This window comes from Taklimakanibacter lacteus, from assembly GCA_003576695.1.
In the GTDB taxonomy this organism is placed as follows: domain Bacteria; phylum Pseudomonadota; class Alphaproteobacteria; order Rhizobiales; family Aestuariivirgaceae; genus Taklimakanibacter; species Taklimakanibacter lacteus.
The window spans coordinates 53,664-162,995 of sequence record QOZQ01000015.1 but is presented as its reverse complement, the minus strand read 5'-3'; the positions used below and the strand labels follow the sequence as shown (position 1 = coordinate 162,995).

Annotated in this window: 121 protein-coding genes, 1 tRNA gene and 3 pseudogenes (2 of these 125 running past the window's edge); 73 read left to right on the top strand and 52 right to left on the bottom strand. The window is 61.7% G+C overall.

Annotated features, from left to right (window positions below; translation table 11 throughout):
- Positions 1 to 646 carry the 5' portion of a TetR/AcrR family transcriptional regulator C-terminal domain-containing protein gene (locus tag DT068_RS26015; RefSeq protein ID WP_119392819.1) on the bottom strand. The gene continues 68 nt to the left of window position 1, outside the view, so 646 of the gene's 714 nt are visible here — the first part of the coding sequence; it begins with the start codon at positions 644 to 646; its stop codon lies beyond the left edge, outside the window.
- 135 nt (positions 647 to 781) lie between these two features.
- Between DT068_RS26015 and DT068_RS26010 the strand changes: the two genes are divergently transcribed.
- Entirely contained in the window at positions 782 to 1,264 is a 483-nt protein-coding gene (locus tag DT068_RS26010) for a RidA family protein (RefSeq protein WP_119392818.1), read from the top strand.
- A 57-nt stretch (positions 1,265 to 1,321) separates the two neighbouring features.
- On the opposite strand, the gene DT068_RS26005 is transcribed toward DT068_RS26010, so the two are convergent.
- The 3 genes and pseudogenes from DT068_RS26005 to DT068_RS25995 all read right to left on the bottom strand — a co-directional run.
- Positions 1,322 to 1,855 (bottom strand): dihydrofolate reductase family protein, encoded by a 534-nt coding sequence (locus DT068_RS26005; RefSeq protein WP_119392817.1) that lies wholly within the window; start codon positions 1,853 to 1,855, stop codon positions 1,322 to 1,324.
- A gap of 72 nt (positions 1,856 to 1,927) precedes the next feature.
- Complete coding sequence (locus tag DT068_RS26000; protein WP_119392816.1) at positions 1,928 to 2,812, bottom strand: transglycosylase SLT domain-containing protein; 885 nt, start codon at positions 2,810 to 2,812, stop codon at positions 1,928 to 1,930.
- A 177-nt stretch (positions 2,813 to 2,989) separates the two neighbouring features.
- A pseudogene (locus DT068_RS25995) lies at positions 2,990 to 3,177 on the bottom strand (SRPBCC family protein); the annotation flags it as partial.
- 100 nt (positions 3,178 to 3,277) lie between these two features.
- On the opposite strand from DT068_RS25995, the pseudogene DT068_RS25990 reads away from it, so the two are divergent.
- Positions 3,278 to 3,499 (top strand): annotated as a pseudogene (locus DT068_RS25990) (SRPBCC family protein); the annotation flags it as partial.
- Between the two features lie 117 nt (positions 3,500 to 3,616).
- Here the strand turns inward: DT068_RS25990 and DT068_RS25985 are convergent.
- Positions 3,617 to 4,270 carry a hydrolase gene (locus DT068_RS25985; RefSeq protein ID WP_119392815.1) on the bottom strand — a complete coding sequence of 218 codons (654 nt, stop codon included), beginning with the start codon at positions 4,268 to 4,270 and terminating at the stop codon, positions 3,617 to 3,619.
- Positions 4,271 to 4,423: 153 nt separating this feature from the next.
- Between DT068_RS25985 and DT068_RS25980 the strand changes: the two genes are divergently transcribed.
- Complete coding sequence (locus tag DT068_RS25980) at positions 4,424 to 5,317, top strand: LysR family transcriptional regulator (RefSeq protein ID WP_119392814.1); 894 nt, start codon at positions 4,424 to 4,426, stop codon at positions 5,315 to 5,317.
- A 185-nt stretch (positions 5,318 to 5,502) separates the two neighbouring features.
- Here the strand turns inward: DT068_RS25980 and DT068_RS25975 are convergent, their stop codons facing one another.
- The 4 genes from DT068_RS25975 to DT068_RS25960 form a co-directional block, all read right to left on the bottom strand.
- A complete protein-coding gene (locus DT068_RS25975; RefSeq protein WP_119392813.1) occupies positions 5,503 to 7,170 on the bottom strand; it encodes a hypothetical protein in 1,668 nt (555 codons plus the stop codon).
- Between the two features lie 90 nt (positions 7,171 to 7,260).
- Positions 7,261 to 8,604: a hypothetical protein gene (locus DT068_RS25970; protein WP_119392812.1), complete on the bottom strand. Its 1,344-nt coding sequence runs from the start codon at positions 8,602 to 8,604 to the stop codon at positions 7,261 to 7,263.
- Positions 8,601 to 10,712: an ATP-binding protein gene (locus DT068_RS25965; protein ID WP_119392811.1), complete on the bottom strand. Its 2,112-nt coding sequence runs from the start codon at positions 10,710 to 10,712 to the stop codon at positions 8,601 to 8,603. Before DT068_RS25965 ends, DT068_RS25970 begins: the two co-directional genes overlap by 4 nt.
- Before the next feature lie 2 nt (positions 10,713 to 10,714).
- A complete protein-coding gene (locus DT068_RS25960; protein ID WP_119392810.1) occupies positions 10,715 to 11,662 on the bottom strand; it encodes a DNA cytosine methyltransferase in 948 nt (315 codons plus the stop codon).
- 80 nt (positions 11,663 to 11,742) lie between these two features.
- On the opposite strand from DT068_RS25960, the gene DT068_RS25955 reads away from it, so the two are divergent.
- A complete protein-coding gene (locus tag DT068_RS25955) occupies positions 11,743 to 12,168 on the top strand; it encodes a very short patch repair endonuclease (protein ID WP_119392809.1) in 426 nt (141 codons plus the stop codon).
- Between the two features lie 182 nt (positions 12,169 to 12,350).
- On the opposite strand, the gene DT068_RS25950 is transcribed toward DT068_RS25955, so the two are convergent.
- The 4 genes from DT068_RS25950 to DT068_RS25935 all read right to left on the bottom strand — a co-directional run bounded on the left by DT068_RS25950 (position 12,351) and on the right by DT068_RS25935 (position 17,282).
- Positions 12,351 to 12,427, bottom strand: a tRNA-Arg gene (locus tag DT068_RS25950).
- 113 nt (positions 12,428 to 12,540) lie between these two features.
- Entirely contained in the window at positions 12,541 to 14,874 is a 2,334-nt protein-coding gene (locus DT068_RS25945) for a Tex family protein (protein WP_119392808.1), read from the bottom strand.
- Between the two features lie 248 nt (positions 14,875 to 15,122).
- Positions 15,123 to 15,890, bottom strand: a complete 768-nt coding sequence (locus tag DT068_RS25940) for a hypothetical protein (protein WP_368905213.1) — start codon at positions 15,888 to 15,890, stop codon at positions 15,123 to 15,125.
- A 96-nt stretch (positions 15,891 to 15,986) separates the two neighbouring features.
- Positions 15,987 to 17,282, bottom strand: coding sequence for a PucR family transcriptional regulator (locus DT068_RS25935; RefSeq protein ID WP_162914468.1), 1,296 nt, complete (start codon positions 17,280 to 17,282; stop codon positions 15,987 to 15,989).
- Between the two features lie 118 nt (positions 17,283 to 17,400).
- On the opposite strand from DT068_RS25935, the gene DT068_RS25930 reads away from it, so the two are divergent.
- Positions 17,401 to 17,715, top strand: a complete 315-nt coding sequence (locus tag DT068_RS25930) for a YciI family protein (RefSeq protein ID WP_119392805.1) — start codon at positions 17,401 to 17,403, stop codon at positions 17,713 to 17,715.
- A gap of 114 nt (positions 17,716 to 17,829) precedes the next feature.
- Here the strand turns inward: DT068_RS25930 and DT068_RS25925 are convergent, their stop codons facing one another.
- On the bottom strand, positions 17,830 to 18,984 hold the full coding sequence (locus tag DT068_RS25925) for a Fic family protein (protein ID WP_368905211.1): 1,155 nt from the start codon (positions 18,982 to 18,984) through the stop codon (positions 17,830 to 17,832).
- A 175-nt stretch (positions 18,985 to 19,159) separates the two neighbouring features.
- Between DT068_RS25925 and DT068_RS25920 the strand changes: the two genes are divergently transcribed.
- The 5 genes from DT068_RS25920 to DT068_RS25900 are packed head-to-tail and all read left to right on the top strand — an operon-like array spanning position 19,160 to position 23,273.
- Positions 19,160 to 20,203 carry an ABC transporter substrate-binding protein gene (locus tag DT068_RS25920; protein ID WP_162914467.1) on the top strand — a complete coding sequence of 348 codons (1,044 nt, stop codon included), beginning with the start codon at positions 19,160 to 19,162 and terminating at the stop codon, positions 20,201 to 20,203.
- Positions 20,204 to 20,210: 7 nt separating this feature from the next.
- Positions 20,211 to 21,263, top strand: coding sequence for a FecCD family ABC transporter permease (locus tag DT068_RS25915; protein ID WP_368905209.1), 1,053 nt, complete (start codon positions 20,211 to 20,213; stop codon positions 21,261 to 21,263).
- Positions 21,260 to 22,021 (top strand): ABC transporter ATP-binding protein, encoded by a 762-nt coding sequence (locus tag DT068_RS25910; protein ID WP_119392802.1) that lies wholly within the window; start codon positions 21,260 to 21,262, stop codon positions 22,019 to 22,021. Before DT068_RS25915 ends, DT068_RS25910 begins: the two co-directional genes overlap by 4 nt.
- Positions 22,018 to 22,641 carry a hypothetical protein gene (locus tag DT068_RS25905; protein ID WP_119392801.1) on the top strand — a complete coding sequence of 208 codons (624 nt, stop codon included), beginning with the start codon at positions 22,018 to 22,020 and terminating at the stop codon, positions 22,639 to 22,641. The genes DT068_RS25910 and DT068_RS25905 overlap by 4 nt, the downstream gene beginning before the upstream one ends.
- On the top strand, positions 22,638 to 23,273 hold the full coding sequence (locus tag DT068_RS25900; RefSeq protein ID WP_119392800.1) for a hypothetical protein: 636 nt from the start codon (positions 22,638 to 22,640) through the stop codon (positions 23,271 to 23,273). The genes DT068_RS25905 and DT068_RS25900 overlap by 4 nt, the downstream gene beginning before the upstream one ends.
- A 1-nt stretch (position 23,274) precedes the next feature.
- Here DT068_RS25900 and DT068_RS25895 read toward each other — a convergent pair whose 3' ends face one another.
- The gene (locus DT068_RS25895; protein WP_119392799.1) at positions 23,275 to 23,481 is read right to left on the bottom strand and encodes a hypothetical protein; all 207 of its coding nucleotides are present in this window, start codon (positions 23,479 to 23,481) and stop codon (positions 23,275 to 23,277) included.
- A 185-nt stretch (positions 23,482 to 23,666) separates the two neighbouring features.
- Here DT068_RS25895 and DT068_RS25890 point away from each other — a divergent pair, with 185 nt between their 5' ends.
- Complete coding sequence (locus tag DT068_RS25890) at positions 23,667 to 23,912, top strand: hypothetical protein (protein WP_119392798.1); 246 nt, start codon at positions 23,667 to 23,669, stop codon at positions 23,910 to 23,912.
- Positions 23,913 to 23,978: 66 nt separating this feature from the next.
- Here DT068_RS25890 and DT068_RS25885 read toward each other — a convergent pair whose 3' ends face one another.
- The 3 genes from DT068_RS25885 to DT068_RS25875 form a co-directional block, all read right to left on the bottom strand.
- Positions 23,979 to 25,730 carry an ATP-dependent Clp protease adaptor ClpS gene (locus tag DT068_RS25885; protein ID WP_119392797.1) on the bottom strand — a complete coding sequence of 584 codons (1,752 nt, stop codon included), beginning with the start codon at positions 25,728 to 25,730 and terminating at the stop codon, positions 23,979 to 23,981.
- 126 nt (positions 25,731 to 25,856) lie between these two features.
- Entirely contained in the window at positions 25,857 to 26,885 is a 1,029-nt protein-coding gene (locus DT068_RS25880; RefSeq protein WP_119392796.1) for a P1 family peptidase, read from the bottom strand.
- Positions 26,875 to 28,365, bottom strand: a complete 1,491-nt coding sequence (locus tag DT068_RS25875) for a sensor histidine kinase (protein WP_119392795.1) — start codon at positions 28,363 to 28,365, stop codon at positions 26,875 to 26,877. The genes DT068_RS25880 and DT068_RS25875 overlap by 11 nt, the downstream gene beginning before the upstream one ends.
- A gap of 411 nt (positions 28,366 to 28,776) precedes the next feature.
- Here DT068_RS25875 and rpmH point away from each other — a divergent pair, with 411 nt between their 5' ends.
- The 11 genes from rpmH to DT068_RS25820 all read left to right on the top strand — a co-directional run bounded on the left by rpmH (position 28,777) and on the right by DT068_RS25820 (position 37,871).
- A complete protein-coding gene (rpmH, locus tag DT068_RS25870; RefSeq protein ID WP_119392794.1) occupies positions 28,777 to 28,911 on the top strand; it encodes a 50S ribosomal protein L34 in 135 nt (44 codons plus the stop codon).
- Between the two features lie 14 nt (positions 28,912 to 28,925).
- Positions 28,926 to 29,288 (top strand): ribonuclease P protein component, encoded by a 363-nt coding sequence (gene rnpA, locus DT068_RS25865; RefSeq protein ID WP_368905206.1) that lies wholly within the window; start codon positions 28,926 to 28,928, stop codon positions 29,286 to 29,288.
- Between the two features lie 8 nt (positions 29,289 to 29,296).
- On the top strand, positions 29,297 to 31,111 hold the full coding sequence (gene yidC, locus DT068_RS25860; protein ID WP_119392793.1) for a membrane protein insertase YidC: 1,815 nt from the start codon (positions 29,297 to 29,299) through the stop codon (positions 31,109 to 31,111).
- A gap of 190 nt (positions 31,112 to 31,301) precedes the next feature.
- The gene (gene yihA, locus DT068_RS25855) at positions 31,302 to 31,946 is read left to right on the top strand and encodes a ribosome biogenesis GTP-binding protein YihA/YsxC (RefSeq protein ID WP_368905204.1); all 645 of its coding nucleotides are present in this window, start codon (positions 31,302 to 31,304) and stop codon (positions 31,944 to 31,946) included.
- A gap of 41 nt (positions 31,947 to 31,987) precedes the next feature.
- A complete protein-coding gene (argB, locus tag DT068_RS25850; protein WP_119392791.1) occupies positions 31,988 to 32,884 on the top strand; it encodes an acetylglutamate kinase in 897 nt (298 codons plus the stop codon).
- The gene (locus DT068_RS25845; RefSeq protein WP_119392790.1) at positions 32,877 to 33,578 is read left to right on the top strand and encodes a pyrimidine 5'-nucleotidase; all 702 of its coding nucleotides are present in this window, start codon (positions 32,877 to 32,879) and stop codon (positions 33,576 to 33,578) included. The genes argB and DT068_RS25845 overlap by 8 nt, the downstream gene beginning before the upstream one ends.
- A gap of 47 nt (positions 33,579 to 33,625) precedes the next feature.
- Positions 33,626 to 34,471, top strand: coding sequence for a 2,3,4,5-tetrahydropyridine-2,6-dicarboxylate N-succinyltransferase (gene dapD, locus DT068_RS25840; RefSeq protein ID WP_119392789.1), 846 nt, complete (start codon positions 33,626 to 33,628; stop codon positions 34,469 to 34,471).
- An 83-nt stretch (positions 34,472 to 34,554) separates the two neighbouring features.
- Positions 34,555 to 35,064, top strand: a complete 510-nt coding sequence (locus DT068_RS25835; protein ID WP_119392788.1) for a DUF805 domain-containing protein — start codon at positions 34,555 to 34,557, stop codon at positions 35,062 to 35,064.
- 181 nt (positions 35,065 to 35,245) lie between these two features.
- Entirely contained in the window at positions 35,246 to 36,409 is a 1,164-nt protein-coding gene (gene dapE / locus DT068_RS25830) for a succinyl-diaminopimelate desuccinylase (RefSeq protein WP_119392787.1), read from the top strand.
- Positions 36,406 to 36,978: a hypothetical protein gene (locus DT068_RS25825; protein WP_119392786.1), complete on the top strand. Its 573-nt coding sequence runs from the start codon at positions 36,406 to 36,408 to the stop codon at positions 36,976 to 36,978. Before dapE ends, DT068_RS25825 begins: the two co-directional genes overlap by 4 nt.
- Entirely contained in the window at positions 36,975 to 37,871 is an 897-nt protein-coding gene (locus DT068_RS25820) for a DMT family transporter (RefSeq protein WP_119392785.1), read from the top strand. The genes DT068_RS25825 and DT068_RS25820 overlap by 4 nt, the downstream gene beginning before the upstream one ends.
- Here the strand turns inward: DT068_RS25820 and truA are convergent.
- From truA to DT068_RS25800, 4 genes are all read right to left on the bottom strand, one after another.
- A complete protein-coding gene (gene truA / locus DT068_RS25815; protein ID WP_119392784.1) occupies positions 37,852 to 38,589 on the bottom strand; it encodes a tRNA pseudouridine(38-40) synthase TruA in 738 nt (245 codons plus the stop codon). The two genes, DT068_RS25820 and truA, sit on opposite strands and share 20 nt — an antisense overlap.
- A gap of 39 nt (positions 38,590 to 38,628) precedes the next feature.
- Positions 38,629 to 38,889 (bottom strand): hypothetical protein, encoded by a 261-nt coding sequence (locus tag DT068_RS25810; RefSeq protein WP_119392783.1) that lies wholly within the window; start codon positions 38,887 to 38,889, stop codon positions 38,629 to 38,631.
- A 144-nt stretch (positions 38,890 to 39,033) separates the two neighbouring features.
- The gene (locus tag DT068_RS25805; RefSeq protein WP_119392782.1) at positions 39,034 to 39,459 is read right to left on the bottom strand and encodes an NUDIX hydrolase; all 426 of its coding nucleotides are present in this window, start codon (positions 39,457 to 39,459) and stop codon (positions 39,034 to 39,036) included.
- A complete protein-coding gene (locus tag DT068_RS25800; RefSeq protein WP_119392781.1) occupies positions 39,456 to 40,379 on the bottom strand; it encodes a hypothetical protein in 924 nt (307 codons plus the stop codon). Before DT068_RS25800 ends, DT068_RS25805 begins: the two co-directional genes overlap by 4 nt.
- Before the next feature lie 177 nt (positions 40,380 to 40,556).
- On the opposite strand from DT068_RS25800, the gene DT068_RS25795 reads away from it, so the two are divergent.
- On the top strand, positions 40,557 to 40,748 hold the full coding sequence (locus DT068_RS25795; protein WP_119392780.1) for a DUF3606 domain-containing protein: 192 nt from the start codon (positions 40,557 to 40,559) through the stop codon (positions 40,746 to 40,748).
- Positions 40,749 to 40,801: 53 nt separating this feature from the next.
- Here DT068_RS25795 and DT068_RS25790 read toward each other — a convergent pair whose 3' ends face one another.
- Positions 40,802 to 42,025, bottom strand: a complete 1,224-nt coding sequence (locus DT068_RS25790) for an MFS transporter (protein WP_119392779.1) — start codon at positions 42,023 to 42,025, stop codon at positions 40,802 to 40,804.
- Positions 42,026 to 42,145: 120 nt separating this feature from the next.
- Between DT068_RS25790 and DT068_RS25785 the strand changes: the two genes are divergently transcribed.
- Positions 42,146 to 42,748 (top strand): TetR/AcrR family transcriptional regulator, encoded by a 603-nt coding sequence (locus tag DT068_RS25785; protein WP_119392778.1) that lies wholly within the window; start codon positions 42,146 to 42,148, stop codon positions 42,746 to 42,748.
- Positions 42,749 to 42,787: 39 nt separating this feature from the next.
- Entirely contained in the window at positions 42,788 to 43,462 is a 675-nt protein-coding gene (locus DT068_RS25780) for an SOS response-associated peptidase (RefSeq protein ID WP_119392777.1), read from the top strand.
- 4 nt (positions 43,463 to 43,466) lie between these two features.
- On the opposite strand, the gene DT068_RS25775 is transcribed toward DT068_RS25780, so the two are convergent.
- The 5 genes from DT068_RS25775 to DT068_RS25755 form a co-directional block, all read right to left on the bottom strand.
- Positions 43,467 to 43,847 carry a rhodanese-like domain-containing protein gene (locus tag DT068_RS25775; RefSeq protein WP_119392776.1) on the bottom strand — a complete coding sequence of 127 codons (381 nt, stop codon included), beginning with the start codon at positions 43,845 to 43,847 and terminating at the stop codon, positions 43,467 to 43,469.
- A 171-nt stretch (positions 43,848 to 44,018) separates the two neighbouring features.
- Positions 44,019 to 45,107 carry a chorismate synthase gene (aroC, locus tag DT068_RS25770; protein WP_119392775.1) on the bottom strand — a complete coding sequence of 363 codons (1,089 nt, stop codon included), beginning with the start codon at positions 45,105 to 45,107 and terminating at the stop codon, positions 44,019 to 44,021.
- A 69-nt stretch (positions 45,108 to 45,176) separates the two neighbouring features.
- The gene (locus DT068_RS25765; protein ID WP_162914466.1) at positions 45,177 to 45,797 is read right to left on the bottom strand and encodes a histidine phosphatase family protein; all 621 of its coding nucleotides are present in this window, start codon (positions 45,795 to 45,797) and stop codon (positions 45,177 to 45,179) included.
- Entirely contained in the window at positions 45,790 to 46,614 is an 825-nt protein-coding gene (fabI, locus tag DT068_RS25760; protein ID WP_119392773.1) for an enoyl-ACP reductase FabI, read from the bottom strand. The genes DT068_RS25765 and fabI overlap by 8 nt, the downstream gene beginning before the upstream one ends.
- Positions 46,615 to 46,709: 95 nt before the next feature.
- Positions 46,710 to 47,615, bottom strand: a complete 906-nt coding sequence (locus DT068_RS25755; RefSeq protein WP_119392772.1) for an MBL fold metallo-hydrolase — start codon at positions 47,613 to 47,615, stop codon at positions 46,710 to 46,712.
- A 75-nt stretch (positions 47,616 to 47,690) separates the two neighbouring features.
- Here DT068_RS25755 and DT068_RS25750 point away from each other — a divergent pair, with 75 nt between their 5' ends.
- Positions 47,691 to 48,257: a biotin transporter BioY gene (locus DT068_RS25750; RefSeq protein ID WP_119392771.1), complete on the top strand. Its 567-nt coding sequence runs from the start codon at positions 47,691 to 47,693 to the stop codon at positions 48,255 to 48,257.
- 61 nt (positions 48,258 to 48,318) lie between these two features.
- On the opposite strand, the gene DT068_RS25745 is transcribed toward DT068_RS25750, so the two are convergent.
- Positions 48,319 to 49,527, bottom strand: a complete 1,209-nt coding sequence (locus DT068_RS25745) for a tetratricopeptide repeat protein (RefSeq protein WP_119392770.1) — start codon at positions 49,525 to 49,527, stop codon at positions 48,319 to 48,321.
- Positions 49,528 to 49,648: 121 nt separating this feature from the next.
- Positions 49,649 to 50,722, bottom strand: a complete 1,074-nt coding sequence (locus tag DT068_RS25740; protein WP_119392769.1) for an alpha/beta hydrolase family protein — start codon at positions 50,720 to 50,722, stop codon at positions 49,649 to 49,651.
- 158 nt (positions 50,723 to 50,880) lie between these two features.
- On the opposite strand from DT068_RS25740, the gene DT068_RS25735 reads away from it, so the two are divergent.
- Positions 50,881 to 51,894, top strand: a complete 1,014-nt coding sequence (locus tag DT068_RS25735) for a helix-turn-helix domain-containing protein (protein ID WP_438816458.1) — start codon at positions 50,881 to 50,883, stop codon at positions 51,892 to 51,894.
- On the opposite strand, the gene DT068_RS25730 is transcribed toward DT068_RS25735, so the two are convergent.
- From DT068_RS25730 to DT068_RS25710, 5 genes are read right to left on the bottom strand one after another with little or no spacing between them, the layout of a single operon-like run.
- Positions 51,891 to 52,931, bottom strand: coding sequence for a methyltransferase domain-containing protein (locus DT068_RS25730; protein ID WP_119392768.1), 1,041 nt, complete (start codon positions 52,929 to 52,931; stop codon positions 51,891 to 51,893). The genes DT068_RS25735 and DT068_RS25730 overlap by 4 nt on opposite strands.
- The gene (locus DT068_RS25725; RefSeq protein WP_119392767.1) at positions 52,928 to 53,665 is read right to left on the bottom strand and encodes a TlyA family RNA methyltransferase; all 738 of its coding nucleotides are present in this window, start codon (positions 53,663 to 53,665) and stop codon (positions 52,928 to 52,930) included. Before DT068_RS25725 ends, DT068_RS25730 begins: the two co-directional genes overlap by 4 nt.
- Positions 53,662 to 53,910: an exodeoxyribonuclease VII small subunit gene (locus tag DT068_RS25720; protein WP_119392766.1), complete on the bottom strand. Its 249-nt coding sequence runs from the start codon at positions 53,908 to 53,910 to the stop codon at positions 53,662 to 53,664. Before DT068_RS25720 ends, DT068_RS25725 begins: the two co-directional genes overlap by 4 nt.
- Positions 53,900 to 54,880, bottom strand: a complete 981-nt coding sequence (locus DT068_RS25715; protein WP_119392765.1) for a histone deacetylase family protein — start codon at positions 54,878 to 54,880, stop codon at positions 53,900 to 53,902. The genes DT068_RS25720 and DT068_RS25715 overlap by 11 nt, the downstream gene beginning before the upstream one ends.
- A 2-nt stretch (positions 54,881 to 54,882) precedes the next feature.
- On the bottom strand, positions 54,883 to 55,704 hold the full coding sequence (locus DT068_RS25710) for an SDR family oxidoreductase (RefSeq protein ID WP_119392764.1): 822 nt from the start codon (positions 55,702 to 55,704) through the stop codon (positions 54,883 to 54,885).
- On the opposite strand from DT068_RS25710, the gene DT068_RS25705 reads away from it, so the two are divergent.
- From DT068_RS25705 to ureG, 10 genes are read left to right on the top strand one after another with little or no spacing between them, the layout of a single operon-like run.
- Complete coding sequence (locus tag DT068_RS25705; RefSeq protein WP_438816457.1) at positions 55,695 to 56,693, top strand: L-threonylcarbamoyladenylate synthase; 999 nt, start codon at positions 55,695 to 55,697, stop codon at positions 56,691 to 56,693. The genes DT068_RS25710 and DT068_RS25705 overlap by 10 nt on opposite strands.
- Positions 56,690 to 58,108 carry an FAD-binding oxidoreductase gene (locus DT068_RS25700; RefSeq protein ID WP_119392763.1) on the top strand — a complete coding sequence of 473 codons (1,419 nt, stop codon included), beginning with the start codon at positions 56,690 to 56,692 and terminating at the stop codon, positions 58,106 to 58,108. The genes DT068_RS25705 and DT068_RS25700 overlap by 4 nt, the downstream gene beginning before the upstream one ends.
- On the top strand, positions 58,105 to 58,524 hold the full coding sequence (locus DT068_RS25695) for a GNAT family acetyltransferase (protein WP_119392762.1): 420 nt from the start codon (positions 58,105 to 58,107) through the stop codon (positions 58,522 to 58,524). The genes DT068_RS25700 and DT068_RS25695 overlap by 4 nt, the downstream gene beginning before the upstream one ends.
- A gap of 36 nt (positions 58,525 to 58,560) precedes the next feature.
- A complete protein-coding gene (locus DT068_RS25690; protein ID WP_119392761.1) occupies positions 58,561 to 59,382 on the top strand; it encodes an urease accessory protein UreD in 822 nt (273 codons plus the stop codon).
- An 18-nt stretch (positions 59,383 to 59,400) separates the two neighbouring features.
- The gene (locus DT068_RS25685) at positions 59,401 to 59,703 is read left to right on the top strand and encodes an urease subunit gamma (protein WP_119392760.1); all 303 of its coding nucleotides are present in this window, start codon (positions 59,401 to 59,403) and stop codon (positions 59,701 to 59,703) included.
- Positions 59,700 to 60,005 carry an urease subunit beta gene (locus DT068_RS25680; RefSeq protein ID WP_119392759.1) on the top strand — a complete coding sequence of 102 codons (306 nt, stop codon included), beginning with the start codon at positions 59,700 to 59,702 and terminating at the stop codon, positions 60,003 to 60,005. The genes DT068_RS25685 and DT068_RS25680 overlap by 4 nt, the downstream gene beginning before the upstream one ends.
- Positions 60,005 to 61,717 carry an urease subunit alpha gene (gene ureC, locus DT068_RS25675; RefSeq protein ID WP_119392758.1) on the top strand — a complete coding sequence of 571 codons (1,713 nt, stop codon included), beginning with the start codon at positions 60,005 to 60,007 and terminating at the stop codon, positions 61,715 to 61,717. Before DT068_RS25680 ends, ureC begins: the two co-directional genes overlap by 1 nt.
- 2 nt (positions 61,718 to 61,719) lie before the next feature.
- On the top strand, positions 61,720 to 62,163 hold the full coding sequence (locus tag DT068_RS25670) for an urease accessory protein UreE (protein WP_119392757.1): 444 nt from the start codon (positions 61,720 to 61,722) through the stop codon (positions 62,161 to 62,163).
- A complete protein-coding gene (locus DT068_RS25665) occupies positions 62,153 to 62,818 on the top strand; it encodes an urease accessory protein UreF (RefSeq protein WP_368905193.1) in 666 nt (221 codons plus the stop codon). Before DT068_RS25670 ends, DT068_RS25665 begins: the two co-directional genes overlap by 11 nt.
- A complete protein-coding gene (gene ureG / locus DT068_RS25660) occupies positions 62,815 to 63,468 on the top strand; it encodes an urease accessory protein UreG (RefSeq protein ID WP_119392755.1) in 654 nt (217 codons plus the stop codon). Before DT068_RS25665 ends, ureG begins: the two co-directional genes overlap by 4 nt.
- Here the strand turns inward: ureG and DT068_RS25655 are convergent.
- Entirely contained in the window at positions 63,438 to 64,943 is a 1,506-nt protein-coding gene (locus DT068_RS25655) for a tetratricopeptide repeat-containing sulfotransferase family protein (protein ID WP_119392754.1), read from the bottom strand. The genes ureG and DT068_RS25655 overlap by 31 nt on opposite strands.
- Before the next feature lie 83 nt (positions 64,944 to 65,026).
- Here DT068_RS25655 and DT068_RS25650 point away from each other — a divergent pair, with 83 nt between their 5' ends.
- Positions 65,027 to 65,695 carry a cysteine hydrolase family protein gene (locus tag DT068_RS25650; RefSeq protein ID WP_119392753.1) on the top strand — a complete coding sequence of 223 codons (669 nt, stop codon included), beginning with the start codon at positions 65,027 to 65,029 and terminating at the stop codon, positions 65,693 to 65,695.
- Positions 65,696 to 65,702: 7 nt separating this feature from the next.
- Here DT068_RS25650 and DT068_RS25645 read toward each other — a convergent pair whose 3' ends face one another.
- The 6 genes from DT068_RS25645 to DT068_RS25625 form a co-directional block, all read right to left on the bottom strand.
- Positions 65,703 to 66,188: a MarR family winged helix-turn-helix transcriptional regulator gene (locus DT068_RS25645; RefSeq protein WP_162914465.1), complete on the bottom strand. Its 486-nt coding sequence runs from the start codon at positions 66,186 to 66,188 to the stop codon at positions 65,703 to 65,705.
- Between the two features lie 158 nt (positions 66,189 to 66,346).
- Positions 66,347 to 67,849: a GGDEF domain-containing protein gene (locus DT068_RS25640; protein WP_119392751.1), complete on the bottom strand. Its 1,503-nt coding sequence runs from the start codon at positions 67,847 to 67,849 to the stop codon at positions 66,347 to 66,349.
- Positions 67,850 to 68,032: 183 nt separating this feature from the next.
- Entirely contained in the window at positions 68,033 to 68,158 is a 126-nt protein-coding gene (locus DT068_RS28460; protein ID WP_368905190.1) for a hypothetical protein, read from the bottom strand.
- 117 nt (positions 68,159 to 68,275) lie between these two features.
- Positions 68,276 to 69,610 carry a sensor histidine kinase gene (locus tag DT068_RS25635; RefSeq protein WP_162914464.1) on the bottom strand — a complete coding sequence of 445 codons (1,335 nt, stop codon included), beginning with the start codon at positions 69,608 to 69,610 and terminating at the stop codon, positions 68,276 to 68,278.
- Positions 69,611 to 69,676: 66 nt separating this feature from the next.
- Complete coding sequence (locus DT068_RS25630) at positions 69,677 to 72,661, bottom strand: caspase family protein (protein WP_119392749.1); 2,985 nt, start codon at positions 72,659 to 72,661, stop codon at positions 69,677 to 69,679.
- Between the two features lie 98 nt (positions 72,662 to 72,759).
- A complete protein-coding gene (locus DT068_RS25625) occupies positions 72,760 to 73,806 on the bottom strand; it encodes a zinc-dependent alcohol dehydrogenase (protein ID WP_119392748.1) in 1,047 nt (348 codons plus the stop codon).
- A 112-nt stretch (positions 73,807 to 73,918) separates the two neighbouring features.
- On the opposite strand from DT068_RS25625, the gene DT068_RS25620 reads away from it, so the two are divergent.
- The 8 genes from DT068_RS25620 to DT068_RS25585 all read left to right on the top strand — a co-directional run bounded on the left by DT068_RS25620 (position 73,919) and on the right by DT068_RS25585 (position 83,427).
- Positions 73,919 to 74,785 carry a helix-turn-helix transcriptional regulator gene (locus DT068_RS25620; RefSeq protein ID WP_119392747.1) on the top strand — a complete coding sequence of 289 codons (867 nt, stop codon included), beginning with the start codon at positions 73,919 to 73,921 and terminating at the stop codon, positions 74,783 to 74,785.
- 36 nt (positions 74,786 to 74,821) lie between these two features.
- Positions 74,822 to 76,003, top strand: a complete 1,182-nt coding sequence (locus tag DT068_RS25615) for an ABC transporter substrate-binding protein (RefSeq protein WP_119392746.1) — start codon at positions 74,822 to 74,824, stop codon at positions 76,001 to 76,003.
- Positions 76,004 to 76,019: 16 nt separating this feature from the next.
- Positions 76,020 to 77,114, top strand: a complete 1,095-nt coding sequence (locus DT068_RS25610; RefSeq protein ID WP_162914463.1) for an ABC transporter ATP-binding protein — start codon at positions 76,020 to 76,022, stop codon at positions 77,112 to 77,114.
- 2 nt (positions 77,115 to 77,116) lie between these two features.
- Positions 77,117 to 77,989, top strand: a complete 873-nt coding sequence (locus DT068_RS25605) for an ABC transporter permease (RefSeq protein WP_119392744.1) — start codon at positions 77,117 to 77,119, stop codon at positions 77,987 to 77,989.
- Positions 77,986 to 78,783 (top strand): ABC transporter permease, encoded by a 798-nt coding sequence (locus DT068_RS25600; protein ID WP_119392743.1) that lies wholly within the window; start codon positions 77,986 to 77,988, stop codon positions 78,781 to 78,783. Before DT068_RS25605 ends, DT068_RS25600 begins: the two co-directional genes overlap by 4 nt.
- 68 nt (positions 78,784 to 78,851) lie before the next feature.
- On the top strand, positions 78,852 to 80,672 hold the full coding sequence (locus tag DT068_RS25595; protein ID WP_119392742.1) for a M2 family metallopeptidase: 1,821 nt from the start codon (positions 78,852 to 78,854) through the stop codon (positions 80,670 to 80,672).
- Positions 80,673 to 80,740: 68 nt separating this feature from the next.
- Positions 80,741 to 83,008: a propanediol/glycerol family dehydratase large subunit gene (locus DT068_RS25590; protein ID WP_368905187.1), complete on the top strand. Its 2,268-nt coding sequence runs from the start codon at positions 80,741 to 80,743 to the stop codon at positions 83,006 to 83,008.
- A complete protein-coding gene (locus tag DT068_RS25585) occupies positions 83,005 to 83,427 on the top strand; it encodes a diol dehydratase small subunit (protein ID WP_119392740.1) in 423 nt (140 codons plus the stop codon). Before DT068_RS25590 ends, DT068_RS25585 begins: the two co-directional genes overlap by 4 nt.
- 5 nt (positions 83,428 to 83,432) lie before the next feature.
- Here the strand turns inward: DT068_RS25585 and DT068_RS25580 are convergent, their stop codons facing one another.
- Positions 83,433 to 83,666, bottom strand: coding sequence for a hypothetical protein (locus DT068_RS25580; RefSeq protein ID WP_162914462.1), 234 nt, complete (start codon positions 83,664 to 83,666; stop codon positions 83,433 to 83,435).
- 165 nt (positions 83,667 to 83,831) lie between these two features.
- Here DT068_RS25580 and DT068_RS25575 point away from each other — a divergent pair, with 165 nt between their 5' ends.
- Entirely contained in the window at positions 83,832 to 84,080 is a 249-nt protein-coding gene (locus DT068_RS25575) for a hypothetical protein (RefSeq protein ID WP_119392738.1), read from the top strand.
- Positions 84,081 to 84,083: 3 nt separating this feature from the next.
- Here DT068_RS25575 and DT068_RS25570 read toward each other — a convergent pair whose 3' ends face one another.
- Positions 84,084 to 84,713 (bottom strand): S24 family peptidase, encoded by a 630-nt coding sequence (locus tag DT068_RS25570; RefSeq protein WP_162914461.1) that lies wholly within the window; start codon positions 84,711 to 84,713, stop codon positions 84,084 to 84,086.
- A 127-nt stretch (positions 84,714 to 84,840) separates the two neighbouring features.
- Between DT068_RS25570 and DT068_RS25565 the strand changes: the two genes are divergently transcribed.
- The 4 genes from DT068_RS25565 (at position 84,841) to DT068_RS25550 (ending at position 87,098) form a co-directional block, all read left to right on the top strand.
- Entirely contained in the window at positions 84,841 to 85,272 is a 432-nt protein-coding gene (locus tag DT068_RS25565; protein ID WP_119392736.1) for a helix-turn-helix domain-containing protein, read from the top strand.
- A 44-nt stretch (positions 85,273 to 85,316) separates the two neighbouring features.
- Complete coding sequence (locus DT068_RS25560) at positions 85,317 to 85,862, top strand: hypothetical protein (protein WP_119392735.1); 546 nt, start codon at positions 85,317 to 85,319, stop codon at positions 85,860 to 85,862.
- A 90-nt stretch (positions 85,863 to 85,952) separates the two neighbouring features.
- Positions 85,953 to 86,693 carry a FecR family protein gene (locus DT068_RS25555; protein WP_162914460.1) on the top strand — a complete coding sequence of 247 codons (741 nt, stop codon included), beginning with the start codon at positions 85,953 to 85,955 and terminating at the stop codon, positions 86,691 to 86,693.
- A 6-nt stretch (positions 86,694 to 86,699) separates the two neighbouring features.
- Positions 86,700 to 87,098, top strand: coding sequence for a GFA family protein (locus DT068_RS25550; RefSeq protein WP_119392733.1), 399 nt, complete (start codon positions 86,700 to 86,702; stop codon positions 87,096 to 87,098).
- Between the two features lie 127 nt (positions 87,099 to 87,225).
- On the opposite strand, the gene DT068_RS25545 is transcribed toward DT068_RS25550, so the two are convergent.
- Positions 87,226 to 88,182, bottom strand: coding sequence for a hypothetical protein (locus DT068_RS25545; RefSeq protein ID WP_162914459.1), 957 nt, complete (start codon positions 88,180 to 88,182; stop codon positions 87,226 to 87,228).
- 542 nt (positions 88,183 to 88,724) lie between these two features.
- Entirely contained in the window at positions 88,725 to 89,273 is a 549-nt protein-coding gene (locus DT068_RS25540; protein WP_368905220.1) for a PAN domain-containing protein, read from the bottom strand.
- A 15-nt stretch (positions 89,274 to 89,288) separates the two neighbouring features.
- On the opposite strand from DT068_RS25540, the gene DT068_RS28455 reads away from it, so the two are divergent.
- From DT068_RS28455 to DT068_RS25480, 13 genes and pseudogenes are all read left to right on the top strand, one after another.
- On the top strand, positions 89,289 to 89,639 hold the full coding sequence (locus tag DT068_RS28455) for a hypothetical protein (RefSeq protein WP_368905222.1): 351 nt from the start codon (positions 89,289 to 89,291) through the stop codon (positions 89,637 to 89,639).
- A 406-nt stretch (positions 89,640 to 90,045) separates the two neighbouring features.
- On the top strand, positions 90,046 to 90,306 hold the full coding sequence (locus DT068_RS25535) for a hypothetical protein (RefSeq protein ID WP_119392730.1): 261 nt from the start codon (positions 90,046 to 90,048) through the stop codon (positions 90,304 to 90,306).
- Entirely contained in the window at positions 90,290 to 91,663 is a 1,374-nt protein-coding gene (locus tag DT068_RS25530; RefSeq protein WP_162914458.1) for a PBSX family phage terminase large subunit, read from the top strand. Before DT068_RS25535 ends, DT068_RS25530 begins: the two co-directional genes overlap by 17 nt.
- Positions 91,664 to 93,802: a hypothetical protein gene (locus tag DT068_RS25525; protein ID WP_119392728.1), complete on the top strand. Its 2,139-nt coding sequence runs from the start codon at positions 91,664 to 91,666 to the stop codon at positions 93,800 to 93,802.
- 1 nt (position 93,803) lies between these two features.
- The gene (locus DT068_RS25520; RefSeq protein WP_119392727.1) at positions 93,804 to 94,211 is read left to right on the top strand and encodes a hypothetical protein; all 408 of its coding nucleotides are present in this window, start codon (positions 93,804 to 93,806) and stop codon (positions 94,209 to 94,211) included.
- Positions 94,211 to 94,858, top strand: coding sequence for a hypothetical protein (locus DT068_RS25515; RefSeq protein ID WP_119392726.1), 648 nt, complete (start codon positions 94,211 to 94,213; stop codon positions 94,856 to 94,858). The genes DT068_RS25520 and DT068_RS25515 overlap by 1 nt, the downstream gene beginning before the upstream one ends.
- A 12-nt stretch (positions 94,859 to 94,870) precedes the next feature.
- On the top strand, positions 94,871 to 95,572 hold the full coding sequence (locus DT068_RS25510) for a hypothetical protein (protein ID WP_119392725.1): 702 nt from the start codon (positions 94,871 to 94,873) through the stop codon (positions 95,570 to 95,572).
- Positions 95,521 to 96,276: a hypothetical protein gene (locus tag DT068_RS25505; RefSeq protein ID WP_162914457.1), complete on the top strand. Its 756-nt coding sequence runs from the start codon at positions 95,521 to 95,523 to the stop codon at positions 96,274 to 96,276. The genes DT068_RS25510 and DT068_RS25505 overlap by 52 nt, the downstream gene beginning before the upstream one ends.
- 109 nt (positions 96,277 to 96,385) lie before the next feature.
- Positions 96,386 to 96,583 (top strand): hypothetical protein, encoded by a 198-nt coding sequence (locus tag DT068_RS25500; RefSeq protein WP_119392723.1) that lies wholly within the window; start codon positions 96,386 to 96,388, stop codon positions 96,581 to 96,583.
- 510 nt (positions 96,584 to 97,093) lie between these two features.
- Positions 97,094 to 97,903: a TIGR04255 family protein gene (locus tag DT068_RS25495; RefSeq protein ID WP_162914456.1), complete on the top strand. Its 810-nt coding sequence runs from the start codon at positions 97,094 to 97,096 to the stop codon at positions 97,901 to 97,903.
- Positions 97,900 to 98,466: a hypothetical protein gene (locus DT068_RS25490; RefSeq protein ID WP_119392721.1), complete on the top strand. Its 567-nt coding sequence runs from the start codon at positions 97,900 to 97,902 to the stop codon at positions 98,464 to 98,466. The genes DT068_RS25495 and DT068_RS25490 overlap by 4 nt, the downstream gene beginning before the upstream one ends.
- A gap of 83 nt (positions 98,467 to 98,549) precedes the next feature.
- Complete coding sequence (locus DT068_RS25485; protein ID WP_162914455.1) at positions 98,550 to 98,969, top strand: hypothetical protein; 420 nt, start codon at positions 98,550 to 98,552, stop codon at positions 98,967 to 98,969.
- 98 nt (positions 98,970 to 99,067) lie between these two features.
- Positions 99,068 to 99,496, top strand: a pseudogene (locus tag DT068_RS25480) (transposase family protein); the annotation flags it as partial.
- 335 nt (positions 99,497 to 99,831) lie between these two features.
- On the opposite strand, the gene DT068_RS25475 reads toward DT068_RS25480, so the two are convergent.
- Positions 99,832 to 100,068 carry a hypothetical protein gene (locus DT068_RS25475; RefSeq protein WP_119392719.1) on the bottom strand — a complete coding sequence of 79 codons (237 nt, stop codon included), beginning with the start codon at positions 100,066 to 100,068 and terminating at the stop codon, positions 99,832 to 99,834.
- A 98-nt stretch (positions 100,069 to 100,166) separates the two neighbouring features.
- Here DT068_RS25475 and DT068_RS25470 point away from each other — a divergent pair, with 98 nt between their 5' ends.
- From DT068_RS25470 to DT068_RS25450, 5 genes are all read left to right on the top strand, one after another.
- Positions 100,167 to 101,096, top strand: a complete 930-nt coding sequence (locus DT068_RS25470; protein ID WP_119392718.1) for a hypothetical protein — start codon at positions 100,167 to 100,169, stop codon at positions 101,094 to 101,096.
- Positions 101,097 to 101,227: 131 nt separating this feature from the next.
- Positions 101,228 to 102,226: a phage major capsid protein gene (locus DT068_RS25465; protein ID WP_119392717.1), complete on the top strand. Its 999-nt coding sequence runs from the start codon at positions 101,228 to 101,230 to the stop codon at positions 102,224 to 102,226.
- Positions 102,227 to 102,242: 16 nt separating this feature from the next.
- Positions 102,243 to 102,731, top strand: coding sequence for a hypothetical protein (locus DT068_RS25460; protein ID WP_119392716.1), 489 nt, complete (start codon positions 102,243 to 102,245; stop codon positions 102,729 to 102,731).
- An 80-nt stretch (positions 102,732 to 102,811) separates the two neighbouring features.
- On the top strand, positions 102,812 to 103,357 hold the full coding sequence (locus DT068_RS25455; protein WP_119392715.1) for a hypothetical protein: 546 nt from the start codon (positions 102,812 to 102,814) through the stop codon (positions 103,355 to 103,357).
- A gap of 1 nt (position 103,358) precedes the next feature.
- A complete protein-coding gene (locus DT068_RS25450; RefSeq protein ID WP_119392714.1) occupies positions 103,359 to 103,799 on the top strand; it encodes a hypothetical protein in 441 nt (146 codons plus the stop codon).
- Positions 103,800 to 103,905: 106 nt separating this feature from the next.
- Here the strand turns inward: DT068_RS25450 and DT068_RS25445 are convergent, their stop codons facing one another.
- A complete protein-coding gene (locus DT068_RS25445) occupies positions 103,906 to 104,562 on the bottom strand; it encodes a hypothetical protein (protein ID WP_119392713.1) in 657 nt (218 codons plus the stop codon).
- A 19-nt stretch (positions 104,563 to 104,581) separates the two neighbouring features.
- Here DT068_RS25445 and DT068_RS28220 point away from each other — a divergent pair, with 19 nt between their 5' ends.
- Positions 104,582 to 104,719, top strand: a complete 138-nt coding sequence (locus tag DT068_RS28220) for a hypothetical protein (RefSeq protein WP_162914454.1) — start codon at positions 104,582 to 104,584, stop codon at positions 104,717 to 104,719.
- Positions 104,720 to 104,728: 9 nt separating this feature from the next.
- On the opposite strand, the gene DT068_RS25440 is transcribed toward DT068_RS28220, so the two are convergent.
- The 4 genes from DT068_RS25440 to DT068_RS28215 all read right to left on the bottom strand — a co-directional run bounded on the left by DT068_RS25440 (position 104,729) and on the right by DT068_RS28215 (position 105,909).
- The gene (locus tag DT068_RS25440; RefSeq protein WP_119392712.1) at positions 104,729 to 105,013 is read right to left on the bottom strand and encodes a hypothetical protein; all 285 of its coding nucleotides are present in this window, start codon (positions 105,011 to 105,013) and stop codon (positions 104,729 to 104,731) included.
- 93 nt (positions 105,014 to 105,106) lie between these two features.
- Entirely contained in the window at positions 105,107 to 105,358 is a 252-nt protein-coding gene (locus DT068_RS25435; RefSeq protein ID WP_119392711.1) for a hypothetical protein, read from the bottom strand.
- Between the two features lie 120 nt (positions 105,359 to 105,478).
- Positions 105,479 to 105,679 (bottom strand): hypothetical protein, encoded by a 201-nt coding sequence (locus DT068_RS25430; protein ID WP_119392710.1) that lies wholly within the window; start codon positions 105,677 to 105,679, stop codon positions 105,479 to 105,481.
- Between the two features lie 83 nt (positions 105,680 to 105,762).
- A complete protein-coding gene (locus DT068_RS28215; protein ID WP_162914453.1) occupies positions 105,763 to 105,909 on the bottom strand; it encodes a hypothetical protein in 147 nt (48 codons plus the stop codon).
- A gap of 653 nt (positions 105,910 to 106,562) precedes the next feature.
- Between DT068_RS28215 and DT068_RS25425 the strand changes: the two genes are divergently transcribed.
- The 3 genes from DT068_RS25425 to DT068_RS25415 all read left to right on the top strand — a co-directional run.
- Entirely contained in the window at positions 106,563 to 107,255 is a 693-nt protein-coding gene (locus tag DT068_RS25425) for a hypothetical protein (RefSeq protein WP_119392709.1), read from the top strand.
- A gap of 327 nt (positions 107,256 to 107,582) precedes the next feature.
- Complete coding sequence (locus tag DT068_RS25420) at positions 107,583 to 108,278, top strand: phage adaptor protein (protein WP_119392708.1); 696 nt, start codon at positions 107,583 to 107,585, stop codon at positions 108,276 to 108,278.
- A gap of 104 nt (positions 108,279 to 108,382) precedes the next feature.
- On the top strand, positions 108,383 to 109,332 hold the 5' portion of the coding sequence (locus DT068_RS25415; RefSeq protein ID WP_119392707.1) for a hypothetical protein. Its footprint extends 625 nt past the window's final position; 950 of the gene's 1,575 nt are visible here — the first part of the coding sequence; its start codon is at positions 108,383 to 108,385; its stop codon lies off the right edge, out of view.

Sequence of the window (109,332 nt, the reverse complement as noted above, 5' to 3'; positions counted from 1 at the left end):
CACCGTCCCAATCGTCATCCAGGAGCAGGCGGGAGCGTTCGATGGTCGGATAATGTTCGCTGAGGCATGTCAGGCGCTGCTGCGCCGCGGCCCGGTCCTCGTCCGAGATTTCGAAGCTCGCCCGGGTGATGGTGGCGCCCATCACATAGTTCCACAGCGACCATATCGCGACGTTGAGATCCGCCTCCGCCACACCGGCGCTGGACAAGGTTTTGCTCAGCAGCTCCAGGCGAGCGAGGATGCTCGGGCCAAGCGCCCGGCGCGGCAGCAGTGACGCCGACCAGGGATGGCGCAGCATGGAGGCGCGCCAGTCTTCGAGCATGTGGACGACGTCGCCGCGCCAGTCTTGCGACCCGGTCCTCGGCGGCGCTCCGCGATAGGCGAGCACCGTATCGAGCGCCAGGTCGAACACCGCCTCCTTGTTGTCGACATGCCAGTAAAGGCTCATCGCGCCTGCGCCGAGGCGGTCGGCCAGCCTGCGCATCGTCAACCCGTCTATCCCTTCGGTGTCCAGCAGCGTCACCGCGGTCGCCACGATGCGTTCGAGCGTGAGCGATGCTTCGCCGCGCGGCTCCGGCGCGGAAGGCCGTGACACCTTTCTCCGTGGGGACCGTTTGCCCCGGACGCCGCTGCGTTTGGCCGCCATCTGTCTTCCCCGCTTGACTCGTACGGCGTACGATGCCATTGGTCGTACATCGTACGAGAGCAATCATATCGGCGATCGGTGAAATTTCAACCCTGAGACCGCGAGCGCGCCCACGCTTCGGTGCCCGGAGAAATCATGCCACGCGCAATCAACCACCTGCTTATCGGAGGGCTCATCATCATGACCATGGCAATTCCCGCATCGACGACGGAGAAGGCGCTCGAGCTCACCATCGTCAACCCGCAGAAGCTCTACGACCCGACGCCCAATGGCTACAGCACGGCGGTGATCGTGCCCCGCGGGGCACGCGTGGCCTATATTTCCGGACAGGGCGGCCAGGACAGCACCGGCGCCTTGTCGCCCGACTTCGCCGTACAGGTCGAGCAGGCCTACGCCAATCTGCGCGCCGCACTCGATGGTCTCGGCGCCAGGCCCGATCAGGTCGCCAAGCTCACGGTCTATGTGGTCGACCACGATATGTCGAAGCTCGAGGTGCTGACCCGGAACGTCAGGAAAATGTTCGGCGCGACCTTGCCGGCGCAGACTCTGGTTCCCGTCCCCAAGCTTGCCATCGATCCCATGCTCTTCGAGGTGGAAGCCATTGTCATGATCGAATGACGGCTCTGCACCGTCGCTGTCGGCGATCAGTTGGCGCGCGGATCAGGAACTCCGCGATCAGGCGGGAACATAGGTCAACCGGATCGCGTCCTCACCGATCAGGTCGCTGGCCACCAGGCGCAGCGGCGGCCGGGGGCCGGCGAAGAAAGGCTTGCCGCGGCCCAGCACGAAGGGGCGGAAATAGAGGCGATACTCATCGATAAGGCCAAGGTCGGTCAGGCTTTGCGCCAGCTCCGGTCCGCCGACTTGAATCTCGCCTGTGAGCCCGGCCTTCAGTTCACGTATCGCCGCCGCAACGTCATTGGCGACAAGTGTGGCATTGGGACCGACCGACTTCAACGAGCGCGACACGACCCATTTCGGTTGGCTCCGCCATGCCGTCGCAAATTCGCGCCGCTCCGGGGTCCATTCCGGATGGTCTTCGTCCCAATAGCGCATGGCCTCATACAGGCGCCGGCCATACAGGCTGCCGGTGAGGCGGCGCACATACTCTGTCCAGTGGCGAAAGAGCTCGGCACCAGGTGGTGCAAATTCCTGATGATCGACATAGCCGTCCAGCGACAGGTTCATTCCGAAGACGAGCTTCGCCATGTTGTAAGTACCCCCGGTTCCCGAGCGCAAGCCCAAGGGGCGAGAAGTGAGCGCCCCTTCGCCGGACCGAGATCAGAATACCTTGCTGATATAGCTGTGCACCAGAGATTTGCGGCGGAGGCCGGCATTGTGCTTGGAGGCGGCGAGTTTCAGATTGCCGCCCGAGGAAGCGATGGCGAGCGACAGATGTTTGAGGCCCCAGATCACATTGGTGCGCGCATCGGTGAGCTGGAAGCATTTGCCCTCGAAGCCCATGCCGCGCGCCGTCTGGCATTTGAGCTGATAGACGCCGATCTCGCCGGCACGCCCATGGGCGTAGGGATTATAGCCCGATTCGACATGCGCGATGCGCAGCGCGAACCAGGTCGGCACGCCATAAGAGGGCGCCATCTCGCGGATGATCGAGGCGACCCACGCTCTGGTGGGGCCACCGGCCTGCAAGCCCCGTCCGGGCATGGATTTTCTCCTTACGCGCGGGCCGCTGCGCATCACCTTGCTCAGCAATGCCGGATCGAGCTGTGCCATTTCGCGCGGCGCGATCACTGCCTGATTCGAAGCTGCAGGAGGAGCGGCCTTCCGCGTCTTGCTGATCACCGCGGGTTTGGCGAGAATGCTGCGCGGCTTGATCTCGGCCGGCGTTAAAACAGCAACAGCTTTCTGCTTCTCGATGGCCACTGCGGGCTTGGCGGACTTCTTGCGCAGCTTGCGGTTCGCCGTCTTGCGGATCTCTTTCGTCGCCTTGCCTGCCGCCTTCTTTTTCGTTTTCGGGCTTCCCGCCTTCCTGACTTTGATGAGCCTTTTGGCGTTCATGACCGTGAAATAATCCAGCTTCGATATCTTCGAGATCATGCGCCTGGCATGTGTGCCGGGGTCCATCGTTCTTTTCGCTTCAGCCGGGCCGGAAACAACGGCAACGGCCAGCAGCGCGGCGGGCATCAGCGCATGGATCGACTTCATCCCGGTGTCCCTCGTTTATCAATGTCGCTCGGGTTACGACCGGCAGTGAAGCCACCTGGAAATGTGTAGGCAAGAATTTACGGGAAACATCCTAAACGCGTTAAGACAATATTAAGCAATAATTACGGGATTTGTTGTCCCGGCGGGAAGCCATGTGCGCAGCGCTGATCTGACGGACTATCCATCGGTCCGGCTGGCACCCAGGGTGACGAGAAGCTCGTCCAGCTGCGCGAACTGCTCGGGCATCGCCTCCGCCATCCCGGCCGGGGCTTCGTCGAGAGCTTCCTTCGAGGGATAGAGTTCGCTGAGGACCAGCAGCGTCCTGCCGTCTTTTCCTCGAAGGTCACCGTGGTCACGGCACCTTGCGATGATTTTGGACATGCCGCTGCGCCGGTTGGGAACAGGGCGGCGTGCCATGCAACGAGGCGTTCGTCGGTCAGCGGTGATTGAAATTTCTGGGCGCGCCTGCTCGAAATGAACCACGGCGCCGACAAGGATGATGATCCAAACCTGTTCAGGACGATCGTCACTTTCGACGAGCAGAGCAATGGCAAGACTGTCGTCACATTGCGCCAGCTGCATCCGAGCAAGGCGCACCGCCGGGGCGCGATCGGATTCGGCGCCGTCGAATATGGCTATCAGACCCTCGACAAGCTCGCGCGACATGCCGAAGCCCTGAAGGGCTAGGGGCATCGGACCGAAAGCTGCGAAGCGCTTTCGGATAATCCGATGCGCATACCAGCAGAGTGGGATGATGAGCGCCCTGCGACGCATCGTTCTGGGCGCCCGTCATCCCTGTTCAGCTTAGCCCGCGGCGTTTGGCACTGGCGTGTTGAGCAGCTGCTGTTCCCAGAGATACGCGATGCCGCTGCCGCTGAAGTGCTGGATGAGAATCTCGGTCAGCTCCTCGACATGCTCGGTGCGCGCCCAGTCGCGTTGCCATTCGCCGGCGAGCGCCATCACGGTCATCACATTCGCGCCGGCCGCGATCATTCGCTGGATGGCAACTTCGTGAGACTCCTTCGAAATCCCCCCCGACGCGTCGGTGATCACGGTCACGTCCCAGCCTTCGCCGGCGGCCTGGATCACAGGCATTGCGACGCAGACCTCGGTCCACAGGCCGGCGATGATCAGCTGCTTGCGGCCGGTCGCCTTGACGACCTTCACCACATTCTCGTCCTGCCAGGTGTTCACCCAGGTGCGATCGATGACGTCCTGGTCCGGAAATACGTCGGTGATCTGCTTGAAGAGAAGGCCACCGCGCGCCGCGATCACGCTGGTGAGAATGGTCGGAACATTGAAGGCTTTTGCCAGCTTCGCCAGCGCGGTCGTGTTGTTGACCACAGCTTGCGGATCGTGGCTGTTCAGGTTCGCGAGTTGATAGGGCTGGTGATCGATCAGAACGAGGACTGAGTCTTCGGGACGAAGAAGCGAATCGAGGCCGTTACGAGGGGTCATCAAGACTTCCTTCTCTGCCGATATGGACGGCAATAGGTTCATGGGAGACATGCGCCAGCGGGCGACGTTGCCTGGACGCAATTTGCTGTTCCCTTCGGTGATCCGGTAGTGCCATGATCAGGCACGCTGTGTCGCGAAACAAGGAACGCCGAATTGGACATCGAAGATCTACAGACATTCGTCGCGGTGGCCGATGCAGGGGGCGTGTCGGCCGCCGCGCGCCGGCTCGGCGTCTCCAAGTCAATCGTCAGTCGGCGGCTTTTCCGGATCGAAGCGGAACTCGGCGTTCAGCTTCTTGCACGCACGACCCGCGGCGCAGCACTTACGGAAGCGGGGATCACGTTCAGGGACCATGCGGCCCGAGCCAGCGCCGAGATCGACACGGCCAGGGAAACGATCTTGCCCAGCGGTGAGTTGCGCGGTCGCCTGAGGGTTGCCATGCCGCTTTCCTTCGGCCCGACCCACTTCGCGCCCGTGCTTGCCGAAATGGCGCAGCGCCACCCGCAGCTCCATATCCATACTTCCTACAGCGATCGCTTCGTCGATCTCATCGCCGAGGGTTTCGATTGCGCGATCCGGGTTGGTTACCTTCAGGACTCCAACCTGATCGCGAAACGCATCGGGCCGATCTATGGGAAGCTTGTCGCCAGCCCGGATTACATCAAAGCGCATGGTTCACCTGAGACGGTGGAGCAGCTCGTCGACCATCAGGCCCTCATGCAGGGAACGGAAGCCTGGCAGTTCATGGATGGCGACAAGATCGTCACGGTTCAGCCGCAGGGCAGGTTCAAGGCCGACAACGCTGCGGCGCTTGCCGCTGCTGCAGCGGCGGGACTCGGCATCGCCTGGCTCCCCGATTGCATCACGCACGACTATAGGGCCTCCGGCGCGCTCGTTCCGGTGATGACACGCTATCCCCCACCTTCGGCCGGCGCCTATGTCGTCCGACCGCCGGGTCAGCACCCCACGCGCAAAGTCCGTGTCCTCACCGAGATGCTGATCGAGCACTTCGCACGAAATCCGGATGTCTGGGGTCTCGACCGTTGAAACACGAACGGGTTGCTGCAGCCGCTGCTTCGCAGCGACGGCAAAAAGTGTAACCTATGTCTCCGGAATTATGTCTCCGGAATAAAGTGGAACCCATGTCCCAAGAATAGACCGAAGAAGGATGGCGCACCACCTCAGGCGAAAATATGAACTATGTCTACTCCATAGCCTTCCCAAGCCTTACTTCATAACACCGAAACGTGCACGTCCAGGTCATAAAGCTTATAGGTGACTTCCTCGGGGCGATCGTAGGGCGCCAGAGAGCCGCCGCCCTTAAACTTGAGCTCGAGTTCCGCCAGAGGATTGGAGATTCGCTTTTGCTCGATCCGCATCCGCGCCACTTCCGGCCATGCGACCCAACAGGCGCGGTCATCGAGGTGGTCATTTAGTGTGAACCGCGCCGCATAGCGCGGAATGATCATAAGTACTGGCGTCTTCGATTCGGATGCTCTGTCGGGCATGCCAAGGGTTTTCGCTACCTGTCTGGCGTTTCGCCCGGCGATCCAACCGGCGACCCGGTCCACCCAGTCATTGGCCTTGAGGAGATTGAGCCTGCGGCTTTCGCGCTCTCTCGGAGACATGCCGTATATATCCGGCCATTTCAATTGAACGAGAGCAAGAGAGCCCGTCTCTCGATCGAGAATGGCTGCATCCACGTCCGTGATATGGCTGCCGTCGTTGCGTCGTAGTGTCATGCCATGATCAGGTACATGGAAGCGCGGCTCGCCAAAGTGCTTTCTCAGGTCATTGCGAAAATACGCTTCGCGCCCATCCACTGCCTTGTCCCAATCGCGCATGTGTCTCAGTCGTAAGGTCCGTACAAGGCCGCAGACTGGATTGAGGAGACCGCCAAACAGAGGAAGCAGGAACCAGCCATCGCCAACATCGATATAAAAAGGAGCTGGAATCTCATGATGGTGCTGCCATGGACCTATTGACTGCGCATCCAAGGCTAAGTGTGAGATCGTATCCTTCGCATAACCGGGACGATCTCCCGCTTCGATCCACACTGCACGGGCATCCTCCTGAAGCACCGGCACCGTCAGCAAATTGCGAATTGATAGAGCGGGAAACCGCGTCATAAGGCGTGAAGCGTAAGCGACGTGGTTGAATACGCGCTCGAGTGATGCGACGCAAATCGCGCGCCATTCGGCAAACGGTCTGCCACCGATCATAGCTTCGTGAGGCAGTGCTTCGGCCTCGACGCAACCAAGAACTTCGATCATCGCGCGTTGACGGTAGACTTCTCTGAGGTCCTGATGGCCTTCGTAACTGATGAACCATCCGTCATGCACGCTGGAAGTGGCATCTAACAAGCCTTCTATATACTTCCTATCGGGTGGTGGATGCTGCATCAGCGCAATGCGGCGCTTGGTTTCGAGTGTCAACCAACGCCCAGCATGTACGTCCATTAATTCCGCGACACCCGCCTGCATCTCTATCCGTATCGTCGTTGCGTCGACCATTTTGCTTCGCGCCAAGCTGTACCGTTCCATGGCGGCCAAGCGCCGCAAGCGGGCAAGGGTGCCGAACTCGAAGAGCATCGAATCGATCCAGTGGGCAACTTGAGGCGTGGACGGGCCAAAGGGTAATCCTTTGCCGCCCTTCATCAATGGCAAGAAGGTAGCTAGAGCAGACGCAACACCGCTTAGAATTAACTGCAACTCGTCCAGAGAGGCCTCATCCAGAGAATCGGGGCCTTCTCCCGAACAGTGCATAATATAGGCCGCGTAATCAGCGGCGCGGACAATCTCGATGACGGCTTCGCGTTCAAGTCCATTCCACGTTTTGCGAGCCTGCGCCCGAAGCTCGTCAAACTTCGTCTGCAAGATAGGTTCGGCAACGCCTGTCATTGGCAAAATCCAATGGAGTTTTGAACTGCTACCAGCTTGACTGGCGGGGACAGTCTGAGTCTGGCGGACGTCGGGCTGCTCAATCTATTCCTATATGAAGACGTAACCGATCCGTGCCGCATGGCCAGAATGTGCTGCACGCAGTGAAGCAGTCGGCATTTCGCGCAAACGAAACCACGGTACGACCCAATCAGGGATCGCATCAATCGGGCCTGCCACCTTGTATCGATAGCAAAAAATCAAAGCGGCATCCTGTGCCGCAAAATCCGGCGCGGGCCAGCGAAGATGGATCAATGGAAGGCAAGCGAATGAATCGCCGTTGGGCTTTCTGTGCGGACCCAGAGCCGCGGGAACGATAAGGCCGCCGACCAGCAACGTATTCACGCGATTGTTTTGAGCCACGTCACACGCTGGCGAAATCTCGACCAGAACCGGCCATGCGTCTTTAAGCCAGTCATGCCATTTTGGTTGAGTGGATTTCAAAGACGTGCAGACGTCCATGAACGATACGAGATCACCGCCATATAGATCGCCGAACCTCCTCACATCGCTCAAACGATAGACAGTCCCGGGCATGAACGGGGTCGTGTCCGGTGACGCCGACGCCGTTAACAAGAGACCGTTCATTTGAGCCGCAAAGTCCGCCGGGGCCGCTTTTGGAGGCTCAGTTGCGAGCCACTTTCCGTGTGCGGCGAGAGCTTTAGTATCCGAATTTTCCAATTGATCTATGAGCAACTGGGTAAGGACGGTGATCAAGTGACCTGGGGCCGTTGCGGCCGAAAGGTCACCTTCTCCTTGTGCCTTCGCGAGACGTTGCATCGCGTCGGTCAGGCTCTCGGTCAATTTTGTTCCGGCCTTGTCGGCCGATACTGCCGCTATTGCGGTCAGTCCTTCGCTGACTCCCATGCAGGCATCCCGCACCGTGGAATCCCATGTCCAAAGTACCTCTACCGCGGCCTGATCGGTGAGCGCTTTTTCGATTTCAGTACGCAATTCACCCGTCCAATCCTCCGGGCGGGCATCCGGCATTGGTTTTGGCATTTCCACGAATATGAGCTTTCCCTTGTATCCCGGCTCTGCCCTCAAAAGCGTCTTTTTGAAAAGTTCGGCCGCAGTTTCATCGCCACCATCCGGCACTTGGGCGTACTTACTCCAGATGACAACGACAATCGGCGCTGTTTGCGTGGACACAAGCTTAGTAAAGACATTTGCGGTGTGGGAGGCCGCCGTCTTTCCTACGGAGTTGTTCAAATGCAGATCGAGAAAAATCAGTTGAAGGCGTTTAAAGGGCTGCGCCGGAAGAGCGGAGATTTCGTTTCCGAGTATATGGATGCAACTGACATAGAGATTGTTTAAGGCGGCAAGGATCGGTCCGTATTCCTTCGGGTCGTCGTCAACGACGCAGACCGAGGGCGAAGCGAGTTGATTTATCATGGTCTTTCCAAGAATTGTAGAGCGACAACCGCTCCGTCAATCTGGTCAGGAAGATCGACATCGCCTGCGCCGGGGAAAACTATCTGCCCCTTGTTTACGCGCATAACCTCGCTGACGATGTACAAGCCAAGGCCCATGCTGCCTGCCCGTCGAGTGAAAAATGGTGCAATCAAGTCTTCAGGATCATCTTTGCCGAAGCCTGGCCCGTTGTCTCCGACTACAATGGCCGGGCCGTGCTCCAGCTCTCTAGTGGTGCCTATATAAACATACTTTTGCTTCGGGCTTCGTATCTCAAGCCAGTGGATGCTGTTGTCAATCAGGTTATTGATCGATGCAATCAGCATTTGCTTGGAGCCTTCAACTTTGAAATCGGGACACCCCTCATCCATGCCGTTTAGCAGGGTGATACGATGTGTCTTCAACCTAAATTCGACGCTGAAAAGCGCCTCCTTGATAAGGACGCCGGCCGAGGTCTTTCCGGGCGTTGGGTTCTTAAGAAGGTTTGTGATCGGGCGCATAGCCCGATACAGTTGATCCACAAGTTCTTTGATTTTTTCAGCATCCGCCCCCTTATTTGTTGCGGCGCGCAGCTCATCCAATATTTTCTCTGCCCCATGCAGCATCATTCCAATCGACAGGCCTGGAACGGCGGCGTGCAAGAGCTGATCGCGATAGATTTCCATTTCCTTTTCAGCGGCCTTCAGCTTCGGCTCGACTTCTGCGAGGACATCTTTGCCTTTGCGTTCCAGCACTTCGCGTACCTCAGCAAGCTTTTCAAAAACCCGCTTGCCGGTACCTTTGCCGAGGACTTCCCGAAGCCTGCGTTGGTCCTTAGTTTTTTCCGCCTCGATTTGCGTGAGCATGTTGATCACCGCGGAGCGGAAATCTTCGAAGGCCTCGTTTTCTATGAACCCTTCGCGGTTCGTCTTTTCCCGTAGGTCACCGCTTTCGGTCGCGTCGAGCCGTAAGGCGCCGAGAATCTGGTTGTTACTTGTGCGGGCAGTCGGCGTGTTGACACGGCGGATGTCGAGATTGAGCCAATCGTTGCCGGGTTCTCCGAAGTCGTAGACTCGGATGCCGTCGCGATAGATACGAATGCCTCCGTTCTCATCCAGATAGTCTTTGAGTCCTTTTACATCGTCGGTTACTTCACGAAGAACCGCGGGATCGCGGTCAAAAAACCAGAAGTCGAAACTCACTTTACCGATCTTATGCTTTGAAAGGTCGAGCGGTTCACTCTTTCTGCTGTTTTGAACCTTCTTCTCCAACGCAACTTTCCTACCCTTTTCTGTTGTTTTCGCGAGTTGCTTTGAATACCCGCGTGGTGGTGTGAAAGTGTAGTCAAACGTTCCGGACTGCGCTTCGAATGATCCCCGTACATGATAGATGGCGCACTTGTTGGCATCTTCGGCGGTGAAGAGATTTTTGAGCCAATCCTCATGATGAGGAATCGACAGCAACACTTCAAAGTCTTCAGGCCCACGGAATGGTGAGCAGAGGCTATTGACTGCGCGGTGAAGGCGTCGGGCCTGACCACGGTTCCAGGCCTCTCGCAGGCGGGTTATTTCGAAGCAAGTGCCGTGCTGATTGCCTTTGAATGTTTCCGGATCGCGCGTTTCAAGCTCAATTCCTGCACTTTCCAGATCGTCCGCGTTTTCGATCTTGTCCCAATCAAAATCCAGAATAAGTTCCTCTCCCCCGCGCTTCCGCGTGATCAGGCGGATAGAGCGGCCAAGCTTGTGAGCAGATAGGCGGCCGAGACCTTTTTCCCCGAGTGGGAACCGATGAAATTTCTTGGTGCGCTTATCTTCCTGCCGTTGTAGCGCGCGGAAATCGGTCGCGATCATCATCCAAACGTTGCGCAGTGTTTCCTCGTCCATCCCCACGCCGTCGTCTTCGACGGTGATCGACGCTTTCGACGGATCTGTCGGGTGTTCAAGTGTGACGGCGCAGACGGTAGCATCGGCATCATATGCGTTCTTTACCAACTCGAAGACCGCTAGGTTGGCGTCCTTGATAAGCTGATCACCGAGCAGAGTCAGAAGGCGCGGCCGCACCTTGAAAACCAGCTTCCCGCTCTTACCTTTTTTTCGGACCGCAACGGCCATGGTCACCCTGAAGTAATGGTCTTGACAATCGCCTCCATCACCGGCGGGCAAACGCCGTTGCCGAGGATTTTAATGTTCTCCCGTCGCGTGCCATGGTTCAACAAAAAGTCGGTTCTGAACCCCATGGCTCGTTTCAGTTCCGGTACCTGTAGCATGCGCATCTGGTGGCCGTCATCGCCCGGTTCAACCAGAGCGAAACGATCGATAGTCGTTATGGTTCGCAGAGGGCAGTCCAATCGTTGCCAACCGCCGCCGCCGTCCGTTCCATAGTAGACTAGTAAAAAGCTTACACCTTTACCCACTTCCGCAAAGGCCCTTTCGGCCCGCTCCAGTGTTGGCTTTGCCCGCCTCGGGCTGAAAAGCTGTGTTGTCTCCCAGGTACCCGGCGGGTCGAGGATATCACTGACGATCCTGCGCTTGCGGCGCGGCCGCTTGATTGCAGTTACAGGCCCCTCAAGGTCACAGACTAGAAAAAGCCGCCGGCGTCTCTGGGGTACCCCGAAGTGGGAGGCGTCCAGGACAAATTCGGTCAGGTGATAACCAATATCCTTAAGCGCCTGCTTAAGTTCGCCGTAGCGAGACCACGGGCGCATATGGACGACGTTCTCCAGGATTAGCCAACGCGGTCTGAACTCCCTGGCAAAGCGCAGGGCTTGCATGGCTGTGGCACGGCTCTTTTCCGACCGCGGAGCCGAACCTTTGGCGCAGGTATGATTGGTGCATTCGGGCGACGCCAGAAGCAGGTCAATGTCCCCGATGGAGTCGTGAAGCTTTCGGGGGTTGATATGTTCCAGCGCCTTTGTGATGGTAATGGCCTCAGGGAAATTTTCTTCATAAGTAGCCGTTGCTACTTCACAAAGATCAATACCGCAGACAATTTTGGCTCCGGCGTTGCGTGCACCGTAGCTGCCGCCGCCGCCACCGCTGAAAATGTCGAGTGTCCTGGTCATTCCGCGCCCCAACCGATGAAAACGCGGGCCAGGCTACCAGGTCGGATTTCGTCTGACCAGGCACAAAATGGAGCCAGACTATGGATGTTTTGAATCCACGGCAAAGAAGCCACTGTATGTCCCAGATACGAGGCCGAGACACTAAGCCCGAAATAATACTCCGCAAGGCGCTCTGGTCAGCCGGGCTCCGCTACCGCTTGCATCACCAAGTGACAGGGAAGCCCGATGTTGCTTTCCCCCGGTCCCGCGTTGCTGTGTTTTGTGACGGATGCTTCTGGCATGGCTGCCCGGTCCACAGTGTGAGCCCGAAAACGAATTCTTCTTTTTGGAAAACCAAGATTGAAAAAAATAGAACAAGAGACGAACGGGTTACCGCAATGCTGCGAGATGAAGGATGGACAGTCATCCGGTTTTGGGAACATGACATCAAAAGCCATCCAGTGAAGTTGGCGGGCCATGTTAAACGTGTTCTGAGAAAGGTAACCCGGCGTGGACGCGAGCCGTAAGGAAGAATTGCGGGCAACTGATCTTCTGGTCGATGCCATCCATCAAAGCGGGCGCAACGGAAATGCTTCCGATGATCCGCAGTGCCGGATGGAACCACTTGAGAACCCTTTCGGGCCAAGAGTGTAACCCATGTCTCCGGAATAATCCGTAACCCATGTCTCCGGTATGGACCGCGAAAATTTGGCGCGCCCGAAAGGATTCGAACCTCTGACCCCCAGATTCGTAGTCTGGTGCTCTATCCAGCTGAGCTACGGGCGCGCATTGGGATAAGCGACGGCAGGGCCGTCCGCGGGCGCACTCTCTAATACGGCTTTCCCACAAAGGCAAGCGACGCTTTTCGCGGGGGGCATTCCCGTAAAAAGCGATGGATATCAACGCCTTTTGTCGGGCGTGCCGAGCCCTGCCTTGCGCAGGGCATCGGCCAGGGCGCCGCCGGACGAAGTGTCCTTTCCAGGCCTGGGGCTGGCAGCCATGGCGCGCTTCGGCGCACTGCGGTCGCCGCCGCCGGCCGGCCGCGCCGGCTGGCTGCCCACCTCGTCATCGAGCCTTAGCGTCAGGCTGATGCGCTTCCGCGGCTTGTCCACCTCCAGCACCTTCACCCTGACGATGTCGCCGGGCTTCACCACCTGGCGCGGGTCCTTCACGAAGCTCTTCGACATGGCCGAGACATGCACCAGCCCGTCCTGATGCACGCCCACATCGACGAAGGCGCCGAAGGCCGCGACATTGGTGACGACGCCTTCCAGCACCATGCCGGGCTCCAGATCGTTCAGCGTCTCGACGCCGGCCTTGAACTCGGCCGTCTTGAAGGCGGGCCGGGGATCGCGTCCCGGCTTCTCCAGCTCGCGCAGGATGTCGGTGACGGTCGGCAGGCCGAAGCGCTCATCGACGAAGGCCCTGGGGGCGAGACCGCGCAGCACCGGCGCATTGCCGATCAGGAGCTTGATGTCGCTCTTCGTCGCCTCGATGATGCGGCGCACGACGGGATAGGTTTCGGGATGCACGCCCGAGGCATCGAGCGGGTCATCGCCCCCGTTGATGCGCAGGAACCCGGCGCATTGCTCGAACGCCTTGGGGCCGAGCCGCGGCACGTCCTTGAGACCCTTCCGGCTGGCGAATTTTCCATGCGCGTCGCGATGGGCGACGATGCCCTGCGCCAGGGATTCGCCGATGCCTGAAACCCGCGCCAGCAGCGGCGCCGATGCCGTGTTGAGGTCGACGCCGACGCCGTTCACGCAATCCTCGACCACCGCATCGAGCGAGCGCGACAGTTTGTATTCGCTGAGATCATGCTGATACTGGCCGACGCCGATCGATTTGGGATCGATCTTGACGAGTTCCGCCAGCGGATCCTGCAGCCGCCTTGCGATCGACACGGCGCCGCGCAAGGTCACATCGAGGCCGGGCAGTTCTTCCGAGGCATAGGCGGAGGCTGAATAGACCGAAGCGCCGGCTTCCGACACCACGACCTTGGTGAGCTTGGGAAGGCTGAGCCGCTTGACCAACTCGCCGGCCAGCTTGTCGGTCTCGCGCGAGGCGGTGCCGTTGCCGATCGCGATCAGCTCCACCTTGTGCTCCAGCACCAGCTTGCCCAGGACGGCGATCGCCTCGTCCCAGCGCTGCTGCGGCTCATGCGGAAATATCGCCGTTGTCGCCACCACCTTGCCGGTGGCATCGACCACCGCCACCTTGACGCCGGTGCGGAAGCCCGGATCGAGGCCGAGCGTCGGGCGGGCGCCCGCCGGCGCCGCCAGCAGCAGGTCGCGCAGATTGCCGGCGAAGACGCGCACCGCTTCCTCCTCGGCCGCGGTCCACAGCCGCAGGCGCAGATCGATCGACAGCGTGATGAAGATCTTGGTGCGCCAGGCCCAGCGCACCGTCTCGGCGAGCCATTTGTCGCCCGGCCGTCCCTGGTCGGTGATGCCATATATGCGCATGATGCGCTGCTCATAGACGCTGACCGTAGGCCGCGTCGCCGGATCGTCCTGCTCCACCATGAGGCTCAGCACCTCCTCGCGCTCGCCGCGGAACAGCGCCAGCACGCGGTGCGACGGCATCTTGGTGAAGGCTTCGGCGAAGTCGAAATAATCGCTGAACTTGGCGCCCGCCTCCTTCCTTCCCTCGCGCACTTCGGATTTGAGGCGCGCATTGGCCCACAATTCCTCGCGCAAGGCGCCGATCAGGTCGGCATTTTCGGCGAAACGCTCGATGAGGATGGCGCGGGCACCGTCGAGCGCGGCCGTCACATCGGCGACATTCTTCTCAGGCGAGACATAGGGCTCGGCCACGATCCTGGGATCCTTGCCGGGATCGCCCAGCAGAAGATCGGCCAGCGGCTCGAGTCCCGCTTCCTTGGCGATCTCGGCCTTGGTGCGGCGCTTCGGCTTATAGGGGAGATAGATGTCCTCGAGCCTGCTTTTGCTGTCGGCTGCCATGATCTGCGCTTCCAGCGCCGCATCGAGCTTGCCTTGGTCACGGATGGACGAGAGGATGACCTTGCGCCGTTCCTCCAGCTCGCGCAGATAGCGCAGCCGCTCTTCCAGCATACGCAATTGCGCGTCGTCCAGCGATCCCGTGGCTTCCTTGCGGTAGCGCGCGATGAAGGGCACGGTGGCGCCGCCATCGATGAGATCGACCGCGGCCTGGACCTGCTCTCCCTTGACCTTGAGTTCGTCCGCAATGCGCGCCTGGATGGAAGGAAGCAAGAAACACCTCGTCAAGTGGATAGGGGGAAGCTTGCCGCCATATCAAGGCGCTTCCTTGATTCTTCAAGTGACGCGAGCAGATTGCACACACAACCCCATCTGTCATCCCGGCGAAAGCCGGGACCCCCTGAATAAGACCAACCGGCAATGGCTCGTCATTTTCCGACAGCCTAATGGATCCCGGCTTTCGCCGGGATGACGGAGAGTGGGGAGTGCCGTCGCATTCGCGCTTGCACCCAACATGCGATTTACTTCGCCAGCTCCGTCAGTCTGGTCTTCGCCATGGCCGCATGCGCACCATCCGGAAACTCCACCAGATAGGCTTGCAAAAGGCGCCGGTCGGCCGACAGCCCAACCCTGTTCCACAACGCTTCGTCCAGGAACGCCCGATCGACGGCGGGCCCTCCGCGGAATGTGCGGAATTGCGGCGCGGTCGGACGCGAGTCACTGCGGTCATTCGCCGACTCGTTTTCCAGGATTGCCCTTGCCACGATGGCTCTTGCATAGACATCGCCATAGAGTCGCCGCTCGTCGCCTTTCGCCATATCCAGATTGCCCAGCGCGATGTCATAGGCATCGAACGCTTTGAGCCAGGCCCTTTCGGCAAAATGGGCGTCGCCCAGAGCGGTCATGAGCTGCCAGGGTCGGGAGATTTCGGACAGCGTCTGAAGCTCGCGCGATGCAAGCGGGCGGCTTTCCGCTGCCGCCTTTTTCTCGATATCGCCCAGCGCGGCCAGCGTCAGATCCCGCGCCAGTCGATAGACATATTCGCCGCGACATCCGGAATTCGCCATGGCCCGCCGCGCAATATGCTTCAGCGTGGCGAGATCGGATCGCTGGGCAGGCGATGCCAGCAGCCGCTGCGCATCGGCATCGACCTCGCTGCAGGTCTCGGCCAGGGCTTCTGTGGAAAAGAAGAGCAGCAATGCTGTCGTGAAAGCGCGGTTCAGCCCTTTCATTCTTGAGCGGCTATTTCCGGCCGCCGCAGGCCCTGTTCGAACGCTGCCATGGTGCATTGTGGTGGATGGATTACATCATATTGTATGGTCCCGGTCACCAAAGCGCCGGGGCGATCGGTTCAGACGTCGCAGCGCGGCACCGGCCGGTCGGCCTCATTCGGCCCGCATCAGGCGTGACCCGGCTGCGGCGCAATCGGCGCCCAGCAGCAATTCGGTCAGGTCGTGGTAGCGCTGGCCGTCAAGGCCGGTGAGCTCGCGGATCCGCTCGATCCGGATATAGATCGTGTTCGGGTGCTTGCCGAGGAGGCGGGCCGCCTTCTGCACATTCATGTCGGCGTCGGCCACGGCCCGCAATGTCTGGACGAGGGCGCCCGAGGCTTTCGTGTCCGCGGCGATGAGGGCTGCGACCCAGTTGGGCGGCGCTGACTTGATATAGTCGGTGCCGCGATGCACCAGGAGGCCCCGGATGGGCAGCTTGGCGAATTGCACCACGCGGTTGTCGACGCTGGCGAAATCGAGCGCGATCGTCGCCTCATGCAGCGCCTTCGGCAGGAACGAGGTCGAGGGATGATCGGCGCTGACGCCGACCAGGACGGCCGGTCCCAGCATGAGCAGCATCGGGTGGATGCGCTCGGCCAGGTTGGCTTGCGGCGCCGTCCAGCCGGATTGCCGGCGGCGCGCCGAGATGACGGCGACCACGGCATTGTTGCGGATGCCGGCCAGCATGCGGATGGACGCCGCCTGCAGCGTCGCCGACAGCGCAGTCACGATGCGCTGCGCCCGGGCGGCACTTTCCATCTCCGCCGCATTGATGGGCTGCACGGTGGCGATGCAATAGGCCTGGCGCTGCTCGAGATAGCCGGCGCGTTTCAGAAGCCTGGCCACGCGGCCGTCGGCTTCGTCATAGCCGTTGAGGAGGATGTTGAACAATTCGCTGCGCCGGTCGCCTTCTTCTTCTGCCAGCGCGCGGATGCGATCGACATAGTTGGCCGTGGCGATGGCGCTCACGGTATTCGTATATTCGGCGATGAAGTCGACCACGGCGGGGAGAGCGTCCAGACCAGACACGCAGGCGGCATCGCCCAGCCACTGCGCCAGGATGCGCTGCAGGCACCGATGGGCATTGAGGCCCGCTTCGAGCGGAAAGCGCTGCGCCGCCCAGCGCTCGGCTTGCGCCGTCACGAATCCGAAATCGCCGATCTTGCCGCCGCTCGTGAGCCGCCGGATTTCCTCGAGATGCTCGGCCCCATGCCGGTCGAGCTCCGGCAGCACATCGGGATTGCCTGAGCTGGAGAAAGCCGGAACCTGCGCCAGCACGGCCTCGCGCAGAAGCCTGCGCGTGCGGTCCATTGTGCGCCCGAGGGCGGCGCCGGCTTGTGGGACGAGGCCCGTCTCGCCGAACCGGGCCAAAGCGTGCCGAAGGGCCTCCGGCCCGGGATCAACTGTCATTGTTAAGTCTTCACAGCAGAATAGCCCAATTTATCGGAAATTCTGCCATGTTCAAGGGCATGGATTAGGGATAGTCGACATTCCGGGATGTGAAACCTGACAATGAAGGAGCAGTGCAATGGCGAAATACCTGTTTGTTTTTCATGGCGCGAAGGCCCCGGCGGATCCCGCCGACATCCAGAAGACCATGGATGCCTGGGGTGCCTGGTTTGGCTCCATGGGGGCCGCGGTGATCGATGGCGGCAATCCGGTCGGTAAATCCTATACCGTCAAGCCGGACGGCTCGCTGGCTTCCGATGGCGGCGCCAACCCGGCGAGCGGCTACAGCCTGATCGAGGCCTCGAGCCTCGAAGACGCCCACCGCAAGGCCAAGGGCTGCCCGATCCTCAAGGCCGGCGGCACGATCGAGATCGCCGAAGCGATCGACATGTAGGGGGTTGCAGCGAGACAAGATGGACAGAGGGGCATGGTTGCGCGCCCCTCTGGCGCGAAATCCTGCGGCGGTGTTACCCGTAAGTTGGTTTGTCGATATTCGGCGGCCCGGCGCTCATAGTGAATACCATGTGGCGCGCGCTTTGCCGTGCTGCAGCACGCGCTTGTCTGCGACCAGCTCGCGCAGACGCACTTTGAGCGTGTTTCGATTGGCGCCGGTGATTGATGCAAGTTGCGCGATCGTCAAGCGTTCCTTCGCCCTCAGTGCTCGGAGGATCTGGATCGATAGTGCCGGCAAATCGGCCTCGTTGCTCCGAGCGACCCGCTCATGGTCCAGTCTCGCCGCAAGGCTATCCTTCTGCTTTTTGAGGCAGCGCAGGAAAAAGCCAGCCCATGGCTCCCAATCCGGCGTTTCACTCTTGAGGGTCGTCTGCGTGCGCCGGAGTGCCTTGTAGTACAGATCCTTGTTTTCCTCGATTACGCGCTCCAGCGAGGCATATGGCACATAAGCATAGCCGGCTCGCAACAAGAGGAGCGTGGTGAGCACGCGCGAGACCCGTCCATTTCCATCTTGAAAAGGATGGATCGCCAGAAACGTGACGATGAAGACGGCGTTGACAAGGAGAGGGTGCAAAGCTTCCTCATCCAGCGCTTTCCGTGTCCAGGCGACGAGCGCCTCCATCTCGTGCGGCGTCTCGAAAGGCGAGGTTGTCTTGAACACGACGCCGATCTCCCGCCCGTCCGCATCGAGCGCCACGACATTGTTGGCGAGCGTCTTGTAGGAGCCGCGATGGCGCGCATCGCTATGACGCAGCAAGGTCTGGTGTAACTGGCGGATATGGTTCTCGGTGAGACGCATGTCGGCGTAGGTCTCGAATACGAGATCCATGGCCTCGGCATACCCGGCCACTTCCTGCTCGTCACGGGTCTTGAAGGACTTGATGGAGATTGCCCGCGAGAGCAGGTCCTCTACCTCGGCGTCTGACAGCTTCGCTCCCTCGATGCGCGTGGAGGAGCCGATGCTCTCGATGGTCGCCACCTTGCGGAGCGCGTTGAGGCGGTCCGGCGAAAGTGTCTTGAGGGCCTCCCACCTCCCTTTGAACTCATCGATTTCTGCGATGAGCTTCACGAGATCGGGACCGAGTATGAGCTTGGGGTCCCTCATGTCCACGGCACTCTCATATCCGATTTCATACCCAATAATACCCGATTGGACCCGATTTTCCACCTCGCCATGGCTGCCAGCTTGCGCGGTCAGCTGCTGCCTCACCGCTTGGTTTTGCACAGATTGACGTTATGAATCATATGGATTGCTAATTTCCGACTAAAATAGTAGGAAATTCTCCGGCCGGCTGGGAATAGCCAAACAGAGCTGAGCGGGGAGAGTGGAAATGCGCCTTAAGAAGTGGGCAAGCGGACTATTTGGACTGATGGGATGTGCCGCCTTGGCGGCGTTGCCGGCTCTCGCCGACCCCGTGACGATCACCGACATGACCGGCCGCACGATCACCCTGGCGAAACCGGCCGAGCGCGTCATCGTCTTCCCGGTTCCCTGGGCCTCCACGGTGATCGCCCTTGATGGCGGCACGAAAAGGCTGATCGCCATGCATCCTGAATCGAAGCTGGCGATCGAGGAAGGCATCCTCGGACAGTTCTTCCCGGCCGCGCATGACATTCGCAGCGACATCATCGCCGGCGGCGCTTCCAAGGGCTTCATCCCGAATGTCGAGGCGGTGGCGGCGCTGAAGCCCGACCTCGTCATCCAATGGGGCAACCGCAAGGACGATGGCGTGACGCCGCTTGCCAATGCCGGCATCGACACCGCCGCGATCGTCTATGGCGCCGAAGAGAATGCCCGGCAGATCATGACGCTGGTCGCCACCGCCACCGGCAATGCGGACAAGCTCGGCATGCTGATGAAATGGCGCGACGATACGGCGAAGGTCCTGAAGGACGGACTCGCGGGCCTCGCCGATGCCGACCGGCCGAAGGTCGCCTATTTCTTCTACACCACGCCCGAATTCCAGACCGAGGGCAAGGGCTCCTATATGGAGTGGCAGATCAATCTGGCCGGCGGGGTCAATGCGGCGAAGGATATCGACGGCTGGGGCGCCGTCGGGCTCGAGCAGATTGCGGCCTGGGATCCGGATGTCATCCTCCTCGGCTCGTTCGAGCCGCAGGTCAGCGTCGCGAAGATCTATGACGACCCGATCCTCGGCGCCACCAGGGCGGCCAAGGCGAAGCGGGTCTACAAGGTCCCCGTCGGCGGCTATCGCTGGGATCCGCCCAGCCAGGATTCACCCCTGATGTGGATGTGGCTCGCCTCGATCCTGCATCCCGATCGCTTCAGCTTCGATGTCCGCGCCGCCACGGCCGAATGGTATGTCAGGATCTACGGCCATGAACCGACGCCCGAGCAGCTCGACCAGGTGCTGCTGCTCGATATGAATGCCAAGGGTGCGGGCTACGACAAGTTCTCGCGCAAGTGAGCCTGTCTTGTCCGCACCGGCTTCGATAGCGGTCGATAAAGGCGGCCGGCGTTACGACGGCGAGCTTCTGTGGCTCGTTGTCTTCGCCGTGCTTCTCGGCGCGGCGATGCTGGGCGGCATCTGCCTCGGCCGGCTGTCGATAGCGCCATCGCAAGTGTTCGACAGCATCACCCGATGGGCGGGCGGCGCGTCGGCGGAGACGCTGGAGGAGCGCATCGTGCTCCTGGTCAGGGCGCCGCGTGTCCTGATGGGGGCGCTGGCCGGCATGGGCCTCGCCATGGCGGGAGCGGCACTCCAGGGCCTGTTTCGCAATCCTCTCGTGTCGCCCGATATACTGGGCATCACGGCCGGCGCTGCTTTCGGCGGCGCGCTGGCGATCCTGCTGGGCGAATCCAGCATGGTCCTGATCGGCTCGGCTTTCGCTTTCGGGGTGCTGGCCCTTCTGCTCGTCGGCTTCATCTCGCGCGTCGACGGGCGCAGCGACACCATGACGGTCGTGTTGGCGGGTGTCGTGGTGGCGGCGATGTTCACCGCACTGGTGTCGTTCGTGCAGTTCGTGGCCGATCCCGATTCCACTTTGCCGGCGATCGTCGCCTGGCTGATGGGATCGTTCGCGTCCATTACCTGGTTCAGGGTCGGCATCGCCACGCTGCCCATCGTCATCGGCGCGTTGGGTCTGATGCTGCTGCGCTTCCGCATCAACCTCCTGTCGCTCGGCGAGGACGAAGCCAGGTCATTCGGCATCCGCGTCGAGCGCGAGCGCTGGATCCTCTTCCTGCTCGTCGCGCTGATCTCCGGCGGCGTTGTGTCGGTCTCGGGCATCGTCGGCTGGGTAGGCCTCGTGATTCCGCATGCGGCGCGTCTCCTCGTCGGCCCGGATCACCGCATCCTCGTTCCGGCCTCGGGCCTGCTCGGCGGCGCCTATATGGTGGCCATCGATACGGTCGCGCGCAACGCCACGGCCGCGGAGATACCGCTCGGTGTCCTCACCGCCGCCATCGGCGCGCCCATTTTCGCGATCCTGCTGCGGCGCATGTACTACACCGAGTCGCGACGATGATCGGCCTGCGCGCGGCGGGAGTGCGCTTCGGCGAGCGCTGGATCTTCCGGCGCCTCGACTTCGCGCCGGATGCCGGCCGCTGCGTGGCGGTGCTGGGGCCGAATGGGCGCGGCAAGACGACATTGATCCGTAGCCTGCTCGGCTTCCTGGCGCTCAACGAAGGCGACCGTTCGGCGCCGCCTGTCGTCGGCTATGTGCCGCAGGCCTCCGCGGCGACCGTCAGCTACCGGGCGCGCGACGTGGTGACGATGGGGCGCGTCGCCAGGCGTGGGCTTTTCGCGACGCCGAGCCGGGACGACCGCGACGCCGCCGACCGCGCCTTGACGCGCGTCGGTCTTTCGGCTCTGGCGCGCCAGCGTTTCGACCTGCTGTCGGGCGGCGAAAGGCAGCTCGTGCTGCTGGCCCGCGCCCTGGCGACGGACGCCGGCGTGCTGATCCTCGACGAGCCGGCCTCGGCGCTCGACCTGCGCAACCAGGACCGCTTCCTCGGCGTGGTCGATAGGCTGAAAGCCGAAGGCCGCCACACGATCGTCTTCTCGACGCACCTGCCGCAGCATGCGAGCGCCGTCGCCGACGACGCGCTCATGCTCTATGGCGCCGAGGACCACATATTCGGGCCGGTCGGCAAGGTCTTGAACGAAGACAATCTCGGCCGGCTCTACGGCATCCCGGTGCGCATCGTGGAGGTGGAAGCGGCAGCCGGCGGCCGGATGGTGAGCGGCGTGATCCCCGTCTTCGGCGCATCGGTGCCGGCATGAGGCCGCAGGCGCTGTTCATCGAATCGGATGACGGTCCGCCGCCTGAGCCGATCCTGCGACAGATCGAGGCGGGCAGGCTGCGCCTGGTGCGCCAGGTCGATCTCAAGCCCGCCGACCTCGACGCGGCTGACGGCCTCGTTGCGACGATCTATCTCGACCAGATCGATTTCGACATGCGCCGGAGCATGATAGCAGGCTTCCTCGCCAGAGGCGGCCGCATCGTCCTCAACGGCCATGTCGTACGACCGTTCATTGACGGCATGCAGCCTTTCGTGCCGCTCGCCACGCAACGACGGAGCGATCTGGTGCTGCAACGGCTGGCGCCGCATCCCGTCTTCGCCGGCATCGCCGCAGAGGTGCATCAAACGCAGAAGGGCGTCGCCGGCTTCTATGGCCGGGGGCACAACCCGCCTTTGCCGGGTGCCACGCTGTTGACCGGCATAGGCCCGGAGCGGCGGCCGATCGACTGGGAATGGCTTGCCCCGGGAGGCGGCGGTCTTTTCGTCCATTCGGGCAATGACATCTGGGGTGCGGCGGACCAGGCGGGCGTCGATGTCCTGATCGCGGAGCGGATCGTCGACTGGGCGCTCGCCGGCCGCAACGCCGAGGTCGCCGCATGAGCATTCTCGCCGTCAATGCGGGCGCTGCCTACCAGCTCGAGAGCCTGGAAGGTCCGCGCTACCGCCGCTACTTCGACCGTGTGGTCCGGCCGGAAGCGCTCGCCGATACCGATCTCGACGGCTATGGCGCGCTGCTCGTGCCGTGCCGGACGGCGGCCCATCGCATCATGCCGCACAGCGATCGCCTTCGCGCCTATCTCGACTGGGGCGGAACGATCGTCGCGATGGGCGAGTGTCACAGCGAGCGCTGGCTGCCGTCGATCAGCTTCACGCCGGTCGAGACGAATTTCTGGTGGTGGCTGGATCCCAACGGCGATCTCGGCGTCAGGATTGCGGCGCCGGCGCATCCGCTTTTCCGGCGCATCGGGCCGCGCGACGTCGCCTGGCATCTGCATGGTCATTTCGCGACGCCTGCTGGCGCCGAAGTGCTGTTGACCGACCGCGAGGGCAGGGCGATTCTCTATGTCGATGAGGTGACGACGCCGGGCCGCATGATCCTCACCAGCCTCGACCCGCTCTTCCATCACGGCCATTATTTCATGCCGGCCACGACCCGTTTCCTCGACGGTTTCCTTCCCTGGCTCGCCGAGGATGCCGCCGCCGGACGGAGGAGGGCGCGACGGCGCCAGTAGCTCATTTCCCCTCTCGTCCCTTGTCCGTTTTATCCGGCTTTTTGGCCGCCTGTCGTTCCAGGGCGGAGGCTTCGTCCTCCAGCTTCCTGGCGAGTTCCAGAAATCCCTGCTCTGCTTCGGGGGCAGTCAAATCCACGGCGAGTGCGCGAGCCTGTTCTGCGGCGTCGCGAAGCTCCGCGATCTTTGCACGTAGGGCTTTTCGGTCCATTTGCCGGATTAATGGACGTCAACCAGAAATGTTCCGCCAGCACGCTCGCGGCGCGCCTGATTTTTGCGGGTGGGGCCGCTCAGCGCGCTGAAATTTCAGGTTCTGGCCGAATTGTTACAGGCCGAATATAGTGCGGCCATGGCCAAGCCCATGATCAGCCCTGAAGAAGGTACCGGGAGGGCCGCGTGAAACGCGCCTTTCTGTTAGGGCTCACGGCCCAGTTGATCATCACTGGCGCGATTTTTCTTCTTTTTGATGATCAGATGATTCCAATGGCGCGGTCTCCGGTCATTGGCCTCGTCGCGTTGTGTTTGGGCATCGCGAGCGCGTTTTTCGCTTGGAAGGCGACGCCTCACCCGTCCTGGCCGGTCAACATCGGAATGTGGATTGCAGGCTTTCTTGCCATCTACGTGGTTCTGATCCCCTTCTGAGGTGCGCATAACGGCGGCACGATCGAGATCGCGCAAGCGATGGACATGTGAGCTTGAGACCATCACCTAACCGTCAACGGCCTCGTCGGTTTCATTGGCAGCGCCACCCAGCAGCACGACATTGAGCCGGCCGCCCGAGAAGAGCATGTCGTTCAGGGCCTCGATGATGTCCTCCGAGATCACCGCGCCATGGCTGCCGCGTGTCAGGCTCGATTGCGCGGTTCGGCGCATCAGCTCCTTGATGAAGGCGGCACTCACGCCCTTCGTTCGCGCGACAGCTTCGCTGACCAGCGCATCCGGCAGATCGAGGCCGGCGCCATAAAGACGTACCAGCTTTTCGCGGCCAATCTGGTCCGGCAAGGGCACTTCGATCGCCTGGTCGATGCGGCCAGGCCGGCCGGCAAGCGCTGCTTCGAGCTGCTCCGGCCGGTTGGTGGTGAGGACGAAAATAATGTCGGCATCCTCCTTCAGGCCATCCATTTCGTTGAGCAGCGCATTGAGCAGCGGCTCCTCGCAGCCGCGGATCATTTCCCGGCTGCGCGCGATGAGATCGACGTCCTCGATCACGACCAGCGCCGGCTGTAAGAGGCGGGCGAGCGTCATGTATTGCGGCAGAAGCCCCATCTGGCCGGCCGTGATGATCAGCGTCGTGTGGCCGGGAAGATTGCTGGCCAGATAGCGGATCGTATGGGTCTTGCCGGTGCCCGGCGGGCCATAGAGCAGCACCCCCTTGCGGGTGGACTGGCCAAGCTGACGCAGCCTTTCTCGACTGTTGACGAAACCCAGCACATTGCGATCGAGCAGCTGCAAGGTCACATCCGGCAGGATGACGGCCTCCCGTTGCACCGCGGGCAGGCGATGCACGGTGAGACCTTTCGCCCGTCCGTGGTAGTCCGCCTCGCCTTCGAAGGAAAGCACCTTGCCGCGATAGCTGTTCGCCCTGTCGACGGCGGTCTCGAGTGCCTTGAATGAGCGTTGCACGAAGGCTGCGCCCGCTTCCCCGACTGGAACCGCGATCTCGACGCAGGTACCAGCACTCTCGCCATACTCTCGATGGGCGGACAGCACGACGACAAAGCGCAGATCTCCTTCGCGCCTCAGCCACAGGCCATTCTTGAGGCAGCGGACGGGCTCATCCTCGCCTATGTCGACATCCTGGAATTGCGCGGCGACGAGCGAAGCGGCGTCCCGGCCATCCTGCATCAGCCTCGAGAAGGTGAGCGTCTCGTAGCGATGCGGCTCATGCACGCCGAAGAAGCGAATGGGCGAAGCCGGGAACAGCTCATCGATTGCCAGTTGCACATCGGCGCGCATATGTCCCGGAAACTGCCGTGTCGTGGTGACGATCTCTTCCTGGGCCAGTCCGGCGAAATGCCAGCCGATCGCCTCATAGGCGTAATCGAAGGTCTTTCGCCGCACGGTCTCCAGGAGATGGGTGGCGGCAGTCTGAACACAGGCGTCGCAGATCAGTGCCGCATGGCCCCGGAAATGAGGGTGGTCAGTCGCGGCCTCATTGCCGCAAAAGCCGCAACGTGATCCGCCGCTATTCGGCAAGACTGCCGAGGTGACGCGCAGCGGATGACCCGCCGAACGGATGCGCTCTTCTGCCTTGGCCAGCAGAATATCAGCGATCGTGGAAGGGTGGACCGCGCACACCGCCTCGCTATCCTGGCTGATGGCCGTGGTAAACGCTCTCGCCTCGGCTTCAGTCTTGCCGAAAACCGAGCTGAGGAGGTCCACGACGAAGGCCTCAGGCGTCCTTTCGTCATTGTGGAGGATGATCTGCTTATCGCCGATTTCTGCGGTCGTGTTGCTCATAGGACCCATCGCCGTAACAACTCGGAAGCTCCGGCTGCTTATGCCGCAAGTCTGCAACCTCTGTCAAAATATCTCTCGTTTAACAACTTTTGATTGTATTCTTGAGTACTGGGACGGCAGCCAAATTCACAGCCGGAACTTCTCGCGATAGCTCGGATGCCCTCCAGCGGTCTCTGCGAACCACAGAGCCCGCCCGATCGCCCGCGTCAGCGTGTCGGCGGCGATGGCGCCGAGCGCCGCGATCGTGGGCTGCCTTTGCTCCGGCAGCGCCTTCTTGCCCGTCGCGAGCGCGAAGACCGTGTCTCCGTCGAAGGGCGTATGGATGGGCCTTATGGCGCGTCCGAGCCCGTCGCGCGCCATGATGGCGAGCCGCTTCGCCTCGACGCGGGTCAGCGTCGCATCCGTCGCCACCACCGCGATGGTGGTGTTCTGGCCGGGCTTCGGATCGAACTTGCTGTCATGCAGCGGATGCGTGTCGGCGCGGGCGCCGGTGCGCTCCTGCTCTGGGCCCATCTCATCGCCGAGCGCCAGGTCGCGCGCCCACAGCCGTGGGGTGCCGGGAATGACGCAGGAGCCCACCGAATTGACGGCGACGAGCGCTCCGACCGTGAAGTCGCGAAAGCACGAAGACGCGCTGCCGAGCCCGCCTTTAAGTTGCCCGGCAAGTGCGCCGAGCCCTGCGCCCTTGTTGCCCAGCGCGAAATCGGCGGTTGCGGCGGCGAGCGCCTCGCGGCCGAGGTCGCGATAGGGCGGCTCGTCACCGGGCCATTTGGCCCCGCCATTCATGATGTCGAACAGAATGGCCGCCGGCACGACCGGGCAGGGCACGGGCTGCGCGCCGAAGGTAAAGCCGACACCGCGTTTCGCCAGGTCGATGGTGACGGAGGACGCCGCATCGAGGCCGAAGACCGAGCCGCCCGAAAGTATGAGTGCATGCACATGCTCGACGAGATTGGCCGCATCGAGCAGCGCGGTCTCGCGGCTGCCGGGCGCGCCGCCGCCGATCTCGATCGCCGCCACAGCGGACGCATCGGGAAGGATCACCGTGGTGCCGGTAAGCGCCAGCCAGTTCTCGGCATTGCCGATGGTGATGCCCCCGACATCGCTGATGAGGTTGCGTGGACCCTGGACGACGCCGTCGGATTTACGCGTCAAGGGCGGACCTTCGCGCGCCGCGCTTGCCGGTGCGCAACTCGCTCACCCGGTCGGGCAATGTCAGCATGAAGCTGGTGCCGTCCGGGCCTGAGGCGGTGAGCCACAGTTGCCCGCCATGGGCGCGCACCAGGTCGGCGGCGATGGTGAGGCCGAGGCCTGTGCCGCCCGGCCGCGCCGCACTCTGGAAGGCCTCGAACAGCCGGCCGCGCACATGCTCGGGGATGCCGGGCCCGTTATCGGTGACATTCACCGTGACGACCGCCCCCTCGCGCCACGCCTTGATGGTGATGATGCCCTCGCTGACGGCGGGACCTTCGCTCTCGCGTTGCTCGATCGCCTGCGCCGCATTGCGCACCAGGTTGGTCAGCACGCGGAACAGCTGGTCGCGGTCGGCATCGGCCGAGAGTGACTGCGGCACGTTGTTGTAGAGTACTATGCGGTTCGAGGCGTCGACCGCAATGCTTTCGATCACCTCATCGACGAGAAGGGCGAGCATGAACTTGTCGCGCCGCGGCAGCGCCTCCTCGGCGCGGCCGTATTTCAGCGTCTGCACGCAGAGCGAAATCGCCCGGTCGAGCGAGGCGATGAGCTTGGGAGCGAATTTCTGCACCGTCGGGTCGTTCACCATCGACAGCCGGTCGGAGATGAGATGCGCCGAGGACAGCATGTTGCGCAGGTCATGGCTAACTTTGCTCACCGCGAGACCGAGCGCCGCCAGCCGGCTCTTCTGGTTGAGGAGCGAGGAGAGCTCGACCTGCATGTCATGCAACTCATGCTCGGCGATGCCGATCTCGTCGCTGCGTCCGGATGGCTGGATGATGCGCTCGGGGTTTTCGGGCCCTGTGCCGAAGGCCTGCATATTGGCGGAGAGCCTTCGCATCGGCTTCACCAACACTTGATGCAGCGCCAGGAAGATGAGGCAGCCGACGAGCGCGGAGAGGAACAGCGACAGCTTGAAGACATTGAGGGCATAGCGGAACATCGCCGCGCGCAGGGGCGCTTCCTCGAGCGCCACGTCGATCACCTCGCCCGACATGTTGGGTGGGATGTCGGTGACCCCGATGACGCGGCCATTGCCCGAGACGAGCGTGTTGAAGGCATCGACGATCGAGGACACCATGTTGCCGTCGCGCAGGTCGTAGCTCGCATCGATCATGTCATAGCTGTCGCTGCGCAGGATGAGTTGGCGCGAATCGCCCTTCTTGAGGGAGACGACCAGCACGCCGGCGCCGGCGAGGATCTCGGTCTTGAGGTCCTCCGACAGCATCTTGTCGGGGGCGGCCTCGACGGCCAAAGCGGCGATCTCGGCCTGGGCCACCCGGTTCTTGAGCCAGTTGAGGCGGAAATTGGCGATGGACGGCAGGAAGATGAGGATTTCGCCCACCATCACGAAGAGGAGGGTGAGCAACAGGAGCTTGCCCGACAGCCCCTGGAGGAAGCCCGGTGTCCGGTTCGGCGCTGGCTTGGCTGGTTCCGCCATTTGGGCGGCACCCTATCACCTGGGCCCGGATGAGACAAAGTGCTGCTGGCATCCGCGTTAATCCGGCGCGGCCCTTCCCTTTGCGGGCGCAAGTTCCGTAAATACCAGGTTGGGCAAGCGAGCCCGGAAAGTTGTCGGCGATGAGCAATTCCCTGCTCCTCTCACTAAGTCATTGATATTGCTGGGGTGGGGTCTTTTTTGCGAAAATTCCCTGCAAATCCCTGTAAATCCCTGTATTCGGCCCGTCCGGTAGCGGTGGTCACCGGCAAAGATTGACTTTGCCGGCTCTTTCACCCTATATGCCGCGCCATTCCTGAAGCGAGTGAGATTGCCCTCTCGCGGCGCCCTCCGGACCGGCCGCCCGGTCCACGGATTGAGCGCCTATATAGAGGGCTATGACGGAGAACGATTGTGAAGCGCACTTATCAACCCTCGAAGCTTGTCCGCAAGCGCCGCCATGGCTTTCGCGCCCGCATGGCCACGACCGGAGGCCGCAAGGTGATCGCGCGCCGCCGCTCGCGTAGCCGCAAGCGGCTGTCCGCTTAAGCGGGCCGGGGGCATTGAGCCCCAACCGGACGATCGAACGCATTGTGAAGCGGCAGGATTTTCTCGCCGCCGCGAAGGCGAGTTCCTTCGCCGCCAGGGGTGTCGTCGTTCAGATGCGCGACCGCAAGGACGGGAAGCCGGCGCGCCTCGGCTTCACCGTGACGAAGAAACTGGGGCAGGCGGTCACGCGCAACCGCATCAAGCGGCGCCTGCGCGAAGCGGCGCGCCTGACACTGCCCGAGATCGCTGAACCGGGCCATGACTACGTGCTGATCGGCAGGGCCGCAGGCCTCGAAAGGCCGTTTTCAAGCCTTCAAAATGACATTAGGACAGCCTTGAAGAGGCTGCATATCGGCGGACCTGCCGCCAATCGGTGAAACTGCCCATGCAGCATGACAGCAAAAACTTCATCCTCGCCATCGTCCTTTCGATGCTGATCATCATTGGCTGGCAGTATTTCTATGCCAAGCCGACCCAGGAGAGGATCGAAACCCAGACGCAGAGCCAGCAGACGGGAACCAATCCGCAGGAGCAGCCGGGCGCCACGGTTCCGGGCACCGAACAATCGGCCATCGTACCGCGCGCGCAGGCCATCAGCTCGACCAAGCGGATCAGGATCGAAACGCCGGTCATCGACGGCACCATTAATCTGGTCGGCGCCCAGTTCGACGATGTCCATCTCAAGAACTATCGCGAAACGGTAGACCCTTCGAGCCCCGAGATCGCGCTCCTCAATCCCTCGGGCACAGTGGGCGGCTTCTTTGCCGAGCAGGGTTTCATTCCGGCCAGTGGAACTGCGGTCAAGCTCCCCGGCCCCAAGACCGAATGGCAGGCGCCGGCCGATGCGGTGCTCGCGCCTGGCAAGCCGGTGACGCTGACCTGGGACAATGGCGAAGGTGTCGTCTTCACCCGCACCATCTCGGTCGATGATGATTATCTGTTCACCGTCAAGCAGGATGTCCAGAACAAGTCGGCCAACCCGATCTCGCTTTTCCCCTATGCCCGCATCCAGCGCCAGGGCACGCCCAAGGTCGATGGCATCTATGTCCTGTTCGAAGGCCTGATCGGCGTTCTCGACGGCAAGCTCCAGGAGATCCACTATTCCACGCTGAAGGATGCGACGCGAGCGGACGAGAAAAAGATTTCCGCCGAAGCAACCGGCGGCTGGATGGGCTTCACCGACAAGTACTGGGCCGCCGCTCTCATTCCCGATCCGACTGCCGGCATCGCCGCCAGTTTCCAGCATCTGGCGCAGAACGGCGCCGACATCTATCAGAGTGATTATCTGGGCAAGACCGCCATCACGGTCCCCGCCGGCGGTATCGGCTCCTATCAGGATCGCCTTTTCGCCGGTGCCAAGGTGGTCCAGAAGATCAATGCCATTGGCGAGAAGTACAAGCTCGACAATTTCGATCTCATGATCGACTGGGGCTGGTTCTGGTTCCTGACCAAGCCGCTCTTCTGGCTGCTCGACTTCATCAAGTCCTATGTCGGCAATTTCGGCGTCGCTATCCTCATCGTCACCGTCATCGTCAAGCTCCTGTTCTTCCCGCTGCAGAACAAGTCCTACGAGTCGATGAGCAAGATGAAGAAGCTGCAACCCGAGATGGAGAAGATCAAAAAGCTCCATCCCGACGACCGCATGAAGCAGCAGCAGGAGATGATGGCGCTCTACAAGCGCGAGAAGGTCTCGCCACTCTCGGGCTGTCTGCCGATCCTCATCGCCATCCCGGTTTTCTTCGCGCTCTACAAGGTGATCTATGTCACCATCGAGATGCGCCATGCGCCCTTCTTCGGCTGGATCAAGGACCTCTCGGCGCACGATCCGACCACCATCTTCAATCTGTTCGGCCTCATCCCGTGGGACCCCTCGACGGTGCCGGTGTTCGGCCACTATCTGATGCTGGGCGTCTGGCCGATCATCATGGGTATCACCATGTGGCTGCAGATGCGCCTCAACCCGACGCCGCCCGATCCGGTGCAGGCGCAACTCTTCAACTGGATGCCGATCCTGTTCACCTTCATGCTCGGCTCCTTCCCCGCCGGCCTCGTGATCTACTGGGCATGGAACAACTTCCTCTCCATCCTGCAGCAGTCCTTCATCATGAAGCGGCAGGGTGTCGAGGTGAACTTCTTCGGCAATATCCGTGACAGCCTTCCCTTTCTCAAACGCAAGAGCAGCAGCACGGGGACCGGGTGACACAAATTCCCCTCTCCCGTTGCGAAGCAATGGGAGAGGGTGCCCAAAGGGCGGGTGAGGGCTCTTTCTCTCAGCGATGAATGCTCGTTGGGATCGGGGTTTCACTGCGCCAAAGAGCCCTCATCCGGCCTTCGGCCACCTTCTCCCACGCTTCGCGCGGGCGAAGGGAAGTAACGGAGAGAACACCCAGGTGACGGTAGAGTGGAGCACCGACCAGCTCGAAAGAGGCAGGCTACTCTTCGCGGGGCCTGCCTCTTTCGTCATGGGCGTGGCGAAGATCGAGCAGTTGCCGGAGGTGAGGGGCACCGAGATCGCCTTTGCCGGGCGCTCCAATGCCGGCAAGTCCTCGCTCATCAATACGCTGACCGGCCACAAGGAGCTGGCGCGCGCCTCCAACACGCCCGGCCGCACCCGCGAGCTCAATTACTTCGACATCGCCGGCAAGCTGACGCTGGTCGACATGCCTGGCTATGGCTATGCCAAGGCGCCCAAGGCCGAGGTGAAGAAATGGCAGGGGCTGCTCAAGACCTATCTGAGGGGCCGGCCCGGCCTCACCCGCGTCTTTGTCCTGGTCGATGCGCGTCATGGTGTTACGGCAACCGATCTCGAGATTTTTACTCTCCTCGACGAGAGCGCCGTCACCTTCCAGATCGTCCTGACCAAGGCCGACAAGATCCTCGCCAGGGACGAGGCCGCCCTCCTCGAGCGCACCCGCGCCCTCGCCAAGAAGCGCCCGGCCGCTTTCCCCGAGGTCCATCTGACCTCGAGCGTCACCGGGCGGGGCTACCCCGAATTGCGCGCCGAGATCGCAGGCCTTGTGAGCGCGCACAATTGAAGTATAAGCGCATCGGTTTTTTGTTCCGGGACGAGTGAGCCATGTCCGAAGTGTCTTCAACCGAAACTGCCCGTATCCTTTCCGAAGCGCTGCCCTTCCTGCAGCGCTATGACGACCAGGTCGTGGTGGTGAAGTATGGCGGCCATGCCATGGTCGACCAGGAACTGGCGAAGAAATTCGCCCGCGACATGGTGATGCTGAAATTGTGTGGCATCCATCCGGTGGTGGTGCATGGCGGCGGCCCGCAGATCAACCGGCTCCTCGACAAGCTCCAGGTCAAGTCGGAGTTCCGCGAGGGCTTGCGCGTCACCGACAAGGACACGATGGAAGTGGTCGAGATGGTGCTGGCCGGATCGATCAACAAGTCGATCGTCGGCCTTATCCAGGCGGCGGGCGGCCGCGCCGTCGGCATTTCCGGCAAGGACGGCAATCTCCTCATCGCCGAGCGCTTCACCAAGACCAAGGTCAACCCCGAGACCGGCAAGACCGAGAAGATCGATTTCGGCTTTGTCGGCGAACCGCATCGGGTCAATACCGAGATCCTGCAAACCATCATCCATAGCGATGCCATTCCGGTGATCGCGCCCGTCGGCGTGGGCATGGACGGCGAGAGCTACAATGTGAATGCCGACACGGCGGCGGGCGCCATTGCGACGGCGCTGCAGGCCAAGCGCCTGCTGCTCCTTACCGATGTGGCGGGCGTCCTCGACAAGAACAAGGAGCTCATCCACGAGCTCACTTTGGCCGGGATTCCGAAGCTCATCAGTGAGGGCACCATCACCGGCGGCATGATCCCCAAGATCGAGAGCTGCGTGTCGGTGGTCGAATCGGGCGTCGAAGGCGTCATCATCCTCGATGGCCGGGTGCCGCACAGCGTGCTGCTCGAGCTCTTCACCCCGCATGGCGTCGGCACCCGCGTGTCGCGCTCGGGTGTGTGAATTGGGCCGCGGCTTCGCCCATATCGACACCTGGATCTTCGATCTGGACAACACGCTCTATCCGGCGAGCTGCCGGCTGTTCGACCAGATCGATGTGAAGATCGGCGCTTTCGTCTCGAACCTGCTCGGCATCGATACGGCCGAGGCGAGGCGCATCCAGAAGGCCTATTTCTACGAATATGGCACGACCTTGCGCGGGCTCATGAGCGAGCACGAGGTCTCGCCGGACGAGTTCCTCGATTACGTCCATGACATCGATCATTCGCCGGTGCCCGCCAACCAGGCGCTGGACGCGGCACTGCATGGCCTTCCCGGCCGCAAGCTGATATTCACCAACGGCACGGTCGCACATGCCCGGAAGGTGCTTGCCCGCATCGGCGTCACCCATCATTTCGGCGACATCTTCGACATCGTCCATTCCGACTTCATCCCCAAACCCGCCATCGGCCCCTACCGCAAGTTCATTGCCCAGACGGGGATCGAGCCCACAAGCTCGGCTATGTTCGAGGATATTGCCCGCAATCTCGAGGCCCCGCACGAGCTCGGCATGACCACCGTGCTCGTCACTTCGCCCGACAACAAGGATGCCGAGCATCTGAACGCGCTCCATGGCGGGGCAGGCGAGAAGCATGTCCATCATGTGACCGGCGATCTTGCCGCTTTCCTCACCAAACTGGCCGCCGATCGTAATTGACTTCGAGACGCCCCGCGCTAGTGTCCACGCCCATTCGGGAGAACATCATGGCCGATCTCAAATCCACCATCGAAGCCGCCTGGGATGAGCGCGACAAGATCACGCCGAAGACCAGGGGCGCGGTCCGCAAGGCGGTCGACCAGTCCCTCCAGCTGCTCGACCAGGGCAAGGCCCGCGTCGCAGAGAGGCAGGATGGTCAGTGGGTGGTCAACCAGTGGCTCAAGAAGGCGGTGCTGCTGTCCTTCCGCCTGAACGACATGTCGCTCATTGGCGGCGCTCCCGGCAAGGCCAAGTGGTGGGACAAGGTGCCATCCAAATTCGACGGCTGGACCGCCACCCAGTACCGCAAGGCCGGCTTCCGAGCCGTGCCGGGCTGCGTCGTGCGCCGCTCGGCCTATATCGCGCCGGGCGTCGTGCTGATGCCGTCCTTCGTCAATCTCGGCGCCTATGTCGATCAGGGCACCATGGTCGACACCTGGGCGACGGTCGGCTCCTGCGCCCAGATCGGGCGCAATGTCCATCTCTCGGGCGGCGTCGGCATTGGCGGCGTGCTCGAGCCGATGCAGGCCGGCCCCACCATCATCGAGGACAACTGTTTCATCGGCGCCCGTTCGGAAGTCGTCGAGGGCTGCGTCATCGGCGAGGGCTCGGTGCTCGGCATGGGCGTCTATATCGGCCAGTCGACCAAGATCGTCGACCGCGCCACGGGCGAGGTCTTCATGGGCCGGGTGCCGCCCTATTCCGTGGTCGTGTCGGGCAGCCTGCCCGGCAAGCCCTTGCCCAATTCGCCCAATGGCGAGCCCGGGCCCAGCCTCTACTGCGCGGTGATCGTCAAGCGTGTCGACGAGAAGACCCGCTCGAAGACCGGCATTAACGAATTATTGCGCGACTAGGCGGGTTTTTGCCGCTCGATTTACGTTAGGTTTAATCCCGCGCTGTTAAACAGGGCGTCCGCATCCGGGAATGGGGACGATCCATGAATCTGGGTTCACTGCTGTTCAGCTTCGGCGGCCGCATCAGCCGGTCGCAATATTGGTTGGGCTATGGCGTTCAGATCGCCATGGTGGCGTTCGGCTATATTTGCCTTCTCTACGGCACGGAATATCAGAACATTCTGGCGCTAGTGGCCTCGATCCTGGTGCTTCTGCCCACCACGTGGATTGCTCTCGCCGTCATGGCCAAGCGCTATCACGACCGTGGCAAGTCAGCCTGGTGGATATTGATCGTCCTCATCCCGATCATCGGCGGAATCTGGCAGTTCATTGAGCTGGGGCTGCTCAGGGGCGATGAAGGATCGAACGACTACGGTCCCGATCCCTGCCATTCCTTCAATGTGGGCGATGACATCGAAGCCATGCGCCGCCAGGCCGGAGACAGAGCCGGCCTCCCGGCCGGCGCTGCGAACCAGCCGGTCACCGCCGTGGCGAAAGCGCCGCCGCGCTCGCCCTATACCGATGGGCGTCCCGTCTTCGGCAAGCGCGTCTAGCGCATAGCGAAACCAGTTCGTGCCAAACGGCCGGGTTATCCCAGCCGTGATATTCCCGTTTGACCATGCGGCATAATCTCCGATAGTTGCGCCTCGGGGCGTGAGTCGTTCGGGACGGCATGGAAGACATTCGCGCCCGGCCATTGGCCGGGCGCTTTGCTTTCGGATAGATTGCGCCCCCATGGATTCCGACCCGCTGCCGCTTCTCGAAGATCTCATCCGCTGCCCCTCGGTGACGCCCGACCAGGCCGGCGCGCTCGATCGCCTCTCGGCCTTTCTCGGGGAGGCGGGCTTTCACTGCGAAACGCTCATCTTTTCCGAGCCGGGCACGCCTGATGTCGCCAACCTCTTTGCCCGCTTCGGCAAGGGCTCACCGCATCTGTGCTTTGCCGGCCATATCGATGTCGTGCCGCCGGGCCGCCTGGAGGATTGGGCCGCGCCGCCTTTCTCCGCCCATCAGGAGAACGGCATTCTCTACGGCCGCGGCGCCGCCGACATGAAGGGCTCGGTCGCGGCCTTTGCCACCGCCGCCGCCGATGCGGCGCGGGAAGGCGTCTTCGCCGGCTCCGTGTCGCTGCTGATCACCGCCGATGAGGAAGGTCCCGCCATCAACGGAACGCGCAAAGTCCTCGCCTGGATGAAGGAGAAGGGCCATGTGCCCGATCACTGCCTCGTCGGCGAGCCGACTTCGACCGAAAAGCTCGGCGACATGATCAAGATCGGCCGGCGCGGCTCACTGGGTTTCACCGTGTCGATCACCGGCATCCAGGGCCATGTCGCTTACCCGCACAAGGCCGACAATCCGATCCCCAAACTCGCCCGTCTTATCGATCGCCTGTCGGCGCACAAATTCGACGATGGCACCGACCGTTTCGATCCGACGACTCTGGCCGTCACCAGTTTCGATGTCGGCAATCCCGCGGGCAATGTTATCCCGGCGCGGGCCGAAGCACGTTTCAATATCCGCTTCAACACCGAGCATACGCGCGAAACGCTCATCGCCACGGTGGAGGAAATCTGCCGGGGCGTTGAAAGCGAGTTGGGCGGCAGCTTCGCTCTCGACATTCCGCCGGGAGCCGATGCCTTCATCACCGAGCCCGGCGCCTTTGTCGGCGTGGCGCTCGATGCGATCGCGGCCGAGACCGGTCTCGTGGCCAGGCTCTCGACCTCGGGCGGCACATCCGATGCCCGCTTCATCAAGGACTATTGCCCGGTGCTGGAATTCGGGCCGCTCAACGCCACCATCCACCAGGTCAACGAGAATATCGCGATCGCCGACCTGCGCAATCTGGCCGCCATCTACCGCACCATCATCGAGACTTATCTCGGGCGGGCGGCGGCGTGACGCTGGTTCAGGAAGGCATCGCGGCCATGCGTGGGTGCTGGCGCCTGATCCGCCGCGATCCGCGGGCGGATGAGGATTTCAACCTCACCATCGACGGCTTCTGGCGCTCTTTCGCCGTGGTGGTGCCGGTGCTGGTCCTTGCCTATCCGATGTTTCTCTCGGGACACGAGCAGAGCGTCGCCCAGAGCCTGGCGAATGGCGAAGCAGCACCGGAGCTCAGGCTTGGTGTCAGCTATTTCTATCTGCTCGTCGGCTTTGCGGTCTGGCCGCTGGCCGCCGCACTGCTCGCCAGGCTGTTCGGGCTCAGCCAGAACTATGTCCCCTATATGATCGTCTATAACTGGATGAACGTCCCCACCATGGCTCTGGCGGTCATTCCCAATCTCCTCCATCTCATGATGGGATCGACCTTGCTGCCCGGCCTGCTCGGCATGCCCGTCTTTGGCGTTCTGCTTTATGTCAGCTGGTACATCGCCAGAACCTGTTTGCGCACCACCGCTGCGGTGGCGCTGGCCTTCCTGCTGACCGATCTGGCGTTGACATTTGGGCTGAGCGTGCTCTCGCGATGAAGTTCCTCTGGAATTCCGCGCTTGGGCTCCTGATCGTCACCGGAGGGTTGCTGGGCCTGACCTTGCCTTTCGGCAAGTTGGCGACGGGGAATGGCGTTCCGCCGATGTTGTGGGCCTTCGTCATCTCCTGCGGCGCGGGCGGCGTGCTCTTCCTTGTGCTGCTGGCGCGCCGCCGGCTCTTCGCGCTCACGTTCCATCGCCTGCGCTATTTCGTCATTGCGGCGGCAATCTCCTATGCCATCCCCAATCTCCTGATGTTCTCAGCCATTCCGCATCTGGGGGCGGGCTATGCCGGCATCATGTTCACTTTGTCGCCGGTGATCACGCTGGTCCTGTCGATCCTGCTCGGCGTGCGCCGGCCGAATCTTCTGGGCATTCTGGGCATTGCGGTGGGCTTTGTCGGCGCCGTCATGGTGGCGCTGACACGCGGTGAGGCAGGAAGGCCCGCCGATCTGTTCTGGGTGGTGATCGGCCTGCTGATCCCGGCCTTGCTCGCCGCCGGCAATATCTACCGCACCTATGACTGGCCCAAGGATACGGGCCCGATCGAGCTTGCCGCCGGCAGTCACCTTGCTGCTGCGCTGATGCTGCTCGTGGGTCTGCTTGTGCTGGGCGAGGGTGCGTCCTTCGCGCTCCTGCCGTCCATACCCTGGCTGGTGCTGGCGCAGGTCGCGTCCGCCTCGCTGATGTTCGCCTTCTTCTTTCGGCTCCAGGCGGTGGGCGGTCCGGTTTATCTGAGCCAGATTGGCTATGTTGCCGCCGCTATCGGGCTTGCCTCGGGCGTTCTGTTTCTTGGCGAGCACTACCGGCTACTGACCTGGCTCGGTGCGGCGATCATCGTGATGGGGGTCATCATGACCACCAGGGCCCAGTCTAGTAATCCACGCGCATGAGATAGAGCCCGGTCGGCGGCGCCACGGGCCCGCAGCGGGTGCGGTCGCGGGCCGCCAGCGCCTTGCCGATGTCGCCAATCTGCCATTTGCCTTCGCCGACCAGCTTGAGCGAGCCCACCATCGAGCGCACCTGGTGATGAAGGAAGGAGCGGGCCTCGACGGTCACGTCGATCATGTCACCCGTCCGCGTGATGTCGAGCCGGTCGAGCGTCTTGACTGGCGACTGCGCCTGGCAGGCGGCGGCGCGGAAGGTGGTGAAGTCATGCTTGCCGATGAGCGCTTTCGCCGCCTCATGCATGGCCGCATGGTCAAGCCTTACCGGATGCCACCAGGCCTTGCCGCGCTCGAGCGCCAGCGGCGCGGGGCGGTTGGCGATGCGGTAAAGATAGCTGCGCCGGATGGCCTTGAAGCGGGCGTGGAAATCCCCATCCACGGCCTCGACCTGGAGCACGCTCACCGGGTGCGGGCGCAGATGCGCGTTGAGGGCGTTGCGCAGGACCCGGGAATCCCATTCCCGGTCGAGATCGACATGCGCCACCTGGCCCATGGCATGGACGCCGGCATCGGTGCGCCCCGCCGCATGGATGGTGGGCCGTGTTCCGCTCAGCGCGAAGACGGCATCTTCCAGGACACCCTGGACGGTCGTCACATTGGCCTGCAGCTGCCAGCCGGCGAAGGGACCGCCGTCATATTCGATGGTCATCTTATAGCGCATCAAGGCGCTATATGCCCGCTCAAGGCCGAAATGCGAAAGGGATTATTGCTTGGTCTTGTTGACCGTGAACTCGCCCGCCCGGATGCGTTCCGGCAGGCGCTCAGCGAGCTTGGCGACCGGCTCCTCGCCATAGGTGGTGATGAGATCCGACATGGCCGCGAAGATCGCTGCCGTCGCGATGCAATCGGGATCGATGCCGTCATAGACGGCTTCTTCCCAGGCTTCCATGATGTAGCGCAGCGCCACATATTTAGGCTCGGCGCCGGGGGCGGCGGCCTGTGCTCGCGAAGTCTCTTTGTCCATCACCCATCCACCTGAAGCCGGCATCTGTTCCACCGATGCCTGCAAGCCCGCCAACCGAATCAGCACAATTTGAAATTTATCAGAGCAATGCGGCAGGACTACCGCATCCTTAGGAAAGGGTTAACGCCGGCATCCTTTTTTGAGTCAACTCGTTAACAATTGCCAGGCCACGTGGATATAGGCGGCGGTCCCGGGCGTCATGTCGAGAGCATCGAGCTCGTGGCGCTCCGCCCACCGGACCTTCGTTACGTCATCGCGGGCCACGGCCTCGCCCCTGCGCCAATGGCCGGTGAAGCAGGCGATAGCATAATGGGCGATGGCGCGGCCGGCCTTGTCGCGCATGATGGCATCATCGATATCGACCAGCCGGACAAGATCGGCCTCGATGCCGGTCTCCTCGAGAAGCTCGCGCCGCGCCGCCTCGCGCACCGTCTCGCCGAATTCGAGCCCCCCGCCCGGCAGGCTCCATTTGCCCTTCCACGGCTCCTTGCCGCGCTCGACCAGGAGGACCTTGCCATCCCGCCACACACAGGCGCTGACCCCGATTCTGGGAATTCTGGGCTCGCTCATAAGGGCACAGTGCCGATGATTTGATTGATGAGGTCAATAACCATAGCGCGGTAGATTCGTACCAGTGGTGCCGACAGCTGATCGCAGGCATCACGGCCAAGGTTCAGCAGACTGTCGCCCTCTGGCGTGCGGATATCGCAGATTAACCGTTTGATATTGGCGTCCGCGACGCATGCCTTGTCGCGGCAATACAATGTTTCCTCGCGAATGAGCTGTGCCCCTACATATTGGAACGCCAGTCCATCGAAATCCTCCATTTCCTCATCGTTGGCCGAGAGGAGTTTGCGCAAATACGGCCTGACTTTTTCGCGATCCGCGTAGAAATCCGCCACAGCGAGCAATCGGGCTGCCGCGCCGCGCCTGTCGCCCGGCCATCTGGTCTGCCGCCACTCCAGATACTCGGCAATGTGGAGTGGGAGATAGGCCTCAACGACGCCTCCATCCAATGCCGGTCCAACTTGGTACTTCACAAGGTCAGGGGCTTTGATCAACACGTCCCAGGCACTAACGTAGCTCGAATAGCGGGAATAGGACGAATTGCTCACGATTTCGGACACATACTTGCTGTCCACGATTTTCGTGAAGAGGAGTGTGTAGAGAAGCTGCGCGCTGTGATTGCCTGCATCAGCGGCGGCGAGCAGCTTTTCCGCCTGGGCACGAGCGTTCTCGTTCGATTCGCTGGTCTTGAGCGTGGCGAGATAATCCACGTAAAGCCGGATATCATCCGAGCACCGATCGGCGCGCGGCATTTTCTCAAGCGCCCAGCCACTTGCATCGAAGGATTTTAGGGCGTCCCGGCATTGCTCTTCTTGCGAGCCTTCGGCACGTGCATTCCCAAAGACAAGCATCGCAGCGAACAACAGGCACAAGGAGAACGGTGCCACATTTCCGGCGAGAAGACGCCTGACGCTGATAATCATCCTGAACACATCGCCTCCAACGGCGGAACGGTCTCATCTTTATACAGAAGGTTTGGCCTAGCAAGGAGGGCCCCTGTTAGACTCCCAAATGGGATGACGCGAAAGGAATGTTGGATTACCTTGTCTGCGCGACTCAACAGAGGCGTGTCGCTGAACAGGCAATGAGGGAGATGACGGATGGCAGACAACAAGAAGGCCCGCGGCAAGGCCGACCGCTCGAAAGTCTCGAAGAGCGAAGGCTATGAAGTGGCCTATTTCGCCAGGAAGCACGGCATCACGGCGGCACAGACGCGGGCGCTCATCGACAAGCACGGCAACAACCGCGACACGCTGAACAAGGCTGCGGGAAAGCTGAAAAAGAAGAAATAGAATGGCCGGTCCGCCGCGGGCTCTGAGGGGGCCGCGACGGGAAGAGGAGCCTGTCATTCGCCGGGGGCGGGCGCTGCAACCGGTGCAAAGTTGCGACGGCCTTTACCGGCGAGCAGGGGGTAGCCCAGTGTCGCCGCCGTGAAGGCCGTTATGCCGGCGGCGAGCGATACCCAGAAGCCGCTTGCCGGGCCATAGGCGTCGATGACATAGCCCGAGGTGAACGAGCCGAGCGCCATGCCGATGCCGATCCCGGTGACAGCCCAGGTGATGCCTTCGGTGAGCTTGGCGGCAGGGATGCGCTGCTCGATCAGGCCGAAAGCGATGATGAAGGTCGGCGAGATCGAGGCGCCGGCCATGAACAAGAGTGCGGCCAGCATCGGAATATTGGCGACGAAGAGCAGCGGCACGGTCGTAAGCGCCGCGACGAGATTGGCAATGGCGAATTGCTGCGCCAGGCTCGCCTTGAGCTTCAGGACGCCGAAGACCAGCCCGACCACCAGCGAGCCCCCGGCATAGCCGGCGAGGATGAAGCTCGCAGCGGCCGGTTGCCCGAACATCTTGCTGAGGGCGATGACGGTGACCTCCGCCGTGCCAAACAGCGTGCCGACGGCGATCAGCGTGAAAGTGATGAGTTGCAGCGGCCGCGACCAGATGGCCGATGCGCCGTCCGATTTCTCGATTGCGTGGATCTTCGGCTCGGTCGCCTTCTGGATGACGAACAGGATGGTGCCGATCGCAAGAAAGAGCGTGCCGGCGAGGATGCCCGCCTCGGGAAACAGGACGACGCTCAAGCCGACCGAGAGCACCGATCCCGCCATATAGACGACTTCGTCGGCGATCGATTCGAAGGCGAAGGCGGTATTGAGCTGGGGCGTGTCACGATAGATCTCGCTCCAGCGCGCCCGGACCATGGCCGGCATGCTGGGCATGAGGGCGGCCGCAATGGCGAAAATGAAGAGCGTCGGACTCGGCCAGTGCAGATGAGTGGCGAGGAGCAGCAGGGCGAAGGCGATGACCGAAAGGGCCGTTGCCGGGATAAGGATGCGGGCTTGGCCCCGGCGGTCCACGAGGCGCGAAACCTGCGGCGATATCAGGGCATTGGTCAGGGCGAAGGTGGCTGAAACGGCGCCGGCCAACCAGTATTCGCCATGCGTCTGGGAGAGCATGGCGACGATGCCCATGGGCATCATGGCAAGCGGCAGGCGGGCAATGAATCCGGCGCTGGCAAAGCCCGCAGTGCCGGGCTTCCGGAATATCTCACGATAAGGGTTGGACATCACAAACTCCTGGAATCTCGCAAGGGAATGATTTACATACGCAGCGTATGTATTCGGATATAATGGCATACGCCGCGTATGTCAATTGACATACGTTGCGTATGCGATTGGAAGGACGTAATGGCGCATAGACCGCGCGCGGAAATGATTGCCGAGACCCGGGCGAAGCTCGTATCGGCGGCCCGCGCCGCCTTCGGCAAGGTGGGCTATGCCGAGGCATCGATGGATGACTTCACCGCGGGCGCCGGCCTGACGCGGGGCGCCCTCTATCACCATTTCGGCGACAAGAAGGGCCTGTTCCGGGCGGTCCTGGGCGAGATCAATTCAGAGATGATTGTCCGGCTGAACGAGGTGTCACGCAAAGCGCCGACACGGTGGCAGGGTTTCGTCGATGAATGTGTCGCTTATGTCGAGATGGCGCTCGAGCCGGAGATCCAGCGCATCGTGCTGTGCGACGGCCCGGCCGTCCTCGGCGATCCCACCCAGTGGCCGGGCCAGGACGACTGCATCCGGGTGATGAGCCGCAATCTGCAGAAATTGATGGATGAGGGAACAATTATCGAGATCGACCCCGTGGCGGTGGCGCATCAGATCAATGGAGCGACGCTCTATGCGTCCTTCTTCATTGCCAATGCCGCGGACCCGCGGGAAGCATCCAGGAAATCGGTCGAGGCGTTGAAGCTGATGCTCGGCGGCCTGCTGTCGAAGTCAGAAGCGCATTGAGCCTTTTGACAGACTCTCTTGCTTCGGACACAGAAGGGCATGTGCAATCTCTATAAGCTCAGCGTCCGGCCTGACCATCTTCGCGAGTTGCTCCTTTATGTCGAGGAGCATGATTTCCCGCCGCGCCCCTATGTGTCGCCCGGCAGCCCGATCGCCATCGTGCGTGCCGCCGGGGATGTCCGGCATCTGGTCCTGGTACGCTGGGGCTTCGTGCCCTCCTGGGCGAAGGAGGTGGCGCCCGGCAAGCCGCTCACCAATGCCCGCGCCGAGACGATCCTGGACAAGGCCTCCTTCAAGAACGCGATCAGGCGCCGGCGCTGCCTCATCCCGGCAGACGGCTTCTATGAATGGTCGGGTGCGGAAGGACGCAAGCAGGCGCATCATATCGCGCGCGCCGATGGCGGACCTTTCGCTTTTGCCGGCATATGGGAGCACTGGCTGGGACCGGATGGCAGCGAGCTCGAGACGGCCGCCATCGTCACCACGGAAGCATCAGCCGAGCTCGCCCGTATCCATCACCGCATGCCGGTGATCGTCGCGCCGCACCTTCATGCGCAATGGCTCGCCAATGAACAGGTCGAAGCGGGAAAAGCGCTGGCGCAGGTGCTCGCGCATCCCGACCAGACACTGGTGATCGAGCCGGTCGAACTCGAACGCCGGGCTGCGCCGCCAAAGCCGGTTCGGCAAGAGCCCGGCCAGTTGAATCTGTTCTGATCGACTAGGCGGGCTCGGTCTCGAAGCCGGCATCGGCGGCATCCTTGAAGCCGCCGAGATTGCGCACATTGCCGTAGCCCATGTCCTTCAGCACCTTGCCGGCGAGCGCCGAGCGTCCACCCGACGCGCAATAGAGGATGACTGGACGATCCTTGCGGAACTGCGGATCGTGATAAGGCGTCTCGCTGTCGGCCCGGAACTCGATCATGCCGCGCGACACATGGGTGGCGCCCTTGAGCTTGCCGGATTTGGCAACCTCGGTCCCATCACGCACATCGACAAGCAGGGCATTCCCATTTGTCACGAGCTTGCGGGCCTCCTCCACGCTGATCTTGGGGACCGCCTCATTGGCGGCGGCCATGAGCTGCTTGACGGTAAGTGTCATTGGTATCTCCTGGGTCTTTGCGCCGGGCACTCCATGCCAAAAATCGGACGAAACGTCACCAACTTATAGCGATGCTGAGGCGCATTCGGCCGGAATCCGGCAAATTCAACCAGTATGCTGCGCCTGTCGTTCACTTCACACAGCAAACACTTTCACTCCCTGCGGTGCGTGTCAGCCGCCGACCTGGCCGCGATGCCTGAGGAAATGGTCGGCCAGCACGATGGCGAGCATGGCCTCCCCCACCGGCACGGCACGGATGCCGACACAAGGGTCATGGCGCCCGGTGGTGACGATGTCGGTGTTCTCGCCGGTCGCCGTCACCGTCTTGCGCGGCGACAGGATCGAGGATGTCGGCTTGACGGCGAAGCGCACCACGATTTCCTGGCCGGTCGAGATGCCGCCCAATATGCCGCCGGCATGGTTGGTGCTGAATTCGGGCTTGCCGTGCCGCATCCGCATCTCATCGGCATTCTCTTCGCCCGAAAGCAGGGCGGCGGCGAAGCCGGCGCCGATCTCGACGCCCTTCACCGCATTGATGCTCATCATGGCTGCGGCGATCTCCTGATCGAGCTTGCCATAAAGGGGAGCGCCCCAGCCGGGCGGCACGCCGCTTGCCACCACTTCGATGATGGCGCCGCAGGACGAACCCGCCTTGCGCACCTGATCGAGATATTCCGTCCAGACGTCGACCGCCGCGGAATCCGGCGTGAAGAATGGGTTGCGGTCGACCTCATCCCAGTTCCAATGGGTGCGGTCGATCTTGTGCGGGCCGATCTGGATGAGGGCGCCGCGCACGGCGACATGCGGGATGATCTTGCGGGCAATGGCGCCCGCCGCGACCCGCGCCGCCGTCTCGCGTGCCGATGAACGCCCGCCGCCGCGATAGTCACGCACGCCATATTTGGCGAGGTAGGTGTAGTCGGCATGGCCGGGGCGGAACTTGTCGCGGATGGCCGAATAGTCCTTCGAGCGCTGGTCGACATTCTCGATCAGGAGGGCGATCGGCGTTCCCGTCGTCACCGGACCTCCGGTGCGCTCGTCCTCGAAGACGCCGGAAAGAACCTTGACCTCGTCGGGCTCGCGCCGCTGGGTGGTGAAGCGCGACTGCCCGGGCCTGCGCTTGTCGAGATAGGCCTGGATGTCGGCGGCGGTGAGCGAGATGCCCGGCGGACAGCCGTCGACGACGCAGCCGAGCGCCGGCCCATGGCTCTCGCCGAAGGTCGTCATCCGGAACATATGGCCGAAGCTGTTATGCGACATGGCGCTCTTGATTAGAGCAAATCCCGACAAAGTTGAAGACTTTGGCGATTAGGATTTGCAACCGGATGGCTAATCTTCGAAATTGCCGGCCGGATGGCCGTTGACGTCGAACCAGTCGATGCGTCCGTCCTGGAGGCGGCAGAAATGCCCCTGCGGTGTCGGGGCCTTGACGAGGGAGGCAGGGGCCAGATCGGAGACGAGCCCGATCAGGCAGCGCCCGATCGCCCCATGGGCGACGATGACGGTTGGCCCATCGATGCGTCCGATCCACTGGCGGACTCTTTCGAGCCCTTGCTCATAGCTTTCACCTTCCGGCGGACGCCAGCGGAAGCGATCCACCAGGTCCCTGGGGTATTCCGGGCTGGTCTTGAGGTCCTTGAAATAATGGCCCTCCCATATGCCGAAAGCGAGTTCCAGCATCGCGGGCTCGGCTTCGACCTTGTTCTGAGGCATGTCGAACTCGCGCAACAGATAGCTCATGGTCTGGCGCGTACGCGTCAGCGGACTTGCGACGAACAGATCGACCTTGGTTGCACCCAGGAAAGTCTTGAGCCCGCGCGAAATGGCAATGGCCTGCTGATGCCCGGCATCGTTGAGCGGGATGTCGATCTGACCCTGGATGCGGCCTTCGCGGTTCCAGTCGGTTTCGCCATGGCGGATGAAATAGATCGGCGGATTGGGCTCAATCACCGTTTTGCGCAACCGTGATGTCGGGCGCTTCGGGATTCTTCATGCCGACAATGTGGTAGCCGGCGTCGACATGCATGATCTCGCCGGTGACGCCGCGGCCGAGATCGGAAAGGAGATAGAGGCCCGAATCGCCGACCTCATCGATGGTGACCGTGCGCCGGAGCGGAGAGTTATATTCGTTCCATTTGAGGATGTATCGGAAGTCGCCGATGCCCGAGGCGGCGAGCGTCTTGATCGGGCCGGCCGATATCGCATTGACGCGGATATTCTTGGGTCCGAGATCGGCCGCCATATAGCGCACCGACGCTTCGAGCGCCGCCTTGGCGACACCCATCACATTGTAGTGCGGCATCCACTTCTCCGCCCCGTAATAGGTTAGGGTCAGGAGGGAGCCTCCCCTGCTCATCAGCTTCTCGGCGCGCTGCGCGATGGCGGTGAAGCTGTAGCAGGAGATGAACATGGTCTTGGTGAAATTGTCGGCGGTCGTGTCGACATAGCGCCCGGTGAGTTCGTCCTTGTCGGAAAAGGCGATGGCGTGAACGACGAAATCGAGCTCGCCCCATTCCCTGGCGATGGTCGCGAAGGTCTGGTCGACCGACGTCATATCGGTGACATCACAGGGCACTACGACTTTCGAGCCGATGCCGGACGCCAAGGGCTCCACCCGCTTCTTCAGGGCATCGCCCTGATAGGTGAAGGCGAGTTCGGCACCCTGGCGCGCGCAGGCCTGGGCTATGCCCCAGCCGATCGACCGGTTGTTCGCCACACCCATGACAAGGCCGCGCTTGCCGGCCATTAACCCTTTGGATTCGCTCATGATTCGCCTTGATTCCGCGCCCAGGGGCGGGAAACCCCGGCGGGCGCGTTTCTGGCACAGATGTTTTCAGAGGTCCACCTCTAAAGACATACAATTTATGTTGCGAAATATTGTGCGTTCGCCGCCCCGTCGGGGCCGCGTCGGACGAGGCCCCGCTCGATCAGATGCTCGATATGAGCGAGTGTCGAGAGCCCGGCGGCGGCATGAAGCCTCGGATCGATATCGGCGTAATTCGCCTTGACGATCTCCTCGATGCTGCGGTCACCGGCCCTGAGCCTGGCGACGATCGCCTCCTCGCGCATTTTCCGGTGCACCAGATAGGCGCGCACCAGGGACCGGGGGTCGCGCCGCGGCGGTCCATGCGCCGGGTGATAGATGGCGTCGTCGCGTTCGAGCAGCAGGCGCAATGAAGCGAAGTACTGTCCCATATTGCCATCGGGCGGGGCGATGACGCTGGTCGCCCAGGCCATCACATGATCGCCGCAGAACAGGGTCTTTTCCTCTTTGAGCGCGTAGCTCATATGGTTCGACATATGGCCCGGCGTGAAGACGCCTTCGAGCGACCAGTTGGATCCCGCGATCACGCCGCCATGCGCCAGTCTGATATCGGGGTCGAACTGCGTATCGATGCTGGCATCGAGCCGGAGCGCACCGGCGTCCTGCCGATCCAGCTGGACGGCCGGTCCATAACCGACGGTCGTGGCACCCGTCGCCTGCTGGAGACGGGGCGCCAAGGGCGAATGATCGAGATGGCTGTGCGTCACGAATATGTGGCTGACTTTCTCGGTCTTGATGGCGGCGAGCAGGTTGGCGAGATGCGCATCGCTGTCCGGACCCGGATCGATGATCGCCACATCGCCCTGGCCCACGATGAAGCTCGCCGTTCCCTTGAAGGTGAAGGGCCCCGGATTGTCGGCCACCACCCGGCGGATGAGCGGCGATAGTGTCGTTATGGCGCCGGGGGCGATGTCGAAATCGCGGTCGAAAGACAAGGAAACCATGAGGCCTAAAGATCAGGTTGTGACCGAAACCTGCCCGCTTTATAGTCCGGGCCGATCAAGCAAAAGAGGGCACAGATGACCACATCGACGACAACACTGGCAAGCCGCGTCTGGCCGGTTTCGGGATCCTGGACAAAGCAGGTGCTGCTGGCGGTTTTGGGCAGTCTCTTCATCGCTATTTGCGCCCAGATCACCATTCCGCTGCCGCTGGTGCCGATCACCATGCAGACCTTTGCCGTTCTCGCCGTCGGTGCGGCCTTCGGCATGCGCCTCGGCGCGGCGACGCTGGTTCTCTATATCCTCGAGGGCGTCGTGGGCCTGCCGGTCTTCGCGGAATTCAAGAATGCCTCCGGCGTGATCTTCACCTGGGGATATCTGATCGGCTTCGTGCTGGCGGCAGCCCTTGTCGGCTGGTTCGCCGAGCGTGGCCATGACCGTCGCGTGATCAGCATGTTCGCCATCATGGTTCTCGGCGCTGCCGTGGTGTATGTTCCGGGCCTGCTCTGGCTCGCGCAATATACCGGCTATGACAAGGTGCTCGAACTCGGTCTCTATCCCTTCATCTGGGGTGACCTCCTGAAGGCGGCCCTGGCGGCGATCGCTTTCCCGGCGGCCTGGAGCTATCTGAGCTCGAAGCGCTGAGTATTTTACCTTGAGATGGTGAAGGCGCGGGACAAGGTTCCGCGCCTTTCTCTTTGCCCGTTTACTTGATCATCGGCAGGGTCGTTTCCGCCATCAGCTCCTGGAATTGCGGGATCGCCTGCGCGGCCCTGAAGGCAGGATCGACGCTGTAGTCGACCACTGAATCCTCATGACTGGCGAGCGCTTGCTTGAGGAAGCGGGCGGCCTTGCGCCAATCGCCCTTGAGGCCGTTAATATGCGCCATGTAGTAATGGGTGACGTCGCCCTTTGCATGATGAGGCTCGGCGGCGGCGAGCATCGCTGCCGCCATGCCCTCGATGCCGGAGGCCGCAAGCCCAGTTCGGCCCGCTGCTGCAATCGCCTGTCCGGCGGCGAACCGCTTCAGGTCAAACAACCGCTGCGACCAGTCGAGATAGCCCGCATGATCGGCGCGCGCGAGATGGATGAAGATCAGGCCCCAATAGGGTGGCGGGTAGTCCGGCTCATTGGCGACGAGCTGCATGAGCAAGCGCTCGGCCTCGGCCGGATTGCCGGTGCGGAAGAGAATGAGCGCCTTGGCCGACAGAATGGAGCGCGATTGCGGATCGAGCGCTTGCGCCCGCCCGATCTGGACCAGCGCTTCGGCAAAGCGGCCGGAATAAAGCAACGCTTCGGCATGCCAATGCAGCGTCTGCACCGAGGTGGGCTCGAGTTTGGCGGCGAGCGCAAAGCGCTTGAGGCCGCGCTCGGTCTGGCGCAGCCAGAAGAACTCGATATCGGCGAGCACGCTTTGCGCCTGGGCGAGGCCGGGGTCGAGTGCGATGGCCCGCTCCGCCGCTTCCTTCGCCAGTGGAAAGCCCTCGACCGATGAAAGCGCATCCTGCTCGACCATGAGGTCATAGGCCGTCGCGAGGCCCGCATGAGCCGGTGCGTAGTTCGGATCGAGTACCAGAACCTGTTTGAAGGTCTCGACCGCTTTGGCGAGGCTCGCCGGTGTGCGCTTCTGCCAGAGATAGACGCCGGTGAGGTGAAGCTCCTTCACTTCCGGCGAGGGTTGCTTCGTGGCCGCGGCATCGGAGCGGGCAACAGGGGCCTTGCCATTGCGCAGCCAGGTTTCGAGGTCGCGCCGATAGGCATAGACCGGGCTGCGGCCGTCGCCCGGAAACCGATGCACCGGCAGGCCGCGCTGATGTTCCCAGCGCTTCACGGTGCGTTCGTCGCGGCCGAAAAACGCCGCGATCTCTTTCCAGCTGTTGAGGCGGCCATTGCCGTTGCTTTGTCCTTCGGCCATTGCTCAGCAGATGCCTGAAAACATGACTTTGGCTTGCGCGGATCCGAAGTCATGTCTATTGGGCCTTTTGTCAGAGGTCAACGGCGCGCTCGGCCGCCGCCGAAAGCCGCCTAAATCATCATCACATGCCGGCCTTGAGGCTGCGGGCAAAAGCAGCCGCGATCAACCTGACGAGTTCGGCATGGATATCCGCGCGCCACCTTGCCCCGCCGTCGTCGCAGAGCCGGTCGGTCTCGCCGAGCGATCTCAGAAATGCGGCGCCCCCGGGTTTGCATTCGGCAAGGAAGCTGAAATGCACCGCATCGTCGACCTGTGCATAGGTGGCCTTGGGCACGAGTCGCGCCAGTTCGTCCGCAATGACGGCGACCGGGATCTTGCCTGGCCCGCCGAGATTGATGAAGTTCATCGGAATGGCGATCTCCTTCAGGCTTTGCACGTCATAGGCCTGGGCATGGCCTGGATCGACAAGCACGGCGGCCCTGATGCGTGGATCGCGGTTTGATTGCTCGAAGCGATCCTTGTCGATCCGGTGCAGATCGATCTTTTCGCTGACCACCGCTTCACCATCGATATATCCCTTGCCGCCGGCAAACCAGACACAATCCGCCATCTTCGGATAGGTCTCGCAATAGCGCGCATAGGCCTCGCGATTGGCCCTGGCGCCCGCAATCTCCATTGCGGTGCTGCCGCCCAGTGAAAAGCCGAGCACGCCGACCTCGTTCTTGGCGATGGCGGCTTGCCAGGTGGGATCGCTCGTCAGGGCGGTAAGGACGATCGAGAGATCATTCGTCCGTTCCCACAGCTTGGTCGTGTCGAAGGGGGTTGAATCGCCACTGGTGGTACCGGGATGATTGGGGCCGGCGACGATGAAGCCGGCCCGGACGAGGCCTGTCGCAAGCCAGCCCAGATTCTCGATCCGGGCGCCCGAACCATGCGAGACGAGGATGAGCGGGAAGCGGCCTGGGGCCAGAGGCGCATTGGCAAGGGCTGGCGCGCCCTGGAACAGCTTGCTGTCGCCGACCATTTTCGGCTCGCCGCCCGGACGGGCCGGATACCAGACGGTGACCTTGAGATCCTTGCCACGTGCCGGTGAGGCGATGGTGATGGTTTGAACGCCCACGGATTCATCGGCGAATAAGGGTTTGCCGGCGACCAGGGCGAACAGAATGGAGAGCAGGAGCAGGGCGGTTTTCATGGAGACCTCACGGAATGCCCGGGAACCGGGCAGGCTCCGCTTTCTCAAGCCTGGCCTCTCATCTGGCGTCCTTGATCATGTTTGAGGTCGTCCCGGATCGCGATTTTGGCCATTGTGCGGGCCTGCCTGCCTGGATTTCGGAGGTTTTCTTGCTTTTCGTGCCTTTGCCTTTCGTCGTGGCGCTGCTGCTCGCGATCCTGTTCGTCACACTCCTGCGCCGCAATGACGAGAACTGGACCAACCGGCCATTTCTGGCCCTGATCGCGTTGTGTGTCGTGCAGTCGGTATGCGTCGGTTTGCGCTGGGGTTATGGCTTTACCGAGGTTCGTTTCCTGTTGCCGGTCCTCGCCGCTGCTTTGCCGCCTTTGGTGTATGCGAGCTTCAGAAGCCTGGTCCGCGGGGATGATCGCTTTCGCAGCCGCTGGATTTACCTGGTTTTTGCAGGCCCCGTCGCGCTTGTCATTCTGCTGATCATCGCCTGGCCCATACTGATCGATGCGGCGCTTATCGTTCTCTATGTCGCTTACGCCTTCGTCCTCCTCAATATGGGCCGCGCCGGTCCGGATGCGCTCGACGAGGCCCGGTTCGAAGGCGCCTTACCGGCCTATCGCGCTTTGCAGATCGCCGCCGGCGCGCTTTGCGCCTCGGCTCTTTTCGATCTCATCGTGCTGCTCGATTTCGAATGGGCGAAGGGCGCCAATGTGGCGGCTCTCGTCAGCAGCGCCAATATCCTCGGTCTCATGTTGCTCGGCTTGGCGGCGTCCGTTGCCGGGCGCACCCAGCCCGAGCCCGAGACAAAACGCGATGCCGAGCCGCCGGGCGTGCCGGCAAGTGCGGAGGATCGCGACATTCTCGCCCGCATCGAGAGCATGATGCTGACCCAGAAGCTCTATCGCGACGAGAATCTCAATCTCACGCGGCTGGCGCGCCGCGCCGGCATTCCGGCCCGGCGCATATCGGGCGCCATCAACCGACTGACCGCCAAGAATGTCTCGCAATATGTGAATGACCACCGCATCGCTGAAGCCTGCCGCCTGCTCAAGGACACTGATCATGCGGTGACGGCGGTGATGTTCGAATCGGGCTTCCAGACCAAATCGAACTTCAATCGCGAATTCCGCCGGGTGACGGGATTGAGTCCGGTCGCCTGGCGCGAGCAGAATGCGGCCTAGGCCAGATCCGGTTTCGTTGCCGTCACCAGCTTTGACAAGAAGATTGGTTCAGCCCTCACGTCCTTGAAGCCTGCCTGAGCAAATACATTCGTCAGATCCTCGCGCAGATAGGACGGATAATAAGGCTCGTGGAAATTAACCGGGAAGGCTTCGAGCATGGCGTCGACTTCCGGCATGTCGCCGGGCTGCAGTGAATCCATGAAGACCAGGAGGCCGCCCGGCTTCAGCACGCGGGCGAATTCCACGGCAATGGCGCGGCGGATCGCCGGGGGCACTTCGTGGAAGAGATAGATCGAGGTGACGATATCGAAGGATTGATCGGCAAAGGGCAAGGTTTCCGCGGCGCCGTACCTGAACTCGACCTTATAAGGCTGCACGTGCTGGCAGGCTTCTTCGATATAGGCTTCCGAGAGATCGATGCCGGTCGCGGCAAGGCGGGGAAAGGCCTCCCTGGCAAAGCGCAGGAAACGCCCGGTGCCGCAGGCGACATCGAGCAGCGCCATCAGGCGCTGGTCCTTGTGGCGCAGATATTCGGCGATCGGCACCAGGCATTGCCGGCGCATCGCATTGGCGGTGCCTGAGAACAGCACCTCGACCTGCATGTCGTAGAGTTTCGCCGACTCCTCGGTCAGATAACCGCCGGTCTGGAAATGGAAGTTCTGCAGGAAGTAAGCGGGGAATTTCTCGGCAAGCTCGGCTGAGTAGACTTCAGCGCCCTGGCCTTGCGCTTTCCTTTCGGCGGCCGCCGGCAGATCGGCGAAATAGCGCCGGCTGGTCTCGATAACCTGGCGCAGCGTGCCGTCGCGGTCGCGCGGCATCGGATAGTGACCCTTGGCCACATTGGCGAGATCGCGGGCGAAGAGATTGCCCATCTGCTCGAAGATGAAGTTGCGGCCCGGGCCTTTGCCGCCTGCCGATTTGCGCTCCTCGGCCGGCTTCGCGGCGCGGAAGCGGCGCGAGGCGAAATAATGCCCCATATACCAGGCGACGCGCGCGCCCTGGCGGCCGGCATAGTGGAGGCTTTCGAAAGGCGTCATGCTGACTTCTCCGCCGCGATCAGGAATTCCTGGTTGCCGCTGCCGCCCGCAAGCGGCGACGGCACCAAGCCTATCACATGCCAACCCGAGGCCTGAAGCCAAGACGCGATATCGTCGCAAATCTGCTGACGCAGCGTCTCGCTTTTGACCACACCGTCCTTGCCCAGGGCCTCGCGGCCAGCCTCGAATTGCGGCTTGATCAGCGCAACGAGCCTGGCCCCGGCTGCCGCCAAAGCAAGAGCTTTGGGCAAGGCCAGCTTGAGGGAGATGAAGCTCACATCGCAGACAATGAACTGGAGCGGCATTTCCATCTGCGCCGCGGTGAGGTCCCGCGCATTGAGGCCTTCGCGAAGCGTGATGCGCGGATCCTGCGCGAGCGGCGGCGCGAACTGGTCATGGCCGACATCGATGGCCGTGACATGGCGGGCGCCCTGCTCGAGCAGCACTTCGCTGAAGCCGCCGGTCGATGCGCCGACATCGAGGCAATTGAGGCCCTGCGGCGACAATTGGAAGTGATCCAGCGCGTGCTTGAGCTTGAGGGCGGCGCGGGACACATAGGCGCGGGCTTCATCCGTGAGTGCAATGACAGCATTGGCGGCCACCGGCTGGGCGGGTTTGGTGATCATGACGCCATCGACGATGACAGTGCCGCGCTTTATCGCATCGCGCGCCCTTGAGCGCGTCGGATAGAGGCCGCGCGCGACCAGCGCTTCGTCGAGCCGCGTGCGCGTCACCCCGGATCCAGAGGTTCCGTGCCGGCCGGCGTGCCATCCGCCTTGAGCGTGATCTTCTCGATCCGCGCTTCGGCATCCTTCAGCAGCTTCTCGCAATGTTTCTTCAGCGCCTCGCCGCGCTCATAGATGGCGATCGAGGATTCGAGGTCGACCTTGCCGGATTCGAGCTTCTCGACGATATCTTCCAGCTCGGCCAGCGCCGTCTCGAAGCTCATCGCGGTGATTGCGGTCCTCTCATTCGCCATCGTCATCATCCTCATTGTCCGGCGTCCGCGCCAGAAGATCGCCGGTGCCGCGGATCAGCGCCTGGACATGCACGGCGACCGAAGCGGCAAGCGCCCTGAGGTCATAGCCGCCTTCGAGCACCGATACAACGCGCCCTTCGGCATGCTTGTCGGCGACTTCCATCACGTTGAGGGTCGCCCAGACGAAGTCCTCCTCGGTGAAGCTGAGGCCGCCCAGAGGGTCTTCGCGATGCGCATCGAAGCCCGCCGAGATGATCACCAGGTCGGGGCCGAAGGCATCGAGAGCCGGCAGTATCCTGGTCGCCATCGCGGTGCGGAATTCAACGCCGCCGTCGCCTTCACGCAATGGGGCATTGAAGATGTTGCCGACACCGGTCTCTGACGCCGCACCCGTGCCGGGGTAGAGCGGCATCTGGTGGGTCGAGCCATAGAAAAGGTCGCTGTCGTTCCAGAAGATGTCCTGGGTGCCATTGCCGTGATGCACGTCGAAATCGACCACGGCGACGCGTTCGGCATCGAAGCGCTCGCGCGCATAGAGGGCGGCGATGGCGGCATTGTTGAACAGGCAGAAACCCATGGCCCGGCGCGCTTCGGCATGATGGCCGGGCGGTCGCATGGCGCAGAAGGCATTGTCAGCCTCGCCGCTGAAGACGGCGTCGACCGCAGCGACCGCGGCACCGGCGCCGCGCAAGGCCGCTTCCAGCGAGCCCGGCGACATGAAGGTGTCCATGTCGATCTGGGCGAAGCCGTCTTCCGGCGAGGCCTCGCGGATCTGGCGCAGATAGCCGTCGGGATGGGCGCGGATGATATCCTCATCGCGTGCGGTGGGCGCCTGCTTGCGCTTCAAGGGCTTGAAATGGGAATGCGACAGGATCTGGTTGATCGCCTTGATGCGGTCGACCCGCTCGGGGTGGCCCGGCGGGTTTTCGTGGGCGAGGCTTGCATGATGGTGCAACAGCAATGTCGTCATGGCTATTGGCTTAGGAACAAATCGGGCTGCAGGTCAACCGAAGGGTCGAGTCTATAACCTTCGAGATCGGTGACGCCATGGCTTTTGAGCACATCCTCATCGATCAGGAAATGCCCGCTGAAGCTGACCGGTTTGGTCAGGACCAGAAAGGCGGCATCGGCCATGATCTCAGGCTTTCGCGACCGCCGCATCATCTCGTCGCCCCCCACGATATTGCCGATCGCCGCGGTCGCGATGGTGGTTCGCGGCCACAGGGCATTGACCGCGACACGGTCGCGGAATTCCTCGGCAAGACCCAGCGTGACAAGGCTCATGGCGTATTTTGCCATCGTATAGCCAAGATGCGGCGCGAACCAGCGCGGATCGAGATTGATTGGCGGCGCCAGTGTCAGGATATGCGGATGAGGGGCTTTGAGGAGGTGCGGCAGGCACAGTTTGGAAACCAGGAAGGCGCCGCGCCCGTTCACGGCCTGCATGAGGTCGAAACGTTTCATGTCGAGGTTGAGCGTGTCGCTGAGAGCGATGGCCGAGGCATTGTTGATGCAGATATCGATGCCCCCGAAGCGATGCAGGGTTGCATCCACTGCAGCCTGGACCTGGGCCTGATCGCGGATATCGACCTGGAGCGCGTGCGCCTGTCCGCCGGCCGCTTCGATGGCTTCCGCCGCGGTGTAAATGGTGCCTTCGAGCTTGGGGTGCGGCATGACTGTCTTCGCGGCAATGGCGATATTGGCCCCCTCACGCGCCGCTCTGAGCGCAATGGCGAGGCCGATGCCACGCGAGGCGCCGGTGATGAATAATGTGCGGCCTTTAAGTGACGTCATCCTCTTCAAGCTGCTATAGAGACCCTCCCTCAATTGCAACCGGGAAAACGCTTCTGACCCATTCCGTCACCCAAGCCGCAGAGGCCTTGATCGCGGGCAAGCTCGTCGCCTTCCCGACCGAGACCGTCTATGGCCTGGGGGCCGATGCGACCCGTGACGCGGCGGTGGCGCAGGTCTTCGCCGCCAAAGGCCGGCCGCGCTTCAATCCGCTGATCGTGCATGTGCCCTCGCTCGAGGACGCCGTCGCTTTGGGCGAGTTCAGCCCGGAGGCCAGCGAGCTCGCCAAATTGTTCTGGCCGGGGCCGCTGACCCTGGTGGTGCCCCGCCGCAAGGGATGCCCGGTATCGCTGCTCGCCTCCGCCGGCATGCCGAGCCTCGCCATCAGGGTGCCGAAACACCCCCTGGCCCAGGCCTTGCTCAAGGCGGTGCGCCTGCCGGTCGTGGCGCCGAGCGCCAATCCTTCCGGGCGCATCAGCCCGACCACGGCCGCGCATGTCGAAGCGGGCCTCGGCAGCAAGGTGAGCGTCATCCTGGACGGGGGACCTTCAGCCATCGGGCTCGAATCCACCATTGTAGGTTTCCTTGACGGGCGCGCGCGCCTGCTGCGGCCGGGTGGCCTCGCGCGGGCCGAAATCGAAAGCGCGCTTGGCCACAGGCTCGGGGTTGGCGGTGACGCGAAGAAGCCGTCCGCGCCGGGCCAGCTCGAAAGCCATTACGCGCCGCGCGCCAGGCTCCGGCTCAATGCCAGAGGAGCCAAGAAGGGTGAGGCCTATCTCGCCTTCGGCGCTGCGTATCCTGATGCCGCCTTCAATCTGTCGCCGGCCGGCGACCTGACAGAGGCCGCCGCCAATCTCTTCCGCCTGCTGCATGAGATCGACGCGACCGGCGTCAAGGCGATTGCCGTGGCGCCCATTCCCGGCGAGGGCCTGGGCGAGGCGATCAATGACCGGCTCACGCGCGCGGCAGCCCCGCGTTCCCAGGTGAAATGATGACCACCAAGCCTTCAGATCGGACACTTTCGCGCCTCGCCGCCGTGGTCGGCGAAAAATATGCGATCACCGACGCGCGCGAGATGACCGCCTATATGACGGAATGGCGCGAGATATGGACCGGCAAGTCGCCCATGGTGCTGCGGCCGGCATTGACCGGAGAGGTCTCGAAAATTCTGGCCATCGCGCATGAAACTGAAACCGCCATCGTGCCGCAAAGCGGCAATACCGGGCTGGTCGGCGGCCAGATTCCTTTTGAACGCGGCGACGAAGTCGTGCTTTCGCTCGACCGCATGACGCGGATCCGCAAGGTGGATGCCGTCAACAACAGCATCACCGTCGATGCTGGCGTCACGCTGAAGACGGTGCAGGACGAGGCGGAGAAGGTCGAGCGCTTCTTTCCCTTGAGCCTGGAATCCGAAGGTTCCTGCCGCATCGGCGGCAATCTCTCGACCAATGCCGGCGGCCTGGGCGTTCTCGCCTACGGCAATACGCGCGATCTATGCCTGGGGCTCGAAGTGGTGCTGGCCGATGGCCGCGTCTGGAGCGGGCTCAAGAGCCTGCGCAAGGACAATACCGGCTATGATCTGAAGAACCTGTTCATTGGCGCCGAAGGGACGCTGGGCGTGATCACCGGCGCGGTCATGAAACTGTTTCCGCATCCGAGCAGCCGCGCCACCGCCTTCGTGGCGCTGCCCTCGGTCAAGGCGGCGCTCGATCTCTTAGGCCTGGCGCGCCAGCGCAGCAGTTCACCCGTGACTGCCATAGAGCTCTTTCCACGCAACGGCTTTGAGTTCACCCTCAAGCATTTTCCGATCCGCGATCCCTTTGCCGCCGCAGCCCCCTGGTATGTGCTGATCGAATTGTCGGGCTCGGGCGATCTCGACAGTGTGCTCACCGAGATTCTCGGTGAAGCGGCCGAACAGGGCATCGTGCTCGACGCGACGGTCGCGCAGTCGGAGGCGCAGCGCAAGGATCTCTGGTTCATCCGCCAGGCCATTGTCGAGGTGCAGAAGCGTGAGGGCGGCTCGATCAAGCATGACGTGTCGGTGCCGATCTCCGAGCTGCCGATTTTTGTCGACGCGGCGCTTGCCGCCATCCATGCCTTCATGCCCGGTGCGCGGCCGATGCCCTTCGGGCATATCGGCGACGGCAATCTGCATTTCAATGTGAGCCAGCCCATCGGCATGGACAAGCAGGCGTTCCTCGGGCAATGGCAGGCGATGAACGATGTCGTCTTCGATGTCGTGCTGAAGCATGGCGGATCAATCAGCGCCGAGCACGGCATCGGCCGGCTCAAGCGCGATCTGATGACCAAGATCAAGTCGCCGGTGGAGCTGCAGATGATGCGCGATGTCAAGAAACTGTTCGATCCGAAGAACATCCTCAATCCCGGCAAGGTATTGCCGTCATGATCGCGTTCCGGCCCCTCACGGAACACGACATCGATGCGGTGGTCGCGTTGTGGACGGATTGCGGCCTGGTGAGGCCCTGGAACGATCCCCGCCGCGACATCGATTTCGCCCGTGGCAAGCAAGGCTCCGATATCCTCCTGGGCTTTGCCGATGATGCGCTTGTCTCATCCGTCATGGTCGGCCATGACGGCCATCGTGGCTGGATCTATTATGTGGCGGTCAGCCCGGCTTTTCAGGGCAGGGGTCTTGGCCGCGAGACGGTTGCGGCGGCCGAGGCCTGGCTCAAGGCGCGCGGCGTCTGGGCGCTCAACCTCAACATCCGCACGGAGAACGAGAAGGTGCGCGCCTTCTATGCAGCGCTCGGCTACGAGACGCGCGATGTGATCGTCATGGGCAAGCGCGATATCGACCGCTGACTTGCCTTTCCGGTCCACGCCCGGCAGAGTGAGCCGGTGAAGCCAGCGTCTCCATCAGCTCAATTCCAGCGCGTCGATGCCGAAGGGCGCATCGCGGTCAAGCATACGCCGCGCGGTTCCGCCATCGACCGGCTCTATCAGTCAGGCGCGGCCAAGATCCGCTTTCCCTCGCCGGCGAACAAATCCACCTGCGAGGCCGTGTTGATCAATACGGCCGGCGGACTGACCGGCGGTGACCGGTTGTCCTGGACCATTGCTGCCGGGGAAGGCGCCGGCCTCACTTGCGTGAGCCAGGCTTGCGAGCGGATCTATCGCTCGCCCGATGGCGAGCCGGCGCATCTGTCGATCAAGCTGGAGATCGGCAGGAATGCGCGTCTCGACTGGATGCCGCAGGAAACCATCTTGTTCGACGGTTCGGCGCTCAACCGCGGCCTGGAGGCCGATCTCGCAGCTGATGCCCGCCTGCTCATCGTCGAGGCCTTCGTCTTTGGCCGCGCCGCCATGGGCGAGACGGTAAGACGGGCCAGCTTGCGCGATCAGTGGGTGGTTCGCCGCGACGGCAAGGTCATTCTCGCGGACAATGTGCGCTTCGAGGGGGAGGTCGACGATATGCTGCAGCGGCGCGCTGTCGCGGCAGGCGATCGGGCACTTGCCACTATTGCGCTGATGGCGCCCGATGCCGAGGAGCATCTCGATCGCCTGCGCGCCAAGTTCCCCACCCTTGCCACTTCCGCTTTCGCTGGCAAGCTTCTTGCTAGATTGACGGCGAGAGGGGCCTATGAGCTCAGACAAACGCTTGTTCCGCTGGTATCTTTGCTTTCCGGCGGGAGTGAGGTGCCAAAAGTTTGGGCGGCCTGATCAGAAAAGAGGCGGGACATGAATCTCACGCTCCGTGAGAAGGACAAGCTTTTGGTCGCCATGGCTGCGACGGTGGCGCGCCGTCGTCTCGAGCGGGGCGTGAAGCTCAATCATCCCGAAGCCATCGCCCTGATCACCGATTTCGTGGTCGAAGGGGCCCGCGATGGGCTGAGCGTCGCCGACCTGATGGAAGCAGGCGCCCATGTGATTGCCCGCAACCAGGTGATGGAAGGTGTCGCCGAGATGATCCATGACGTTCAGGTCGAGGCCACTTTTCCCGACGGCACCAAGCTGGTGACCGTGCATGAGCCGATCCGATGATCCCGGGCGAGGTCATCACGGCACCGGGCGACATCGAGCTCAACAGGGGTACCGATGCGATTATCCTGAAAGTGGCCAATAGCGGCGATCGCCCCGTGCAGGTCGGATCGCACTACCATTTCCATGAGACCAATCCGGCGCTGATCTTCGATCGCGACAAGGCACTGGGCTGCCGGCTTGATATTCCGGCCGGCACCGCCGTGCGCTTCGAGCCGGGCCAGGAACGCGACGTGGCGCTCATTCCGATAGCGGGTGCGCGCCGCATCTACGGCTTTCGCCAGACGATCATGGGCGATCTCTGATGCCGGCACGTATCTCGCGGGCGTCCTATGCGCAGATGTTCGGGCCTACCGTCGGAGACCGTGTCCGCCTGGCCGACACCGATCTCATCATCGAGGTGGAGCGCGACTTCACTATTTATGGCGAGGAAGTGAAGTTCGGCGGCGGCAAGGTTATCCGCGACGGCATGGGCCAGAGCCAGGTGACGCGTGCCGCGGGCGCGGTGGATACCGTGATCACCAATGCGCTGATCATCGATCATTGGGGCATCGTCAAGGCCGATGTCGGGCTGAAGGACGGGCGCATCGCAGCTATCGGCAAGGCCGGCAATCCAGACACCCAGCCCGGGATCGACATCATCATAGGACCGGGCACCGAGGCGATCGCGGGTGAAGGCCGCATCCTCACCGCGGGCGGCATGGATGCCCATATCCATTTCATCTGCCCGCAGCAGATCGATGAAGCGCTGATGTCGGGCATCACCACCATGCTGGGCGGTGGCACCGGTCCCGCGCACGGGACACTCGCCACCACCTGCACGCCGGGTCCCTGGCACATGGAGCGGATGCTGCAGGCGATCGACGGATTGCCGATGAATATCGGCTTCTCGGCCAAGGGGAATGCATCGCTGCCCGACGCCATCGTCGAGATGGTGGAGGCGGGCGCCTGCGCGCTCAAGCTGCATGAGGACTGGGGCACCACGCCGGCGGCGATCGACTGCTGTCTCTCGGTCGCCGACGATCATGACATTCAGGTGATGATCCATACCGACACGCTCAATGAATCGGGCTTTGTCGAGGACACGATCGCCGCCTTCAAGGGGCGCACGATCCATGCTTTCCACACCGAAGGGGCGGGCGGCGGGCATGCGCCCGATATCATCAGGCTGTGCGGCCTCGCCAATGTGATCCCCTCGTCGACGAATCCGACACGGCCCTATACGGTCAATACCGTGGCCGAGCATCTCGACATGCTGATGGTCTGCCATCATCTCGATCCGCGCATCGCCGAGGACATCGCCTTTGCCGAAAGCCGCATCCGCAAGGAGACGATCGCGGCGGAAGACATCCTGCACGACCTCGGCGCCTTCTCGATCATCTCCTCCGACAGCCAGGCGATGGGCCGGGTCGGCGAGGTGCTCATCCGCACCTGGCAGACCGCGCATAAGATGAAAGTCCAGCGCGGCCGGCTCGCCGAGGAGCAGGGCGACAACGACAATGCCCGCGTCAAGCGCTACATCGCCAAATACACGATCAATCCCGCCATCGCCCATGGCGTTGCCGGCCATGTCGGCTCGATCGAGCCCGGCAAGCGGGCCGATCTCGTTCTGTGGTCGCCGGCTTTTTTCGGCGTCAAGCCCGACATGGTGCTCCTGGGCGGCATGATCGCTGCCGCGCCCATGGGTGATCCCAATGCCTCGATACCGACGCCGCAGCCTGTCCACTACCGCAAGATGTTCGGCAGTCTCGGCACGGCGCCCTCGCGCACGGCCGCGACCTTTGTGTCGAAGGCGGCGCTGGCAGGGGGCATCAGGGAGCGCTTCGGCCTCGCCAAAGAGCTCATTGCCGTCGAGAACACGAGGGGTGGGCTCGGCAAGGCGTCGATGATCCACAACCGGGCCCTTCCCCATATCGAGGTCGATCCCGAAACCTATGAAGTGCGCGCCGATGGCGAGCTTCTGACCTGCGAGCCGGCCAAGACGCTGCCCATGGCGCAGCGCTATTTCCTGTTCTGACCATGCGGGCGCAATCGGTCCAGCGGCGCGGTCTGTGGCTGGGTTTGCCCGCCGACCGGGTGACGCTCGACTACGACGAGCGCTGCCGCCGCCGCATCGCGATGACGGGCGAAGGCGGGTTGGCCTTCCTGCTCGATCTCGCTAGTGCCACCTATCTGAAGGAGGGCGATGCGCTTGTCCTCGAGGATGGCCGCTTCATCGAGATCAAGGCGAAGCCCGAAGATCTGCTCGAGATCAAAGGCCGCGACCCCTTGCATCTGATGACACTGGCCTGGCATCTGGGCAATCGTCATCTGGCGGCCCAGATCGAGCCGGACCGAATCCTGATCCGCTATGACCGCGTGATCGCCCATATGCTGGAGCATCAGGGTGCCGGCCTGCGGCAAGTGCGGGAGCCCTTCAACCCGGAAGGCGGCGCCTATGCGCATCACGGCCATGCCCACTGATCACCTCGCTTCATTGCGGCTTCTCACCTGGCTCTCGCCCTCCTTTCCGGTCGGCGCCTTCAGCTATTCGCATGGCCTTGAATATGCGGTGCATGATGGGGCCGTGACGTCGCGGACAAGCCTTGCCGAATGGATCGGCGACCTCGTTGCGCAAGGCAGCTTCAGGAACGATGCGATCCTGCTCGCCGAGGCCTGGCATGCGGCAGTGGCAGGCGATCTCCCGCGCCTCAGTCATGCGGCGGAGCGGGCGGAGGCGATGGCGCTGAGCCGCGAACGCCATCTCGAGACCATGGATCAGGGGCGCGCCTTCCTGGCCGCCGCGCGGGCCTGGATCGCCCCGCCGGAATGGGATTTTGCCATGCCTTATCCGGTGGCGGTCGGCGCTGTCGCCGGCACGATGAAGGTCGGGCTTTCAGATGTCTGTGTTGCCTATCTTCATGCCGCGGCCGCCAATCTCGTCGCCACAGCGATCCGGCTCGTCCCGCTTGGTCAATCGGAAGGAACCACCGTCATAGCGTCTTTGGAATCCCGCATCATCGCGACTGCCGGCGCAGCGGCAGGCTCGTCGCTCGCCGATCTGGGCAGCGCCACCTTCATGGCCGATATGGTCGCAATGCGCCACGAGACCATGGGTGTGAGGCTGTTCCGCTCATGAGCCGTAACCATGGGCCCTTGCGTGTCGGGATCGGTGGTCCGGTCGGATCGGGCAAGACGACGCTGACCGAAAAGCTCTGCAAGGCGATGCGCGAGCGCTGGTCGGTCGCCGTCGTCACCAATGACATCTACACCAAGGAAGATGCGCTCATCCTCAACCGGCTGCAGGCGCTGCCCGAGGACCGCATCATGGGGGTGGAAACCGGTGGTTGCCCGCATACGGCAATCCGCGAGGATGCCTCGATCAATCTCGGCGCCATTGCCGAGCTCAATCGCCGCCATCCCGATCTCGATGTGATCTTCATCGAGTCCGGCGGCGACAACCTGGCCGCAACTTTTTCCCCCGAGCTCGCCGACCTCACTCTCTATGTGATCAGCGTCTGCCAGGGCGAGAAGATCCCGCGCAAAGGCGGGCCTGCCATCACCAAATCGGATGTGCTGGTCGTGAACAAGATGGATCTGGCGCCCCATGTCGGCGCCGATCTCGACATCATGGCATCCGACACGAAACGCGCGCGGGGCAAACGTCCCTATATTTTTACGGACCTCCTGCGCAACAAGGGTGTTGCCGAGATCGTCGGCCTCATCCAGACGATGGGAGGGCTCGCGACGCGCTCGGATCAGGATGTGGCGCGCATCATGTCCAGATAGGACCAACTGCAATTGCGATCATCGCCCAGCGCCGGCACACCGGGAGTCGGGGCAGTGAGACCGCACAGGCTCGCCACCGAGGCAAGCGCGCCGCGGGGATCCTCGATCACCGCCTCATAATCGAGCACGAGCGTGGTCGAAGAAAAGCGGGCATGCAGAAGGGAGATGTAGTCATTGTACCAGGTCAGATATTCGCGAATGCTTTCGAGATCGTAGGCATAGGGACTGCCTTCCGGCTTCTGGAAGATGCGCAGGGTGAGATCCTTCACCCTTCTCCGCAAGAAGACAAAGCGGCAGTTCGGAACTGTCGCCGACAGGCGCGCAACATCCCTGAGCCTGTCGGGATGAGTATTGGTGAATAGCCGCGCGTTTTTCGCTCTGCGCCCGAGAGCCGCGACATACTGTGCCGTGAATATCTTATCGAGATGAGTTGGCAGGGCGTTCAAGCTGTTGCGGGTGACCGCTCCGCCGAGCTGGGTCGCCTCGCGCACCGCCTGCTCGACGATTGAAATGTCATGGCCGCGCTCGGTTTGCGGCAAATGGCCAAGCAGGCGTTCGAGAGTTGTTTTACCGGAGCGCGACGGCCCCAATATGAAAAGCGATGTGGCGAGACCCTTGTCGCCGATGGCGCCGCCGAGCCCGCCGGGAAGCGCCCTGGCTGCGGCAAGTTGCTCGCGCCGGAGGACGGCGTCCTTGGCATAGTCGGCGGCACTCGTGCGCCATTTGATCTCGTTTGCGGTAACCAGGGATTTCCAGGCGGTCGCGTGATTGCCTTGACCGTCGAAGATCCAGCCGCGGATGAAGGCGGAAAGAGCCGCGGCTCGCTCCGGCGCAAGCGTGGTCTTGCGCTTCTCGGCCGCTTCGAGGGCCGCCACGGCGTCGAAATCGACCATCTTGAAGGGCACGTTGCACAGGAGTGCCAGCGTCGTCAGGCCGGCCTTGCCGTCCCGTACCATCTGCCTGAATTGAGTGACCGCATCGCCGTACTGGCCGATCTGGCAGAGGCTGTCCGCGAGCAGCCGTCTTGCCTCGCCTGCCGCCGGATTGAGGGCCAGGCAGCGCTGGAAGGCCGTGGCCGCCGCTGCATGGTCACGATCTTGCCGGTAGGCCTCGCCCATGAGGTAGAGAATGTCGGGATTGTCGGGGTGCAGCCTTAGCGCCTGGTCGAGCGCCAGGAGGGCACTGTTCGAGTTGCGCAGATTGAGATTGGCAATACCGAGCGTGACGAAGAGCTTCCAGTCGATCGGGCACAGTACGGCCGCCTTGGCCAAAGGCGCCAGGGCATTCCCGCTCTCGCTCTGATCGATCAATATCAGTCCCAGAGTATTCAGTGCCGCCACATAGTCGGGGGAGGTGCGGAGAATTTCCTCGCACAGGCGCCGGGCTTCCGCAAAATTGCGGGCCTGGCGGAGATTCTCGGCGGATCTGAGCTTGTCGGCCGCGTCGAGCAAAGGATCTGATTTCAGGCTGGGCATGGTCCGGCTACGTTCGCTGGTAATTTCTTATTAATGTGACAAAAATGTTTACATTTGCGTAATCACTACAGCCCGGATGCTTCATGTCCATCTCAGCTCGCCCCTTCGACTATCCTTATGACGGGAACCTCGATCCCGCCGTCATGGCCCTTATGGTGATCGACCTTCAGGTCGACTTCCTGTCGCCCGACGGCTACTTCGCCCGCAAGGGCTATGATCCCGCACCTTTGCGGGCGATCATTCCGACCGTGAATGCCGTCATCGCCGCGGCGCGTGAGGCCGGCTGCACCATCGTGCATACGCGCCAGGGCTATCGGGCCGACCGTGCCGACATGACGGCGTATGAGCATTGGCGCCGGCGCCGCGCCGGTCTCGATGGAACCGATGTCCTGCTGCGCTCATCGCCCGGCTTCGAGATCGTTCCCGAGATCGATGTCCGCCCGCAAGATGTCATCATCGACAAAACCGCCAATGGCGCTTTCACCCATACCGATCTCGAGCATGTGCTGCGCGCCCGCGGCATCACCCATCTGCTTTTTACCGGCTGCACCACCGATGTCTGTGTTCATACAACCTTGCGCGAGGCGCAGGACCGTAATTTCCAGAATCTGCTGATCGAGGATGGCTGCGCCAGCGGTGATCAATATGCGCATGACGCGGCTATTCATATGGTGACGGTGGAGGATGGGATTTTTGGGGTCGTTGCCGCGGCGAAAGACGTCATCGCGGGCCTGGAGGCTCTGCGCGGTTAGCCGCCTGTCAGGTCGACCAGCGGTGGTGCAGGCTCTTGAACGTCGTCGTGACGAGCGTCAGCACCTCTTCGGTGATGCCGATATCGGGGAGCGATGCGGCGTGCTCGCCAATGGTCCTGGCGACAAGGCTCGCAATTTCCTGCCCTTCCACCGTCAGCTCGATGACGCTCGACCGCTTGTCCCATTCCGGCCGCGAGAGGGTGAGGAAGCCGTTCTCGGCCAGCTTGGCGACATTATAGGTGAGGTTGGTGCCCTCATAGTGTCCGAGCGCAGAGAGCTGGCCGAGGGACAGGGGACGCTCGCTGGCATGGCTGAGGATCAACGCCTGAACGGCGCTCAGCCCCTTCTCGCGCCGGCCCAGTTCCGTCGTGAGCACATCGAGGAACCGGCGGTGCAGCAACTCGATGGACTGCAGCATCTGCGTGAAGTGCCAGCCTTTGAGGGCGAGCTCTTCATCGGAATACGACGTCTTGGCGAACACAGCTCTCTGCATGGGACCGCTCTCCTTCCGTGGCATTTACCATGCGAGGTGCTAATGCATCTGAAGGAGGGGGCCGAAAATCCAAGAATTCCCGTTAACCACGGCGAAGGTCCGGCAATTTCATTTGCCAGCAAAAACAACCGGTAACGAAGGCTGCTGATGTTCCGGCGTTAATGCGTCGTCTGGAGTACGGGCACCAGGATCGGCGAGGTCGTCAGGCTCTTGATGATCGGAGCCTGTCCGATGGCCGCCCGCGCCACCCGGTTGCGTCCGTTCGATTTCGCGCTGTAGAGCGCGACGTCAGCGGCCTCCAGCAGCTGGTTCTTGCTGAGCAAGGTATCGGGGGTCATGCTGGCGAACCCCACACTGACGGTGACGTGATCGAGTGGGCTCGTCTCATGCGGCAGGTTGGCCGCAGAGACGATTTCCTTCACTCTTTCGCAGACTTTCTCGGCGCCGGCCATATCGGTGCCGGGAAGAACGATCACGAATTCCTCACCGCCATAGCGTCCGATGAAATCGCCCGGGCGGAAGATCGTGTTGGACAGGATTTCGCCGAGCCGCGTCAGGCAATCGTCGCCGGCGACATGGCCGTAGGTATCGTTGAAGGCCTTGAAGTGATCGACATCGACGATAGCGACTGCCAAAGGTACTTTCGCTCTAGCGGCGATCGCCCATTCGCGCTCGAAGGCACGGTCGAAGGCCCGCCGGTTAGGCAGACCGGTCAAGGGATCTGTGCCGGCAAGATGTTCCAGCCTGGCATTGGCTGTAGCGAGCTGAGATTCGAGCCGCAGGCGCGATTCAAGGGCCAGCGCCACCGGGATCGTCGAAACCTCGATGAAGAGGATGAACATCTGGACGAGAAACAGACGATCGCCGGCGGTCGTCTCGGCGATGAGGAACATCGGTCCGCTGCCGGAACTGGTCATCGCCAGTGCAATGCTGCCGCAAATAACATAGGCCGCCGAAAGGCCGGCAAGGCCGAGGCGGAAGGCGGCGAAGACCAGGAATGGCATGATGACGAAGAGCAGCGGATACCGTGACTGCGAGAACACTGCCGCGGTGACGACGCCGACCAGGCCCAGGCACAAGACCATATAGGCGAGGCCTTCCTTGTCTTTCATGGCGCTGATGCCGGAGCGGCGCAGGGCGACCGCCAGAGGTGTCACCAGAGCGATTCCCAATGCATCGGCCATAAGCCAGGTCTTGAAGATCTCGCCGCTGTTCTCGGTCTGGAGCGTGGAGAGAGCCACGCCGGCCAGCGCCCCGGCAAAGGCCGGTCCGAGAACGACCGCATAGATGAGGAACTTCTGGGCGAAGGCCCAATTGATGATAGTGCTGCGGTTACGCAAGCGGCCACCCAGCACATGGGCGGGAATAGCCACTTCCGCCATGTTGCAGGCGCTGAGCGCGAGTGCTTTTGCCATGTCGTTGCCGGCGCCCAGATTGGCCAGGACATTGGCGAGCATGCAACCGGCGACCAACATACGCCAATGTGAGCGCGGCGTGGTCAGCAGATAAGCGAGGAGCACGCCATTGGCGAGCCAGACGGAAGCGATGGTGCCTCCTTCCCCGGTGAATTTGAGCGAAAGCCAGGCCGACAGGAAATAGAGGATGGAGACAAGGAGGATCTCGGATTGAGAACTCTGCGGAATACCTTTGTTGCGAAGCATTTGACACCACCCGCGCCGTTCTTTTGTGGCATTAAGGAGGCATTAAACCTTCGAGTGTTTTTACGGCGGTTAATTTGATGGTGACATTTTTCAATGATTGCCGCTCTCGGCTTTAAAGGTTAACCCAGCGAGAGTGAATCTAAATGTAACGAGCGAGCAAGAGCGATCGTCGTTCGCAAGCGATCAATACCATCCAACCATGCCGATCCGCGCGCCGTCCTCCGGCGTCTTGATCTCGATGGCCTGGTCCTCCTCGTCCTCATCGAAGGAATGGAACCAGCGTGAGAGTTTCTGCAACAGATTTCGCATGGCGATTGCTCTGATCTTGCATCAATGCCGAGAGCCTGAAATTGGTTCCGGGTGAGCATAGGCACATGCCCTGACAGGACATGTCACCAGTGAGCAGACCTGCCGGTATTCAGCCGTTTAGCTGCCGTCGAAGCCGCTTTGCGGAGCGGTGAGCTGCCATATGAGGCCGGATGACCGGCGCTCGACCGAGGCTTCGCCCCGCAATGCCGAGGGCGTGAGCTGTTCCAGCACCTTTGTTCCAAAGCCGGTCGATGGCTTGCCGTCGACCTCGGGCCCGCCCGTCTCCTCCCAGCGCAAAGTCAGGACGCGCGCTTCCGGCGGACCGGCGTGCGACCAGGTGACGCTTACTCGCCCGGCAACCGTGGAGAACGCGCCATGTTTCGTAGCGTTGGTGGCGAGCTCGTGGAAGGCCATGCCGAGATGTTGCGCAGCGACGGCAGAAAGCTGGACGTTCGGTCCGTTCATCTCGAGTCGGTCGCGCACGCCGAAACTGTCGAGATGCGTGGAGATGAGGCTGTGCAGATCGGCGGTCTCGCCGTCGCTGTTGATGAGCAGGTCATGCGAGCGCGACAGGGCGGTGATGCGCGACTGGATCAGCGCCTCGAATTCCTCCGGCGAGCGCGCCTGCTTGTTGGTCTCGCGGATCATCGCCAGGATGACGGCATACTGGTTCTTCACCCGGTGCGCCAGCTCGCGCATCAGCATGGTGATCCGTTTCTCGGCCTGCTTACGGCGGGTCGTGTCCTGGGTGATGCCGATGAAATGCCGGCCTTCCTGATCCACCGAGACGCGATGGTTCTCGAGCCAGATCATCTTCCCATCCGGCCGATAGAAACGATATTCGTCGCGCGGCGGTGGTGGCTCACCCTGCTTCATCCGGCTGCGCGCCTCGCTCATGCGGGCGCGATCCTCGGGATGCACCATGGTCAGGAAGCGCTCCGCCGCCGGCGTGTCCCTGGCGGGATCGAGTCCGATCAGGCGGTAGAAATTCTCGTCCCAGGTCAGCGTCCCGTCCGGCTTGATTTCCCAGCTCGCCATGTCGGCCGCCTTGAAGGCGAGTTCGAGGCGTCGCCGCTCGAGTTCGAGCGACCGCCGCTCCCGTTCCAGGCGCTGGATCGACTTGTCGAGAAGATCGATCACGAAAAGGATCAAGCCGCAAACGATGATGAAGCCGATGATGGCGGCAACCGCCCAAATGCCGTTCGCATCGCCAGTCCCCGATGTCGTGAGAAAGTAGACGGCAAGAGCGGTGCAGGCGATGAGCGCGGCAATGCCCGCCTGGCGGCCGCCAAAAAAGGCGCTGAGCAGCACGGCCGGGTAGAGGGTGAGGAAGGGCAGCATGCCCGGCATGACGAGCTTGAGAAATGCCGCGATCACGACAAAGACGGCCGCCGCCAGCAACCCGTAGGCCGGATGCCGCCTCAATGACGGCAAGCGTCGATCAATCCACACCAGTCTCTCCCTGTCTCAGCGCACCATATCATGGCAAGAGGAGAGCGCCAGCCCACGCCGACCCAGCTAGTTGCGAAGGCCGGCGATGCGCGCCAGCACATGATCCTTGCTCGCGGTGAAGGCGATCTTGTCCGGCTGAAGAGCAACGGCTTTCTCAATCTCCGCAAGAGCTGTCTCATAGACCTTCAATGCGCCAGCCTTGTTGCCTTGTTCCTCCAGCACATAGCCGCTCTTAACCTGGGTCTGGTAGACGTTATAGAAGTTCTCCGGATTCTTGGGCTCCAGCCCGGCCGCTTTCTGCGCGGCGTTGCGCGCCGCCTCGAAAAGCTTGAGCGCATCGTCCGGGAAATTCTTCGTATAGGTGTCACCAACATCCATATAGGACTGGTACAGGTCGCGCAGGCTGGCGGGATTGTCCGGGAAGCGCTTGTTGAAAGTCTTGGCCGCTTCGAGCTTCAGGTCGTTCTGAGCGAAGAAGCCCTTCCAGTCATCGACCTTGGTCTTGTCGAACGCGACCCGGCCATGGAAGATGATGACATCGCTCTGATAGACCTGCTTGTCGGGATGAGCGTCGGCCACCTTGATCGCGTAATCCAGACCGGCCTGGTCATAGGCCAGCGCATTCGCATAGTCCTTCAGCTGAACATAGGATCCCGCCAGCTTGGCGTGATAGAGCGTGGCATTGCGCTGCCAGGCGACATTCTCCGTATCGAGAGCGGCAAGCTTGAGCACCGCCTCATGCGCCTTCTTGCTGTAGCCGATGGCGGTCACGTCGTCGGGGACGAATTCGTACCAGGTGGCCATCTTCTCGAAGGAGGTCACCAGGTCTGCGACCCAGACCTTGTTCGCCGGGTCGGAATCGACCAGCTTCAACCGGATATCATTGGCCGCTGTATAGGCGGCGAGCGATTTTTCGGCGTCCTCCTTGGTGATGACATTGTCGCCGAAATAGGTCGTCTCGCCGATCTTCTCCAGCACGCCGGCAAGACCCCGCTGCCAGGCGGTGTTCCTGGGATCGGCCGCAACGAGGCGCTTGATGATGGAAGCCGAGGCTTCGAGCGAGGCCAGGGCCGGTTCGCCGCCCGCCTCGTCATATTTCTGGAAGGCGCCTGCCTGGTCGAACTGGATCGATCCCATGGCCTCATAGGCGCTGGCGAGATCGAACTGCCGCAACGGGTCATCGGGCCTGGCTTCGGCAAGTTTCCTGGCGATGTCGAGGCTGGCCTGATAGGACGCGCGGGCCTCGGCGAGCTTCTTGCCGTCCTGCTGGATTTCGCCGATCAGCCGATGGCTGCTGGCCAGTGTCACCTGCCAGTCGTCATTGGCGGCATCGCGCCCGACCAGCTTCTCGACGATGCCGCGGCTCGCTTCATAGGAAGCGAGCGCTTGATCCGGATTGCCCTGCAGCTTGTGCAAGGCGCCGACCTTGAGATAGGCCGCAGCCTCGAGACCCTGCGCGGCGCCATCATCGGCATCGGCCGTGGCAAGCTCCTTGCGCAAGCCGAGTCCACTCTCATAAGCGGCAAGGGCGCCTTTCGAATCGCCCTGATCGCGCAGCACGTCGCCGAGTTTGAGCGTGCCGGAAGCGAGCCTATCCTTCCAGGCTCCATTGCCGGGCTCGGCTTCCATCATATCCGTTGCGACAGCCTGCCCGGTTTCGAGAGCCTTGCGGGCCTTGGCCAGGTCGCCGACCGTCACATAGAGATCGCCCAATGCGGCCAAGGCCTGGAACTGTCCTTCACGTTGGTCATCCGGCAGCTTCTCGCCCGCAATCTCGCTATAGAGCGCGGCGGCCTGCTCATAGCTCACAATGGCGAGATCGTAATTAAGGTCGGCGCGCGAAGCGCCGCCGCTGATCGAATGCGTGGCCGCCTCCGACAATGTGCGCTCGAGGAAATTCGCCTTGAGCGCGTCGCGCGAGCTCGAATCGATGGAAGCCGCCTCCGTGAGCTTGCCGCGTGCGGTATCGAAGGCGCCGAGCGCCAGCTGCTGTTCCGCCTCCTGCCTGAGCTTCGTGACGGCGGGATCGGTGGAGGCCAGCGTGCGCATCTGGTTGCGGGTCGTCACGAAGGCCTCGGCCGCATCGGCGAGCTTCCTGGTGCGCTGCTCGAGCGTCAGATCCTTGGCATCGGAGGAGATCAAGGCGCCATAGAGCGGCGCCAGCGGCATGTCCTTCTCCTTGGCCAGCCGCTCGACCTCCTCGCGCAGATCCGGCGTGACATCCGCCATAGCGAGCAGCAGACGCTCGCGCTCCGGCAGCTTGTCGACCGTCGTTGCGGCGAAGAACAATTTGGGCAAGCCGTTTTCGATATAGGGAAGCTGGCCGCCGCGCGACTGGTCGTAGACTTCCTGCTGGACGAGCGTGAGGGCGGAACGGATCTCGATGCCATCGGTCGCGAGATATTTGGCAAGCGCCGTCGTGAAGGGAGAATTGGGCCCCTTGCCGTCGGAAGCCGTCTCGCCGGGCGCCGCCGAGAAAGCGAAGAGCACATTTTCGGCGCGGCCCATGCGTCCGAGACCAGGCCTGATGTCGAGCGGCGCACCGGGCTCTTCGACCACGCTGGCGCCGCGGCTCGATCCGTCACCGCCCAGACCGCCGAAGGGGTCGTTGCGGCAGGCGTCGAGCATGATGAGCCCGACCTTGCCGATCTCGGCGATGGTGGCGCGCACCTCATCGAGCGGCAGGGCCGAGGATTTGAGGAGATCGGCGGTTTCCGCCTTGGCATCGATGGGCAGCAGGAAGTTCTGCCCGCCGATCTCGACGCCATGGCCGGCAAAGAAGACCAGCGCCACATCGGCGCCCGCGGCATCCTCGCGGAAATCCTCGAGCGCCCGGCGCATGCGCTTCAAATCGCGGTTCGATTCGAGCGTGACTTCGAAGCCGAGCGCTTCCAGAGTTTTCTCGATGGCAAGCGCATCATTGACGGCATTGCCGAGCGGGCGGATGGTCTTGTAGTCGTCCGCGCCCATGACCAGCGCGACGCGCTTTTCGGCGAAAGCCTGCAATGGAACGACAAAAATGAAGAATGCGGTCGCAGCGATGCGCAGCACGTAATGCCTCCCGGTTTGGTCAACCGGAAAACACCACGTCAATATGGCATCCGCAAGCCTGATTTTGTGCTTTCAGATGGCCGGATTTTGACGAAAGGTCAGGTCGCGCCTTGGCTGAGATCGAGGACCACGCGGCCGACAATCTTGCCCTGGCGCATCTCGTCGAAAATCGCGTTGATCTGCGACAGCGGCGCCTTGCGGATCGTCGCCCGGACGAGGCCATTGGCGGCGAAATCGAGAGCCTCGCGCAAATCCGCGCGCGTGCCGACATTGGAGCCCCTGATGCTCAATTCCCAATTGGTGATGGCGGCAATGGAAGCCCGGATCTCGTCCGATTTGCCGCCGGGCAGGCCGATATAGGCGACGGTGCCGGCGGGCCTGAGCATCAGGATTGCCTGCTCGAAGGCCTTGCTGGCGACGGCCGTCACCACAGCCGCATGGGCACCGCCGATCTCCGTTTGGACGGCCGCGACCGCATCCACCTCCGCGCCATTGATCAGCACCTCGGCGCCCAGCGATTTGGCGAGCTTGAGCTTGTCGGCGGAGACATCGACCGCCGCCACGCGCAACCCCATGGCGCGCGCATATTGGACGGCGATATGGCCAAGGCCGCCAATGCCGAGAATGGCCACCCACTGGCCGGGCCTCGCACCGGTGCGCTTGAGGCCGCGATAGGTGGTGACGCCGGCGCACAGGATCGGGGCAAGCTCGAAGAGATCGGCATCGGCGGGAAGCCTTCCGACAAAGGCGGCAGGGGCCACCATATATTCGGCATAGCCGCCGGGCTTCGAATAGCCGGTGGCCTCGCCCGATTTGCAGATCGTCTCCATCCCGGCGAGGCAGAATTCGCAAAGTCCGCAGGACGAGTACATCCACGGCACACCCACGGCATCGCCCGTCTCGAAACCCTCGACGCCTGGGCCAACGGCCACAACATGTCCCGCCACTTCATGGCCAGGGGTCAGCGGCAGATTGGGGAGCGGCGACCAGTCGCCTTCGATGGCATGGAGATCGCTGTGGCACACACCGCAGGCGGCGACCTTGATGAGGATATCGCCATGGCCAGGTTCCGGGCGCGCCACGTCCTCGATGGCCAGCTTGTCCTTGATCCGATGCAGGACCGCCGCCTTCATTGTCTTCGCCATGAGTTGCTCCCCGTTGCTTCGTCTGTTTGAGCCAAACTAGATATTCCGGCGTCTCGCTGGCCATATCCCCAAAGCAATAGGCGGGCTCGGGGTGGTGGGCTATAGAGGTGAAATGACAGGATCGCCACCGCGCCGCCATTTGCTGCTCGACAGCCTGAGCCGCAGCACCGCCGAATTGACGGTGGCGCTGGAGAGCGATGGCTTCGTGCCAACTTTGCTGCAGGCGGTGCAGCGCCTCGTCCATGCCGATTTCGTCATGGTATTCGGCTATCGCGGATCCGACCAACCCCAGATGCTGGGCGACACGCTTGAACGCGACCATCACCGCGTCTGCTCCGAGGATTATGTGAATGGCCCCTATCTGCTCGATCCATTCTACAAGTTGGTCGAAGATGGGACTCGGGAAGGCTGCTTCCGCCTCCATGACATCGCGCCCGATCGCTTCCGCCAAAGCGAATATTTCCGCACTCACTACAAGCGCACGGGCATTGGCGAGGAGGTAGGCTTTGTGTTCAATGCCGGTCGCGACATCACCGGGGTCGCGTCGGTGGCGCGCTGGACCTCGTCTCCCGCTTTGTCGCGTGACGAACTGGATCTTCTGCAGGCGATCGAGCCGGCAATTGGGGCGCTATGCGCCCGCCACTGGAGCCGCATGAACCGGGCGCGGCTGGTTTCGCCCGACAATATGGGCACCACCGCGGTGGCGGCGCTGGAGGATTTCGCTGGCGGCATCCTTTCGGCCCGCGAGCGCCAGATCATGACTATGATCCTCCAGGGTCATTCCACCCAGTCGCTCGCCCATCATCTCGATATCAGCCCGGGCACGGTCAAGATTCACCGCAAGAATGTGTACCGGAAACTCAATATTTCGACCCAGGCCGAGCTTTTCGCGGCCTATCTGGCCTTCGTCCAGGCGCGGGGTGGGGGAACCGGCCTATTCCCCGGGGGATATACTAAGCGCACGCCATCTCTTGGATAATCTCCCCAATCGAGAAACCACCCTTGGGAGGGGAAGATGACGAAGAGCTGGTACAGCGATCTGCCGCAATATTATCAACGCCAGATCAAGGCCGCGGGCCTCGATGAGGCGGGGCTCACTCGCCGCAGGCTGCTAAAGGGCATGGCCGCGACGGCGGGCGTGGCGATGGCGGGACTTTCCTCGCGCCCGTCGCGGGCTGCAGCGCAGATGACCTATATGTGCTGGGAAGGCTACAACGACCCGCGCATCATGGATCCGTTCAAGAAGGCGAATGACGTCGATATCGCCTTCGACCTCATCGTCGACAGCCCCGGCGGGTTCGCCAAATTGCAGGCCGGCGCCTCGCGCGAGGTCGATCTGGTGTCGAGCGACATGCCGTGGATCACGCGTCTGGGACCGGCCGGGCTCGCTCATGAGCTCAACCCGTCCGAATATGAAGATGTCTATGCGACCTTCTACGACCAGTTCAAACCGCCTTTCGAGCCCTTGCTGCATGAAGGCAAGACCATTGGCGTCGCGACGCGCTGGGGTTGGGTGGGGCCTTGCATCAACACCGACATCACCAAGCCCGAAGTCTGGAAGACCTATGATCCGGTCTTCGATGACGCCAACAAGGGTAAGATCTGCGTCATGGACTGGGGCGACTGGCCGATCCTGCCGATGGCGCTGCATGCCGGCATCGACCCCTATCAGGAGCTTGACCAGAACGCGCTCGAGGAAGTGCGCAAGGTACTGCGCGCCATGTTCAAGAACACCCGCATGCTGGTTGCCGATCTGACCCAGGCGCAGAAGGGCCTGCTCGACGGCTCGCTGCTCGGCTGCATCGGGGCGGGATCATATCTGACATCCGCAGTGCGCAAGCAGGGCCACAAGAACATCATCGCCGTGGTGCCGGAGCCCAAGAACGGGCTGAAGCAGGGCATCATCTGGGTCGAGGCCACCGCCATCCTCAAGGACACGGATCAGCCGGAGCTGGCGCAGAAGCTCCTGAAGCATGTCGTTTCCAAGGAATCAGGCCACATCCTCTCGCTGCTCGATTCCACCTGCAATGTCGTGACGAACAAGGCGGTGGAAGAGCTTTATACGCCGGAGGAGCGCGACATCCTGCAGGTCGACTATATGTGGAAGGCCTGGGACAATTCACAGATGCATCGCATCGCCCCCAATATCGATGAGATGCTCGCCATCTGGCAGGAGGAATTGGCGGCGGCGCAATAGCGCGATCGCGAACCATATGACTGCCATTCTTGATATAAGTGACGTACGCAAAACCTATGGCAGCTACGCCGCCCTGAAAGGGGTATCGCTTTCGGTCAACCAGGGCGAGTTCATCGCTCTGGTTGGTCCGTCCGGGTGCGGCAAGACCACTTTGCTCAAGCAGATTGCTGGTTTCGAAGATCCAGATTCCGGCCACATCGCCATCGCGGGCGCCGACATGGCGGGCGTGCCGGCGGCGAAGCGACCGACCAGCATGGTATTCCAGAAGCTGGCGCTGTTCCCGCACATGACGATCGCCGAGAATATCGGCTTTCCGCTCAAACTGCGCCAGAAGAGTCCCACCGAGATCAAGAAGCGCGTCGGTGAGATGATCGAGCTCATGCAGCTCAAGACGGAGTATTTGACGCGCTACCCGCGCCAGCTCTCGGGCGGCGAGCAGCAGCGCGTGGCTTTGGCGCGCTCCATGGTGTCCGAGCCCAAACTGCTGCTGCTGGACGAGCCGCTGTCGGCCCTCGACGTCAAGCTCAAGAAAGTGCTGCAGGCGGAGCTCAAGCGCCTGCATCGCTCGGTCGGCGTCACTTTCGTTCATGTGACCCATGATCTCGAGGAGGCCATGATGCTGGCCGACCGGATCTGTGTGATGCGCGACGGGGCTATCCTGCAGCTTGGCACGCCCGGCGACATCTACTACCGGCCGGCCGGTAGTTTCGTTGCCGGCTTCATCGGCGAAACCAATCTGGTGCCGATCACGGTGACGAAGCGTGGCGAAGTCGGTATCGACTACAGGTCCGCTGATGTCAGCGATGCGGATGGCCGGATCGCCGCGAGGCTCGTCGCCGGCAATGTCGGGGAAGGGGCAGCACAGCTGATGCTGCGGCCGGAACTGCTGCGCGTTCTGCCGCCCGGCGAGACGGCGGATGGTGTCATCGAGGCCGAAGTGGTCGAGATGTTCGGCAAGGGTGGCACGGTGCAGTATCGCGCCCGTAGCGCCAGCGGCCTGGCCCTTGTCGTGGAGATCCCGGGAACGTCGTCATTGCCGATGCGGATCGGCGACAAGGTGAGGCTCGGTTTTGCCAAGAAGGACATCTATGTCTTCCGGGCGGAGGCCTGAACATGGCGGAAGAGGTGCCGAGACGCTGGCGTGATCCGGAATTGCTGGTCAAGGCGCTGCCGACCGTCATCCTGCAGACCACCTGCTTCCTGGCACCTCTCGTCATGACCTTCCTGCTCACCTTCCAGCGCAGCCGGAACTTCCAGCTGCAATGGACATGGGACCTGTGGACCTGGACCGACATCTTCTCGAAACCGCATTATTGGACGATCCTCCTGCATACCGTCTTCATGGCGGTCGCCTGCGTGGCGATCTGCCTGGTGATCGCTTTTCCCGTGGCCTATGGGCTCGCGACCCGCTTCAAGGCCTGGGAGAACGAGATCAAGGTCCTCATCACCTTCGCCTTCATCACCGATGCGACGCTCAAGATCTATGGCTGGGCGCTCTTTCTCGACAAGAACGGCATGGCCAACTATCTCCTGGGCTCGCTCGGCCTGTCGCCGGAAATTGTCGCGTTCCTGTTTACCGATTGGGCGACTTTGCTCGGCATGGTCTATTCGCTGCTCGCTTTCGCGATCTTCACGCTCTATCTCTCGATCAGCAATATCGACCGCTCGCTCATCCTGGCGGCCTATGATGCAGGCGCCGGGAAGCTCAGGGCGCATTGGGAAGTGACCCTACCTTTGTGCAAGCCCGGAATCTGGGCGGGCAGCGTGCTGATCTTCCTCCTGAGCGTTGGCGCTTTCCTCGAGCCCAAGGTGCTGGGCGGCGGCAAATCGCCAATGTCGGCGGAGCTCATCCGCCAGACTTTCGAGACTCGGGTGAACTGGCCGCTGGGTGCTGCCCTCACCTTGATGCTGATGGTCGTCTCCGTCTTCATCGTGCTGCTGTTCAGCCGGCTCATCGGCCTCAAGCGTGCCGGGCTTGCATCATGACGGCGAAGCTCGAGGGCAGGGTCATCGATTTCATCCTGTGGGGAAGTCTCGCCGCCGTCCTGATCTTCTTCTATGTGCCGATCTTCACCCTCATCGCTTTCTCGTTTCAGGAAGGCCGCTTCCTGACCTTGCCTTTCGAGGGGATTTCGTTGCGCTGGTATGGCGAGTTGTTCCGCAATTCGAATGCGCTCACCGCTTTGTGGAACTCGACGGTCATTGCCGTCGTGACCACCTTGATCGCGACGGCGATCGGAACCATGGCGGCAATCGTCGCGGTGCGCTATCGCTTCAAGGGGCGCGAGGCGTTCCAGCTCCTGGCCGGCGTCCCGCTGGCCTTTCCGCAATTGCTGCTCGGCATCGTGCTGCTTTTGTGGTTCTCGGTGCTCGGCCGCATCTTCGATTTCTCGACCGGTATAACGACGGCGATCATCGGCCATATCGTCTATATCACGCCCTTTGCCATGGTGATCGTTGCCGTGCAGGTGTTCAATTTCGATGCCACGGTCGAGGATGCGGCGCGCGATTGCGGCGCCAGCACTTACGAAGTCTATCGTTATGTCACCATCCCATTGCTGTGGCCCGGCATCTTCTCTGCGGCGATCTTCGCCTTTCTGCTGAGCTGGGGGAACTTTTACCTGACCTATAGCCTTGCCGGCTCGACCCGGACGCTGCCGACTTTCATTTTTTCCGGCATCGCCATTGGCTCATCGCCGCTCTATCCCGCCATTGCGACTGTCGTCTTCATTCCCGGCATATTGCTGGTGATCCTGGCGAACCGATTGCGCCGCAGCTGAACTTCCTTGACCGATGCACAGCGGCGCGTCACGCTGTTGCAGTTTCAAATTCCAGCGGAGGTATTGCCATGCCCGTCAGGCGACAAACTGCCTTTGCCGTTGCGTTATTCTCCGCGGTCCTGACGTGGCCCGCGATGGTGCAGGCGCAGACCGCGACGGTCGAAGAGGTTTCCCGCTTCGTTCGCGATGCCGAGAAGCAGGGCTTTGACTTCTCGATCGACCTCAATCGGGCGGAGTGGATAAACTCCACCTACCTTACCGACGATACCGACGCCCTTGCCGCCCGGTTCGGCGCCGAGCAGACCGAAATGGCGGTTCGATTTGCCCTGCAGGCAGCCAAATACCAGGACGTTCCAGGTCTGACACCCGATTTGGAACGCAAGCTGAAGATCCTGCGCATCCGCATCGGGCTGCCGGCCCCGACCACGCCCGGAGCGGCGAGTGAGCTCAGCGCCATCAAGACCAGGCTCCAGTCGTCTTACGGCCGCGGCAAAGGCACGCTGAACGGCAAAGAGATCAATGGCAGCGACATCGAGGAGGAAATGGGCAAGCCCCACACGCCCGCGGAATACAGCGAGATGTGGACCAGCTGGCACGACAATGTCGGCAAACCGATGAAGGCGGATTATGAGCGGCTTGTGACGATCGCCAATGCGGGCGCCCGGGAGCTGGGCTTTGCCGATGTGGGCGCCTTGTGGCGTTCAGGCTATGACATGCCGCCCGATGAATTCGCTGGCCTGACAGAAATGATCTGGCAGGACGTCAAGCCGCTTTACGATGCGCTGCATTGCTACACGCGTGACAAGCTCAACGCAAAATACGGCAATGCCGTGCAGCCGGCCACGGGCCCGATCCGCGCCGATCTGCTCGGCAATATGTGGGCCCAGGAATGGGGGAGTATCTACAACGATGTTGCCCCGCCCGGCGCCGGCGATCTGGGTTATGACGTTGGTGACCTGCTGAAGGCCAAGAACTTCACCCCGATCGGCATGGTCAAGGCCGGCGAGAATTTTTATACCTCGCTCGGCCTTGCGGCGCTACCTGAGACATTCTGGCAGCGCTCGCTCATCGTGAAGCCCGCCGATCGTGAAGTCGTTTGCCATGCCTCGGCCTGGGATATCGACAATAAGGACGATATCCGGATCAAGATGTGCACGAAGGTCAACAGCGACGATTTCGTGACCGTCCATCATGAGCTGGGGCACAATTACTACCAGCGCGCCTACAAGGACCGGGATCCGCTCTATCTCGACGGCGCCAATGACGGTTTCCACGAGGCGATCGGCGACTTCATCGCGCTTTCGATCACGCCGCAATACCTGGTCGACATAGGTCTGCTCGACAGGGCTAAGGTGCCGGGAGAAGACAAGGAAATCGGACTTCTCCTCAGGCAGGCGATGGGCAAGGTGGCGTTCCTGCCTTTCGGCCTCCTGGTCGACCGCTGGCGCTGGGGTGTTTTCGATGGGACGATCAAGCCAAGTGACTACAACGCGGCGTGGACGGAGCTGCGCCTGAGGTATCAGGGGATCGCGCCGCCGGTGACGCGGGGATCAGACGCCTTTGATCCGGGCGCCAAGTACCACATTCCCGGCAACACGCCCTATATGCGCTATTTCCTGGCAGGCGTGCTGCAGTTCCAGTTCTACGAGGCCGCCTGCGAGATGGCCGGCTGGAAGGGACCGCTGCACCAATGCTCCTTTTACGGGAACAAGAAGGTGGGCGAGCGCCTGAATGCCATGCTGGCGCTTGGCGCCTCAAAACCCTGGCCGGGTGCGCTCGAGCTCTTTACCGGCAGCCGCGAGATCTCCGGCAAGGCGATGCTCAGCTATTTTGCCCCGCTCAAGACATGGCTGGACGAGCAGAACAAGGGCAAGGCTTGCGGATGGTAGCAAAGATGGCCGGCAGCCTCGATCTCCTGTAAGCATCAGCCTGTCTCGATAGCTGAAAGAGCAGGATCTTGTCGTCTTCCAACCGCTGGCGTCGTTTCACTGAATGGGAGGAGAGACCGCTCGGTCTCGACCGCTTCGCGGTCGAGGACGCCGAGAACGGCTTCTCCGTCTTCAAGAGCCCTTATGATCCCGAGCCTGCCATCGAGATCGAAGACGGAAAGCTCGTTTCGATGGATGGCCGGAAGCTTGCCGATTTCGACATCATCGACATGTTCATTGCCCGGCATCATCTCGATCTGGATGCGGCCGAGCGGGCGATGGGAATGGAATCGGCAGCGATCGCCCGCATGCTGGTCGACATCAATGTGCCGCGGGCCGAGCTCGAAAGCCTGGCGCGCGGCATGACGCCGGCCAAGCTGGCCGATGTCGTCTCGCGGCTTTCGGCCCTTGAGATCGCTTTTGCCTATTCGAAGATGCGCCAGCGCCATGCACCCGGCAATCAGGCGCATGTGACCAACGCCAAGGACGATCCCGTGCAGCTTGCCGCCGATGCCGCGACCGCGGTGGCGCTCGGCTTCGATGAGATCGAAACCACCATGCGGGTGGCGGGCAATGCCTGGTCCAATGCGCTGGCCTGCACGGTGGGCGCAGCGGTCGGGAGAGGCGGTGTCCTGTTCCAATGCTCGATCGAGGAGGCGGAGGAGTTGCAGATCGGTTTTGCCGGTTTCGCCTCCTATGCCGAAACGGTCTCCGTCTATGGCACGGAACGGGCCTTCATCGATGGTGATGATACGCCCTGGTCCAAGGCCTTCCTGACCGCGGCCTATGCCTCGCGCGGCATCAAGGCGCGCTGCACCTCGGGCGCCGCGGCCGAGCTCCTGATGGGCTTCCATGAGAAGCGCTCGCTGCTTTATCTCGAGGCGCGCTGTCTCTGCCTGCAGCGCGCCATGGGCGTTCAGGGCACGCAGAATGGCGGTATTGATGGAGCGCCGCTGACCGCCTCGATGGCGGGCGGCGTGCGCGAGCTCATGGCGGAAAACCTGCTCGCCGTATGGCTGGGGCTTGAATGCGCATCCGGCAATGACACCCGCATCAGCGAATCCGAGATCAGGGTGGGCGCGAAGATCACGCCCTATCTGATGGCGGGCTCGGATCTGATCTGTTCCGGCTTCGGCTCGATCAAGAAATATGACAATTCGTTCAACGCGTCGCTCTTCAATGGCGAGGAGGTCGAGGATTACCTGGCCCTGCAGCGCGATTTCGAGGTTGATGGCGGTCTGAGGCCGGTGAGCGAGGATCAAATTCTCGGACTCAGGGTCAGGGCGACCGAAGCGCTCGCGGCCGTGCTGCAGGAACTGGGGCTGGCCGATGTGACGCAGGCCATGCGCTCCTCGGTGGTCTTTGCATCGGGCTCCGATGAAACGGCGAGCTTTAGCGCAGGTCAGGCGAGCGAGATCAGCGCAAAGATCAAGGACCATGGCCTCACCGCCCTCGATGTCGTCAAGGCACTGGCCAAACAGGGGTTCCGCGAGGAGGCCGAGAATCTCATCTTCATGCTGCGCCAGCGCGTCTCCGGCGACTATCTCCAGACCTCGGCGATCATCCGCGATGGCCGGGTGATGAGTGCCGTCAACACACCCAATGACTACCAGGGACCAGGCACAGGCTACCGGATGACGCCGGAACGGTGGCAGCAGGTCCGAAATATCCGCGGCACGCTGTCCCGCGCTGCCGTCCTCGCCGCCGAGAGCACGGGCAGGGTTGATGGTCATCCGCCATTCCGTTTGCAGTCGACAGGCCCGGCCAGGCAAGGGAATGATCCGCGCGAGGTCGTCATCGGTGTAAGCCCCGCTTTTGCCGAAAGATTGCACCAGACGACGGCCGGTCATCCGTTGAGCGACGTCATCAGGACGCTGACTGCCGGGATAGAGGAGGGTGGCGGCATCGCCCGCATCGTTCGCATCCTGCATACGGCCGATACATCCTTTCTCGGGCTCACCGCCGCGAAACTGGCGGGATCGGGCATTGGGATCGGTATCCAGGCCAAGGGGACCGCGGTGATCCATCAGGCGGACCGCCTTCCGCATCTCAATCTCGAGCTGTTCTCGAATGCACCTCTGATCAGCCTCGACCACTATCGCGCCTTCGGGCGCAATGCGGCCGGCTATGCGCGGGGAGAACGGCCGGAGCCCGTCATCGTGCCCGTGCGCGGCGAGGCATTGGGCGCGCGCTTCCATGTACGGGTCGCCCTGCTTTACGCGCTTGAAACTGAACTGGTCGATCCGGGAGCGAAGCCAGTCGATGTGGTTGCGGAATTTGGCGGAGCGAGCGCATGAACGAAACCCGCAAAACCATCTACCCGCTGTCGGAACGGGATCCGGACAATGTCAGGACGGCAACAGGACTCTCCCTTACCGACATGACGCTCGATGCGGTGATCAAGGGCAAGGTAACCGCGAGCGATGTGGCGATCACGCCGGAGACTTTGCGGCTGCAGGCGGAGGTCGCCCGATCTGCCGGCCGCGACCGGCTGGCGCTCAATCTGGAAAGAGCAGCGGAACTTGCCAGGGTTCCACAAGAAGTTCTGATGTCGACCTATGAGCTGCTGCGGCCCGGGCGCACGGAGAGCTCGCACGCTTTGCGCGAGCGCGCCCGTGCCCTGCGTGAGCAATTTGGCGCGATCCAGATTGCCGGATTCCTTGAAGAGGCGGCCGATGCCTATGATGCGCGCGGACTGTTCAGCCGGCGCTACTGATATTTTCATGGATAAGGATTCCCTGTGGCGCCCATGGCGATGGGCAAAGGCTGGCGGGAGAGTTCGGCATGACGGGCGCGATCAGCGTCGCTCCATCGGTCTTTCATGGTGAGCACCGCCAGCTCGCGCTCCGCCGGAGAGGCTTCTGCCCAGGCCCTGGCATAGGCCTCGATATAGAGCGCGTTGCGGCGCCGGCGGGCCTCCGCTTCCGAGAAGATCATGGGCGGTTCCTTTCTCATCGTCGCGGCGCTTTCTCCTTATACGTTTAAAGCGCGATTGTCAACGTATTTAGCGTATATTCCGGATTCTTGCGTATGGACGAGGGGATGAAAAATGTTCTTGTTTTGTTCTCATAATGGAGTCATGCTGGGAGCCGTCAGATCTCAACTTCGGGAGGATTATCAATGGCCTTGCAGACCTATTTCGTTGTCCAGCCCTTCATGGAGACCAGGCGCGGGGCGCTCGTCGCCTTGCCGCCCGTGGCCGCCAGAGACGCCGACCATGCGCGCCGGCTGATCAGGAGCCAGGCCGGCGCCGTTGGCGCGATCGCCTTCTCACGCCGGGCGGATCCGGAAGCGGGCGACTATGAGGCGGCCGAGGTGCTGGCGCGGTGGGGCAAGGTGCCGGAAGGCGACATGGAAGAAGCGGCCTGAGCCTCAGCGCACATTCTTCTTGCCGACGATGCGATGGCAGACGGTCCAGTCGGCGGTCGATTCAGTGAAATCCTTCGGCGGCTGATATTGCCGAAGCTTCCACTCGCGCGGCGAGAAGCCGATCAGCATCTTGATGATGGCCTCAGCCTCGCCATTGGGCGGGACGTGATAGAGAACCACATCCGTATCGCGTTCCGGCGGCTTGTGCGGATTGACCCAGGCGATGTCTCCCGGCCGGTAGGCAGGCACCATGGATTCGCCGACGATCAGTATTCCATAGGCGCCCCTGACCCGCGCGATGTCCTCGGGCGGCGTCACCTCGTCGATGGGGTGGAAGTCGATGATCAGATGGCCCTCGCCGCCCTGGGCGGCGGCATAAACGGGCACCAGCGTGGTGCGCGGCACCACCGGATAGTCGACGATGACGGTGTCTTGCTCGGGTATCCGGTCATATCCGCCGAGCCGCCACATCTCGATGGCCTGAACGGGCGGCTCGCCGCGGTTGGCGAACAGGGCCGCCAGAGGCTCCATGATTTGCCGCGGCAGATACTGCTTTGTGAACCTCTCGGAGTCCTCATAGTGCTGGTAGCCGGACGCGGTCTTCTTGCCGAGAGCCTTTGCCGCCTCAGCCATGCTGACGCCCGCGCGCACCCGCAGCGCCTTTAAACGTTCCGTAACCGGAATATCTGTCATTTCACGAATATAACGTAAAATTCATACGCTTTCAACATTGACATTTTGTACGTTTTATGCGTATATAATGAGCATGCCCCAGCCCATCGTCCTTCCGACAGATTTCAAACCCGCCGCTGGAGCGCTGCTCGCGGCGGCAGGGCCGGTCGAGCCGTCCTCCTCCCCGGACATGGCTCCCGGCCCGACCTTTCACCCGGCAATGCGAAAGACGCGTGCCGACTATTTCCAGTGCCGCAAGACGAGAAGCCGGCTCAATCTCGGCCGCACGCTCTATCGCCGCGGCGAGAGCTATTCCGCCATCGCCAGAGCTCTCGGCATCACGCCCGACACGGCGCGCCGCTGGGTCGATACCGAATATGATGCGAAACGCAGGTGCGCCGCGCAGCTCAACCGACAGCCCCCGGCGGAAGTGATGGACGAGGCGGATCTTCCGACCTTGCCCTTCGTGCCGGGCCTCATGATCACCGGCCGCTATTGCATGAAGCCGCCAGGCAGGTGAACGAGCGGGCGGCCAGTCAGCCTTACATTGCAAGGAGAAGTCCCATGAAAGCCGGACGCAAACGCAAGCCGGGCCGCCGTTACGCCTCGGGCGACAGGATGAAGGCGGTGCGCCAGGAAGAAGTGCGCCGCGTGGCGCTCGAGGCGCGCATGCGCGTCTTCGGTGTCGGGCTGGAGCTGGCGGGCCGCGATGTGATGGGCTCGCCTCTGGGCCGCCTGCTGCACTGGAACATCATTACGCCGGCCCAGGCCGATGCGGGCTATGACTTTGCCCTCACCATGCGCGACTATCTTGCAGCAAGCGAAGGCCAGCGGCCGAGCCAAGGCAAGGCGAGCTTCCTTGTCTCGATGCGTGGCACCGCGGGGCCCGAGGGGCCAGTGCGTTCCCAGGAGCGCGCCCGCATCTATATGGAGGCCTTGCGCGAGGTCGATAGTCTCGATCCCACCTCGCCATCGGCGACCAGCATTGTCTGGGATGTGTGCATCTCGGAAAATGACCGCATGCGCGACAAGGAGCTTGGCCTCTTGCGCTCAGGTCTCAACGCGCTGAGCCGTGTCCTGCATCGTGGCCTCGTCACCGGCAGGAAATGAGCAGGTGAACCGGCTGTTGTGTTTCTTCCGCTAACACTCCAGAATATGGGGCGAGAGGGGCAAGAGGCCTTGCCTTGGGGAGATAAGACCATGCTGCGCACAGCCCGACGACTGGCTGCGGGTTCGCTCTGCTTCCTTTCATTTGCCGCACCTGCCATCGCCGCCGATCCGATCGGCACCGTCATTGCGACGAGCGGATCCCCGACAGCTTCCGGTCGCGCGCTTGCCGCCGGCAGCGCCATCTATGAAGATGACAGGCTCGTCACCGGCGGCGGCAATGTGCAGATCATGTTCGTCGACCGGACGAAGCTGCTGGTCGGACCGGGCTCCACCCTCGTCATCGAGCGCTTCCTGCTGCGCGGCGGCAACAGCGTGCGGAAATTCTCGATCGATGCGCTGCGGGGCACGTTCCGTTTCATCAGCGGCAACAGCCGCAAGGTGGCCTATGATATCCGGACCGCCAATGCGACGATCGGAATCCATGGCACGGCTTTCGACGTATCGACGGGCTCGGGCACCCTGGTGGCGGTCTATGCCGGCAAAGTGGGGCTCTGCGCCTATGGTGAATGCGCAAGCGTCGATCAATATTGCGGCGTCGCCAGGGCATCGCGCGGCAACGTTGCCGAGCTGAGCGGCAGGGCCAAGGCGCGGGCGCTGCGCTCCTTGCCCTATGTCAGCCATCAGGGCCGGCTTGCGCCGCGATTCCGCGTCGATACATCGGGCTGCCAGGCTTTCCTTGCGGGACCGGGCAACGAGCAGCTGCGCGACAATGATTTTTCAGGCGGGGGGCGCGGCAAGAGGCCCGACAGGCCTGATCCCAATCCGCAATGAGCTCCGATGGTAGAATCGCGTGAGGCGCGATGCGCGTGCGGAGACCTGAGTGTCACTTGTGGCGGAGAGCCGGTGGCCGTTTCGCTGTGCCACTGTCTCGATTGCCAGAAGCGGACGGGCAGTGCCTATGGTATCGCCGCCTTCTTCTCCCGCGACAGGGTCAAGGTGTCAGGTCCTTATGGCGACTTCACCCGGGCTTCCGACAGCGGCCATGATGTGACCTTTCACTTCTGCCCGCGTTGTGGCAGCACCGTATACTGGGAGCCATCACGAAAACCGGGCCTGATTGCCGTAGCCGTCGGCGCCTTTGCCGATCCGGCTTTCCCGGCGCCGGGCAAACGTGTCTATACGCATCACCAGCACCACTGGGTTGGCGAAACGGGAGAGGAAAACCCGCCCGGATGAACTACGCATCTTGAAAGGTCAGGTGTTGGAGTTGCCAGCCTGTATCAGGGCTTAGTCAGGCAGGGCCCAACCAACAAAAAGGGAGCCACCACCGGCTCCCTTTCCGCGGGATATTGCCGTAAAGCTACTAGTTCGGGCCGTTGGTCGCGAGTACGCCGGAAGTAAAGAATTCCGGCAGCTTCTCATGGAATACGCTGGTGTTGTCCACCGTGCCCGTGCGCTGGCGCTCGATCAGCGTGCCATCATAGCCGAAATAGAACTTCAGACCGCCAAACACCTGGAAGTCCTCGATTTCAGCCTCTTCGTCGACTTCGTCCGAGTCGAGCTGGCGGTCGGCATAGCGGGCGCCGCCAAAGATCGCCAAGCCCTGGTCCCACACCAGATACTCGGCATCACCGGTGATGGCGAAGCCTTCGAGGTCAGCGTTCTCGTTGTCGAAGTCAAGACTGGCGAGCAGCACATCGCCGCGCAAGGTCAGGGCCAAGTCTGGCGTGGCGTAGAACCTGCCCCAGGCGGCCAGCTCGAAGCCGTCCTCGTCCTTATTGTCGAGGATGAACTCGCTGGGCCAATCCCTGTTGTAATAATGTGCCGAAGCGCCCAGCGTGAACATGTCATCAAAATAGAACTCGCCGAACAGGCCTACGCGGAAGGTATCGATGTCCTTTCCGAAAATGTCCTGGCCAATCCATGAGCCGCTGACGCCGCCAGCCCAGGAACCGGGGTCGCGATAGAACAGCGCGCCGCCAATATGAGTGTTTGTCTGGTCGAGATCGGCGTCATCGAAATCCAGATCCGCCGAATGGGCGTAATAAGCGACATCGGCCTGTATATTGAAGGCCCCGCAGGTCACGAGCCCGGCGCCTTCGCCAAAGGGCGTTGTCCAGTCCACGTCCTTTCCGTCGAATTCGTCGCCTTCGTCGGAGAATTCGGAACTCTGCCAGTCATACATAAAGCCGGCCATGACGGAGCCCGAAAGGAGGCAGCCCGGATCCTCGACATAATCGGCCGCACGGGACGCTGTGGCCGCTCCGCCAATGATCAATGCCATAGCGGCGACGCTGACAGTCAATCTCAGCTTGGTCATGGTCTGCTTCCCCTGTCCGAGTCTTTCCCTCAAGGAATATAGCGCCAAGTCGGCGCGCCGGCCAACCAGCCAACAGCCGGATCTCTCAAATAATGGCTTACTGTGGCCCCAAGAGCACAGTCTCCTGAGAACTGCCCGTCCCCAAATGGGGCACTAAGCGCGAGACCGCTCCTAACCCCTTGAGCGGAAGGGGAATCGGCGAGCAGGCATGAGCCCTCAAAAGGAAGCCATAGATTCCCCTTTGACCCGTCATGCGCTCTCGGTTGTGGATTACTGCGGCCGTCCCGCTAGCATTTTACCAGACAGGAAGCACTCGGCTCCGCACCCCGCGCAACGCTTTCCAGCCGATGTGAGAGGTGAGATCGGAATTCTGGTCGCGATGCTCTCCACCCTGGACGGCGCCCCACCAAAGCCCCGAAGCTGGCGCCGCGGGGCTCTCATTGGCGCTTCATCGCCGGGGGGGGGCGGCGGCGCGCCGCTGCCAATTGGGCGACAAAAGGAAACGGTCGAAACTGGCAGGCCTCGGAGCCAGGGTCTGAGGACTATTCGCTGTTATGTTGCCGGGTTCCTGACACCATATTGGTGCTCGTGGCGTGGACCTTGTGCCAGGGGACGCTGCTCTTCAGCCAACATCTCGACTGTGGCCCCTGAACCCCTGGGGGTACCCACGTCCAGGCCTTGCATTGGCTGGAGAGATTGCAGGCTGCCTTGCAAGCGCCGACTGAACCGTCCCCAGTGGTAGCTCCCTCGGCGAGATCGGAACCCGGTCGGTCGACGCCCTCGATTTGACTCTCGGCCACCACGCCGAGCTTCTCCCGGTGGCGAATGGCCAGGCAATCGACCACGTAGTCGTGCACAAAAACCGATTTCACAGTCCTCAAGTCATCCCCGCAGCCGGTGCCCCCATGGGTGCGACGATAGAGTGAGACAGTTGCATTGTGACGATGGGCGATTGGCGATGACCCCTGACAGGCGCTGCGCTCGATCCACCACTTGATGTCGTAAGGCACAGATCCATGTATCCCGAGACTCGTGGAGCACTCGCCGGGTTCGTTGTCCGGTGTCAGGCGATTGTCCCAAATCCTATTCATACAACTGTGAGCCCGATGCTGCGCCTGGCGCCGACAGCCATTCATGGTCCCTGCACCCTGGCCAAGGCCCGCAGTGAAATGATCGACGGGAATATCCGGCTTGAACGACGGGTCAAAATGAGGGCGCCCTTGCCCTTTCGAAGGTTCACGAAGTTCGAAATGCGCCTCACAAACACATTCAGCGGCACCGGCGTCTCCCGGCAAGGCAAAAGCGAGCGGCGCGGTGAGAAGGGCAGCAAATCTGAACAAGCGGAAATTCCAAAGGACGAGTGGCGACATATCGAATCTCCTTGTGCCTTTGGGTTATCAGCCCTTAGCTACAACGGCAGATGGATAGGGCGTTGCAGTCATAAGCAGACGAAGTGACGGCAAATTTGGCGGCCGCTTTACATCCTAAGACTGATCCCATTCTAGCGGCCTCACCTGAATGGTCCTTGAACGGTGCCTTTAGCTGTCTTTCATGTTCGTGCCTGGTCAGGAGATTGTGACGCTGCCATACGCCCTGACCCGCTTGACATTGCGGACGCAAGCGTGAGATTTGGGAAATATCAGGATAGCAACACCTGCGCAAAACGAGCGGGGCGCATCTGCTTCCGATGATTCCCTGACAGCCTGCCCGGCGGCAACAAACTCGTGCTTGACATTGCGGACACAGGCGTGAGATTTGGGAAATATCAGGATCGAAGAATTTGCGCCCGGAGCGACAAGCTGCCGGGCTTTTTCTTTGGCGCCGGGCGCGCATCGATCCGCCCCCTTTAGCAAAGGCCATCACATGACCAAGAAACACGAAGTCACCGTGGACCTCTATGGCGTGGAGCGCGCCAAGATCATGGCGAGCGGGATCGTCGAAGCCCTGGTCGAGCATGCGCTTGGCAAGCGATATATGTCCTATACCCAGGTCAGGGCGGCGCTCGGCCTCCTGAAGAAGGTGCTGCCGGACCTCTCGACCGTCGTCGTCGCCAACAAGCCGGAGAAGGAAACCGAAGAGGTCAGCAAGGCCCTGATCGAATATCGCATTGTTGATCCTGCCTAGCGATGTGCCGCGCGCTTTCCAGCCTTTGCTGGCGCCGAAGCGTTACAAGGGCGCCTATGGGGGACGCGGCGCGGCCAAGTCTCATTTCTTTGCCGAGCAGGTGGTCCTTCGCTGCATGGGCCAGGCCACGCGCGTGGTCTGCATCCGGGAAGTCCAGAATTCCATCAAGGAGTCGGTACGCCAGCTCATCGTCAACAAGATCATGCAGCTGGATCTAGGGGCGCAGTTCACCATCCTCGATGCGGAGATCCGCGGGCGCAACGGCTCGCATATCATCTTCAAGGGCATGCAGGCCTTCAATGCCGAGAACATCAAGTCGCTGGAAGACTATGACATCGCCTGGGTGGAGGAGGCGCAGTGCCTTTCCGATGTCTCCCTGCGGCTGCTGCGGCCGACCATCCGCAAGCCCGGCTCGGAATTGTGGTTCAGCTGGAACCCGCGCCACGAGACCGACGCCGTCGATCAGTTCTTCAGGGGCGGCAAGCCGCGCGATGACGCGGTGCTCGTCGCGGTCAGCTGGCTCGACAATCCGTGGTTTCCCGAGGTGCTGCTGCACGAGAAGGACTCCGACTATGCCGCCAATCCGGAAATGGCCGAGCATGTCTGGGGCGGCGGCTATGAGATCTTCAGCGAGGCGTCCTATTATGCGCGCCTCATTGCCGATGCCGAGAAGCAGGGCCGCATCGGCGACTTCCCGCATGACGGGAACCGCGTGGTGAATACCGCCTGGGACATCGGCATAGACGATTATACCGCCATCTGGTTCATCCAGGATGACGGCGTGATCGCCACGGCGCTCGACTATCACGAGACAAGCGGGCAGGGGGCCGAGGAGATCGTGTCCGAGGCCCTGCCGGAGCTACAGCCCGATCCGCTGCGGATTTCGGCGGGCCTTGCGGCGCTGGGGCGAAGACACCCCTTTCGCTATGGCGCGCATTTCCTGCCGCATGACGTGAAATTGCGCGAATGGGGCGCCGGCGGCCGGACGCGGGCGTTGACCCTGATGGGGCTTGGCGTGAAGCCGATCCGTGTCGGCGCCCAGCAAGGGCCGGTGGAGCGCATCAACGCGACGCGGATCCTGCTGCCGCTGATGCGCTTCAACCGGACGCCGCGCGTCATGCTCGGGCTGTCGCGGCTCAGGCGCTATGCGCGCAAGCACAGCACCCTGATCGGCGGCTTCGCCGGTCCGCTGCATGATATCAACAGCCATGGCTCCGATGCCTTTGGCGAATATGCCGTCAACTGCGCCCTGATTGCCCCGAAGCCGGTTCAAGCAAAGCCGGCGTGGCCGCGCGGCACAGTTTTCCTGCCGGGACCACCGGTCGACCGGCCAGGGGGCAGGAGGATCAAGCTCTGAATGACCGAAGATCCGAATGAGGAAGCCAAAGGGGAGCTGCCCCGGCAGGCGCGTCCCTGGCTCGATGCGATCACCGACGCGCAGAAGTATTTCCAGCTGTGGCAGGAGAAATCGGACCGCATCGACAAGCTCTATGCCGATCTCAAGACCTTGTCGGAAGAAAGCACCGACCGCGAATACCAGATGTTCTGGGCCAATCTCGAAATCCTGAAGCCGTCGATCTATGCACGTCCACCCGCGCCGGTCGTCGTGCCGCGCTTCCGCACCATGAAGGACCTGCCGCGCAAGGCCTCGGAACTGCTCGAGCGCACGCTTGTCCTCACTTTCGAGGAAGCCGACATCAATGCCGTGATGCTGCAGATCCGTGACGACCTGGCCACCAATGGCAGGGGAGCCGCATGGGTCAGGCTCGAGGAGGTGGATGGCCGGCTGCGCAACCTCATCGAGCATGTGGACCGTGCCGATTTCCTGCACGAGCCGGCGCGCAAATGGCAGGAAGTGGGCTGGGTGGCCAAAAGAGCGTGGCTGACGCGCAGCGAAGGCATCAAGCGTTTTGGTGATCGTTTCATTGAGGTCGAGCTCAAGAGCCGCCGCGACCTTCTGGGCGATTCCGGCCATGGCGGTTATGCCGGCGAGAAGAAAGCCGAAGTGTGGGAAATCTGGAGCCGCAGAAGCGGCGTCGTGGTCTGGGTGGCGCCGGGCCTTGAGGACGTGCTCGACATTCGCGAGCCCTTCCTGAAGCTCGAGACGTTCTTCCCGTGCCCGCGGCCGGCCTATGCGACGACCGAGCGCCGCCGGCTGATCCCGGTCCCGGACTTCGTCTATTACAAGGATCAGCTCGAGGAGATCAACGAGCTCACGGCCCGCATCTCGGCCTTGTCCGAGGGCCTGCGCATGAAGGGATTCTATCCGGCGGGCGCCGGCGACCTGGCGGAAGCCGTCGAGACGGCGGTCCGGCAGAACGACCGCAACGCCATCCTGGTGCCGGTCTCGAATTTTGCCGCGCTGGGCGGCACGGCGCTGCGCGACAGCATCATCTGGCTGCCCGTCGCAGAGATCGCCGCGACGATCAAGGAACTGGTGTTCCTGCGCCGCCAGCTTATCGAGGATGTCTACCAGATCACCGGCCTGTCCGACATCATGCGCGGCGCCACGGATCCTGCAGAGACGGCGGCGGCGCAAGAGCTGAAGAGCCAGTATGGTTCGGTTCGCATCCGCGACCGCCAGGCGGAGCTTGTCAGGATCGCCCGCGACATCACCCGCATCTCGGCCGAGATCATTGCCGAGAACTATACGCCCGACCTGTTCGCCGAGATCGCGCAGATGGACCTGCCGCGCGAGGACGCAGTTGCCGGTGAGATCAGGGTATTGCGGCTGCAAGCGCTGCAGCTTGCCGAAACGGCGGAACCGGATGGCCCCTCGCCAGAGGGGCTTGCCGATGCCAGGCAGAAGACGGAAACGCGGTTGTCGTCGCTGGCAGCGACGGTGACGCTCGAAAAAGCCGTGGCCTTGCTGCGGGAACAGCGGCTGCGGCCTTTCATCCTGGAAATCGAGACCGATTCGACCATTCATGCCGACGAGAATGCCGAGAAGCAGCGCCGCACCGAATTCCTGGGCGCGCTCAGCATGGCGATCCAGCAACTGACGCCCATGGTGGCGCAGCAGCCGTCATCGGCGTCCTTTGCGATCGAGGTCCTGAAATTCGCCATAGCGCCATTCCGGGCCGGACGATCCTTCGAAGGCTCGATCGACGAGTTCGCCGAGACGGTGCGCCGCGAGGCCGAGCAACGCCTGGCGAATCCCGGACCAAGCCCCGACCAGATGAAGCTCCAGCTCGAGGAGAAAAAGCTTCAGTTCGATGCGAAGAAGCATGAGGCCGAAGTGGCGGTGAAGCAGGACGAGGTGAACAAGCTGCATGAGCGCGAGATCCGCAAAGCCCGCCTCGAAGGCGATGCGCTGGCAATGGCGCAGGGCGAGCCGCCGGCCTATTCGATGACCGAGATCGTTGAGCTCCTGTCCCGGCAGAACGAACAGGCGTTGCGCAGCATGGAACTGATCGCCCGCGTCCTGGCGGCGCCGAAGAAAGTGACAACGCCCGAAGGCCGAATCTATCTGACAGAACCCACGATGGTGAATTGAGATGACGCTGCAATATTCGACAGAAGTCAGGAATGCCAAGCTCGATGTGGTCGAAACGACCATCGGCACAGGTCCCATTCTGCGTATGCGGACGGGCGCCCCGCCGGCGACATGCGCCACGGCCGATAGCGGCACCATCCTCGCCGAATGCGTCCTGCCGTCCGACTGGATGCTGGCCGCGAGCGCCGGGTCGAAAGCCAAGAACGGCACCTGGGAGGATCTGAGCGCCAATGCAACCGGCACGGCCGGCCATTTCCGCATCTATGATTCGGCCGGCGCAACCTGCCACATGCAAGGAACGGTCACGCTGAATGGCGGCGGCGGCGACATGACGGTCGACAACACGTCCTTCGCCACGGGCCAAAGCTTCACCGTGACGACCTTCTCCCTGACAGCGGGGAATGCCTGATGGCCGACAATGTGTCTTTGCCCGGCGCCGGTTCTGTCATCGCCTCCGACGAGGTCAGCGGCGTCCAGTTCCAGAAGGTCAAGCTTGACCTTGGTGGCGACGGTCTCTCGGCGCCCCTCGTGAGCGGCCAGGCCACATCCGCAAGCTCGGTGCCGGTGGTGGGACCCAGTGACGACCAGATTGCGGTTCAGGTGGATATCACGCGACCGGCCGACACGACCGCTTATGCCGTCAATGACGCATTGGCCGATTCCACCTCGGGCCCGACGGCCGGCGGCTTCACTCTCGCGAGCATGGCCAAGGTCTCCGGCGGCTCGGGTATCATCACCGATGTGATCGTCACTTCGAGCAACGATCCCGCCACGCCGCTGCAATGCGAGGTCGTCTTCTTCAACCAGGCCGTCACCGCCATCAACGACAATGCGGCATTCGCGGTGTCCGATGCCGAGATCAAGACCTGTCTCGGAAAAATAGGGCTGGCGCTCGAGGATATGGGGAACAACGATTTCGCGCATGCTTCGGGCCTCGCCATAAACTACACCTGCGTCGGCTCGGCAGATCTGCGGTTCCTGATGCGTGTGAAGAACGCCTATGTGCCCGCCTCGGGCGAGGTTGTCACCGTCATCGTCAAGGCCATCCGGCAGTAGCGGGGGGGCGGCATGGGCCTACCGGTTTTTCGCTACAAGACGCGGCGCTCCAGCGCCTGGGCCGAGGGGCCGAAACTGCAGCACATGGGCTTTGTCAGCGTCGATATCGCCGGAGCATCGGCCGTATCAATACCGATCCTGCTGGGCAAGCCGCACCGAAGCCGTGAAATAATCGTCACAGTCGACATCAAGAATGGTGTCAGCACGTCGCGCAGCATAACGGCCGCGAGCATTTCCGGCCTGTTTGCCGGCAGCTTGCAGACTGGAACCACCATCGGCGGCACCAGATTGCAGGCGATCATGTTCCCGGCACCGGACAAGCTGCAGCACGGCTTTCTGAGCATGACGTTCAGCGGCTCGGTCGCAGACTATGTGATAGCCTCGGTGTTCAGGGTGGTGGGCCGGGTGAAATACGGGGAGGGCGAAACGGACTCGGATACGGCATCGAGTGCATTCAGCACGTCGCTCAACCTCAACGCCTGCACCATCAATCCGGGCGGGTTCATGCTGGGAATGGGCGGCCACACCAACGCCAATCTCAACAGCGTTTCCGGAGCAGATGTGGCAGCCGGAAACCTTGCCGGGGCAGGGACCACCGATCAGTTCGTCTCCTGGTGGCGGCGCATCGAGCCGGTATCGGTGACACCCTCGGTCACCCTGTCATGGTCAGGCTCGAGCGGCGCCATTGCCGGGACGTGGAGTTTCAATCCGTGAGCTTGCTCCTCCTTTACAACTCCGCCGATGTGATCATCGGCAACGCCGTGGTCGCCGAGGCAAATGACACGGCGAACAGTTCAGCCAAGCTTGGCATCATAGCCCAGGCCGGCGTCACGGACGTGGCGGACATCCTGACGGCAAGCGCGACGCCTGCGATCAAGGCAACGCTTTCACAAGCCGAAGCGGCCGATGCGCTGGATGGTCAGGCCAGATTACCTGTCCAGATCCATGCCTCATTGATCGAAGCGGCGGACATGCCGGTTTCGGCCGGAGCCATCGCGCTGGCGGGTTCGGCGGCGATTGCCGAGGCCGACGACGCTTCGGCGGGCGCCGGCGCCGTTGCGATCACGGCTGGAGCCGCGCTCATCGAGCTCGATGACACGGTCATCGCCCAGACTTTCATGGGTCGTGTCCCGCTACCCTATCGAAAAGGAGGTGACGGCGACTGGAAGCGCCATGAGCGCGAGAAGCGCTGGAGAGATGATCTTCGCCGGATCATCGACGAGGCCTGGCGGATCGCCGGTGGCGAGATCGACCCGGTCACGCGAGCGGAACTGCCGCCGTCGGATCTGAGCCGCATTCGTGTTGTCCTTTCGCGGAAGGCCGACCGGAAGGACTTCGAGCGCGCGATGGCCATTGCCGCGGCGCGTGAGCAGCATGCGCGGGATGAGGCGATCGCCGTGCTGCTGCTTGCCGCGTAAGTTTGCAGGGGCCACCCGCCACATGATCGTCCATCGCATTTCCCACGGGGTCGCCCCGGCCCGCCACAGGCGCGCATCACTGGCTTGCCCAGCGGTGATCAGGGACGGCATGGCGCCTGTCCAGTCGATGCTCGACGGCAAGGTCTATGACAGCAAGGCCGCCTTGCGGGCGACCTACCGAGCTGCCGGCGTGACGGAAGTCGGCAATGATCCCGCCCTCCAGCGCAGGGCCCGCAAGCCAGAATCCTTTCGCAAGGACGTGCGGAACTCGGTTGAGCGGGCCTTTGCGCGAGCCGGATTCGTCTGAAATTTCCGCGTGGGCCGCTCATTTGCTTTTTTTTCGCAAGCCATGACGGCGAGCTTCGCGCCGATCGGGCCGAACGGTCTTCCCGCGAAGCTGGGAGGAACTTCTAACCGTGCGCCGCCAAGATGATCGTGATGTTGCTTTTCACCTCTTATTCATCGAGCAGAACCCATGCGTCATCATGGCTGGCCGCAAGAACATTGTGAGAACAATCGGCCCGGGAGTCAAGCCTTGGCTTCCCGCTTCTCGGATCCTTAATCTACGCATCCAGACGCTTGATCGGAAATTCGTTCCGGCTGGTATCGCCGATAGTCCTCATCCCGACAGCGGTGGCGGTGCGGGGGTTAGGCTACGAGACCGTGGCCCGAGCCGAAGGTGATGACCAAACCCTGATTCCGGTCGGAGCCGGAAGAATAGGGAGGACCATTGGCGGCCGGGCCGCGAAGCAGCAGAGGTCCGGGCCTATTGCCGCCCCGGATTGGGGTTGATAAGAAATCCTCTGGGAGATTCCATGTGACCTTCAAACCGGCGACGGAAAAGCACGCCATTATCGAGGCGGTCTTCGGCTTGCTCTATGCGCGCCAGTTCACGGCCAAGGAGATCGAGGCCGCCGTTGCCGTTCATCAGCAGCAATGGCCGGAGCTGCCCCGGCTCAATCGAACACAGGTTTTGCAAGTCCAGATGGGGGAGGGGCCGCTACCCGACCAAGCATCAATGCCGCCGCTCGTGGCCGGGGTGTCATTCGACCGGGTCAAGCCAGATGGCAAGCTAGGCTGGCGCCTCCGACTCGATGAAGCAAAAATAATCGTTAACTGTCTCGATTATGTTAGCTGGAGCGAAGTCTGGCCTAAGGCCTGGGATTATTTCGAAAGGGCGAGTGAGGCGCTTCAGAGCAGAAACAACCCGATCAAGGGCGCATTTCTGCAATATGTGGACGTGTTTGAGTGGCTAGGCAACCAGAAGGACTATTCGGTCGACAAGCTGCTGCGGCGTGGAAGTCCCTATGTCCCTGCTAGCGTGTTCCAATCTGGCACGGCCTGGCATCTTCATCAGGGGCGATATATTGAGGATGGCCTGCCGGTCAAAGGTAGGCTGTTGCAGCGAATCCACTTGGACGCCGGCACATCTCGTCAGCCAAGCACCTTCGTCAAGATCGACAGCTATCTTAACCTGGACTTCGCAGATCCGATGATCGTGAGGGGGAGTCTTAAGGAAAAGAAGGATAGACTAGGTCCCATTTTCGAGTTCCTGCACGATATGGACAAGCGCATCCTTCGTGATTATCTAACACCTGAACTCGCAAAGGACATTGGCCTAACATGAACTTTGCCGAAACTAGTTTCAAGACCGAGACTTTGGGCGCCGACTACACTGCGCCTCCGCCCAGCCCGCCGCAGATCGTCACCTATTTCGTCACGACGCTGGCTGCGGGCGCATTGGCGTTGACGACCAGTTACACCAGCGAAACTATCGCCAACCCGCTGAACCCAGCTATAAGCCAGTCGATTGCTGAGGTGACCGTCCCACGGGCGCTTCCTGTTTCGATGCACGAGGCGTTCTTGGAAATGCTGAGCTTTGCCGAACTGAAGGAGGGATGGGATGGGCCCGGAAGCAAGCCGCTTTCGGAAGCCTCGCTCATCGATGCTTTGACATTTTTGAAGCTACTGCCGGCTGAAGTCGCGGCGCCAGAAGCCCTCGCATTTGCGGATGGTACAGCCGGATGGAATTGGCAGACCAGCGACAAATACATCACAGTGCACTTGCCGGGGGACGGGCGACTTGTGTATTACGGCGAGTGCGACTGTATGGAGTCCCCTGTAAAAGGGGTCGCTCTCTTTGACGGTCAGTCGCTTCCTGCAGATTTGTTGACCACAATCGAAGCTTGAGATCATTTGTGACGGCAGTGGGGCTCTGTTCATGCGAGGCGGCCTCTCTCGGAGAGTGCGGACCTCTTGCTGACGCGGAAGTCTTGGTTAAAGTCGTCTGCTCGCCAACCCACGTCAGGAAAGACGGCACACTGCGCGCCAGCTTAATTGCTCCAAGCGACATCGAGCGAAAGGGCGTATCTCTGATCCGCCAGACCCATCTTGGAAAAGACGAGATGTATCGACTGGCAAGGGCTATAAGCGACACGCTTCAAGATAGAACGGTGGCAGGCGTTGCGATCAGCACGGCTGAGAAAGTCCGAGAGATTGTGGATGCTGATACAGGAGCCCAGTCGCTCTGCGTCTTCGACGACCCAGTCCGTAATGCGGGCGACCTGACCAACGAGGCCCACGCAACGGGCATTGCTAGTGCGTGTATAAGCAGTGCGGAGGCCCTGCGCATTCAAAAGCTATTACTGAAGCTCTTCGAGCGCTTGAGATCCATTGATGAGATTTACGCCTAGGTGTTGAACCCGCACTTTGGTGGTGCACTATTGTCGCACGAATCAAAGGAAGTGCCATGGGCTAGGTTCTTCACGGGAGCGCCACCACGACAGAGGCGATCCGTCGGCAATACAAAATAGCCAAGAGAGCCTGAGGCGGCTCGCCAAGCGCTACGGCATCAACCAGAAGACGGTGGCGAAGTGGAAGAGCCGGACTTCGGTCACCGATGTGCCGACTGGCCCGAAAGAACCGAGGTCGACCGTGCCGTCGATCAAGGAGGAGGCGATCATCGTCGCGTTCCGCAAACACACGCTCCTGCCTCGGGACGATTGCCTCTACGCCTTGCAGCCGACCGTTCCGCACCTGACACGATCTTCATTGCATCGCTGCCTGCAGCGTCACGGGATCGGACGGTTGCCTGACATCGAAGGCGACAAGCTAAAAGAAGAAGCTCAAGAGCTATCCAGTCGGCTACTTCCACATCGACATCGCTGAGGTTCAGACCGCCGAAGGTAAGCTGTACCTGTATGTCGCCATTGATCGCACGCCATCACGGCGCGCTTGACTTTGCGGACACAAGCGTGAGATTTGGAAATTATCAGGATCGATCAGTGTGCCGAATAACCGCCCCACGATCCCGTGAAGCCCGATCCATGAAGACATCGAGAGTGTGTGTTGCCGGAAAAGCACACCGTTTCTGAATTTCGCAGCGGGCATTGAAGTTTGTGTGCGGATGATATCCAATCATGAGGACGGCAAAAAAGACGGCGAGAGTCCGGGTGGAATAAATTCGAGCTCTGTACTGAGGCTCGCCCTATGCCAGTAGGGCGGGCTTTCTCTTTGATACCCCGGACTGCGTAGAACGCTCCAGTCAAAGACTCGTCAGGCCTGCCCGGACCCTTCCGGGTGGCAGTCGCTGCAGTTCACCGCCGCTCTGAAGAAGCCATAGGTATTGCGGGCATGCCGCAAGGCCTCGGCATGACTCCCGAAAACTCGCGACCAGGACAGGTGACGGGCATCGGCCGTGCTCTGAACGGTGCCATTCCGGCAATGACGGCAGCCGCCCCGGTGGATCGCCACCAGGAATCCGGGCGTCTCAAAAGACACATAGAAGAGCATGAGGCAGGCGGCTCTCAGTTGAACATTCTCCCGAATGGGAAACGGCTTTTCCTGAAAGATGGTTCCGCCGGCCGGGACATGCATCGCATGAGGATCACATGATGACTGACAGCGCCGAAGCAAGTGACAGGACCGGCGAGACGGTGTCCGTTTCGACGGCACAGGAAACCGCGACGGCGAAAGCGCCCCGCGCGTCGATCGATCGCGCCTTCGCCGCGCTCGATGCCGGCAGCACAAACGAGACCGTGGCCAGGGAGGCCGACGCATCCGCGAGCCCAACGCCATCGGACGAGGAAGCGCCGGCACGCTTTGCGGCAGAGGCCAGGGCCGCGTGGCAGGCCGCACCCGAAACAGTCAGGGCGGAGACTCATCGCGCCTTGCGCGAACTGGAAGGGGGGCTGACCCAATATCGCAAGACGGTCGAGCCCCTGAAGCCCTATTTCGCGCTGGCGAAGCAGCACAATACGACGGTGCATGAGGCGATGGAGCGCTATACGGCGCTGGACAGGGCGCTTCTGTCCGATGACCGGCAGGAAAAGCTGCTTGCCATCCAGACTGTGCTCGACCACGCAGGGCTTGCGCCAGCCGATTATGCAAACCTCATTCTGGACGGCGGCAGCAAGGAGCCCGGAGCGGACCAGCCGCTGCACGGCATTCGCCAGGAGATTGCCGATCTGCGCAACCAGATCGGCGGCGTCACCTCCAGCCTGGCGGCGCGCCAGAATGAAGAGATCGAGCGGCAGGTGAAGGCCTTTGCCGAGACGCATCCGCGTATGAAGGACGAGGAATTCGCCGATACCGTCAGCCGCCTGCTGGCGACGCGCATGGCTGACAGCCTCGAGACTGCCTATGACATGGCCGACCGGCTCAACCCGGCGGCGCAACCGGCCCAAACGGATCAGACCCGCAAGGGCCAGCTCTCCATCTCAGGCGCACCTGCCTCCGGCTCAAACCCGGTGACCCGCAAGGCGCCCGTCACCGCCCGGGAAAGCCTCGACCGCTCCTTCGCGTCGCTCGGCCTCGGATAGAGCGCCGGGCCCTCTCATAGAAGAGGCCCCGCGCTCTATCTCCTTGTTTGCGCATCGGGTTATCCGAAAACCGCTTCGCACTTTTCGGCCCGATGCTCCAGTCCACAGCATTTCAATCAGGAGACGCCGCAATGGCGATGAATCCCAATGAGCGCCTGCAAGAGGCGTTCTCCCTGGCCCTGGAGGACCGCTCCCAGGGCTATGCCGACCTGGTGTCGAACTCCAACGCGCTTCTCCATGTCATGAAGAAGCGTAACCAGTTCAAGACCTTCTCAGGCCCCACCATCCGCGAGCGGCTGCTCTATAATGAAAGCGGAACCTATATCCGCTATGCGGGCTATGAGTTCCTCAATCCGCAGCCGGCCGAGCTCTTCAACGATGCCGAATTCACCCCCAAGCAGGCCGCCGTGTCGGTAACGCTGTCGGGCGAGGACATCCTCAAGAACTCCGGCACCAACCAGCTCAAGGACATCATGGAAGAGCATATGATGGCCGCCGAGCAGGAGCTGACCGACCGCTTCGTCGAGGATCTCCATTCGGCGGGCACCGCCGCGAACCAGATCGGCGGCCTGCAGCTCGTCATCCCGACGACGGTGAATGCCGGCTCCTATGGCGGCATCGCCCGCTCAAATCCGATCTGGCAGACGACGTCCTATGACGCCAATTCGGCCTTTGCCGGCATCAATACCGTGTCGGCTTCCACGGTGAAGACGATCTTCGACAATATCATGATCGCCCGTAGCCGCGGCAATAAAGGGCCTAACCTGATCCTGTGCTCATCCGAGCATTATATCGCCTACACGGCCGCCACGGTGGCGATCCAGCAGATCACCAACGAGAACGAGCTGGGCAAGCTCGGCTTCACGTCGTTGAAATACTTTGGCGCCGGCAAGTCGGTGGACGTGGTGCTCGAAGGCGGTATCGGCTCGGCCATGCCAGCCAATACGACCTACTTCATCGACACTACGGCTCTGCGCTTCCGCTATCACCCGGACCGCAATTTCGTGAAGTTCGGCGGCAAGCAGGCGCCCATCAACCAGGACGCCATCGTCCAGCATATCGGCTTCTTCGGCGAGCTGACGATGAACAATCCGTTGCACATGGCCAAGCTCTACGATTCGGCGCCGTAAGAGAGGAGACACACAGATGGCTTTCACAATTCAGGAAAACACCCTCATCGGCCAGCCGATCGCCGACACATCGGCGCTGCCGCGCCACGCCCTGGGCACGATCGTCCGGGCGAAAGACCCCGTCTATGGCAGTGGCGAATTCGTCTATCTGAGAGGCGCGGCATCGACGGTCCCGGGGTCGGTCGTGCTCTATAGCCCCGACGACTTTACGACATCGCTGCTGGCTGCCAACGACATCGGCCCGGTGGCGGTCGCGATGTCGGCGAATGTGGCGAACCTGTATGGCTGGTACCAGATCCAGGGCAAGGCCGTCGCCAAGTCCGGGGCTGTTGCCGACAATGGCAATGTCTATGCGACGGCGACGCCCGGCCAGGTGGACGATGCTGTCGTCGCCGGTGACCGGGTGAAGAACGCCAAATTTGCTTCCGCCGATGGCACGCCATCGGCCGGCCTCGCCGAATGCGAGGTTTGGCGGCCGTTTATGGATGATGGGGTTGCGGCTTAAAGTTTAAGGCCTTCCGTGCGTTGACAACACCGTAGGAATGACGCAACGATAGGACTTCTGGTCTGGATAAGGGAATAATCATGCGAAGGATTATTGCCAGCGCTTTCGTGGTTTTGGTTTCTGTGTCGCCTGTTCAGGCATTGGGCGAAGGCGGGGACAATGTCCCCATTATTGTTCCTGAACGCCTGCAGCAGATTGCGGGAGGGCTTCCCATAGCGGAGCGATTGAACATAGATTGGAACAAGGAAGTTAAAGCCGACGACGTGAGCCGGTATTTGGGCTTACTAGCCGCTGTTAATGAAGTCGCAGTCGCGGTGGCAAAGAAGAACGGTCGCGATGTACCGGGTGACAATGATTACTATGCGGCCCTGGCTGCATTCTGCCTTTTCCCCCCAAACAAGCCGCCGTTGGCCGAGAAGTATTGGTATGCGACGTTCGACGCGTTCTATGATGCCAAGACCCGAGCCGCGCTCGACAAATCGATTGGCCCTCTAACTTACGGGATACCAAAGCTACTCGAGGAGTCCTCTGGAGATGCGTCCAAACTCTTAGATTTCTTTCCGAAGACAGAAGATGAGTATTTGACTGACGTTATTAATTTCAAAGAATTAGAGTCGCAGAAATAGTATGCTCGCGTCATGCCCTGTTGGCGATTTAATCGCGTTGATAGCTTGGCTGTTTTTTGTCGTAAAAGCATGGCGAGGTTGGACGCATGATACTAGCGCGGACTCTTTGGATGAGCGGAATCTCGGTGCGACTGTGATACTTGGACAGTTAAACTCGGTGATAACAGGTTCTTCGATCATCATCGCCGGGATAGCGGCATTTGTTGCTATTGAAGAACAAGAAATCGGCAAACCTGAAAGCTATCATCTTGTCTATGCAACGGCTTGGGCGGTAAGCGCGCTAGCGGTGGCTCTTTACACCAATGGAATCCTGCCTAGTTACACGCCCAAGCGAAACTTTGTGCAGGTTAAAGGCATTGCAGTACTATGCTCGGTAGCGCTGTTCCTGAGCCTTGCGGCAGGTGTCAGATTCTTGTTTGCCGTTTGGAGTATTCTGTTCTGATTTAATCGGAAGAGTCGAACAATGACGGCGACCCGCAATCCAACTCATGCGGGGATTATAACGATGACAAAGCAAAGATCCGCTCTCCGACAACCCATTGGATAGATTAAGATTTCTTTTGAGATGAAGGCCGCCGCGGCTTCCGCTTTGGTTTAGGCTGAGGAGGAGACATTAGGCGGTCTATTGCGCTCATCCTGCGAAGACTTAGTAGCTTCGGTCTTTGCAGCGATGACCCGTCAGGCTGGACTCCATCGTTCAATTGAGAATTGATGCCGTTGGCGAATTGACCGAGGCAAAATAGATCGCCTGCCATGTTGTTCCAAAAGCGCTCTCGCGGCCCCGCAAGGTCGAGCCTTATCCTGGCAACGTCGCGGGCAGCCGCCTCATCGAGAATGATCCCGGCGGGCTTGCCGGGCCTATGTTCGAAGTATACCGGCACATGGACGACGGCGTTACGATATGGGGCAAATCTATTGGTGACGCTGATCAACCACTTAACGCGTTCCAAAGTTCGAGAAGACTTCTCAAGGGCCGCTTCCGCGACTGCCGATAGCATCTCGCGCTGGCTTTTGTCGCTTTGGAACATGTGCCAAATGGCATAGGCCTTCTTACGGCTTCTCGGTCCATCACCTAGGAGCGAGACGAACATTTCAAACAGCGAAGAATGCAGGCGGTTCCAACCCCACAAAGCTTCCGCTGTCAGACTCGCGTAAACTGTGATTGAGTAGTGACTGCTAGGGTGGATGCGGCGTTGATAGCGCATCCTTTTTCCACTGGTTGCCATGGCAAAGACACCTGCTAAGAAAAAGACCGTTGATGCGAATGAAGTCGAGCCCGACGCGTTGACTCGCTTCGAAAAACCGGTTCACAAGATCGCGCCGCCGCGCAAGGCGAAGAAGAAACCCAAGCCTCTCAAATAGGCCGTACATTCAATTGGAATCGTCTGATGAATCTTGCAGCCCGAAAAGCTGACTACGAACCTGCGTCGCAAGAAGAGTAAGAGTTTCGCCTCGACTACTTTCGGGATATTCTTGCGTCATCTGTTCGGCAACACTGTCCAGACCATTCAGAACAAACTCTTCTATGTCGGTTGACGCGACCACGTTCTTCTGTATCAAGAGGCTGAATAAGGCCGTGAACATTGAGGCGGTGGCGCTTTGGTGCATGGCAATCGCATTGCCCACAGCCTTTGCCATTTCCTCGTCGGCGTCCATTGCTGATCTCCTGTCCAATAGGATGATTGGCAGAGTCGGGCTGCTTCCAACGGCCCGACTCACCTAGATCAAACTTATAGCGGATTTGACACACTAATCCGAATCAGGGTGATCCAGAACGTAGACCGTTTTGATCCCCTCGTCTTTGGCCAGTCGTTTTGCGCCGTCTATCGCAGTATGAAACTCTACTTGCTTCAAGGCGTCTGGCTTATGGCGCGATTCGATAGTGAGCGTGTGGCCGCGAGAATGGCGGGAGTCTAGTTTCTTGTCGCCATATTGCACCAGAACATACTTCTCACCTTGAGTGATCTCTGCGGTGGAAGTTATGCGCTTGACCTCAACCATTGCTGTGACCTCCCTCTTTCGTTTCGCAAGAGCCTGACGGCACCCCGGCTGTTCAGCTGGTCTTGCGGCGGCTGATACTTGCGGACTTGTGCGGATCGTCGCTGATGAGATAGAGCGCCATCAGGCAGCCTTCCTCAGGCGCAGGGCCTGCTGCTTGCTGCCTATGTGCGTCTTCTCTTTCAGCACTTCGTTGATCCGTCCCTGGTTGACGTCATAAGAGGCGGCGATCCTGTTCTGCAGCTCGCCGTTCCAATAACGCAGCCAGACCTGGACGGCGTCTTCGAATTTCAGGGAATAGCTCGGGGCATGGATATTCTTCATATTTGATGTGCCTATTGGTTGGGGACATGGAAGAGAAAAAGTGGCCGCCGAGCCTCTCGCCCGGCGGCCAGCTTCTTCAGGCGTCAGTCCTTCTTTGTGTCACCGTGGCCGGGCTTGGGGACACGCTCGACAGTGGTCGTGTTCGGGCGGCGTTCGGCTTCCTTGACCGGAATGAACTCTCCGGTCTTGGAGTCACGTCCGATTTCGAAGGTCTTGCTACTTTTTGCCATGGGAATGGCCTTTCACTTTTGAAAGACCGGGGGTTGACCAATATGAGGCCCCATGCTCTTCTGAGCAGGTTCAAGTATAGAGCCACATACACCGTACCAGCCCCCAGCCGTTAATCTGGTGGCGGTCGGGAACTTTCAGGGTCCTCGAGATTGCAGTCTCGGGGACCTTTCAATTTCCCGGGCCAGGTTCCATTAAGGACCTTTCTGAGCCTGAGGTCAACCCTGCAGATCTCAGCAAATGTGGCGAAATGAGGCCTTTTAACCGATGCTGCGCCTGTATCGAATTCTAATGGCCAAGCATGCCGCATGGGTATAATAGGATGTTTATCCTAATTGTTAACTCGGCTGCCCTGGGCTATCCTAAGGCGGCCTAGGCGGCAAGGATTATAGTACAAATAGATAGGATTTTTAGCCCTGCCGCTAATTCAATGATTGTTCCAATTTGAAACGCGGTGAGTCACGTTGACTCATGTTGCTCTTGTGTGTGGAAAATAGCGATACACAATAGGTGGTGTGTCTGCGATCAAGATATTAACAATCCGTTAACAGACAATGTCCCCTCGCCAAATCACTTGTGATCGTCCCGCTCCGGCTGCTCGGCCAGTGCAGAGACGCCTGCGTTCCGACCCTCCCCATTTACGGAGTTTTCAATCATGGCCGCGTTTTCCGCAACCCGCCACTTACACGTCACTTTCTTCCTCAACCCCATCGAGAACCCGGCGAAGTCGCGCGCCGAGGGGCGCCCGATCTTCGAGGACCGCGAAATGGTCGAGATCAAGTTCGTCGGAGATCCGAAGAAGATCCTGGTGGCGCCGGCGCATGAGAAATTCGCGCGCGACCACGCTTCCGGCCAGTGGGTGACCTATGCCCAAGCCTATCATCGTCACTATGAGGCGTTCAAGACGGGCGAGGCCGCCAAAGGGGAGGGCACGCCGATCGACGAGCTGCCCTTCATTTCGTCCGCCCGGCGCGCCGAGCTGAGGGCGCTGCATGTCCACACGGCGGAGGCTCTGAGCGGGCTCGAAGGCGCCAATCTTGAAAGGCTGGGTCTGTTCGGGCGCGAACTGAAGGACCAGGCGAAGGCTTATATCGACAAGGCGAAGGACTCGGCGGTTGAAACCAAGCTTGCGGCGGAGAATTCAGCGTTGCGGCAGCGGATCGAGGCGCTGGAGGCGAAGGCCGGGGAGAAGAAAGCCGCCGAGCCGGACTGGCAGGAGAAGGAAGACCAGAAGCGGCGCGAATTCGAGAAGCGGCAGACCCATCTGAATCAGGGGGCGGAAGGTGGAGACGCTGCTGCAAAGGTCGAAGAGCCGGAGAAGCCTGTCGAGCAGGAACAGGCGGCCTGACTGGATGGCCGCCTCAAGGGCGGCCATGACGAGTTGGGATAATCAGGCAGAAGCGAAAAAGTTCCATCCCGTGCATTGGGGCTTTGGTCCAATTGCTTATTATTTCCTCTAAGTAAAATTGATCCTGCTTGGCGGGACGTGATGTTCGGCTGAGCCGGGCCGGACCCCTGACCCCCCGGTTTAATGTCCGGCCCGTTTCTCATGACCTGCTGCAAGGCAGGCAGCGACCGGGCCCAATAACACCCATTGACATAAGCTAACTGGACGCAGGCCCTTCGAGGCTCGCTGCGCTCGCACCTCAGGGTGAGGGAAGAATGGAGATATCGCATGAGCGTGTTGACGGCCATTCAGAATGTCTCTGCCGTCATCGCGCTGAACAAACCCACCGTCGTCTTCAGCTCGACCGAGCGCGAGCATTTCGAATTGCAGGTTCTCGCCAATTCCTGCGCGCGCTATATCGCGCAGGACTATGAATGGCAGGCGCTGAAAGTGCCGGGGCTCATTGCCGGGGATGGCATGACCCGGAGTTTCGCGCTGCCGGCAGACTATGACCGCATGCTGAAAGAAGGCGAGCTCTGGTCCGACCGGCTGCAGACTCATCTGACCCACATCATTTCCACCGATCACTGGCTCGAGCTGGATATCCGCCAGTTCGAGACGGTGACCGGCGCCTGGACGTTGCTCGGCAACGAGATCACATTGAAGCCCGCGCCCGCAAATGGCGAGGCGATCAGCTATTACTACATGTCGTCGCGCTGGGCGCTGGACAATGACGGCAGCAGCAAGGCGGAGTTCGCCGCCGATGATGATACCTTCCGCCTGCCGGAAACCCTGCTCGAATTGTGCATGATCTGGAAATGGCGGGCGCAGAAGGGGCTGCCTTATGCGCAGGACCAGGACAATTACGAGGACGAGAAGGAGAAGCGCATCGCCGCGGACAAGGGTGCCCGCATTCTGCATGTCGGGCGCACCCGCCGGCTGCGCGGCGCTCAGGTCGCATATCCCGTTTCGGTGGTGTCCTGAGGTTTGGAGAGATACGAAATGAAAATACATCTTAGCCTCAGGGCTTTGTTTTGGCGCATCGGATTATCCGAAAACCGCTGCGCACTTTTCGGTCCGATGCTTTCATGACGAGATTTCGCCGCCGAGCCGCGGGGGCCGGACAATCGCGGGCGGTACCCCGCACATTCCTGGCGCCCATCAAGGGCTGGATACAATCGGAAAGCCCTGCACTCGACAACCCGGGCGGCGCCAGCATCCTCGAGAACTTCTTTCCGACGACGCGGGGGATCAGGCCGAGAGGCGGCTCGCTGCGGCATGCCACGATAGACAATCCTGTCGAGAGCCTGATGGTCTGGCGCAGCGGCACGCTGGAGCGTGTCTTCGCCAGCGATGCGTCGGCGATCTACAATGTGACGGCTCCGGCGGATCCCATGGTCCAGCCGGCCGCGGATGTGACCGGGCGGAGCAGCGGCTTCTATTCCTGCGCCATGTTCGCCAACAGCGCCGGTGATTTCCTGGTCGCCGTCAATGGCAGCGACGATCGGCTGCTCTATGACGGGTCATCCTGGACGACGACGCCTTCCATCACCGGCGTCTCTTCCTCGTCGCTGTCGCATGTCTGGGTGTTCAAGAACCGCCTGTTCTTCGTGGAAAAGGACACGATGAATGCCTGGTGCCTGGCCGTCGATGCGATTGGCGGGGCGGCGGCGCAGATATCGCTCTCGGGCGTGTTCAAGAGAGGCGGCTCGCTCTTTTTCGGCGAAACCTGGTCGATCGATGCGGGCGATGGACTTGATGATGTCTGCGTGTTCATCAGCACAACAGGCGAGGTGGCGGCTTTTTCAGGCAGCGATCCCGCCGATCCCGACAACTGGTCGGCCATCGGGCGTTATGATATCGGCCGGCCGCTGGGCCAGAATGCTCATTTCCGCGCCGGCGGCGATCTGATCGTCGCCACCACGGATGGTTTGGTCCCGCTCTCGGCCGCCATGGACAAAGACCCGGCGGCGCTGACGCTGGCCGCCATCACGCGCAGCATCGAGGATGAGTGGAAGCGCCAGGCGGTGGCGCGCGA

Excerpts from the sequence above, each read along its gene's own strand:
- DT068_RS25885 (WP_119392797.1), bottom strand. The coding sequence starts at position 25,730 with ATGAGCAACACGACCGCAGAAATCGGCGATAAGCAGATCATCCTCCAC.
- DT068_RS25465 (WP_119392717.1), top strand. The coding sequence starts at position 101,228 with ATGGCGATGAATCCCAATGAGCGCCTGCAAGAGGCGTTCTCCCTGGCC.
- DT068_RS25640 (WP_119392751.1), bottom strand. The coding sequence starts at position 67,849 with ATGCTTCGCAACAAAGGTATTCCGCAGAGTTCTCAATCCGAGATCCTC.
- DT068_RS25540 (WP_368905220.1), bottom strand. The coding sequence starts at position 89,273 with ATGAATAGGATTTGGGACAATCGCCTGACACCGGACAACGAACCCGGC.
- DT068_RS25645 (WP_162914465.1), bottom strand. The coding sequence starts at position 66,188 with ATGCAGAGAGCTGTGTTCGCCAAGACGTCGTATTCCGATGAAGAGCTC.
- DT068_RS25895 (WP_119392799.1), bottom strand. The coding sequence starts at position 23,481 with ATGGACCGAAAAGCCCTACGTGCAAAGATCGCGGAGCTTCGCGACGCC.
- DT068_RS25425 (WP_119392709.1), top strand. The coding sequence starts at position 106,563 with ATGGCCGCGTTTTCCGCAACCCGCCACTTACACGTCACTTTCTTCCTC.
- DT068_RS26005 (WP_119392817.1), bottom strand. The coding sequence starts at position 1,855 with ATGGCGAAGCTCGTCTTCGGAATGAACCTGTCGCTGGACGGCTATGTC.
- DT068_RS25780 (WP_119392777.1), top strand. The coding sequence starts at position 42,788 with ATGTGCAATCTCTATAAGCTCAGCGTCCGGCCTGACCATCTTCGCGAG.
- dapE (WP_119392787.1), top strand. The coding sequence starts at position 35,246 with ATGGATTCCGACCCGCTGCCGCTTCTCGAAGATCTCATCCGCTGCCCC.
- DT068_RS25430 (WP_119392710.1), bottom strand. The coding sequence starts at position 105,679 with ATGAAGAATATCCATGCCCCGAGCTATTCCCTGAAATTCGAAGACGCC.
- DT068_RS25475 (WP_119392719.1), bottom strand. The coding sequence starts at position 100,068 with ATGCTCTTCTATGTGTCTTTTGAGACGCCCGGATTCCTGGTGGCGATC.
- DT068_RS25875 (WP_119392795.1), bottom strand. The coding sequence starts at position 28,365 with ATGGCGGAACCAGCCAAGCCAGCGCCGAACCGGACACCGGGCTTCCTC.
- DT068_RS25625 (WP_119392748.1), bottom strand. The coding sequence starts at position 73,806 with ATGGCGAAGACAATGAAGGCGGCGGTCCTGCATCGGATCAAGGACAAG.
- DT068_RS25450 (WP_119392714.1), top strand. The coding sequence starts at position 103,359 with ATGCTCGCGTCATGCCCTGTTGGCGATTTAATCGCGTTGATAGCTTGG.
- DT068_RS25420 (WP_119392708.1), top strand. The coding sequence starts at position 107,583 with ATGAGCGTGTTGACGGCCATTCAGAATGTCTCTGCCGTCATCGCGCTG.
- DT068_RS25775 (WP_119392776.1), bottom strand. The coding sequence starts at position 43,847 with ATGACACTTACCGTCAAGCAGCTCATGGCCGCCGCCAATGAGGCGGTC.
- DT068_RS25620 (WP_119392747.1), top strand. The coding sequence starts at position 73,919 with ATGACAGGATCGCCACCGCGCCGCCATTTGCTGCTCGACAGCCTGAGC.
- aroC (WP_119392775.1), bottom strand. The coding sequence starts at position 45,107 with ATGTCGCATAACAGCTTCGGCCATATGTTCCGGATGACGACCTTCGGC.
- DT068_RS25570 (WP_162914461.1), bottom strand. The coding sequence starts at position 84,713 with ATGGCTGAGGCGGCAAAGGCTCTCGGCAAGAAGACCGCGTCCGGCTAC.
- DT068_RS25975 (WP_119392813.1), bottom strand. The coding sequence starts at position 7,170 with ATGACAGGCGTTGCCGAACCTATCTTGCAGACGAAGTTTGACGAGCTT.
- DT068_RS25745 (WP_119392770.1), bottom strand. The coding sequence starts at position 49,527 with ATGGCCGAAGGACAAAGCAACGGCAATGGCCGCCTCAACAGCTGGAAA.
- DT068_RS25535 (WP_119392730.1), top strand. The coding sequence starts at position 90,046 with ATGACCAAGAAACACGAAGTCACCGTGGACCTCTATGGCGTGGAGCGC.
- DT068_RS25580 (WP_162914462.1), bottom strand. The coding sequence starts at position 83,666 with ATGAGAAAGGAACCGCCCATGATCTTCTCGGAAGCGGAGGCCCGCCGG.
- DT068_RS25615 (WP_119392746.1), top strand. The coding sequence starts at position 74,822 with ATGACGAAGAGCTGGTACAGCGATCTGCCGCAATATTATCAACGCCAG.
- DT068_RS25655 (WP_119392754.1), bottom strand. The coding sequence starts at position 64,943 with ATGCCCAGCCTGAAATCAGATCCTTTGCTCGACGCGGCCGACAAGCTC.
- DT068_RS25500 (WP_119392723.1), top strand. The coding sequence starts at position 96,386 with ATGGCGCCTGTCCAGTCGATGCTCGACGGCAAGGTCTATGACAGCAAG.
- DT068_RS25790 (WP_119392779.1), bottom strand. The coding sequence starts at position 42,025 with ATGTCCAACCCTTATCGTGAGATATTCCGGAAGCCCGGCACTGCGGGC.
- DT068_RS25605 (WP_119392744.1), top strand. The coding sequence starts at position 77,117 with ATGGCGGAAGAGGTGCCGAGACGCTGGCGTGATCCGGAATTGCTGGTC.
- dapD (WP_119392789.1), top strand. The coding sequence starts at position 33,626 with ATGGCCGATCTCAAATCCACCATCGAAGCCGCCTGGGATGAGCGCGAC.
- DT068_RS25930 (WP_119392805.1), top strand. The coding sequence starts at position 17,401 with ATGGCGAAATACCTGTTTGTTTTTCATGGCGCGAAGGCCCCGGCGGAT.
- DT068_RS25470 (WP_119392718.1), top strand. The coding sequence starts at position 100,167 with ATGATGACTGACAGCGCCGAAGCAAGTGACAGGACCGGCGAGACGGTG.
- DT068_RS25755 (WP_119392772.1), bottom strand. The coding sequence starts at position 47,615 with ATGGTTTCCTTGTCTTTCGACCGCGATTTCGACATCGCCCCCGGCGCC.
- DT068_RS25455 (WP_119392715.1), top strand. The coding sequence starts at position 102,812 with ATGCGAAGGATTATTGCCAGCGCTTTCGTGGTTTTGGTTTCTGTGTCG.
- DT068_RS25435 (WP_119392711.1), bottom strand. The coding sequence starts at position 105,358 with ATGGTTGAGGTCAAGCGCATAACTTCCACCGCAGAGATCACTCAAGGT.
- DT068_RS25595 (WP_119392742.1), top strand. The coding sequence starts at position 78,852 with ATGCCCGTCAGGCGACAAACTGCCTTTGCCGTTGCGTTATTCTCCGCG.
- DT068_RS25820 (WP_119392785.1), top strand. The coding sequence starts at position 36,975 with ATGAAGTTCCTCTGGAATTCCGCGCTTGGGCTCCTGATCGTCACCGGA.
- DT068_RS25800 (WP_119392781.1), bottom strand. The coding sequence starts at position 40,379 with ATGATTATCAGCGTCAGGCGTCTTCTCGCCGGAAATGTGGCACCGTTC.
- DT068_RS25665 (WP_368905193.1), top strand. The coding sequence starts at position 62,153 with ATGCCCACTGATCACCTCGCTTCATTGCGGCTTCTCACCTGGCTCTCG.
- DT068_RS25935 (WP_162914468.1), bottom strand. The coding sequence starts at position 17,282 with ATGACAGTTGATCCCGGGCCGGAGGCCCTTCGGCACGCTTTGGCCCGG.
- DT068_RS25545 (WP_162914459.1), bottom strand. The coding sequence starts at position 88,182 with ATGACCAAGCTGAGATTGACTGTCAGCGTCGCCGCTATGGCATTGATC.
- DT068_RS25835 (WP_119392788.1), top strand. The coding sequence starts at position 34,555 with ATGAATCTGGGTTCACTGCTGTTCAGCTTCGGCGGCCGCATCAGCCGG.
- DT068_RS25940 (WP_368905213.1), bottom strand. The coding sequence starts at position 15,890 with ATGCACCATGGCAGCGTTCGAACAGGGCCTGCGGCGGCCGGAAATAGC.
- DT068_RS25955 (WP_119392809.1), top strand. The coding sequence starts at position 11,743 with ATGGATGTTTTGAATCCACGGCAAAGAAGCCACTGTATGTCCCAGATA.
- DT068_RS25680 (WP_119392759.1), top strand. The coding sequence starts at position 59,700 with ATGATCCCGGGCGAGGTCATCACGGCACCGGGCGACATCGAGCTCAAC.
- DT068_RS25965 (WP_119392811.1), bottom strand. The coding sequence starts at position 10,712 with ATGGCCGTTGCGGTCCGAAAAAAAGGTAAGAGCGGGAAGCTGGTTTTC.
- DT068_RS25600 (WP_119392743.1), top strand. The coding sequence starts at position 77,986 with ATGACGGCGAAGCTCGAGGGCAGGGTCATCGATTTCATCCTGTGGGGA.
- DT068_RS25695 (WP_119392762.1), top strand. The coding sequence starts at position 58,105 with ATGATCGCGTTCCGGCCCCTCACGGAACACGACATCGATGCGGTGGTC.
- DT068_RS26000 (WP_119392816.1), bottom strand. The coding sequence starts at position 2,812 with ATGAAGTCGATCCATGCGCTGATGCCCGCCGCGCTGCTGGCCGTTGCC.
- DT068_RS25515 (WP_119392726.1), top strand. The coding sequence starts at position 94,211 with ATGGCCGACAATGTGTCTTTGCCCGGCGCCGGTTCTGTCATCGCCTCC.
- DT068_RS25610 (WP_162914463.1), top strand. The coding sequence starts at position 76,020 with ATGACTGCCATTCTTGATATAAGTGACGTACGCAAAACCTATGGCAGC.
- DT068_RS25575 (WP_119392738.1), top strand. The coding sequence starts at position 83,832 with ATGGCCTTGCAGACCTATTTCGTTGTCCAGCCCTTCATGGAGACCAGG.
- DT068_RS25785 (WP_119392778.1), top strand. The coding sequence starts at position 42,146 with ATGGCGCATAGACCGCGCGCGGAAATGATTGCCGAGACCCGGGCGAAG.
- DT068_RS25585 (WP_119392740.1), top strand. The coding sequence starts at position 83,005 with ATGAACGAAACCCGCAAAACCATCTACCCGCTGTCGGAACGGGATCCG.
- DT068_RS25750 (WP_119392771.1), top strand. The coding sequence starts at position 47,691 with ATGACCACATCGACGACAACACTGGCAAGCCGCGTCTGGCCGGTTTCG.
- DT068_RS25810 (WP_119392783.1), bottom strand. The coding sequence starts at position 38,889 with ATGGACAAAGAGACTTCGCGAGCACAGGCCGCCGCCCCCGGCGCCGAG.
- DT068_RS25715 (WP_119392765.1), bottom strand. The coding sequence starts at position 54,880 with ATGACGACATTGCTGTTGCACCATCATGCAAGCCTCGCCCACGAAAAC.
- ureC (WP_119392758.1), top strand. The coding sequence starts at position 60,005 with ATGCCGGCACGTATCTCGCGGGCGTCCTATGCGCAGATGTTCGGGCCT.
- DT068_RS28460 (WP_368905190.1), bottom strand. The coding sequence starts at position 68,158 with ATGCGAAATCTGTTGCAGAAACTCTCACGCTGGTTCCATTCCTTCGAT.
- DT068_RS25685 (WP_119392760.1), top strand. The coding sequence starts at position 59,401 with ATGAATCTCACGCTCCGTGAGAAGGACAAGCTTTTGGTCGCCATGGCT.
- yidC (WP_119392793.1), top strand. The coding sequence starts at position 29,297 with ATGCAGCATGACAGCAAAAACTTCATCCTCGCCATCGTCCTTTCGATG.
- DT068_RS28455 (WP_368905222.1), top strand. The coding sequence starts at position 89,289 with ATGCTGCGCCTGGCGCCGACAGCCATTCATGGTCCCTGCACCCTGGCC.
- DT068_RS25510 (WP_119392725.1), top strand. The coding sequence starts at position 94,871 with ATGGGCCTACCGGTTTTTCGCTACAAGACGCGGCGCTCCAGCGCCTGG.
- argB (WP_119392791.1), top strand. The coding sequence starts at position 31,988 with ATGTCCGAAGTGTCTTCAACCGAAACTGCCCGTATCCTTTCCGAAGCG.
- DT068_RS25650 (WP_119392753.1), top strand. The coding sequence starts at position 65,027 with ATGTCCATCTCAGCTCGCCCCTTCGACTATCCTTATGACGGGAACCTC.
- DT068_RS25730 (WP_119392768.1), bottom strand. The coding sequence starts at position 52,931 with ATGACGCCTTTCGAAAGCCTCCACTATGCCGGCCGCCAGGGCGCGCGC.
- DT068_RS25505 (WP_162914457.1), top strand. The coding sequence starts at position 95,521 with ATGGTCAGGCTCGAGCGGCGCCATTGCCGGGACGTGGAGTTTCAATCC.
- DT068_RS25720 (WP_119392766.1), bottom strand. The coding sequence starts at position 53,910 with ATGGCGAATGAGAGGACCGCAATCACCGCGATGAGCTTCGAGACGGCG.
- DT068_RS26010 (WP_119392818.1), top strand. The coding sequence starts at position 782 with ATGCCACGCGCAATCAACCACCTGCTTATCGGAGGGCTCATCATCATG.
- DT068_RS25740 (WP_119392769.1), bottom strand. The coding sequence starts at position 50,722 with ATGAAAACCGCCCTGCTCCTGCTCTCCATTCTGTTCGCCCTGGTCGCC.
- ureG (WP_119392755.1), top strand. The coding sequence starts at position 62,815 with ATGAGCCGTAACCATGGGCCCTTGCGTGTCGGGATCGGTGGTCCGGTC.
- DT068_RS25805 (WP_119392782.1), bottom strand. The coding sequence starts at position 39,459 with ATGAGCGAGCCCAGAATTCCCAGAATCGGGGTCAGCGCCTGTGTGTGG.
- DT068_RS25795 (WP_119392780.1), top strand. The coding sequence starts at position 40,557 with ATGGCAGACAACAAGAAGGCCCGCGGCAAGGCCGACCGCTCGAAAGTC.
- DT068_RS25700 (WP_119392763.1), top strand. The coding sequence starts at position 56,690 with ATGATGACCACCAAGCCTTCAGATCGGACACTTTCGCGCCTCGCCGCC.
- DT068_RS25900 (WP_119392800.1), top strand. The coding sequence starts at position 22,638 with ATGAGCATTCTCGCCGTCAATGCGGGCGCTGCCTACCAGCTCGAGAGC.
- DT068_RS25970 (WP_119392812.1), bottom strand. The coding sequence starts at position 8,604 with ATGATAAATCAACTCGCTTCGCCCTCGGTCTGCGTCGTTGACGACGAC.
- DT068_RS25520 (WP_119392727.1), top strand. The coding sequence starts at position 93,804 with ATGACGCTGCAATATTCGACAGAAGTCAGGAATGCCAAGCTCGATGTG.
- DT068_RS25525 (WP_119392728.1), top strand. The coding sequence starts at position 91,664 with ATGACCGAAGATCCGAATGAGGAAGCCAAAGGGGAGCTGCCCCGGCAG.
- DT068_RS25910 (WP_119392802.1), top strand. The coding sequence starts at position 21,260 with ATGATCGGCCTGCGCGCGGCGGGAGTGCGCTTCGGCGAGCGCTGGATC.
- fabI (WP_119392773.1), bottom strand. The coding sequence starts at position 46,614 with ATGAGCGAATCCAAAGGGTTAATGGCCGGCAAGCGCGGCCTTGTCATG.
- DT068_RS25905 (WP_119392801.1), top strand. The coding sequence starts at position 22,018 with ATGAGGCCGCAGGCGCTGTTCATCGAATCGGATGACGGTCCGCCGCCT.
- DT068_RS25550 (WP_119392733.1), top strand. The coding sequence starts at position 86,700 with ATGGTAGAATCGCGTGAGGCGCGATGCGCGTGCGGAGACCTGAGTGTC.
- DT068_RS25960 (WP_119392810.1), bottom strand. The coding sequence starts at position 11,662 with ATGACCAGGACACTCGACATTTTCAGCGGTGGCGGCGGCGGCAGCTAC.
- DT068_RS25560 (WP_119392735.1), top strand. The coding sequence starts at position 85,317 with ATGAAAGCCGGACGCAAACGCAAGCCGGGCCGCCGTTACGCCTCGGGC.
- DT068_RS25985 (WP_119392815.1), bottom strand. The coding sequence starts at position 4,270 with ATGACCCCTCGTAACGGCCTCGATTCGCTTCTTCGTCCCGAAGACTCA.
- DT068_RS28215 (WP_162914453.1), bottom strand. The coding sequence starts at position 105,909 with ATGGCAAAAAGTAGCAAGACCTTCGAAATCGGACGTGACTCCAAGACC.
- DT068_RS25445 (WP_119392713.1), bottom strand. The coding sequence starts at position 104,562 with ATGCGCTATCAACGCCGCATCCACCCTAGCAGTCACTACTCAATCACA.
- DT068_RS28220 (WP_162914454.1), top strand. The coding sequence starts at position 104,582 with ATGGCAAAGACACCTGCTAAGAAAAAGACCGTTGATGCGAATGAAGTC.
- DT068_RS25490 (WP_119392721.1), top strand. The coding sequence starts at position 97,900 with ATGAACTTTGCCGAAACTAGTTTCAAGACCGAGACTTTGGGCGCCGAC.
- DT068_RS25460 (WP_119392716.1), top strand. The coding sequence starts at position 102,243 with ATGGCTTTCACAATTCAGGAAAACACCCTCATCGGCCAGCCGATCGCC.
- DT068_RS25670 (WP_119392757.1), top strand. The coding sequence starts at position 61,720 with ATGCGGGCGCAATCGGTCCAGCGGCGCGGTCTGTGGCTGGGTTTGCCC.
- DT068_RS25555 (WP_162914460.1), top strand. The coding sequence starts at position 85,953 with ATGCTGCGCACAGCCCGACGACTGGCTGCGGGTTCGCTCTGCTTCCTT.
- DT068_RS25440 (WP_119392712.1), bottom strand. The coding sequence starts at position 105,013 with ATGGACGCCGACGAGGAAATGGCAAAGGCTGTGGGCAATGCGATTGCC.
- DT068_RS25565 (WP_119392736.1), top strand. The coding sequence starts at position 84,841 with ATGAGCATGCCCCAGCCCATCGTCCTTCCGACAGATTTCAAACCCGCC.
- DT068_RS25710 (WP_119392764.1), bottom strand. The coding sequence starts at position 55,704 with ATGACGTCACTTAAAGGCCGCACATTATTCATCACCGGCGCCTCGCGT.